Consider the following 115,343-nt stretch of genomic DNA (forward strand, 5'->3'; position numbering starts at 1 on the left):
GTCGCGGAGCTGAATCGCCCGGCGTTGCGCGGCGGTGAAGCACCGTTCGGGTGAGCCGAGGGCGATGATGCGTCCCTCGTCGGTGATGACGACTTTCTGCTGACCGCCGTTGCTGATCAGGTCCGTGACGGCGCTGATCGAGATCGGGGTTTCGACGCCGTCGATCCAGCCGACGCCGCGGCCCTGACCGAAGTCCGCGTTCAGGTCCTGTTCCCGCACACTGACCAGAACCGTAGCCGGGGCGCCGCCGATGGTCGGGGCCTCCCCGGCCCGGGAGACGACGTCGAGGATCACGGCGAGCACGTCGTGGCGCCGCTGGTCGGGACCCGTCGGGGGCGAGCACGGCCCTCCAGACCGCACCCTGCAACCGGATCTCATCCGCCGGCACCGACGCCGGCACCGACGCCGGCACCGGGGTCTCAGAAATGGTGCCGGTGGCCGAGGCGACCAGCTCGCTCTCGGCTGCTGGCACCGAGTCCAGGTCGGTGTACCGCAGCGTCGGCGTCAACGCGGTGAGGATCGCGTCGGCCGTGTCGACGCCGATCGCCCCGGCGGCCAGGCCGATGGCCGTGGCGGGGAAGGTGGGCGGCAGCGGTTCGCCACCCCAAGGAGCGGCCGGTGCGCAGCTGCGTGCCCAACCGCATCCGTCGCCCCGCGGTCGGCCCGGAGACGAGCGTCAGGCGCTCGAGTAGTTCTCCGGCGGTGCGGCAGCCCAGCTTCGCCGAGAGCTGCCCGGTGCCGAGCTCGGGCCGGGACCGGTCGGCGACCTCCGCCGCGGCCGCCACCCGCAGCGCGTCGACCCGCCGGCCGAGGACCTCGACCGCCGTGGTCACCTGCAGGAGGCCGTCGTCGTCGAGACCGCGCACCGCCGAGCACCGCAGGGATTCCCCGAGCCCCGCCGCGAGAGCATGCAGCCCCGCGACCGCCCGAGCCGCCGCGGACAGGCCGTGCGCGGCATTCGCTTCGGGCTGTTCCAGGAGGTTGATCACCAACCCGAGTTTATCTCAATGTGAACAAATAAACTATGTTAGCCTAGAAAAAACTCAGAATTTATCGTAGTTATATACGCCTTCCAAGGGAGCCCCGCCAGGAGCCCCGCCAGGAGCCCCGCCAGGAGCCCAGCCCGGACCCGTATCGATGAGGGATCGTTTGGAGGACCACCTCAACGCTGACTTCAAGCAGGTGGGCTACCGATGATCCAGCGCAGCGGTGCCGGATACCGAGAACGACGGAGACCTCAGCCGGTCAGGGCCTTGTGGATCCGCTGGAGGGAAACGGGCTCCGCGGCCTTCAGTTCCTGGGCGAAGAGGCTGATCCGAAGTTCCTCGATCAGCCAGCGCGCACGCACCAGGTTGGCGGCCGCGTTCGCCTGCAGGGGGATCGTGCCGCCGGCATCCTCGAACCGGCCCGTGGCTGCCTGGCTCTCATTCATCCAGACCCGGTCGCGGCTCGGATTGTCGCTGAGCTTCACGATGCGCGCGGTGATGCCGCCGAGGTATCGCGGCAAGTGCCGCAGCTGCACGAGTCCCGTGGCGCTCACGAAACCGGGGTAGACGAGCCCGGTCAGCTGCGCGCGGGCATCCGTCAGGGCCGGGAGCAGGGCCATGCTGGTGGACGCCTTGAGCGCCTTGTCGGCGGCGCGCGCGGCGGCGAGGATGCGGGCGACGAGGCCCACCGTATCGAACATGGAATCCATCACGACGCCGGACACCCGGTCCCGGATGGTGTCGAACTCGGCGTGCATGAACACCTGGCCGCCGGGCTTCACCCGGAACAGCACGTCGTCGACGCTCGCCGCGAGGCAGTCGTCGAACAGCGCCTGGGTGGTGCGATACGGGCTGGTGGCCAGGCTGAGCTTCTCTGCCCCGGTGAGGTGCTGCTGCACGTAGGCCACCGGGGAGGGCGTGGCGAGCAGCAGCAGGCGACGCACCCCATCGGGCAGGGTGCGGGCCTGCTCGGCCTCCGTGCTCATCATGCGGATCGCCACCGACGCACCCTCGTCGACGAGGGTCGGGTAGCCGCGGATGGTGTTGTCACCCTGCCTGGTGTCGAGGAACCGGGGCAGCTCCGGGAAATCCCAGGTGGTGAGTCCGGTGCGCTCGATCGCATTGGTGGGGGTGGCAGCGGATGCCGCGGCCACGCTCTCGCGGGCCTGGGTGCCGAGCCGGCGCTGCAGTTCCAGGAGGTCCTTGCCGGAGGCGCTCGGGCGACCGCGTTCGTCCACGACACGGAACGTCATGCGAAGGTGGGCCGGAACCCGGACCAGCTCGAAGTCGTTCGCCTTCACGGACACGTAGGTGAGCTTCTGGATCAGGGCGGCGAGCGTCTCGGTGAAGGGGACATCGTCGCGGTCGAACACGGAGCCGCGGGTGGCTTCGCCCAGGCCCGACACCCCGACCGAGACCTCGCCCGGCGCCGGCGGCAACTCGTTCAGCAGTCGCTTGGCCCAGTCCCCCGCCGGCACCACGTTGCGACGGATGCTCTTGGGCAGCGACTTGATCAGTGCGGTCACCAGGTCGGCGCGGAGGCCCGGTACCTGCCAGTCGAAGCCGGTGGGAGAGAGCCTCGCGAGCAGGGCCAGCGGGATCTGCACGGTCACGCCGTCGTCGTCCGCGCCGGGCTCGAACCGGTAGCTGAGCGCGAACTTCTGGTCGCCCTGGCGCCAGATCGGCGGGAACACGGCCTCGTCGATCTCCGGCGCGTCCTCGGGCACCAGTGCCTCGGCGGTCATCGTGAGCAGATCGGGCGTCTGGGTGCGCGCCTGGCGCCACCAGGTTTCGAACGTGCGCGATGAGCATACGTCGGCGGGAATGCGTTTCTGGTAGAACTCGAACACGGCCTCGTCGTCGAACAGGATGTCACGGCGCCGCGTGCGCTCCTCGAGTTCGGCGAGTTCCTTGCGCAGGCTCGTGTTCGCCCGGTCGAAGGCCGTGACGCGCTGGTCGATTCGGTCAAGGTCCCATTCACCCTCGACGAGCGCGTGCCGGATGAATAGGTCGCGAGCGTAGGCCGGGTCGACCCGGGAAAACTGGATCCGGCGGCGCGGCACGATCGGCACCCCGTACAGGGTGACCCGCTCGTAGGCGACGACCGCGCCCTGCTTCTTCTCCCAGTGCGGCTCGGAGTAGCTGCGCTTGCAGAGGTCGCCGGCGAGCGGCTCGGCCCACGCGGGGTCGACGACCGCGTTCATCCGGGCGAACAGGCGGCTGGTCTCGACCAGTTCCGCGCTCATCACGGCGTTCGGTTGCTTCTTCGCGAGCGCCGAGCCCGGGAAGATCACGAAACGCTGCTGGCGCGCGCCGATGTAGTCCTTCTTGGCGGTGTCCTTGAGACCGATGTGGGAAAGCAGACCGGCGAGGAGCGAACGGTGGATCCCATCGGGATTCACGCTGGGATCCCCGATGTGGAGACCGAGCGGCTTGGCCATCTGGCGCAACTGCTTGTACACGTCCTGCCATTCGCGCACGCGCAGATAGTTGAGGAACTCGTTCTTGCAGAGGCGTCGGAAGGCGCTGGAACCGAGCTCCTTCTGCTGCGTCTCGAGGTAGTTCCAGAGGTTCAGCAGGCTCAGGAAGTCGCTCGTCGGGTCGGTGAACCGGGCGTGCTGCTGGTCGGCCTGCGCGCGGCGCTCGAGGGGCCGTTCGCGCGGGTCCTGGATGGTGAGCCCGGAGACGATCACCATCACCTCGCGGCTCACCGCCTGCGTCTTCGACTCGATCACCATTCGTCCGAACCGAGGATCGATGGGCAGCTTTGCGAGCTGCTGGCCGATGCGGGTCAGTGTGGAGATGCCGGGCTTGGAGATGCCGGGCTTGGAGATGCCGGATTTGTGGCCGGCGGTGAGCGCAGCCACCGCGCCGAGCTCGGCGAGCAGGTCGAGGCCGTCCTTGATGCCGCGCGAGTCGGGCGGGGTGAGGAACGGGAACGCGGCGATGTCGCCGAGGCCCAGCGAGATCATCTGCAGGATGACCGCGGCCAGGTTCGTGCGCAGCACCTCCGGCTCGGTGTACTCAGGCCGGCGGGTGAAGTCCTCCTCCGAATAGAGGCGGATGGCGATACCGTCGCTGGTGCGGCCGCTTCGGCCCGAGCGCTGGTTCGCGGAGGCCTGCGAGATGGCCTCGATCGGCAGCCGCTGCACCTTCGAGCGCACGCTGTACCGGCTGATCCGGGCGGTCCCGGCGTCGATGACGTAGCGGATGCCCGGCACGGTCAGGCTGGTCTCCGCCACGTTCGTCGCCAGCACGATGCGGCGTCGCACGCCGGCGACCTTAGACGGCTGGAACACCTTGTGCTGGTCGGCGGAGGAGAGCCGCCCGTACAGCGGCAGGATCTCGGTGGGGCTGGTGCGCCCCGAGGAGGCGTACTTGCCCTGCAGGGCGTCCGCGGCGTCCCGAATCTCGGTCTCACCGCTGAGGAAGACCAGAACATCGCCGTTGGACTCCCGTTCGAGCTCATCGAGCGCGGCGGAGATTCCCTCGATGTAGTCCCTGTCCACCGTGGGCGCGGCATCCGTCGTGTCGTCGTCGTCGCCGTCCATCGCCTCGACGACCAGCGGCCGGTAGCGGATCTCCACCGGGTAGGTGCGCCCGGAGACCTCGATGATCGGGGCCGGCGTGCCGTCGGGCGTGGCGAAATGCTCGGCGAAGCTCTGCGGGTCGATCGTCGCGGAGGTGATGATGAGCTTGAGGTCGGGGCGCTGCGGCAGCAGCTGACGCAGGTAGCCGAGCAGGAAGTCGATGTTGAGGCTGCGCTCGTGCGCCTCGTCGATGATGATCGTGTCGTACTTGCGCAGCAGACGGTCGCGGTGCATCTCGTTGAGCAGGATGCCGTCGGTCATCAGCTTGATGCGGGTGTCCGGGCCGACCTGGTCGGTGAACCGCACCTGGTAGCCGACCGTCTGGCCGACTTCCTGTCCGAGTTCCTCGGCGATGCGTTCAGCGATCGTGCGCGCGGCGAGACGGCGGGGTTGCGTGTGGCCGATGTTCTCCCGGCCCAGCTCGAGGCAGATCTTCGGCAGTTGGGTGGTCTTGCCGGAACCCGTCGCGCCGGCGACGATGACCACCTGGTTGTCACGGATGGCGCGCGCGATATCCTCCCGGCGCTGGCTGACCGGAAGCTCGGGTGGGAAGGTGACTTCGACGGGGATCATGGGCCTTCCATCGTATGACCTCGCGGTGAACGACGGATGCTGCCCGGGTTCGCCTGTGATCGGCCCGACGGCTGTGGCTGTATCGGCGCGTTTTTAACCGCACGATGTTAGCATCAAAGAATGATCAACGACGAAGGGACGGGGGACCGGCACGCCGCCCTTGCCTCCGACGCGCGCCGCCAGGTGCTCGACCTCCTGATGGGATCGGCCACCCCGCTCGACGCCGCCGCGGTCGCGGCGCGCATCGGACTGCACGTGACGACCGCCCGGTTCCATCTCGATCAGCTCGAGAACGCCGACCTGATCCGGCGCGCCGTCGGGCGCGCGGGGACGCGTGGCCGCCCGCGAATCCTCTTCACCGCTGGACCCGCCGCCCGGGAAGGTGGCGCCCAGCACGATCTGAGCCGGGTACTGGCCACCGCGCTCGCCGAGGACGCCGACAGCGGGCGGGCCCGGGCAATCCGCGCCGGTGAGACCTGGGCCGAGAGCTACGCCGACGAGCTGCGGGGGAGCACCGCGGAGGGCATCGCGCCGCTGCTGAGTATCCTCGACCGGCTCGGCTTCGATCCGGAGCTGGTTTCGGCGGTGGAGCCGGCTCCGGCTTCGGAAGCCGAGTCCGCGGTGGACGACGGTGCCTCCGACGGTGCCTCCGACGGTGTCGCCGACGTTGCCGCCCCGCTGATCACCCTGCTGGCCTGCCCGTTTCGCGCCGATGCGCGGGACGCCCCCGACGTCATCTGCTCGGTGCACCTGGGCCTCGTGCGCGGGGTCGCCCGCGAGCTCGGCCACGACCCGGACCAGGTCGGGCTGCGCCCGTTCGTGGGTCCCGAGCTGTGCCATTTGCACCTCGGAAGCGAGTGGGCCGAGCCGAGCCCGCCGGCCGGGTGAGCGCGCAGCCCGACGACGTGAACTGACGCGCTCCGCCTCGCGCGGTCTCGTTCCGCCCTGCCGCCACCGGGAATAACAGCCCGGGAGGAGGGTTAGGTTGGGGAGGGCGGGAACCGCCCGGCGAGGAAGATGACGGATGAACCCGATCGAGTGGCTTTTCGACGCACAGCTGCAGATCGGAACCCAGACCATTCTTTGGCGCGAGATCATCGGCAACGCCTTCGGCATCCTGAGCGCCGTCGGCGGGATGCGCCGTAAGGTGTGGGCCTGGCCGATCGGAATCGCGGGCAACGCGCTGCTGTTCACGGTGTTCCTCGGCGCCGTGTTCGGCACGCCCAACCCGGTCAATCTGCTCGGCCAGGCCGGGCGGCAGATCATGTTCATCGTCGTGTCGATCTTCGGCTGGGTCCAGTGGTCCACCCATCGTCGGGGGAGCGCGCAGGCTGCCGTGGCCCCGCACTGGGCCGGTGCTCGCGCGCGCATCCTGCTCGGATTCGGGCTCGTCGCGGGCACTCTGGTGCTCACGCCGGTCTTCCGTGCGCTCGGCTCGTTCGAGCCCGTCTGGGCCGATGCCTGGATCTTCACCGGCTCGTTGCTGGCCACGTACGGCATGGCGAAGGGCTGGACCGAGTTCTGGCTGATCTGGGTGGCGGTCGACATCGTCGGGGTGCCGTTGCTGCTCAGCGCCGGCTACTACGCCTCGGCCATCCTCTACATCTTCTACGGCGCGTTCACCCTCGCCGGCTTCTTCGTCTGGATGTGCGTGCAGCGCCGCGCCCGCAGGGCCCTCGCGGTCGACCTGGTGGCCGCCCGGCTCTGACCGGCCCTGACCTGCTCCGCTCAGGTTCGTTGAGGAAATACGCAGGGAGCGTCGGGCCGGGGACAGCGGCACAATGGAGGCATGTCCAATCACCTCGCCGACGCAATCAGCCCCTATCTGCGCTCGCACGCCGACAATCCCGTTGCCTGGTTCGGCTGGGGTTCGGAGGCTTTCGTGGAGGCTCGGCTGCGGGATCTGCCCGTGCTCGTCTCGATCGGCTACTCGACCTGCCACTGGTGCCACGTCATGGCCCGGGAGAGCTTTAGCGACCCGGAGCTCGCCGATTACCTGAACCGGCACTTCGTGAGCATCAAGGTCGACCGGGAGGAGCATCCCGAGGTCGACGCCAGCTACCTCGCCGCGGCCAGCGCCTTCGTGGGCGGGCTCGGCTGGCCGCTCAACGTCTTCGTCACCCCCGACGGGCAGGCTTTCTACGCCGGCACCTACTTTCCGCCGCTGCCGTTGCCGGGGCATCCGTCGTTCCGGCAGGTGCTTGAAGCGGTGACGGATGCCTGGACGAACCGCCGCGCCGAGGTCACCGCGAGCGCGTCCCTCGTCGCCGAGACGCTCGCGGCCGCCGCCGCACAACAGGGTGCCGGCGGAGCGCTGCCCGGCCCCGCCGCGCTCGACCGGGTCCAGGCCGAACTCGTGGGCCTGGAAGACCCCCGCTTCGGCGGATTCGGCGGCGCGCCCAAGTTTCCCATAGCGCCGGTGCTGGGGTTTCTGCTCGGCCGGCCGGGTGCCGTGGGACAGGTCCCGGAAGCGCAGGCCCTCGCCCTGCGCACCCTGAAGCGCATGGGTGCCTCGCCCCTGCGCGACCCGGTGGAGGGCGGTTTCTTCCGCTACGCCGTGAACCGGGACTGGAGCGACCCGCACTACGAGCGGATGCTCTACGACAACGCGCAGCTGCTCGACCTCTACACCCAGGCCTGGCAGCTCACCGGCGAGAAATGGGCGCAGACGGTCGCGGAGGGTGTCGCCGGGTTCCTCACGACCGTGCTGCGCCTGCCCGGCGGCGGGTTCGCCAGCGCCCAGGACTCCGAGAGCACCGTTGCCGGTCGCCGCGTCGAGGGCTTGTACTACGCCCTGGACGAGGACGCCCGGCGGCAGGAGGAGCCGCCCGCGCTCGATGAAAAGGTGCTCACCGGCTGGAACGGCCTTGCCATCAGAGCCCTGGCCCGCGCCGGGTTCGCCCTCGCCGATCCCGACCTCACGACGGCGGCCGCGAGGGCCGCCGACCACCTGCTCACGCGTCACCTGCGCCGGGACGGCAGCCTCGTGCGGGCCTCCATCGCGGGGCGCACGTCTGCCGCTCAGGCCACCCTGGAGGACTTCGGGATGTGTGCACAGGGTCTCCTCGAGCTTGCTCTGGCCACGGGCGAGGTGCGCTATGCCACGGCCGCGCGCCGGCTCATCGACGGCACGCTGGGGGGAACGGATGCCAAAACGGTACCGTCCGCCACCGACATCCCCGGCTCCGGCACTCCCGGTACCAATGCCCCCACCGACGCCGCCGGCACGGCCGGCACTGTCGCCGGCGGGATGCCGTTTCGCGCTCCCGACGGGCCCGACCCGGTGCTTGCCGCGCAGGGACTCGCCCTGGACGTCAACCCGTCGGAGGGGGCCTATCCGTCCGGGATCACGGCGACCGCAGAGGCGGCGAACCTGCTCTACCTGCTGACCGCCGACGACCGCTATCGCGCGGCCGCCGTTGCCGCGATGGCGGCCCTCGCCGAGCGCGCACTCGAACGCCCGCTCGCCTTCGGGGCGGCCCTGCGACTGTCCGGCATTCTGACCGCCCCCGTGGAACAACTCGTGGTGGTCGGGGCGGACGTGGTCGGGCCGGGGGCAGGGCCGGACGCGGCCGCCCCCGAGCAACCCGCCGCACTGCTCGACGCGGTGCGCCGACGCGGGAGCGGGCTCGTCGCATCCGTCACCGAGGTTCAGGCGCAGGCCTTCGCCGACGCCGGCTTCGAACTGTTCCGCGGCCGGGTCGCACACCAGGGTCTGCCGACGGCCTACCTCTGCCGTGACTTCGTCTGCCGCCTGCCCGTCACCGATCCCGCCGACCTGCCGATGGCCTGACCCGGACGGAGGCTGGTCGGCCCGGTGGCCGCGCCGGGAACAGAATGGACAGATGGGCATACAGATCAAGCGGGTCTACGACGAACTTTCCGCGAGCGACGGGACCCGGGTGCTGGTCGACCGGCTGTGGCCGCGCGGAGTCTCGAAGGAGGAAGCCCGGCTCGACGCCTGGCTCAAGCAGATCGCGCCCAGCCCGGAGCTGCGCCGGTGGTGGAACCACGACCGGGCACTTCTGGATGAGTTCGCGGTGCGCTACCGGGCCGAACTCGACACCGCACCCGAGACGACGGCGGCCGTGCAGGAACTCCGCACGCTCATCGCCCGCGACGAGGAGAAGCAGACGACAACCACGCTGGTCTACGGCGCTCGGGACCCGATGGTGAACCACGCCAGGATCCTGGCCGAGTATGTGATTGACAGGGCCTGACCCGTTCGCCTGACCCGATACCTGAGCGGAAATCGCGCCGGCCGTCGGGCCTCCGAAGTAACTACAAGCCGGTAACCTCAAGCCGGCAACCTCACGCCAGCCGACCTCATCGGTCGGCGCCGACGACCGAACGGACTCCGGCGATGGTTCCCGAAATCACCATCCGGGCCGTACTCCTGGCCACCGCGTCCAGCATGGTCGTCGGCGCGATCGGGTACTCGCACCTGGCGTTCGGTACCTCCTGGATGACAGCCGTCGGCCACGACGAGGAAAGCCTGCGCACGGGCTCGACCGCGATCACCGGGCGGTCCCGTCACCGCGGCGAGCGGGGGACGCAGAAGACGTAGAATAGCAACGGCGCCACCGCGTTCCGCCGGCTGCTTCGCTCCGGTCTCTGAACCGGTCGTTGCTGTCCGGCATCAACGGACGCACTCTCCCCGGCACTGCGTGTGGTTGCCTCGTGAATGAGTGTTCCCAATTCTTCTCGAGGAGGACCATGGCCACGTTCGATCGCCCGGAAACCGAGCGTCGCTCCTCGAACGAACCGGCAGACAACCTGCCCGTGCTGACGCTGAGCCAGGAACCCGAGCTCGTGCTGCTCTCACCCGACCCGCGCACCCGCCGTTTCGACCGTGATGACGTGGTCGTGCGCAAGGGCGAGATCAACTTGATCAACGGTCACTTCACCCCCCACGAGTCGATGGTCAAGGACCTCCTCGCGGTCCGCGACGCGCTCGAACGGGCCGGCATCGACTTCCTGCTCGTGCGCGGCGACGGGGACCGCCCGGTGATCGCGGTCGACCGCAAACGCCGCAAGAACCTCACCCGCATCCTTGCGGAGGCTTTCGCGAACGAGCCCTTCTACGCCAAGCCCCTCGACGGGAATCTGGCCCCGGCCCTGCTCCTGGCGGACGGCGCCCTGACGACGCTGCGCAAGTCATCCGTCTTCCGGGTCTACCGACCGCGCATCGAGCCGATCGGCCGCCTGCGCTACGGCGCCGAGACGGCCTTCCAGTTCGAGCTCTGGCACTTCGGCGACGATGAGATCGTCGCGCCCGTCGAGAACTCGCTGATGCGGGCACGTCTGCCGCGTTCGGAGGCCCGCGAGACCACGATCGACCTCTTCGGGCGCACCTGGCGCACCCTGCAGCACATGTTCGACGACCTGGCCAGCGACGTCAGTTTCGATATCGACATGGTCTTCTCCTGGGTCGACGGCTCGTCCAGTGATTTCCAGCGTGAGCGGGCCAAGCGCATGCAGGCCTATGTCGTCGGAGACGGCGACGATTCGGATGCCCGTTTCCGCCAGATCGACGAGCTCAAGTACGCCCTCCGCAGCGTCTACATGTTCGCGCCCTGGGTGCGCCGCATCTTCATCGCCACGGATTCGCCGGCCCCGGTGTGGCTGGCCGAGCACCCGCGCGTCACCATCATGCGCAGCGAGGATTTCTTCCCCGACCTGAGCGTTCTGCCCACGCACAACTCGCACGCCGTGGAGAGTCAGCTGCACCGCATCCCCGGACTGGCCGAGCATTTCCTCTATTCCAACGACGACATGTTCTTCGGCCGCCCTGTCGGACCGGAGCTGTTCTTCTCTCCGGGCGGCGTGACCAAGTTCATCGAGGCATCCACCCGGATCGGCCTCGGCGAGAACAACACCAGCCGCAGCGGGTTCGAGAACGGCGCCCGGGTCAACCGCGCCCTGCTGCGCGATCGGTTCGGCAAGGTCACCACGCGGCACCTCGAGCACACGGCGGCGCCGCTCCGCAGGAGTGTGATGCAGGAACTCGAAGCGGAGTTCCCCGGCGATTTCGCCCGCACTGCGGCCAGCCAGTTCCGCTCAGCGACCGATATCTCGGTCACGAACTCGCTGTACCACTACTACGCGCTGATGACCGGGCGGGCGGTCGAGCAGACCCAGGCGCGCTCACTGTACATCGAAACCACGCTGAAGCTGGCACTGCGTCAGATGAACGCCCTGCGCAAGCGCCGCGACCAGGACATGTTCTGCCTGAACGACGGAAGCAACCCGGAGATCTCCGACGAGGTTCGCCGCGCGGCCGTGACCGACTTCCTCGAACGTTACTTCCCGATCGTCGCCCCGTGGGAACGCGAGAACCAGCTCGTTCCCGGCCAGGCCGGGCACACGCCGCCGTCTAGTGCAGAACCGGGATCGGTGTGGTCATCGGGGGTTCGCGGAACGTTGGCAGAGTACCCGCGGGCATGATCCGGATGTTGTCGCCGGCGAGCCGTCGCGCACTTTCCGTCGCGTCGACGTAGTCCAGCGCCGGGTAGTCACCCAGCGGAACGACCGAGTGCAGTATCGTGTCAGCGAACACATGCACGAGGTTGAAGGTGCGTGCCCCGTCGCGGCCCCGCGTGCCGCCGACCGGAACATTCAGGTCCTGGGTGTAGCAGGTGGCCGACGCCACCGACACCGGAATGCCCGCGAACGTCGCGGTCGAGGAGTAGTGCAGGTGCCCGGCGAGGATGCTGCGCACATCCGAGCCGCGCAACACCTGTGCAAGACGGGCCTGGCCGCGCAACTCGACCGACACGGCCAGGTCGAGCACGCTCGGCACGGGCGGGTGGTGCATGGCCAGAATGGTGCCGTCCGGCGCCGGAACGCTCAGCTGGCCGGCCAGCCAGCGCAGTTGGTCGTCGGTCACGGCGCCGTGGTGGTGGCCGGGAACGGAGGTGTCGAGCGTGATCAGGCGCAGGCCGCCGATGTAGTCGACGTGGTCGATCGGCTCGGTGGTCGCCGGCTCGTTCAGCAGCGTGCTGCGGAACGCCGCCCGATCGTCGTGGTTGCCCATCACCCAGAAGACGCGGGCACCGAGCCGCGCCGCGGCCGGCTCGACGATTAGTTGAGCGGCCCGGTAGGCATCCGGTTCGCCCTTGTCGGCCAGGTCACCCGTGATGATGATGGCGTCGGGTCGGCCGGAGGAGGCTTCGACCTCCGCAAACAGCTGCGCGAGATGGGCGGTGCTGTCGACCTGGTCGTACAGGCGCCCGCCGTTCGCAAGCAGGTGGGTGTCGCTGAGGTGGAGTAGAAAATGATCCGGCTTGGGGTATTCGGCCGTTCGAATGTTCACGGAGCATCCATTCGTTGGGGCTAAGAGCTCTTCGAAGAGTTGGCTGACTCTACTCTGATTATTTGAGCAGCATGAGCTGAACCTTAGGTGAATGCCAGGCGAACACGGTGAAGAGCCCGGGTGTTTCGCCTCCGGGTCCGTCGTCACCGCGAGATCAGGACGTGGTCTCCTTCGTACCCTCTTGCGCCTGCAACGGCTGCTCGGCCGAGGTGGCTCACCGAGGGATGGGTCAGGCCCGAGGTCCGAACGGAGTCAACCGCGCCGCCGCGTGCGAAGCTAGAGCGTGCGCACCTCTTCGTCGATCAGCCCCGTTCGCTACCTGGTGGGGGCGTTCGTCGCAATCATCCTGTTCGCCGGGCTCTACCTCTACTTCGTGCGCACCCTCTCCGGCCAGACCATGGACCAGCTCGCCTTCGACGGCGCGGAGTTCGGACGCCGCAGCGTCACCCCGCTCGCGCAGGAGCTGCTGGATGCCGTTCCGCTGGTCTCCGTCATCGCCGGACTGCTGCTCACCGGGGTCGTGACCGTCGTTCGGCGCAACGGCAGGACCCTGATCGTGGCCTGCGGGGTAGCGCTGGCCGCCGTGTTGAGCACTCAGCTGCTGAAGATCATGCTCCTGACCCGGCCGGACCTCGGGGTGGAGGGCTACGACGGCAACTCGTTCCCCTCGGGACATACAACGGTGGCGGCGGCATCCGCTCTCGCCGTTTTCCTGGTCGCGAGTCCCCGCACGCGCGGCCTCGCCGCCCTCGGCGGTTCCGGCTTCGCCATCCTGGCCGGGGTCGCCACGCTGGCGAACGGCTGGCATCGGCCCAGCGATGTCATCGCGGCTCTGCTCGTCGTGGCGGTCTGGGGTTGCGTGGCCGGCCTGGTGCTGACCCGCGGCCCGTGGTCGATGGGCGGTGCACCGCGCGGCGGGACGAACGCCCGCCCGCCCAGAGTCGACCGCCTGCAGCTGCGCATCCTGATCCCGTTCGCCGCGGTCGCGGTCGCCGCGTTCCTGGTCACGTACTTCCGTGCGTTCGGCGATACCCCGGGAACCCTCATCGCGTACATCGGCGGCGTCACCGCGATCGTTGCCGCGGGGCTCGGGATCGGGTTCACGGGCATCCGTTTGTTCGCCCCGCTGCCCTGATCTGACGGCATTTACGGGGGTGTGCCGGGCCGTGCCCACGTGTAACACTTGGGCTATGCCCGTCACTCTTAGAGCGCTCCAGACCGTGGTCCCCCCGACAGTACTGATCCAGGATCAGGTGCGCGACATCTTCGCCGCCCAGCCGGGACTCAGCCGCCTGGCCCAGCGCCTGGTGACCGCGTCGTTCAACCTGTCCGGGATCGACACCCGGCACACCGTCATTGACGAGCTCACTCTCGACAAGGCGTCGTCCGATCCCCAGTTCTTCGACGCCGCCACGCAGGAGCTGCTCAAGCCGAGCACCCGGGTGCGCAACGAGCTCTACATCGTGGAGGCGACGAAGCTGTTCGTCGAGGCCGGGCGACGGGCCCTCGAGGCGTGCCCCGGCATCGAGGCCTCGGACATCACGCATGTGGTTACCGTGTCGTGCACCGGGTTCTACGCTCCGGGACCCGACTACATGCTCGTGCGCGAGCTGGGCCTGAACCCCGCGACCCAGCGCTACCACCTCGGCTTCATGGGCTGCTACGCGTCGATGCCGGCCCTGCGCACGGCGAAGCAGTTCGTCGACGCCGACCCGAACGCCGTCGTGCTCGTCGTCAGCGCCGAGCTGTGTTCGCTGCACCTGCGCACCTCGGACGACCCGGACACGATCGTCGCCTCCTCGCTGTTCTCGGATGGAGCTGCGGCTGGGATCGTCAGCTCCCGCGCCCCCGCGGCGGGCGAGAACGCCCTCAACCTCGACCTGTTCGAGACCGTGATCACGCCCATCGGCGAGGGGGACATGGCCTGGAAGATCGGCGACGAAGGGTTCGAGATGATCCTCAGCACCTACGTGCCGCACATCATCGACCAGCACATCGAGGGGGCGCTGGCACCCCTCTTCGCGCGGGACGTCGCGCTCAGCGCAGTGTTGGCGCCGGCGCTTGTGCCTTCCAGGGTGCCGTCGCTCCTGCCTGCCGGGGTGCCGGAGGGTGTCTCGGCCGGGTCGGTCGCAACCCTGGTCGCACCGGTTGACGTCGCACCGGTCACCACACCGGCCACCGCGATCGCGCACTGGGCGATCCATCCGGGCGGGCGCAGCATCCTGGACAAGACCGAGGCGAAGCTCGGGCTGAGCGAGGCGCAGCTCGTGCCCTCGCGGGAGACTCTCCGCACCTACGGCAACATGAGCAGCGCGACGATCCTGTTCGTGCTCAAGGCCATCCTCGACTCCCCGGCCACGGATGACGGCGAGCGGGTCTGCGCGATGGCGTTCGGCCCGGGGCTCACGGTCGAATCCGGGCTGATGACCGTCACCGCCGGGTAGCGGAAGTGGGCATCCCGTCGATGCATTTCCCTTCGGCGCGCCGATCGTCGCGGAGTCGTCCCTTCCTCGGCGTCTCGTCGCTGGGCGTTCCGTCGCTGGGCGTTCCGTCGCTGCGCCGGCGCGCGAGTGACGCCGTCGAGCTCATGGACGACCCCGACTGTGACCCCGTCAAACTCGCCAGCACCTACGCGAACTTCCGGTTTGTGAACGGCGTGGTGTCGGGGTGGCGCGGGATGTACCGCCGCGATATCCGGCCATTGCTGTCGAGCACTCGGGAGAGCACCCTGCTCGACGTCGGCTGCGGCGGCGGCGACGTGGCGCGGGCGCTGGCCCGCTGGGCCGCACGGGACGGCCTGCGCCTGCGCATCACGGCCGTTGACCCGGATGCCCGCGCGCACGCCTACGCGATGAGTCTGCCCCCACTGCCCGGACTGACGTTTCGGCGGGCGCTCAGTTCCGATCTCGTCGCAGAAAGGCGCCGGTTCGACGTCGTCGTCTCCAACCATGTGCTGCACCACCTCACCGGCGAACAGCTCGGCGGACTGCTCGCCGACTCGGAACGGCTCGCCGCGCACCGGGTGCTGCACGCCGACATCGAACGCAGCCGGTTCGCGTACCTCGGCTTCGGGCTCGGCACCTGGCCGCTCTTTCGCCGGTCGTTCATCCGCGACGACGGGCTCACCTCCATTCGCCGCAGTTTTACGGCGGCCGAGCTGCGCGAGGTGGTGCCGCCCGGGTGGCAGGTGACGCGGGAACATCCGTCACGCCTCGTGCTGCGCCGGGTGGTGCCGGCCGGGCCGGCGTCTGCCGGGTTCGCGTCGGCTGTGCCGTCGGCTGTATCGGCGTCGGCTGGGTCGGTTCTTGCTGAGACGGTGCCGGCGAGCGTGTCCTTTCCGGTCAAAAGTGACCGGCGCAACGGGCACTCTCGACCGGAAAGGGAACCTGAACGCGTGCACGTGCACGTGCACGAGCGGGGGCAGGCGAACGACAGCGGGGCACGGGTTCGGGACGTGATCGTGGTCGGCGGGGGACCGGTGGGCATCCTGCTCGCTGGACTGCTGGCGGTGCGCGGTGTCGACGTGGAGGTGGTCGAGCAGCGAGCCAAGCCGTCGCTGCGATCCCGGGCCATCGGCATCCACCCGCCGTCGTTGCGGGCTCTGGAGCAACTGGGCGTGGCAGAAGAGGTGCTCGCCCGGGCGGTGCGCATCCGCGGCGGTGTGGTGCGCTCGGACGGGCGCACGCTGGGCCGACTGGCGTTCACCGAAACCGTCGACCGGATGCAGAGCGTGATCTCTCTGCCGCAGTTCGAGACCGAGGCCGTGCTGCGCGCGCGCTTCGCCGAACTCGCGCCCGGCCGGCTGCGCGGCGGCGTAACGGTGACCGGGGTGTCCGAGCGCGGTGGTCGGGTCGCGGTCGAGACGGCTAAGACAGTCGAGACGGCGAAGCCAGGCGGGACTCACGGGACGGTCGAGGGGATCGGGACGGGCGGGACGGGCGAGGGGGGCGTGTCTGCCGGCGAAACTCTCGAGGCTCGCTACGTGGTCGCCGCCGACGGCGCCCGCAGTCTCGTGCGCGACCTACTCGGCATCCGCTGCACCGCGCGCACCGGCGGCGAGACGTATCTGATGAGCGACTACCCCGACACGGGGGAGCATCTCGGGGAGGCCGTGCTCTTCTTCGAGCGGGGTGGTGTGGTCGAGTCGTTCCCGTTGCCGGGAGGCCGACGCCGCTGGGTGGCCATGACCCCGACCCTGCAGGCCGATGCGACGTCCGACGACCTGGCTGCGCTCATCCGTGCCCGCACCGGCACGCAGCTGCCTCCGACGACCGCGGAGGCCAGCGCCTTCTCGGTGCAGCAGCGCCTCGCCACGAGACTTGTAGCGGGACGGGTCGTGCTCATCGGCGACGCGGCGCACCAGATCAGCCCGATCGGCGGGCAGGGCATGAACCTCGGGTGGCTCGACGCGCTGCAACTGGCCCCGGCGCTGGAGCGGGCGCTGCGGGATCCGGAGGCCGCTTCAGGCGTGCTCGGGGATTACGACCGCCGCCGCCGGCGCAGCGCTCGGATGGCCGCCCGGCAGGCCGACTTCAACATGGCGATGGGCGGACCCGTGCAGGGGCTCAGTCTGCGCGCGCGGAACGGCCTCGTGCGCGCCCTCGCGGCGCCGCCCGCCAGCGCCGTGCTCGCCCGCGCCTTCACCATGCGCTGGCTGTAGCTCGCCGCCGCCGGCGCGCCCGCTCGACTCGATCGGCCCGGTGCGCTGGGGCTAACTCAGGAGAAACGTGCGGATGGTGTGGCCGAATCGCAGAACTCAGCGCAAACATGCGGAAATTTGCGGGGGCTCGGCCGCCGCTCGACGGAATCTCCTGAGTTGGCCACGACGTGTGCGCGGCTGCTGCTGCTGCCCGATTCGGGGTGCAGGTCGGTCCGTGCGCACAACTCCTCCAATTCGGCGGAGCTGCGGCACGGATGCCCGGGACGCCTGGGCGGTTCCGGGCACTCACCGGAATTGGCAGGAGTTATGCGCCGGGACGACGGATGACCCGGGCCGGCCGGGTGGTGCGGGCTGGGCGGGGCTGGCCCGGTCGGGCAGGTCGTTGGGGCTAACTCAGGAGAAACGAGCGCACGGTGCGGTCGGCCCGCAGAATCATGCGAAACTTCGCGGGGCTGGGACCGCTGCTCGTGGAATCTCCTGAATTAGCCACGGAATGGAAGGCTCAGCTGGGTGTGCACGGCGAGATGGGCCGGCCGACGGGCCGGGCCGCGACTAGCCGACGCGGGCCGGCGCCGGCGGGGTCCGGAGGCCGCGCACTGCAACGTCGCCGACGACCGCGGGGATAATCGGGGTGGAGGTGACCTGGCCGGTGACCGGATCGGGTTCCAGGCCGAGCACGGTGCCGAGCACGGAGACCGCCGCCGCCGCCGACCAGGCCTGCGGGCGGCAGGCGGCCGGGTAGGGAACCGCGGCGGCAACCAGGGAGGACGCGTCGCCCGAGTGCAGTTCCGGCATGCGGTAGTCGAATGATTCGGCCGCCGCGAGCAGCCCCTCGATCAGGATGCCGGCCTCGGCACCGAAACCGGCGCGCCCCAGACCGGCGATCGCGATCGCGGTGTCGTGGGTCCACACCGAGCCGCCGTGGTAGCTCAGCGGCCAGTAGCCGACGGAGTCCGTCGACATCGTGCGGAGACCGTAGCCGGAGTTCAACTCCGGGGACACGAGCCGGGCGGCCACGAGGGCGGACTCCTCCGCGGAGAGCAGCCCGGTTCCGAGCAGGTGGCCGATGTTGCTGGTCACGGTGTCGACCGGGCGCTTGAAGGCGTCGAGGGCGACGGCCGGGTAGCGGCCGGCGGGCGCGTCGATCCAGAACGAGTCCCGGAACCGGGTCTGGAGCGCGGCCGCCCGGGCGCGCCAGGCGTCGCCGCCGGCCCTGCCGAAGGCGTCGAGCATTTCGGCGCCGCCGATATAGGCCTCGTAGGCGTAGGCCTGCACCTCGCAGAGGGCGATCGGTCCATCGGCGAGGCTGCCGTCGCGCCACTGGATCGAGTCGCCGGAGTCCTTCCAGCCCTGGTTCGCGAGGCCGTGGCCGGTGATGTCGACGTATTCGAGGAAGCCGTCGCCGTCGCTGTCGCCGAAGTCGCGCATCCAGCCGAGGGCAGCTTCGAGGGCAGGCAGCAGAGCCTCGACTTCTTCGGTGGCCAAACCCCAACGGTAGGCGTCGCGCAGCAGGCAGATCCAGAGCGGGGTGGCGTCGACGGTGCCGTAGTACAGCGGCGGCAGCGACAGGCTCTCGCCGGGCATCGAGTACACATCGGGGCGCAGTTCGTGCATGATCTTGCCGGGCTGTTCCGCGGTCTCGGTGTCGCTCTTGGTGCCCTGCAGCTGCGCGAGCAGGCGCAGCGTGGAGCCCGCGATCTCGGTGCCGAGCGGCAGCAGGAAGCGCGCCGCCCACAGGGAATCCCGGCCGAACAGGGTGAAGAACCAGGGGGCGCCGGCGGCCAGGAACGGCTCGGCCGGACTCGTCGTGGTGGCCATCCGCAGACCGGTCAGGTCGTCGAGCGCACGTGCCACCCAACGTCCGAGACGCTCATCGCCGGAGCGCACCGACACCCCGGACCACTCAGGCAGCCCCGATGCGGCCTGCACCACGGTGGCCGCGTGCGCGATCTCGACGGTCCACTCCACGGTGACGCTGCTTTTCGCGGGCACGGTGACCGACCAGGTGCCGGTGACCTCGGTGTCAGCCTCGGCGGTCGAGCCGACCAGCACCCCGTCGTCGCTCACCCCCACCAGCGCCGCCACGGTGTCGGTCGACAGACGGATGCCCCCGCTCGCCTCCGTCACAACGACATCCGGTGCCGCGGGCAGGTCCACGCCCCCGAAAGCGTCGCGCTCGGCGGCACCCGCGAGGCCGGCCTTCACGGTCTGCATATCGGCGAAATCGGGCGTCAGGCGCACGGACACGGTCGTGTCGACAGCCTGCTCGAGTCCCGAGATGATCTCGATCCGTTCGGTCAGGCGCCCCGCGGTGACCGTGCGGGTGACTTCGAGCCGCAGCCGGGGGTCGGCGGTGCGGTCGTCGAGGTGGCGGAGCAGCGACGTGAAGGTGACCTCTCCCGCGCCGCGCTGGGCGTGTCCGATCGCTTCGCCGGTCCGGCCGCCGATCAGCAGGGACCAGCCGGAGAGGATCCGGGTGTCCGCGTGGTACAAGCCGTGGATGGGTTTGTCGGTCTGCCCGTCGGACCGCGACCACGCCTGGGTCGGGGCCGCCAGAACGATGGCGGAGTCATGGAGCAGAGGCTGAACGGGGTGAGAGAACATGAGCGAGGTACGACTCCAGAGGGGGTTGTGGTGCGGATCTGCAGAAGGAACAGAAGGAATGGAAGTAGAGAAGGGATGGAAGTAGAGAAGAAACAGAAGAAACAGAAGAAACAGAAGGAACAGAAGGAACGGAAGTAGCGAGGGAACGGAAGGAAAAGGGTGGAGAGAAGGACTACTCCTTCACCGCCCCATCGGTGGTGTTCATGATGCGTTTCTGGAAGATGAAGAACATCACCGCGACCGGGATGGTCATGATCGCCGCCGCGGCCAGCTTGAGTGGGTATTGCGTGCCCTGGCTGAGCTGCCCGGAGGCCAGTGACGCCACGCCCTTGGTCAGCGTCGTCAGCTCGGGGGACTGCGTGGCCACGATGAAGTGGGACAGCTCGTTCCAGGACCCTTGGAACGACAGGATGATGATGGTCACCAGGGCCGGCCGGGCCATCGGCAGAACGATCGACCAGAACACCCGGAAGGTGCCGGCCCCGTCGATGCGGGCCTGCTCCTCCACACTCGCCGGAATCGACTCGAAGAAGTTCTTCATGATGAAGACGCCCGCGGCATCCGTGAGCAGCGGCACGATCATTGCAACGTAGGTGTCGTAGATGCCGAGCTGGTTGATCACCAGGAACTTCGGGATCAGGAGCACGACCCCGGGCACGCTCATCACGGCGATGAGCAGCGCGAAGATCACGGTGCGGCCCCGGAAGTGCAGCCGCGCGAGGGCGTAACCGGCCAGGGAATTGAAGAAGACGCGGCCGAGGGTGACGAAGACGGTGACGATGGCGGAGTTCTGGAACCAGACCGGGAAGTCCGAGTTGAGGAACAACCTCTCGTACGCGGCCGTGGACCAGGTCTGCGGCAGCAGCGACATGGGATTGCTGGCGGCATCGCCATCCGTTTTGAAGGAGGTGGCGACCTGAATCAGAAACGGGGCGATGTAGATGATCGCCAGCACGACCAGGATCGCGTACAGCAGTGACCGGCCGGCGATCGCGCGGGTCGGCAACTGTTCCCGGCCCAGGGCGCGCAGGCGTCGGGAGGGAGAGACGGTGCGCTCGCGGGTTCTCACCGTGGTGCTCATTTCGAACCTCCGGATGTCGGGCTCTGCAGATACGGACGCATCCGCCGGTTGGAGACCTTGCGTTCGGCCAGCAGAGCGCGCTGGAACAGGGTGAAGGCCACGATGATGACGAACAGGATGAAAGCGATCGCGGCGCCCTGGCCCCAGGCCTGGTTGGTGAAAGCGGCCTGATAGGAGAGATAGGCCGGAGTGAGCGTGGTCTTGCCTGGTCCACCCTGCGTGCCGGTATAGATCTGGTCGAAGACCTGCCAGGCACCGATCAGGCCGAGGGTGAGCACGGTGAAGAGGGTCGGTCGCAGCTGGGGGAGGGTGACCCGCCAGAACCGCTGCCAGCCGTTGGCGCCGTCCATCATGGCGGCCTCGACGACGTCGCCGCTGAGGTTCTGCAACGCGGCGATGAACAGCAGCATGAACGTGCCGCTGGTGGTGAACACGGCCATCAGGATGAAGGCGCTCATGGCCACGGATGGCCCGGCGAGCCACTCCCAGAAAGAGATTCCGAGGAACGTGTTGCCCGTGAGCGCGGCCGGGCCGGTCTCAACGCCGAACGCTCCGAGGATGTTGTGCAGCACGCCGCTGGGGTCGTTGAACCAGTTCGGTCCGTTGACGCCGATGAACGCCAGCAGTTTGTTGACGGCGCCGCTGGCGCTGAACAGGAACAGCCAGAGCACCGTGATGGCCACCGAGCTGGTCACCGACGGGAAATAGAACGCGGTGCGGAAGAAGCCGCGGCCGCGCAGGATCTGCCGGTTGACCAGCACGGCCAGCAGCAGCGACAGCATGGTCTGGGTCGGCACGACCAGGAGGACGTACCAGGCGTTGTTACGCAGCGCCGTGCCGAAGTCCTGTTCGGCCAGGCCGCCGCCGCCGACCAGGGCGGAGTAGTTGTCGAGGCCCACGAACGACACTGCGCCGCTGAAAGGGCTGCCGCGGCCGTTCCAGTCGGAGAAGCTGACCCAGAGGGCCATCAGCACCGGGATGACCAGGAACAAGCCGAGCAGGATGATCATCGGGGCGGTGAAGAGCCACCCCGAGGCGGTCTCGCCGCCCCGGATATTCGAGCGGCGAGCCGTGCGTGCAGGCGTCGACATGGTGGACTACTTCAGCAGTGCTTCGAGGTTCTTCTGCACGGAATCGAGAATCGCTTGCGCGTCCCCGGTCTTCAGCGACTCGAGCTGGGCGTTCAGGTCGCTCGTGACATCCGCGGCGCCCTGCACGTTGGGCACGCCCTTGGCGTAGTCGGCGCCGTCGAGGAAGGCCACCAGGGTGGGGTTGGCGCTCTTCCAGTCTTCGGCGGCCGACTTGATCGAGGGCATCGGGCCGAATTCTTCCGAGAAGGTGAGCTGGGCATCCTTGCTGGTGAGCTGTTCGACGAGCTCGAGCGCGCCGGCCTGGTTGGGGCTGTCGGCGGCGATTCCCCAGCAGTTGGTGAACTGCAGGGTGCCCTGGCCCTCCGGGCCTGCAGGCAGCTCGGCGACCGTGTAGTTGACGTCGGGGAAGTCGCTCTTCATCGCGCCCGTGATCCAGTTGCCCTCAATGGTCATGGCCGAGAGCTGCTTGCCGAACGCCTCGCCACCCCACCCGGCACCGATTTCGCTGGCGTAGCTCATCACCCCGTCGTTCAGGAGGGTCTGCGCGTATTCGAGGCCCGCGACGTTCTCCGCGCTGTTCGCGGTGACCTCGGTGTTGTCTTCGCTCATCAGGCTGCCGCCGGCCTGGGCCATGAACGCGCCCAGACGGGCGTATTCGCCGCCGAGGGCGAGTCCGACCTGGCTGTCGGTCGTGAGCGTCTTGCTGACGGCCGCGAGCTCGTCCCAGGTGGTGGGGATGTCGGCATCCGTCAGCCCGGCCTGAGCCCAGAGGTCGTCGTTGATGATCAGACCCAGGGTCGAGAAGTCCTTCGGCGCGCAGTAGAAGTCGCCCTCGTACGTGAAGGAACTGACCAGGCTCGGGTAGAAGTCGTCCTTGTTGGCCAGATCGTCGCCGTAGGCCAGGAGCGAGCCGTTCGAGGCATAGCCGGCGAGCGCATCCGTCGACAGGTAGAAGACGTCGGCGGGCTTCTGGGCCGCGAAGCCCTGGGCGAGCTGCTGGTTGAGGTCGCTGGCGACGCTGACCTTGGCGTCGGTGCCAGAGGTCTCGGACCAGGCGGCCACGGCGGCGTTGACGGAGGCGGTCTCGGCGTCGCCGCTGGAACCGATCAGAATGTTGAGCCCCTGGGTGGAATCGCTCGTGAGCTCTCCGCCCGAATCGGCGGTGTCGCCGCCGAAGCCGGATCCGGAACCGCACGCGCTGAGGGTGAGGGCGCCGGCCACGGCGAGCCCGGTTCCGATCAGCCAGCGGGAGTTGCGTCGTTGCATCTTGTTTCTCCTTGAGTCGCGCATCGATGCGCGTTTGCTTGTGTAACGGTCACGATAGCTGAATTCATTTGATCGATCAAACTTTTTTTGATCGATCTAATCACCGTGTTTCCGCGATCCGTCGAGACACGGTATTCTGTGCAGAACAATATTTGATCGTTCAATTCACGGGGGCAGGCGCGTCCGACAAGGGCGTGGGGCAGGAGCGGCGATGGGTGGGTTCCCCACGGTGACGGATGTCGCGCTCGCGGCCGGCGTCTCCCGGCAGACCGTCTCGAATGTGATGAATTCGCCCGGCATCGTGCGCACCGACACCCGCCAGCGGGTCGAGGCTGCCATCGCCGAACTCGGGTACCGGCCGCACGCCTCCGCCCGCCGGCTGCGCACGCGGCGCAGCTCGACCATCGGCATCCGGCTGGACCCGGTGATCGACGGCATCTCCGGTTCGGTGCTCGACCGGTTTCTGCACGCCGTGACCGAGCAGGCCGACGCCCAGGGGCTGCGGGTGCTGCTGTTCACGGCCACGAGCCCCGAAGACGAGATCATCCAGTTCCGGCGCCTGAACGACGGCGCGGATGTCGATGGTTTCGTGCTCACGTCGACGTTCGCCGGCGACCCACGCACCCGATGGCTGATCGAGAACGGCATCTCCTTCGTCACCTTCGGGCGGCCGTGGGGAGTCGACGATATGAACGACCCGCAGCACCTGTGGGTGGATGTGGATGGCTGGTCCGGCCTGCACGCTGCCACGCGGACACAGCAGGAGACCGGAGCCCGGCGCATCGCCTACATCGGCTGGCCCAGCCCGTCGGGCACCGGCGATGACCGCCGACGAGGCTGGTACGACGCGATGATCGAACGCGGCGACGTCTCGGAGCGGGACTTGGCCGAGCTGGAGATCGTCACCACTGACGGCGTCAGCCAGGGCACCGCGGCCATGCAGCAGTTGCGGCAGAACGCCGGCCAGATCGATGCCGTGCTCTGCGCGAGCGACTCGCTCGCCCTCGGGGCGATGATCGCGAACCCCGAGCGTGTGCATGTCACCGGCTACGACAACACCCCCATCGCCGCCGCGATCGGGCTTTCCAGCGTCGACCAAGCAGTGGACGAGGTGGCCGCCGGAGTGCTCGAACTGCTTACCGGCGAGTTCGGCGGCAAGGTGCACGGAGCCCCCGAGTCGGCCGAACCCCGGCACCGGATGGTCACGCCCCGGCTGGTCGTGCGCGAGTTCGCCGCCATCCCGATGGACGTGCCGCGGTAGCCGCTAGCATGACGCCATGACTCTCCCCGAGGTTGTCGGACTCCCTGTTTCTATCGGTGTCCCCGTCCCTCTCGCTTTCGCCCTGCCCGACGCGTGGAACCTCGCCGGTCGTACGGCCCTGGTCACCGGGGCCGGCAGCGCCTCCGGGATCGGATTCGCCGCGGCACGGATGCTGGGTGAGCTCGGTGCACACGTCGTGCTCACCGCCACGACCGAACGCGTGCACGAGCGAGCGGCTGAGCTGACGGAACGGGGCATCGCGGCATCCGGCATCGTCTGCACCCTCCACGCCGAGGCCGGCGCGCTGGTGCTCGCCGACTCCCTCGCGACCGCCGGGCTGGCGCCCACGATTCTGGTGAACAACGCGGGCATGGTCGCGGTCGGCGATGCCGAGATGCTGCACGGCGACGTGAGCACCACGTTGCCGAACGAGTGGGACCGCGGCCTCGCGATCAACCTATCGACCGCCTTCCACGCCACGCGCACCGTGATCGGCTTCATGCACGCGGCGGCCTGGGGGCGCATCGTCACAGTGTCCAGCGTGTCTGGGCCGGTGATGGCGTCGCGCGGGGACCTGACGTATGCGGCCGCGAAGGCTGGTCTGGCCGGGCTCACCCGAGCGCTCGCCGTGGATGAGGCCTGGCTCGGCATCACCGCCAACGCGGTCGCACCGGGCTGGATCGAGACCGGGTCGCAGCTGGAGAGCGAGGCAGTCGAGGGCGCGCTCGTGCCCGTCGGGCGCAGCGGCACGGCTGCCGAGGTGGCCTCCGTGATCGCCTGGCTGGCCTCGCCCGGCGCGTCATACGTCACCGGCCAGACGATCGTCGTCGACGGCGGTAACAGCGTGGCGGAGGAGCGCCGGTAGCGGCGGCCGGTCCGGCAGCCGGTGCAGTTGAATAGACGGGTGACTTCTGCACTGATCGACCGGCTTCGCGCCGACCTCGCCGCCGCCAACTTCTCGGTCTCGGCCCTCACTGGCCTGTGGGGGATCGAAGCGGATGCCGCGTTGCGCCGCAACCAGCGGGTCCCGGCGCTTCGGGGGCTGGACGGTCTCCGGGAGAGGCTCGGGCACGCCGAACCCTGCGCCACACTGGCTCGCCTGTTCGTTCTCGGCCTGCCCGTCGACCGTGCGGATCTCGATGTCGCCCTCCCCGCGCTGGGTGCCGCCGGGGCCGAGGAGCTCGGCCTCGCGGTATCCGTCGACGCCGGTGTCGACGCCGATGTCGACGCCGATGTCCTTCCGGGTGTCGGCCCTGTCGCATCCGGTGCGGCCGGAACCCTCCGCCCGCTCCTCGAACTGCGGCCCTACAGCTTCGTCGACGCGCATGGCGCCGGAAGCTGGTGGATCGTGTCCGACCTGGGAGAGCTCGCACTCGGCCGCCCGCTCGGCGAAAGCCATGTGCTCGGGGTGGGTGGGGCATCCCTCACATTGACCGGGCTCCTGATCCCGACCCCGGTGGCCAACGCCCTCGACCTGGGCACCGGATGCGGAATCCAGGCCATGCACGCGTCCCGGCACGCCGACCGGGTGGTAGCCACCGACATCTCGGTGCGAGCCCTGGAGCTTGCCGCGCTCAACGCCGAGCTGAACGAGATCGGGAATATCGAGTTTCGCCTCGGGAGCCTGTTCGAACCGGTCGCGGGGGAGCGCTTCGACCACATCATCTCCAACCCTCCGTTCGTGATCACCCCGCGTGTGCCGGGTGTGCCGGCCTACGAATACCGCGACGGCGGCCTGGTCGGCGACGCGCTCGTCGAGGCGGTCGTGCGCGGCGCTGCCGAACATCTCACCCCCGGCGGCGTCGCCCAGCTGCTCGGGAACTGGGAGTACCACGCCGGCCAGGATGCCTTCGAGCGTCTGGCCGCCTGGCTCGCCGCCCCTGTCACCCCTGTCACCCCTGTCGCCCCTGTCACCCCTGTCACTCCTGTCACTCCTGTCACCCCTGTCACTCCTGTCACTCCTGTCACTCCTGTCACTCCTGTCACTCCTGTCACTCCTGTCACTCCTGTCACTCCTGTCACTCCTGTCACTCCTGTCACTCCTGTCACTCCTGTCACTCCTGTCACTCCTGTCACCCCTGTCACCCCTGTCACCCCTGTCACCCCTGTCGCATCCCCTGCATCGCCAGCTTCCGCCCCGCTGCGCCCTGACGAATTCGACGGAGATTTTGCCCCAAACAGCCTGAATTCGGCGCGTTTGGCCCCTCTGGGAGCAGAATCTCCGTCGAATTCGCACACGCCCGGGGCGGAGGGTGCCGCCGGGGCGGAGGGTGCCGCGGGGGCCGGTGCCGAGGGTGCGCACGGGGGCCAGCAGGAGACCGTGCAGGCCACGGATGCCGCCGCACTCGACGCCTGGATCATCGAACGCGAGGTGCAGGCCCCCACGCTCTACGCCGAGACGTGGATCCGCGACGGCGGCACCCGCTCCGACACCGCCGACTTCGACCGCCTCTACGGGGCCTGGCTCGACGACTTCGCGGCGCGCGGCGTGAGTCAGGTCGGCTTCGGCTACATGCTGCTGCGCCGCCCGGCCGCCGGCACCCCCACCTTCCGTCGGCTCGAACGCCTCCCCGGCACCCTCGGCCACAATCCAGGAGGCATGGGCAGCCATCTTGCCGCTTGCCTCGCCGCCCACGACTGGCACGCGGCAACGGATGACGCCCGCCTCGCCCGCGCGCGGCTCGCCGTCGCATCCGATGTCACCGAGGTACGGCACTACTGGCCCGGCCAGGAGGACCCCACCCTGATGACGCTGCACCAGGGCACCGGCTTCGGCCGGTTGATCGCGCTGGACACCGGCCTCGCCGCCCTGGTCGGCGCCTCTGACGGTGAGCTCGACGTCGGCTCGATCGTCGCTGCGCTGGCCCAACTGCTCGACGTCGATGAGCGCGAACTCGCCGCGGACCTGCTCCCGCGCGTGCGGGAGCTGCTCGAGGACGGCTTCCTGCAGCATCGGCTCGCCTGACGTGCTGTGTGCTGCCATCGTCTGCTGCCAGCCACGTGCTGCCAGCCACGTGCTGTGAGCTGACGCGCTGACGAGGACCCCGCCCGCCACCAACGCACGCTAGACCGCCACCAGCGCACGCTAGACCGCCACCGCGTCACCGGCGAACGCAAACTCGGAGATTTTCGCGAAACGCCGTATTTCAGGGTGGGATGCCGCGTGTCGCGACAATCTCCGAAGTAACGTGCGCAGACCCCACTCCACCCCCACCCGACCGGCCACTTCACCCGGCTCTGCGGTAGCTTGGTCGTACTGCCCGGCCCGCTCGGAGAGGAGGACGTCGGCGCCATACCTGGTGCCGACACAGCGATGAAACGACGAACCTTTCTGCTCGGCTCAGTCTCCGGCCTGAGCCTGGTCGCGCTCACCGCGTGCGTGACGCCGACTCCGCGGCCCTCGGCACCCGTCACGCCCAAGCCGACGTCGACACCCTCGCTCGTCCCGAAGCCGGCGGCCATGCGCCGCACGTCCTGGTCGGCCGACCCGTTCGCCCGCGGCTCCTTCAGTTACCCCGCGGTGGGCGCCACGCCCGAGCAGCGCGCCGCGCTCGGCCAGCCCGTCGACGACCGCCTCTTCTTCGCCGGTGAGGCCACCTCCACCGACGCGCCGGGCACGGTGCAGGGCGCCCGCGATTCAGGGAAGCGCGCCGCCCGCGACGTGCTCGCAGCGGCGCGCCCGGGGGAGCGCATCGCCGTGATCGGCGCCGGAATCGCCGGACTCACCGCGGCCCGAGACCTGCAGGACGCCGGCTTCGACGTGTTCCTGGTCGAGGCCCGCGACCGCATCGGCGGCCGCATCGACACCGTCACCGACAAGGACTGGCCATTCCCGATCGAGCTCGGCGCGGCTTTCGTCCGGCGCACCGGCCAGACCACCCTCGACGAGGACCTCACCGACCGCGGCGTCGCCACGGCCCCCTTCACCGATCCGCCGGAGGCCCGCACCGCGGCCGGCACGGTCGTGGAGGTGCCCGACACCGGCGCGCAGGCGGTCGCCACGGCGCTGGCCTGGGCCGCCGAGCAGCCCACCGACGTGTCCATCGCGCAGTCCCTCGCCGATTCGGGGGCCTCCAAGCTCTCGACGACGGATGCCGACACCGGCGTTTCCGACGCCGACTGGCTCGACTACCAGATCACGGTGGTGCTCGACCCACTGGCAGGGGGCCCCGTTCCGGAGCAGTCCTCCTGGTACTCGGACGCCAACCCCCAGGCCGACCCTGACACCGACCCCGGCGAGGACCGTATCGTGCTGGGCGGCTTCGCCACCCTGCTTACCGACCTCAGCGACGGCATCGACATGCTCGGGTCGAGCGTGGTCACCAAAATCGCCTACAGCGAAGCCGGCACCAGCCTCCGGCTCGGCACCGGCGAGTCGCTCTCCGCCGACCGGGTCGTCGTCACCGTGCCGCTGGGGGTTCTGAAGACCAAAGTGATGGAGTTCGACCCGCCGCTGCCCTTCACGCACCGCGGTGCCATCTCGGCCCTGGGCATGGGCACGCTCGACAAGATCTGGCTGCAATTCGACAAGCCGTTCTGGGACACGGATGCCCCGCTCTGGTCCACGGTCGGCGGCGACGACGACTTCCGCGTCTGGATCAACATGGTTCCGCTCACCGGCGAACCGGTGCTGGTGGGCCTGGTTGCGGCGGAGACCGCTCTGCGCCTCGCGGAGGTCGACGACGACGAGTTCCTCGCCGCCGCCTTGAGCAGCCTCGAGCCGTTCTACTCGGCCGTGCCGACCGACAACCCGACCACGGAGTAGGTCCGCACCACGCCGCTCCCCGAATCCCCGGCCGGCGCCTCGCGATTGTCCACCCGTCTTAATTCTGAGATTCGTGGTGTACCCACCTGCCAACGTCCAGTCGATGAATTCTGGCTCCCACTCGGGGCACGTTCTCATGCAGTCGCAGCCCGTCGTGGTGCAGCGCCCAGAGGTCCAGTCGTTACCCGGACTGGCCTTGCCGACGGATTCCTGACGGGTGGATGCCCCCGTTCCAGGCCGGGCTCGTTCCGCCGGCCATCCCAGTGCGGTCGTCACCGGGATGCACCACCCCCGCCCGCGACTGCTCCACTTTTCTGCTTGACCGTGCGATTGCTGTGCTCCCCATGGATATCCTCCTCGACATCGACATCGACATCGACATCGACCGCGAATCCGTCGTCCTTCTGGACGTCGACCCTGACCTGCCCTGTGAAGGCACTCACCACATTCGTGGCCTGAACGGGCACCAACCCACCGCCCCCGGTGCCTACCTGGTGGTCTCGCCGTGCTGCGGCACCAAGGTCGTGCAATGCACACCCCGGGTCCTCGCGATGCGGGCATCCGGGGTGCTCCACTGCGGCGCCTGCCGGGGCGGGCACCTGACCAGCGAATACACCTTCACGCCGCTGTAGGTTCGCGCCCCTGCGCCCGCGGGGGCAGCCGCGACGTGGCCGTGAGTACGGCGGCGATCGCGGTGAAGAGCAGCAGCGCGACCAGGCAGTAGATCACGGTCTCGAGCGGGCCGCGCACCTGCACCGGGTCGAGGAAGAAATACGGGTACCACCCCACGATCGACCCGCGGATGAGCGTGAACACTCCCCAGATCGAGGGCACCACGAGAACCCAGACCAGGATTTTCCAGGGCAGGCGGGCCTTGCCGGCATCCGTCAGCCAGTCAAGGAGTGCGATCGTGGGAATCCAGAAGTGCAGCAACTGGCTCGACCAGGGCACCTCGATCGTGTAGTCCAGCGAGGAGGACTGGATGACGATGGTCAGGAATACGATCCCGGAGACGGTGATGTAGGTCGTCACAAGCAACCGGAACCAGTTCAGCCAGGGTGGGTCGGTCGTGTGCCGAAATGCGACGAATGCGGCAGCGGCGAAGGCGACGATCGCGGCCATACCGCTCTGCACGGTGAAATAGCTGAAGTAGTTGTAGATCTGAAACGTGGCGAAACCGAGCACGTAATCGAAGTAGCCGGCGAGGGCCACCACGCCCAGGCCGGCGAGGAGCAAGCGGCCGATGCCGAACCCGCGGCGCACGGTGTGCACGGGCTGCGTCCGAGAAGTTCGGGCGAGGGCCCGGCGTACGGGTGCCGCAGTGAGTGCGCGCACGCCCGATCTCGTCGCCGCCGAGTGAACGCGCTTCGGGGGGTCCGTCCGAGCGGGATCGGCAGCTCGCGCGCACATGCTCCCACGCTACGCCAGCCGGTCGGGTGCCCGCTGACCTCGGTATCAACCGGATGCCGCCGCTCAGCCGGCCGTTCCGCTCAGAAGCCGATCCGGAACCCGGTCTCGCCGAGCGGCGGAATCGTGGTGACCTCGACCGCCTCGACCCGGGCCGACGGCGGGCCGTGCTGCAGCCACGAGAGCATCACCCAGACGGTTGCCGCGTCGCCCTCCAGCTCGACCTCCACCGCACCGTCCCCGCGGTTGCGCACATGACCCGCGAGCCCGAGTCGGCGCGCCTCGGTCTGGGTGTAGTAGCGGAACCCGACTCCCTGCACCACCCCGCGCACGACAACCTGCTTGCGAACCATGCTTCCAGTGTGCCCCGCCGCAGGCGAGCCCGCATCCATCGTTCACCCGACCCGTTCACCAACCCGCGCTGTGGCTAACTCAGGAGATCCAGCGCGGGCATCCGTCGTGCACCGAAAATCCCACGGAAACACGCGGATGCCCCTAACCGGCCCGAGCATTCTCCTGAGTTAGCCACGCGGTGTGGGAGTTAGCCACGCGGGGTGGGGTTAGCCACGCGGTGTGGGGTTAGCCACGCGGGGTGGGGGTTAGCCACGCGGGGTGGGGTTAGCCACGCGGGGTGGGAGTTAGCCACGCGCGGTGGGGGTTGGCCACGCGCGGTGGGGGAGACGCGCAGCCGGAGTGCTCCGGCCAGCCCGAAGCCAGATGCTGCCGCCATGGCCCTGCACCGCCAACCCCCGATTCAGGCGGAGTCACGCCAGACGATCGGAGTCTCGAGCAGGATGCCCTCGGCCGGCTGCTCTTCGCCGCGCAACTGGCCCAGCACGCACTCGGCCGCCCGCTCACCGAGGCCGAAGGCGGGCTGGTGCACGGTGGACAGGTGCGGCTGGGTGCGCAGCGCCCAGGAGCTGTCGTCGAAGCCGACGATGCCGACGTCTCCGGGAATGGTGCGCCCGGCATGGCGCAGCGCCTCCATGGCTCCGGCCGCGACCGCGTCGGAGGCGGCGAACACGCCGTCGATCAGCGGGTCACGCTGAAGCAGCGCACGCATGCCGAGGGTCCCGTCGGTGAAGGTGTACAGCGGAACGCGGGCCACGAGAGCCGGGTCGAAGCGGTCGCCGAGGGCATCCGTGAAGCCGGCCAGACGGTCGGCGCCGGAGTCGCGGTCGAGCGCGGCGGCAATCATGCCGATGCGCGTGCGGCCGGTCTGCATGAGGCGTTCGGTGATGGCGCGCGCCGACGCCCGGTTGTCGATGCCCACGAAGGGAAGCTGGCGCAGGTCGGGCGGATGTCCCACGAAGGCGGCCGGAAGGCGCAGCTTCTCGATCACCCGGGTGATCGGGTCTTCCTGGCGAGCGGAGACGATGACGACCCCGTCGACGAAACCGCCGCTGAGGTAGCGGGCGACGCGCTCGGTGTCGCGCTGGGAGTCGATGACCAGGCTGACCATCTGGTAGTCGGCGCGGGAGAGCACGGTGTTGGCGCCGAGTAGGATTCCGCCGATGTTGGGGTCGTCCAAAAACAGGGAGTGCGGCTCGTGCACGATGAAACCGACGGCCTCCGAGCGCTGCATGACCAGGCTTCGGGCGGCATTGTTCGGCACATAGCCGACCTTCTCGATGGCCGCCTCGATGGCGATGCGGGCCGACGCCGAGACGTAGGGCTCGTCGTTCACGACCCGGCTGACCGTGCCGCGGGAGACTCCGGCTTCCACGGCTACGTCGTGGATCGTCGCGCGTTTGCGTCGAGACGGAATTGTCACCATTCGATAACTGTAACGCTCTCGCACACACTCCGCGCTTGACACGACCGCCGGGAGATACATACTCTGTGTACGTTCACAGAAAACCCAACGGCGAGTTTTTCTCCCGACTCTGTGCACGTTCACAGAACACTTAGCACAGAGTCGTCACCACGGTGTCGTCACCACGAAGTGCACGCCACAGTCAGGGAGTACATGAACTCGCGAGCAGCCACTTCGAACGGTGCGGCCCCGGCCCACCCGTTCGTGCACGAGGGCATCGCCTACGGCTGTGACTACAACCCGGAGCAGTGGGGTCCCGAGACCTGGGCCGAGGACGTGCGCCTCATGCGCGAGGCCGGCGTCGACCTGGTGGCCATCAACATCTTCGGCTGGTCGCACCTCGAGCCGCGTGCGGGCGAGTACGACTTCGACACCCTCGACACGATCATCGAGCTGCTCCACGCCAACGGGATCCGGGTCAACCTCGGCACCGGCACCTCGTCGCCGCCGCCGTGGCTGACCACACTTCACCCCGAGATCCTTCCGGTCGCCGACGACGGCACGACCCGTTTCCCCGGCGGTCGCCAGGCCTGGTGCCCGAGCTCGGCCGTGTTCCGTGAGCACGCGCTGGCCCTGGTCGAAAAGGTCGCCGAGCGGTACGGCCACCACCCGGCCATCGCCCTCTGGCACGTGTCCAACGAATTGGGCTGCCACAACGCGCTCTGTTACTGCGACGACACCGCCGCCGCGTTCCGTCTCTGGCTTCAGGCGCGTTACGGCACCATCGATGCTCTCAACGCAGCCTGGGGTACCTCCTTCTGGAGCCAGCGGTACGGCCAGTGGGCCGAGATCCTCACCCCGCGGCTCACGCTGTCCAGCCACAACCCCGGCCAGGTGCTCGACTTCCACCGGTTCAGCTCCGCCGAACTGCTCGACTACTATCGCCGCGAGAGCGCGGTGCTGCGCCGCCACTCGAACGTGGCCGTGACCACCAACTTCATGGTCACCGCGCACATCCGCAACCTCGACTACTGGGCCTGGGCCGGCGACATGGACATCGTCGCCAACGACCACTACCTCGACCACCGCCTCGCCGACCCGGCCACCGAGCTCGCCTTCGCCGCGGACCTCACCCGCGGGCTCGCCCAGGGTGAGCCCTGGCTCCTGATGGAACAGGCCGCCGGTGCCGTCAACTGGCAGCCGCACAACCTGGCCAAGGCGCCCGGCGAAATGACCCGCAACTCCCTCGCCCACGTCGCCCGCGGTGCGGACGGCGTCTGCTTCTTCCAGTGGCGCGCCTCCCCGCAGGGGTCGGAGAAATTCCACTCCGCCCTGGTGCCCCACGCCGGCACCGACACCGTGCTCTGGCGCGAGGTCGTGGCCCTGGGCGCAACCCTGGATCGTCTTGCCGAGGTCACCGGCAGCCGGGTCGTCGCGGATGCCGCGATCATCTTCAGCTGGGAATCCTGGTGGGCAGGCGACGGCGAATCCCGTCCGTCCCACGCTGTGCGCTACCTCGACCAGGTGCACGCCGCCTACGCGGCCCTGCACGAACTCGGCGTCACGGTCGACATCGTCTCCCCGGATGCCGACCTCTCGGGCTACCGCCTCGTCGTCGTCCCGTGCCTCTACCTGGTCTCGGACGCGCAGGCCGAGAATCTCAACGCCTACGTCGCCGCCGGCGGCCACGCCCTGATCACCTTCTTCAGCGGCATCGTCGACGTAGACGACCGGGTGCGCACCGGCGGTTACCCCGGCGCGTTCCGCGAGATCCTCGGCATCACGGTGGAGGAGTTCTCTCCGCTGCTGCCCTCCCACGTTCTCGCTCTCGACACCGGCGCCGCCGCGAGCCTGTGGAGCGAACGCCTGCGCGTCGACACCGCCGAGGTGGTCGCGAGCTACATCGACGGGCCGCTGCCCGGCATCCCCGCCATCACCCGCAACCGGCACGGAGGCGGCACCGCCTGGTACGTCGCCACCGCGCTGGAGGCCGGCGCCCTGCGGGACGTCCTGCGCAGGATCGCCCAGGAGGCTCGGGTCACCGCGGTCGGCCCGGAGCGCACCGGAGCCATCGAGGTCGTGCGCCGTGTGAGCTCCACCCACAGCTATCTGTTCATCATCAACCACGGTTCGGGCGACGTCGAGCTTCCGGCCGCCGGCCACGAGCTCGTCACCGACGAACCCGTCGGTCGAATCGTGCGCGTGCCGGCCGGAGCCGTCCGCGTGATTAGAGAGGACCCCTCATCATGAGCGCACCTGCCGTTCCCCTGACGGATGCCCCGGGCAGCGCTGCCCGAAAGAGACCCCGCGCCGCCAAGCCAGCCAAGGCCCCCGGAGCGAAGCCCCGCGTGCAGCACACGGGCGCGATCCTCGCGTTCGTGCTGCCGTTCGGCACCCTGTTCGCCCTGTTCTACCTCGTCCCGATCGGCTACGCGATCTACCAGTCACTGCTCGTGATCGAGCGCGAGGGCACCTTCGGCCAGGCCACCGAGGTCTTCGGCGGACTGACCCAGTACATCCTGGTGTTCCAGAATGGGCCGTTCTGGGAGTCGATCACCCGGGTGCTCGCCTTCGGCGCCGTGCAGGTTCCGATCATGCTCGGTCTCGCGCTGCTGTTCGCCCTGTTGCTGGACTCGCCGCTCGTGCGCGGCAAGAGATTCTTCCGGCTGGCGTTCTTCGTCCCCTACGCGGTCCCCGGCGTCATCGCCGCGATCATGTGGGGCTACCTCTACTCACCCAATCTGTCGCCGTTTCGCGCCGTCACCGAGAACATCAACTTCCTCTCGGCCGATCTCGTGCTCTGGGCCATCGCCAACGTCGTCACCTGGGTGTTCGTGGGCTACAACATGCTCATCATCTACTCCGCGCTGCTGGCGATCCCGACCGAACTCTACGAGGCCGCCCGCCTCGACGGCGCCGGCCAGCTGCGCATCGCCTGGTCGGTCAAGATTCCGCTGATCATGCCGGCGATCATCCTGACCGCCATTTTCTCGATCATCGGCACCCTGCAGCTGCTCGCCGAACCGCAGGTCTTCCGCAGCTTCAGCTCGGCCGTGACCAGCACGTTCACCCCGAACCTGACGGTGTACTCCACCTCGTCGATCCCGAACTTCAACCTGGCCGCCGCGTTCTCCGTTGTGCTGGCCCTGGCCACGTTCATCCTCTCCTTCACGTTCCTGAAGTTCACGCAGCGTAAGGAAGCCAAGTGAGCACCCTGACCCCCACCACCCCCGCCAAGCCGGCTCGCGGCATCCGTTCAACCGAGGCGAAGGCACCGCGCGCCCAGCGCGAGAGCCCGTTCGCCCGGGTCAGCGCCATGGTCGTCATGGGCGTCTTCACGATCTACTTCCTGGTGCCGATCTGGTGGCTGCTGGTCGCGGCCTCGAAGAACCGATCCCAGTTCAACAGCACGAACCCGCTCTGGTTCGCCGACTTCTCCCTGTTCGAGAACATCGGAAACCTGGTGGCCTACCGCGACGGCGTCTACCTCAAGTGGATGCTCAACAGCGCGCTGTACGCCGGTGGCGGTGCCCTCATGGGCACGATCATCGCCGGAATGTGCGGGTACGCACTGGCCAAGTACAACTTCCCGGGACGCGAACTGATCTTCAACGTCGTGCTCGGCGGGGTGCTCGTACCCGCCACGGCGCTGGCTCTGCCGCTGTTCCTGATCTTCAGCCAGATCAGCCTGACCAACACGTTCTGGTCGGTGTTCCTGCCCAGCCTGGTCAGCCCGTTCGGGGTCTACCTCTCCCGCATCTACGCGTCGGCCAGCGTTCCCGACGAGCTGATCGAGGCCGCCCGCCTCGACGGCGCCGGCGAACTGCGCACCTTCTTCACGGTCTCGGTGCGGATGATGGTGCCGGCCCTGGTCACCGTCTTCCTCTTCCAGTTCGTCGCCATCTGGAACAACTTTTTCCTGCCGCTGATCATGCTGCGCGACGAGACCCTGTTCCCGGTCACGCTCGGCCTCTACGCCTGGAACTCGCAGGTCAACCAGATCCCCGTGCTGCGCGATTACGTTCTGATCGGCGCCCTGCTGTCGATCATCCCGCTGATCATCATCTTCCTGCTGCTCCAGCGCTTCTGGCGAAACGGCCTCAGCGCCGGTTCGGTGAAGTAGCCGGCCTCACCCCCCTAGCTGCACCACCCCCACCCCCAAGAGAAAAGAAGAACAATGCAGATCAAGAAGAGAGCAGCCGCCGTCGCCTTGCTCACCGCAGCCACGGTCGTTCTGACCGGCTGTGCGTCGGGCTCGAGCACGTCCGGTGGTGGCGACGCCGCCGCCTGCGAACCCTCCGAGGGCAAGGTCGACCTCACGTTCACCACCTGGATCCCCGGGATGGAAGACGTCGCCGCAGTCTGGAATGAGGAGAACCCCGACGTTCAGGTAAAGGTGCAGACCGGCCCGAACGGCAACGGCGGCACGTACCAGAACTTCTTCAACCAGCTCAAGGCCGGCAACGCGCCCGACCTCGGCCAGATTGAATACGACGCCCTCCCGAACTTCCGCGTGCAGGACGGCCTGATGGACCTCGCCGCCTGTGAGGGTGTTCTCGACGCCAAGGACGACTTCGTGGACTGGACCTGGGGACAGGTCAACTTCGGTGAAGAAGACGCAGCCTACGCGGTGCCGCAGGACGCCGGGCCCATGGCGATGTTCTACCGTGCCGACCTCTTCGCCGCCAACAACATCGCGATCCCGACCACCTGGGAAGAATTCGCGGTTGCCGCCGAAGCCGTGCGCGCCACCGGCGACTACATCACCAACTTCTCGCAGAGTGACATCAACCAGTTCGCCGGATTCGTCTGGCAGGCCGGGGGAAGCTGGTTCGAGAACGACGGCGAGAACTGGACCATCGACCTGACCAGCCCCGAGTCGGTCAAGGTCGCCGACTACTGGCAGGACCTGATCGACCGCGACCTCGTCTCGACCAACCCGCCGTGGACCGACGAGTGGAACAACGCCTACAACTCCGGATCCAACTGGACCTGGAACTCCGCAGCCTGGGGTGCGAACTCCATCGCCAGCGGCGCTCCGGACACCGCCGGCAACTGGTCCGTCGCCCTCTCCCCGCAGTGGGCTGCCGGCGAGAACGCCGCCGGCAACTGGGGTGGCTCGTCCACCGCAGTCTTCAAGGGCTCCGAGCACCCCTACGAGGCGGCCCAGTTCGCGCTGTGGCTGAACACCTCTGACGAGGCGCTCACGATGCTGAACAAGTCGGCCAACCTGTACCCGGCCGCCAAGAGCGGCCTCGAACTGCCGGCCCTCAAGGAAGGCGTCGAGTTCTACGGCGGCCAGGCCATCTACGACGTGTTCGCCGAGGCATCCGATCACGTCTCGCCCGACTTCATCTGGGGCCCGACCATGACACAGGTCTACAACGACACCTCCGACGGCTTCAAGGGTGCCGTCACCGGTAGCGGAACTCTGACGGATGCTCTCACGAGCGCCCAGCAGAGCACGATCGACGCTCTCGAGGCTCAGTCGATCCCGGTCACCAAGTAGCATCAGCTCCACTGTGTCGATTCCCTACCTCCGTGCCGCGGGCACCAGCCTTGTGCTGGATGCCCGCGGCACGGGCGTGCCCGTCATCGTGCACTGGGGTGCCGACCTGGGTGACCTGAACGGTGAACTGCTGGAAACGCTGGCCGACGCATCCGTGCCGGCCATCTCGCCGAGTTCGATCGACGTGCCCCTGCGGCTCTCGCTACTGCCCACCCTCGCGGCAGGCTGGAGCGGGCGTCCGGGCGTGAGCGGGTTCCGGCCCGGTGGGTGCGGCGGCGTGGCCCTCGATCTGCGCCTCACCGAGGTTCAGTCGGGCGGTGTACGGGCGGGCGTGCCGTCTGCCTCCGGCCGCACGCTGCCCGGCACACAGGCCCTGACGATCTTTCTGACGGATGCCGCGGCCCGGGTGACCGTGCGCACCGACCTCGAACTCTCGGTCGAGGGTGTGCTGCGACTGCGCCACACCCTCACCAACACCGGTGACGACCCTGCCTCCGCACCCTTCGAGCTTGGCTCGCTCGACGTCATCCTGCCGGTGCCCGACCGCGCCGGGGAACTGCTTGACTTCACCGGGCTGTGGACCCACGAGCGTCGGCCGCAGCGCAGTACGCTCGGCCACGGCGTGTGGAGCCGGGAGTCCCGTCACGGCCGCCCCGGCCACGACGATTCCTATCTGATGGCGGCCGGAACGCCCGGGTTCGGCTTCCGCACCGGCGAGGTATGGGCCACCCACTTGGCCTGGAGCGGCGACAAACACGTCTGGGCCGAGAACAGCGCGCTGGGCTACTCGGCGCTCGGCAGCGGCGAGCTGCTGGCACCCGGCGAGCTGAGAGTGGCCCCCGGCGCGAGCCACACCACCCCGTGGACGGTGGCCGTGTACTCGGCTGCCGGGCTGGACGGGCTCTCGGCGCGGCTGCATCCGTGGGTCCGTTCCTGGTCGACCATCACCGGGCACCGCCCGGTCGTGCTGAACACCTGGGAGGCCGTGTACTTTGACCACGACCTGACGACTCTGGCCCGCCTGGCCGACGCGGCGGCCGTGGTCGGGGTGGAGCGCTTCGTGCTCGACGACGGCTGGTTCACCGGCCGCTCGGACGACCGGCGGGCCCTCGGAGACTGGTTCGTCGACCCGGTCACCTGGCCCGGCGGATTGCACCCGCTGATCGAGCATGTGCACGCGGCCGGCATGGACTTCGGTCTCTGGGTCGAACCCGAAATGGTCAGCGCCGACTCGGACGTCGCCCGCGCGCACCCGGAGTGGGTGCTCGGCGGGGTGGACGCGGCTGGTGTCGGGGGTTCTGGGGCCGGTATTGGTTCGGCATCCGTCGGTGTTTCGTCGCCGGCGCTGACCTGGCGGTTCCAGCGCGTGCTCGACCTCGGCAACCCGGATGCCTTCGGCTGGGTGTTCGCCCGCCTCACCGCCCTGCTCAACGAGTACCCCATCGCCTACCTGAAGTGGGACCACAATCGCGACCTGCTGGCCGGCTCCGCCCACCGGCAGACGGTGGCGCTGTACCGGCTCATCGATGCCGTGCGTGCCGAGCACCCGGGCGTCGAGATCGAGTCCTGCGCGTCGGGGGGAGCCCGGGTCGATCTCGGAATTCTCGAGCGCGTCGATCGGGTCTGGACCAGCGACACCAACGACCCGCTCGAGCGGCAGCAGATCCAGCGGTACTCGAGCGTGCTCCTACCGCCGGAGTACCTCGGCGGGCATCTCGGCGCGGCCACCGCACACACCACCGGGCGCACCTCCGAGCTCAGTTTCCGGCTGGCGACCGCCCTGTTCGGCAGCGCCGGCATCGAGTGGGACCTGACCCGCGCGAACGAGTCCGAGCGGGTGCAGATCGCCACCTGGATCGCCCGCTACAAGCAGCTGCGGCCGCTGCTGCACTCCGGTGTCGTCGTTCGGGCCGACCCCAGCGACCCGGCCCTCGAGCTGCACGGTGTCGTCTCGCCCGACCAGAACTCGGCCCTGTTCGCCCAGGTGGCGCTCGCCGCCCCGCGCGCGGCACTGCCGGAGCGGATGCGGTTCCCCGGTCTCGCGCCCGAGCGGCGCTACCGGGTGGCACCGCTTTCGCTCGGCGTGCCCCCGCGCACGATCCAGGATGCCCCGCCGGCCTGGCTGGCGGAGCCGGGCTCGTCCGGTGCCGCCGGTGCTTTTGGTACCGACGGTTCAGTGACGCTGACCGGAGCTGTGCTCGCTCTCGTCGGGCTGCCCGCGCCGCTGCTCGCCCCGGAGCAGGCCGCGCTCTTCACCGTCGACGCGGTCGACGGCCGCCGCTGAGCAGTCACCGACCAGGCATCCGTCACCCGGGCCGAGCAGGTGGGCGGTGCATGTCGTGGCAGGTTTCGCCCGGTTGCGGTCGGGTTGCGGCACCGAAAAACCAGCCTCGGGCAGTACTCTCATCGAAGCACTCGCCTCGGGGAGACCGCCTCCGCGGGGCACCCTCGTACCGAAGGAACTGTCATGAAAATCGAGAACATCGAACTGCGGCGCGTGCACATTCCCCTCGTGCGGCCCTTCCGCACCTCGTTCGGCACGTCGACCGAGCGGGCGGTCACGATCGTGCGGGTGACCACCGCGGATGCCGAGGGCTGGGCCGAGTGCGCCGCCGATACGAGTCCGCTTTACAGCTCGGAGTTCCTCGACGGCAGCGACCTCGTGATTCGCGACCACCTGATCCCGAGGCTGCAGGCGCTCGGCGACCGGCTCACCGCCGAACGCGTCGCCGGGGCCGTGGAGCCGGTGAAGGGGCACGCGATGTCCAAGGCCGCGCTGGAAACGGCCATCCTCGACGCGCAGCTGAAGGAGGCCGACATCTCGTTCGGCGGCTACCTCGGCGCCGTGCGCGACACGGTGCCGGCCGGTGTGTCGGTGGGCATCATGGACTCGATCGACGAGCTGCTCGAGGCCGTGGCCGGCTACCTGGAGGAGGGCTACCTTCGGATCAAGCTCAAGATCGAGCCCGGTTGGGACCTCGAGCCGGTGCGTGCCGTGCGCGAGCGCTTCGGCGAGGAGCTGCTGCTGCAGGTCGACGCGAACACCGCATATACCCTCGCGGATGCCCGTCACCTCGCCCGGCTCGACCCATTCGACCTGCTCCTGGTGGAGCAGCCGCTGAAGGAGGACGACCTGCTCGGCCACGCCAACCTGGCGAAACGGATCAGAACCCCCATCTGCCTCGACGAGTCGATCGAATCGGCCCGGGATGCGGCCACTGCCATCACCCTCGGTGCCTGCAGCATCATCAACGTCAAGCCGGCGCGGGTGGGCGGCTACCTGGAGGCCCGTCGCATCCACGATGTGGCGGCCGCGCACGGTGTGCCCGTCTGGTGCGGCGGAATGCTTGAAACCGGAATCGGCCGGGCGGCGAATGTGGCCCTGGCCGGGCTGCCGAACTTCGTGCTGCCGGGGGACACCTCGGCCTCCAGCCGATACTACGAACAGGACCTGACCGCGCCGTTCGTGCTCGAGAACGGGCACCTGCGCGTTCCCACGGGACCGGGCATCGGCGTGGAGGTGCTGACCGATGTGCTGGCCGGCGTCACGGCATCCGTCACTGACATCAGATTTTAGACCTGACGGCTGACGGATGTCCCGCAGCGCAGCGAGCCTGAGCGAGCAGCTAGCCTGAGGGAGAAAGCCTGCACCGCACCGGACCCCTGGAGGACACCAATGCTGTTGACCGCCGACCTGTACGACCAGCGCGGGGAAGACCTGCAATCCGTTTCGCTCCAGTTCCTGAACCTGGGTGGCCTCGCCCGGTTCAGCGGCCCGATCCGCACCGTGACCTGCTTCGAGGACAACGCCCTGCTCAAGTCGGTGCTGTCGACGCCCGCCGCCGGAGAGGTGCTCGTCATCGACGGCGGCGGCTCGCTGAATACGGCGCTGATGGGCGACATGATCGCCGACCTCGCGGTGCAGAACGGCTGGGCCGGCGTGGTGATCAACGGTGCGATCCGCGACCGGGTGGCCATCGGAGGGATGCCGCTGGGCGTGAAGGCCCTCGGCAGCAACCCGCGCAAGAGCTCGAAGGCCGGCGCTGGAGTCACGGATGCCGTCGCCCGGTTCGCCGGCGTGACGTTCACCCCCGGCCGCACGATCTACTGCGACGAAGACGGGATCCTCGTCGAGCGGTGACGCCCAGCGGACGCGACACAGCACGCGCCCGGGCAAGACGCGCGGCGCCACCCGAGGAACTTCACTCAGGTGGAGCCGCTGGTGCGGGGGGGGCCGACGTCATTGTTGTTCGTTCTGCGTACGCAATTTCAGACCTACTCGGCAACGGTACTTCGTCACCGGTCGCCTTGTCACCATCTGCGAGCTAACGATTCGTACCGACCCGGCGGCGCAGCGCCGCCCGGGCCGGCGACCTCGGCGCAGCTCGGCTCAGCGCCGCCCGGCCGGCGACCTCGGCGCAGCTCGGCTCAGCGCGGCTCAGCGCGGCGTCGGGCGGTTGGCGCTCACGACCTGGCTGCGCTCGGTGAGCTCGACGACGCGCTGCGTGCCGTCGTCGAGGGTGACCTCCACCTCGAAGGCGTGGTCGAGCGCTCTGCTGCGGCGGAAGTCCGTCACGGTGCCACTGCCGACCTCGGCCAGGGCCGCCTGGCCGGCAGTCGTGCGGTCGACGCTTGCGAGTTCCGCAGCGGTCAGCACGCGGGGTTCGGCCACGGATGCCGCGTCGCCGCTCCAGCTGGGTGCACTCACCCACACGACGGTGAAGGTCTCATCGAGCTGAACCGCGACCTCGATGCCGTTCGGAAGTCGGGTGTCGACCGTGTAGGACTCGGAAAGCGCGTGAGACTCGGCGGGGCCGCGCTGGGCATCCGTCACCGTGGCTGGCCCGACCTCGGTCAGGGCCGCGCGACTCGCACGCGCCAGCTCGGTGTCGGTCAGGGTGGTCTCGTCGTCGCCGAGACCCGTGGCGGCCGCGATTCCGGCGGCACCGGCACCCACGGCGACCGTGGCGGCCACCGCAGCCGCGATCCAGGTTGACTGTCGGATTCCGGGCACCCTGATTGCATTCACACCCCCAGTCTGGGGGACTCCGGGCGGCTTGGATGCCACCGTCCCTGCCGCCGCGCCCTCCACCGTGTCAATTTGCCTTAGTGGCTAAACTAAATGCATTCGACGAAAGGTGTGACTCATGTCCGGCTCCTCTCCCACCCCGGCTCGCGATGACTCCACGGGCATCTGATGGGCCGCATCCTCGTCACCGGTGCCTCCGGAACCGTCGGCCGGGCCGTGGCCGCGGCGCTCGCGTCCACCGGCGAGAGCGTCATCTCCGCGGTGCGGAACCCGGCCGGCTCCGAATTCGCCCTGGACCCACCGGCCGGCACACCCCGTGCCTTCGATTTCTCCGACCCGACCGGCTGGGCCGGCGCCTTCGCCGGAGTCGACCGGCTGTTCCTGCTGCGCCCGCCCGCGATCGCGAACGTGGCGGACACCCTGATCCCGGTGATCGACACGGCGCTGGCGCACGGCATCCGCCAGATCGTCTTTCTCTCCCTGCAGGGTGTCCAGTTCAACCCGGCCACTCCCCACCACGCCGTGGAGAAGCACCTGCGGCGTCGGCGGGCCCCATTCACGTTTTTGAGACCGAACTTCTTCATGCAGAATTTGTCGACCGTGTACCGTGACAGCATCCGGGAGCGCGGCGAGATCTATCTTCCGGCGGCCAGGGCGCGCACCGCATTCGTCGACGCCCGTGACATCGGGCGCGTCGCCGCGCGGGTGTTCACCGAGCCGGGGCACCTCGGCAGGGCCTACACGCTGTCGGGCGAGCAGTCGCTGGATTACTACCAGGTGGCGGACATCCTCACGGAGGTGCTCGGGCGGCGCATCGTTTATGCGCGGCCGAGCGTGGACGACTACCTCGCCCGGTTGGCCGAGCAGGGCGCAGAGGCCGACTTCATCGCCGTGCAGAAGATGATCTACCGGGTGGTGCGCCTGGGGGTTTCCGCGTGCCCGAACCGGGTGATCCGGCGGCTCTCGGGCGATCCGGCAACCACCTTCCGGCAGTTCGCCACAGACCACCGCGACGTCTGGTCGTAGGCCGCACCGGTACCCGTATCGGCACCGGCATCGCGGGCGAACCCGGTGCGCCAGTCGCCACGCCGTCGACACCCCCCTTCGGGGACTGCGTGCTCCCCGTCCCCAGTCGCTAGATTCGAGTCAGCAAAGGGGATTGCGATGACGGTGGACAGTGCCACGATGCAGGAAAGCCTCGCGGTGCTGTCAGTCACCGAGCAGCTGCTGCGGGTTCAGGGGAGCGTGCCCCGACGGTCGCGGTTCGCGGGGTTCTTCGGTCTATCCCCGCACGGCGCTGACAGCATGTCCTGGTATCTCGGGGCCAAAGGAGAGATTGTGGTGGGCTCCATCCTGGCGACGCTGCCACCCGAGTGGACGGCGTTGCGCGCCGTGCCCGTCGGCTCCGCGACCGCCGAGATCGACCACCTCGTGGTCGGACCCGGCGGAATCTTCACGATCACCACGAAGCACCACCCGAGCAATGACATCCGTGTCGCTCGGGACACGCTGCGGGTCGACGGCGAGTCCGTGCCGTATTTGCACAACGCCGCATCCGAGGCCGAGCGCGTCACGAGCCTGGTGCGAGAACGGATGCCGCTGGTCGCGCCCGTGCAGCCCGTGATCGTGTTCGTAGACCCTCGGCTGCTCACCATCGAGCAGAAGCCCGAGCAGGTCAAAGTGCTCGACGCGGACGAACTGCGCCGATGGCTGGTCAGGCTCCACCCCGTGCTGTCGGCCGGTGAGGTGCAGGAGGTGGCGGACCTTCTCGACAGCCCGCACGTGTGGCACGTGCTGCCCGACACCACCACCGATGATGTGCGCGAGCGGTTCACGGCGCTCGATACGCGGGTGCGATCGGCCGGCATCCGACGGATGCTGTGGGTCCTGTTCGCCGCGGCGGGCGCCATCGCGGCCGGTTACGTCGTGTTCCGGCTCATCGAAGCCGCGCTCGCGACGGCCTGAGCCGGAACGACGCTCCCGAAGCGGGGGCCTACTCGGGCAGGCGGCGGCGGACCTCGTCCGTCAGCGCGTCGAGCGCGGTGCAGATGGCCACCAGAGACTCCTCCACCCCGCGGGGTGTCGCGGCATCCTCTTTGATCGTGTTGATGTGGGTTTCAAGCAGCCCGAGCTGAGTTTGCACGACCCTCATGTTGTTTACCATCCGACCATCGTAGGTGGCCGGTTCGGGCCCGTCCCCAGAGGGAGTGCCACCCGTTGGGGTGAGCCGTTACAATCCATGGTGGGGGACCAGAAAAGATGACGTTGGAAAGTACCAGAATGCGCCAGCGCTTCGCGGCCCAATTCATGATCGAAAAGCTGCTGCGCGAGCAGAGCGGCACTCCTCCACGAACCCTGTGGGCCCGGTTTCTGGGGCGTTCCCCGCTCGGCGTGAACTGTGAAGGCTGGTACCTGGGCGCCCAGGGCGAGATCGTGGTCGGCGAAAAGTTGGCGACGTTGTCGCCGGAGTGGGCGGTCTTCCACGCGCTGCCGATCGGCGGACACGGCTGGGACATCGACCACGTGCTGGTGGGCCCCGGCGGCGTCATCACCATCAATACCAAACAGCACCGCCGCCAGCGCGTGCTCGTGGAGGAACGCAGCGTTCTGGTGGACAGCCGGCCGGTGCCCTACCTGCGTCACGCGAAATTCGAGGCGGAACGGGTCACGACGCTGCTGGAAGACCGCCGTCCGCTCCCGATTCCCGTGATTCCCCTGGTCGTCCTCGTCGGTGCGCGCAGCATCGACGTGCGGTCAGCGCCGGTGCCGGTGACGGTTCTCGATGCCGCCGAGCTCGTTCCGTGGTTGACGTCCCTGCCGATCGTGCTGGGCCCGGCGGATCGTCTGCGCGTCATTGAACTGCTCGACGACCCCGACATGTGGATCGATGTGCCGCTGGGTTCCGGCGAGGGCCTGATCGAAAGCTTCTCTCGGCTCGACTCCGAGGTGCGCGCCGCCGCTCTGCAGCGCATGGTGCTGTTGCCGCTCGAGCTGGCGGTGGCAGCGGTGGCCGCCTTCATCGTGCTGAACTCGGCGATGACGTTGGTCGTGGGGATACTCGCGTCCCCGTGAACCCCCGCGACAGACCCCGTGAGACCATCGGAAAACACATGATTTCGGGCTCCCTACACCCTGAACCTTAACGCTCGGGGTCATTCTCACAGGCGACAGGCGTACCCTCGGCACACAGCCTCTCACGAAGGCTGGAAGGGGAGTCAGTGGTGTACATCCGCGTGGAGACCAGCGTCGCGGTGCAACAACTCGCTAACGGTCTGCACGATGCGGGCCGTGATCGTCCTTGGGTTGTGGTGTCGTCGCCGTTCGGCACCAGCCTGCCCGAAATCGGAATCGACCAACTCGCCGGCCAGGTCGGCGACGTCGCGCGCGTCTTCCTGATCGAGACGGGCGAGCTCACCCGCCAGCTCGGCGATCTGCTCCCGGCCCAGTTCCAGGTCTACGGCAGCGCCGGCCGTTCCTTCCCCGTCGGTGACGCGTTCGCCGACCTGGCCCGTTCCCGGCTTCGGTTCACGCACGGCGACCCGCAACACGCCACCGATCAGCTGGTGACGGATGCCCTCGCCCACGCGCATCAGGCCGGCCTCTTCGCGCTCGCCCCGGCATCCGTCATCACCGTGGACGGCACCGTCAAGGGGTTCATGCTGGGCGGTTCCCGGGCCCTGGTCGAACTCGACGGCGGCGGCATGGCCACCGTCTGGCAGGAGCTGACCTACCCGCCGGTACCCCTCGACTGGACTTTGCAGACCGGTCAGCGCATCCAGGGCGCGCTCGACGCACCCACCCATCGTCTCAATGTCGAAATCAAGCCGCCCTCCGTGGCCACGATCGCGAAGCGCTACCCGCACGGCAGCATCACGCTCGCTCTGGTGCAGAAGGTCAGTGCGCAGCGGGCGGTTCTGGCCCTGCATCCGCACCTGGCGCTCACGATCACCCGGGCCGATATCTCGGCCAACTCGCTTGACAAGGTCGATGCCCTGCTCTCCGAGGGTGACGTCGTGGCGGCCCGGGTCATCCACCTGCCGAGCGGTGCCCTACACCTGTGCCTGAGCGACGTCGACGACGACGAAACCGTTCTGCCGTCGCTGTGTGCCGTGCGGAATGGACCTCCCTGGCTGCAGGAAAATCGTCCGCTGCTGCCTCAGGTCGAGGAAGACGCAGGCGCCGCCGCAGTGGTCGAACTCGACAGCCAGTCCGCGCTCGTGGGTGCCTCCGCATCGGCCCGCCGCGCCGCGGGGGTCGCCCGTATCGGCATTTCCGGTGGTGCCGGGGTCTTCGATGCGGCCGGCGTCTCCGGGGTCACTGTCCTGATCACAGCAGGCCCGACATCGGACCGCCTTCACCCGCGCCCATCGCCGGGGCCGGGCCGCGTGCACGCCCTGCGTCCGGTTACAACGGGGGCCACCCCGTTCCGGGTCACGCCCACGCCCATTCCCGCGCCACACTCCGCGCTGCAATCGACCCAGCTGTCCCTCGCCGAGGCGAAGTCCCGCATCGTGCGTCTCGAGAACCAGCTTTCCGAGGCCGGCGCCACCGATTCCGACCTCGCCAAACTGCGCGAGCAGGCCCGCTCCGCACAGTTGCAACTGCGCGATGCCCTCGTCGAACTCGCCACCCTGCGCCACACGGTCGCGGAGCTGCGCGACGACCAGCGGGCCCAACGACGGATGCTGCGCGAATCCCGCCGCACCGTCCCCACCCACTCCGCGGTCAGCGAATACGAGTCGCGGCGAGCCGCCTGGGAGGAACCCTCCGGCTGGGTGCGGCATGAGATCCTCCTCGCCTGGGTCGACCGGGTTCCGGAATCGGACCGCGAGGAATGGAAGCTGCCGCACAGTTACGTGCTGGGGGAGCGGTTCACCGAATCTCTCGCCGGGCTCGACGACGGCCAGCTGGCCAAGGCGTTCAAGGCATCCGTCGACGTGCTCACCGGCCGGGTGAAGACCCTCAAGGGGCGGCACCTGCACGCGCTGCGCCAAGGCGCAGGGCCGGCCGACCCGCACCTGCTGCGCTGGGACGGCGCCCGCTGCATGCGCGTCTCGATCGAGCAGAACACCCCCGCCGCGCGCCGAATGCACTTCTGGCAGCTCCCGGATGGCGGCATCGAGCTGGGCCGCATCGTCACCCACGACGACATGGAAGCCTAGGCCTCGACCGGGACGGACTGCATCCAGCCCCTCGTCCGGACGGATTCCTACCCGTTGGTGCACGGGGGTCACGGCGTCACCGGCACTCTGCCGACAGTGTTGGATGACGTCATTGATGCCGACGCGGGTCAACCCGCAGCAGGGGTCGACCCGCAGCGTGAGTCGACCGCAGCGTGGTTCGACCGCAGCAGGGAGCCCCGAGCCGGCCTAACCCAGCGCCGCCAGCGCCGACCCGTATTTCGCCGCGAGCCTCTTCTGCGCGCTCGCGTCCAACTGTTCCACCCGCCAGGGCTCCAGGTTGTCGGCGATGTCGGCGCGCTTCACGGCGAGAGCGATCGGGTTGGCGCGAATGCCGGCGTAGTAGTCGGCGTCGCTGACGGCATCCGTTCTGGTGAGCACCGTGACGGCCTCGACCACACCGCCAGGGATGCCCGCTTTGAGCAGGTCGTGGCGGGTGATGTTCGAGTCTTCGAGCACATCGTGCAGCCAGGCGGTGGCCTGCTCGAGGGGATCGTTGAGGCGCTCGGAAACGCGACGGGGATGGTCGATGTAGGCGGTGCCGAGCTTGTCGACCTGGCCCAAATGTGCGGTTGTGGCGATTGTTTTTGCCGCGGCGACGTAGGTATCGCCTGTGGTGACCGTCATGGAGACCCCCCTCTCAGCACTACAACAGAGCAGTGTGAGCGGCTCCGCCCACGACTGCAACGTTAGCCCGGGCCTTCGCCCGTTGCTAGGAGTTCGGCGCCGGGAAAGCGCGCCTCGGCATCCGTCACCCCGAGTCTGTGCCGGACGCACCCCTCGATTTGGGGGGCCCTCGAGCGGCGAAAGTTTTAGCCTCGCCGGTTGCGCGCCGAACCTGGCTGATAGGTTTCTCTCAGGTGACCGATTGGTCGCTGGAGAGACGGTCACCTTCACGTCAATCGCAAGGGCACACCCGTCGTGAGGCGGGGTCGCAAAGGCACGGAACCCTCGGGTCAGCCGGCCTACCGAATGAAAAGGAACCGCCCCAGATGAACCTCACCTCCCTCGAGGCCGACACCAGATGCGGCCGTTCAGCCTCGTCTCTGTCGTCTCGTGGCGCGGTGGACACACCTCCGTTTTGTCGTCCCCATGGGTAGGCGCACGACTGCAACGGTGGAAGCCGGGCGAGATTAGGGATCTCGTCCTGATCTGGCAGTGCGATCGGGAATCGATTCGGGTTCGGTTCCCGATCGCATGCTTGTTTCACTCCCTGGCACGGCCCGCGCTGAGAAGCCCGGCTCGCCGAACCGAGAACGACTGACTCACCCGGGAACACCACTCTCAAGGACTGCACCGACGCGGGCACTGAACCGCACATATGCAGAATCAAGGACCGGTAACAGAACCCGCCGCCGAGCACCTCCGTGCACGCCGGGCCCCTTCCGGTCAACCGGGCCTCTTCGCCGCTCCGATCGCCGAGGCTGGAAGGTTGTGGCGGCCCCCCGCTGACCCGGCGGGTCACCGCGCCCAGGCTCGTGCTCGGACTGTTCAACCTGCGCTGCTGCTGCGCTGGTGCTGCCGGTGCTGCCGGTGCTGCTGCGCTGCTGCGCTGCTGCGCGGGTGCTGCGCCGCTGCGCCCGTGGCGCGCCTCCAGCGCAGCGGCGTAAACCCCGCGCGGGGTTCCGACGCCGCCCGTGAGCCGCCCATCGGCATCCGTCGTGAGCGGAGCCGGTGCGTTCGTGGCTAACTCAGGAGATGCGGGCGGATGCTGCCCGGCAGCCCCGGAAACGCGGGAAAGTTTCGGCCGCGGTGGCGGTTTCTCCTGAGTTGGCCACACTCGCGCGGGCGGCTGTGGACTGGTGCCCGAGAATCGGGCGACGACGGATGCCGCCGAACCGGTTCCCGAATACGGCCGACCGGTGGTTACAGGGCCGGCTTCGTCACAGAGTTGCTCTGCAACGTGACGGCGGTCTGGGCCAGCAACCGGCCGGTGATCGACGCGCCGGTCTTCATCGCGATCATGGTCTTGCTCAGGATCGTGCCCTCGAAGTGCGCGGTGGTGCCGACCGAGACTGAACCGGCGGTCTGCCAGTACGCGTTCTTGGTCTGCACTCCGCCGAGCAGGGTCACGTTCTTGGCCGAGGCCTGGTCGATGTTGCCGGCGATCTGGGACACGAAGACGTCGTCCGGGCCGCCGGTGAGGCGCACATCACTGGAGATGGTCACGTCGGTGTTCCACTTGTAGAGGCCGGGCTCGAGCGTGAGACCGCCGAATTCGCCGGCACCCAGGTCGATGAAGTCAGGGTTCGTGCGCCCAGCCGCGTCGGAATAGGCGATTTCCATGTCACCGACGGATGTCCTCAGGAAGCTCGGGTCCGTCACCGTGCACGGCGGACCGGCGGCGTCGACAGTGAAAATGGTGCCGGTCACGACCTCAGGGCAGGTCAGCAGCACCGCGGCGCCGGTGAACGGGCTGGCCCCGACGTTGCCGTTGACTGCGGATGCGTAGACGTTCGTCACGCCGGTCTTCGACAGGATCGCGAAGGAGTCCGCCGTGCCGAGCTCGACCGGACTCTGGGGGAGTGAGCCGGCGACGGCCGCTCCGCCCAGTCCGGCGCCGCCGACGCCGACCACGGCGACGACGACAAGCAGTGCCAGAACCCGCTTCCGGGCCGTGGATGCGCGGGCTAGGGAAGTGCCGACGGATGATTCGTAGAAGTGGAACATGGTGGTACTACCTGTCGCCAGTCCCGCACGATGCGGGTCTGGGACAGGGCCACTGTGGGAGCGGTCCCCGACGCTACACGTCGGGTTTCTTCGCGCCGGCAGGGCCTATCAGGGCCGACTTCACCCCGAATAGAGCCCCCGGTTCCACGGCAAGCGGGCGTCCTCCACGCACACCATCGCACGCCCCACGGGACCGCTTCCAACGAATCGAATCTGTCTGAATCCGAGACTAGGGGCAGTTTTCACGCACTCCGCCAACAGGGGTTCCGGCCTCCTGAACTTCACCCAATCGTTGCCTACACGCCATCACCTCCGGCTTCGATGCGCTCCTCGAAGGTGAAGCCGCGCTTCTCCTTCTTGCGCACATCCGTCACGTAGCGACCGAGGTTCGCGCTCATCGCGGCGACCTCACCCGACGCGGCAGCGAAGGTCATGGAGCTGGCGGAGTCGAAGCCGAGTGCGGCCCCGGTGAGCACGGCGTCCTGGTTGGCGCCGAGGAACACGAAGTCCCAGCTGTACGATTCGGTCTGCCGGTTGATCAGCGCGCGCACGGCATCCGCGGAGTATTGGCTGCTCGAGTTCTCGCCGCCGTCGGTCACGACCACGACCTGCACGGTGCCGGGACGCGCGTGCTCGGGCAGCACCCGCAGCGTCTCGCCGAACTCCGTGACGGCGATGCCGATCGCATCGTGCAGCGCCGTCATGCCGCGCGGGTCGAGCTCGACGGTGATATCGCTCGGGTCGGCGAGGGTGTGGGTGTGCTCGATTTCGTCGTCGAAGGTCACGATATCCACGGTGAGCAGGCCCGGCTCGGCGGCCTGTGCGGCAAGCATCGCGGTCAGGCCGCCGACCATGTCGTCACGGATGCCGGACATCGAGCCGCTCCGGTCGATCACGAGAAGCAGAGCGGTGTAGTTGGGATCAGTCATCTGTACCTCCTGGTTGAGGCTCCCTCGTGGGGAGTACTTCAGAGTCTCAGGAGCCACTGACAGTGCCCGCGGTGGTGCGGCGGTGGTGCGGCGGCGGTGCGGCAGTGGTGCGGCGGTGGTGCCGGCGGCGGTGCGGTGCGGCGGTGGTGCGGTGCGGCTCTGGTCATCCGCTTGCGAGCTCGACACCTTCGGTCGAGTGCGACAGGTCTGCGGGCCGAACTCGACCGGAACTGTCGTTCTCCGCGAGTCCGCATGCCTGCGGAGCCTGGCAAGCACGGATGCCCGACGTCGAACCAATTCGACGGAGATTCTGGCGAAAATGCGGCTTTCCGGTGTGTTTGGGATGGATTTTGGCAAAATCTCCGTCGAATTCGTTCGGGGCGCGGTTCAACGAGCCGGAGACACTTTCGGGGGGAGTAGGTTGCCATCACGTGGCACAATCCACGCGGCCACGCGGCCGTAGGGCCGCAGAGCCGTAGGGCCGTAGAGCCGCAGGGCCGTAGATCACCGGGTCGCAGAACTCACAGAGGGGTGGAAGAACAATGCTCGAGAGCAGTGTGGTGTGGTTCAACGAGATCGGACTGGGTGACATTCCGCAGGTCGGCGGCAAGAACGCGTCGCTGGGCGAGATGGTCCGTGCCCTCAGCGACGATGGCGTGACGGTGCCCGACGGATTCGCGACGACGGCGAACGCCTATCGCGCGTTCATCGCGGCGAACGGGATCGAGCCGGCACTGCGGCGCCAGCTCGACCTGTTCCACGACGGCCGCGCCTCGCTGCGCGTCACGGGCGAGGCCCTGCGCGAACTGTTCCTGGGGGGTGAGTTTCCCGCGGACATTGCCGACGGCATCCGTGCCTCGTATCGGGAACTGTCGGAGAAGGCCGGGCATCCGAACCTGCCCGTGGCCGTGCGCAGCAGCGCCACCGCCGAAGACCTGCCCGACGCCAGCTTCGCCGGTCAGCAGGAGACGTTCCTCAACGTGACGGGCGAGCGCGATCTGCTCGACGCCTGCCGCCGCTGCTACGCCTCGCTCTTCACCGACCGGGCGATCAGTTACCGCGAGGTCAAGAAATTCGACCACCTCGAGGTGGCGCTCTCGATCGGCGTGCAACAGATGATCCGAGCCGACGTCGGCGGCTCCGGGGTGATGTTCTCCATCGACACCGACACCGGCTTTCCGGGCGTGGCCGTGATCAGCGCCGCCTGGGGGCTCGGCGAAACGGTGGTGCAGGGCACGGTCAATCCCGACAAATATCTGGTGTTCAAGGCGCTGCTCGACCAGCCCGACTGCACGCCCATCATTGAGAAAACTCTCGGCGAGAAGGCCCGCAAGATGGTCTACGCCAAGGGCGGCAGCGCCCGCACCCGCACCATCGACACCCCCGATCGGGAGCGACAGGCGTTCGTGCTGACCGACGCGGAGATCGTGAAACTGGGCCGTTGGGCCGTGATCGTGGAGAACCACTACGGCCGGCCGATGGACATGGAATGGGCCAAAGACGGCCTGACCCGCGAACTGTTCTTGGTGCAGGCGCGCCCGGAGACCGTGCACTCGCAGGCGAGCGGCACCCGGTTCACGGTGAGTACCCGGACCGAGACGGGGCCGCTGCTGGTGACCGGGGTCGCGATCGGCGACAGCATCGCGAGCGGCGTGGCCTGCGTGATCAAGGACCCCGCCGACATCGAGAAGTTCGTCGACGGCGCCATCCTGGTCACCGAGATGACCGATCCGGACTGGGTGCCGATCATGACCCGCGCGGCCGGCATCGTCACCGACCACGGCGGTCCCACCAGCCACGCCGCGATCGTCAGCCGCGAGCTGGGCGTGCCGGCCGTCGTCGGCACCGGGATCGCCACCGATACGCTCACGGATGGCCAGATGATCACGATCTCCTGCGCCGAGGGCGACGAGGGCTACGTTTTCGAGGGCAAGCTGGCTTTCGAAACCGAGGAGATCGACCTTGGCACCGTGCCGAAAACCCGCACCAAGGTCATGGTCAATATCGCCAGCCCGGCCGCCGCCTTCGAGTGGTGGCGGTTGCCTGCCGACGGCGTGGGGCTGGCCCGGATGGAATTCATCATCAACAACCTGATCAAGATCCACCCGATGGCGCTCGTTCACCCGGAGCGGGTCACCGACCGGGCCGCCATCCGTCAGATCGAGGAGCTCACCCGGGGATATATGGACCCGAAGGAATACTTCGTGCAAACGCTCGCACTCGGTATCGCGAAGCTGACCGCGCCGTATCATCCTGACCCCGTGATCGTGCGGATGAGCGATTTCAAGACCAACGAATATGCGCACCTGATCGGCGGGTCGGTCTTCGAGCACTCGGAGGAGAACCCGATGCTCGGCTTCCGTGGCGCCTCCCGCTACTATGACGAGCGCTACCGGGAGGGCTTCGCACTCGAGTGCCGGGCGATCAAGCAGGTGCGGGAGAAGATCGGCTTCGACAACGTGATCGTGATGGTGCCGTTCTGCCGCACCGTGACCGAGGCCGACCGTGTGCTCGCGGTGATGGCGGAGAACGGGCTGGTGCGCGGCGAGTCCGGGCTACAGATCTACATGATGTGTGAGATTCCGGCCAATGTGATCCTGGCGGAGCGTTTCGCCACCCGGTTCGACGGCTTCTCGATCGGCTCCAACGACCTTACCCAGCTGGTGCTGGGCGTCGACCGCGACGCCGAGGACCTCGCCGCCCTCTTCGACGAACGCGATGACGCCGTGAAGCAGATGATCCGCGAGGCCATTCAGAAGGCCCACGCCGCCGGGATCAAGATCGGCATTTGCGGGCAGGCGCCGAGCAACTACCCCGACTTCGCGGCCTTTCTGGTGGAGGAGGGCATCGACTCCATCTCGCTCAACCCGGACAGCTTCCTCAAAACGGTGGGCCGAATCGCGCAGGCGGAGCGGGACCACGACACGGCGTAGGAGGGATGCGCCGGACTAGGGACACGCCGTCGGAGGGGCGCGGCGGCAGAGGGCGCTTCGTCGCGGGGGAGAGGCGGCAGCAGAAGACGGATGCCGGTGCGTGGCATCCGTCTTCGTGGGACGTGTTCGATGTGGTTAGCGCTCGGCCTCGTCGAAGTCGTCGAGCACGGCCTGCTCGTATGCGGCCTCGGCGGCTTCCGCCTTCTCACGGGCGTCGGCGACGCGCACGCTGATCTCGTGCTCGGATGTGCGCAATCGTGCGGCCGCCCGCGGGCTGGCCGTGTCGAGCAGGTCCTCGAGGGTGTCGGGGTCGAGGTGCACGGCAGCCAGCGCGTCGACTTCGGACCGGGCGACGGCGGCCGTGCTCCGGAGGATGCGCAGCCTCGATTCCTGCGCGAACTTCCGCGAGAGGCGGTCGGTGGCCTCCGCGGGGGTCCGTTCGACGGGAACCATGCTCTGCTCGGACCCGTTTTGGTTGGTGTTGTACCGCTCGGCCCCGCCGCCGCTTTCCGTGTTGCTCATCGTGTCTCCTTTTTTCCGCTGGCAGCCCAGCGCGGCAGGTGTCTGCGGCAAATGGAACCGGCGGGCGGGGCCTGCGGGGTGCGTGTTGGCGTAGGCGGGGCCACTCCCTCGTGACACTCGACCGCACGTGTCGGTTTCGGCGCCGGAGACCCGCTGCTGCGCTGAGAGTCGCCGTTGCTGCCCAGCGTCGCCGGTAGAGCGGCGTCATTGGGCAGAAACGGCGACGCTGGGCGGTTCGCGGACGAGACGGCCGGCCGATTGATCGGAACGCGGCCCGAGGAGACGGCCCGAGGAGACGGCCTGAGCAGACCGCCCGAGGAGACCGCCCATACCGCCCGGCCGCGCCGCCCGCCCAGCGGCTAGCGCCCGCCCGGGGCGGCGCCGGACCAGGCATTCCGCAGCAGCAGAGTCAGGTCGTCGGGGGTGACCGCGCGCGGGTTCGACGCGGGAACGGCCGGCAGGATCAGTGCCACGGCCCGGGCGATGTCCGACTCCTGAAACCCGAAGTCCCGCAGCGCAGTCGGTGCGTGCAGGCTGTCCCGTAGGGCGAGTAACCCTTCGACGGCGGTGCGCGAGCCCAGGGCGGCGGCTATCCGCGCCTCGGCCTCGGTGGCGGCGGGCGCATTGAGGGCGACCACATGTGGCAGCACGATGGCGTGCGTCTGCGCGTGCGGCAGCCCGAAAGTCCCGCCCAGCACGTGACAGATCGTGTGATGCAGGCCCGAACCGGCGCTGGAGAACGCGCTCGCCGACAGATACGCGCCATAGAGGGCATCCTTCCGGGCGGCCAGGGCTCCGTGGATGCCGCCGCCCCCCAGAACCGGATCGCTCCCCGATGTGTCCGAGCCGGCCGCCTCCGCAGTGTGCGGGCCGACCCCGGGAGCCACGGCGATTCGCGGCAGGGCGTGGGCAAGCATCCGGATTCCCTCAGCGGCGAGCAGCGCGCTGACCGGGTTCGCGCCCGGGGCCCAGAAGGCGTCGACGCCGTGGGCGAGGGCGTTTAGCGCGCTGGACACGCTCAGCTCGCGAGGGAGGGACAGCGTGAGGTCGGCGTCGTAGATCACGGTGCCGGGCAGGACCCTCAGATCGAACCCGGTGGTCTTCACCCCGTTTTCGACCAGCCCCCAGACCGCGGTGGCCTCCGAACCGGAATAGGTGGTGGGCACCGCCACGATCGGCAGTCCGCCGGTCCGCTCGCTGCGCAACGCGAGAATCTTGGCCAACCCGATCGCCGACCCGCCGCCGAGGGCAACGATCACGTCGACGCGAGCCGCCTGGGCCGCCCGATGGGCGCGCTCGGCCGACTCCGCCGGAACGTGCTGCACGACCTCATCGAACACCAGCACCGAACGGATGCCGGCGAGCACCGCCGCGGACCGCTCCAGTTCCCGCCGGGTCGCGATCATCATCACGCGCGGGGCGCCGGGGGTGCCGCTGGCACCCAAGGTGCCCGCCGTAGCGATTACTCTCGCCGTGCTGGTGCCGGTGCCGCCGGCCTGCACGGTGCCGCCGGCCTGCACGGTGGCCGGCTGCTCGCCGAGCACCTTGCCGAGCACCTCGCCGAGCAGCTCGCCGGCCCGCCCGGTGCCGAAGAGCACGCGCTGTCGCTGCGTTCGATACTCGAAATCGAGGCCCGGCCCGACGGGCTGCTCCCTCACGGCACGCCTACGCGCGGGTCTGCCTGGGGCGGGCCAGCCAGGCTCGGGCGGCGGCGACATCCGTGGCGGCGATGCCGTGACCTCCGTCGCGCAGCTCGCGGTCGACCTGGGCGCCGCGCCCGATGAGGGTGGCGACGGCCCGGTCGGCGCTCGCGAGCGGGGCCATCAAGTCGGAGCGTCCGTTGAGCATCAGCACCGTCGTGTCGGCGAGGTCCGTGGCGAGCGCGCGATCGTCGAGCGGGAACATGCCGGAAAACGCGACGACCCGGTCGAGAACGTCGGGGTGCAGCAGGGCCGTGGCCAGGGCGATGTTGGCCCCGTTGGAGAAGCCCACGGCGATAATGCGGCGCCCGTCGAGGTCGTAGTGCTGCCGGGCCCGGGCGATGAAACCGGCCAGTTCGCCGGCCCGCAGCACCACGTCCTCGACATCGAACACGCCCTCGGAGAGGCGGCGGAACCAGCGCAGCATGCCGCCCTCGGTGACGCGACCGCGCGGGGCGAGCACGGTCGCGCCGGGGTCGAGCGCGTAGGCAAGGCTGAGGATCTCCTGCTCATCGCCGCCGGTGCCGTGCAGCATCAACAGCACGGGGGCGGAGACATCCGTGGGGTCTGAGCCGGGCGGGCCCGAGTCGCCGGATGCCGTCGGCGAACCCGCCCGGAAAACGTGCACCCAGTCGAGATCGGTCTGTGGAGAGTCGCGTTGCTCGGTCATCGAGGGTCCTACTTCTCCGCGACGAGGGCCGGGTTGTTCTCGCTCGGCAGGGTGATCGGAACGACGGCGCGCTCGATCTGGTCCCGGCTGGGCTCGAGCCACGGCGGCAGCTTGAGCGAGCGGCCCAGTTCCAGCAGTGGCTCGTCGATGTCGAAGCCGGGGGTGTCCGTCGCGATCTCGAACAAGACGCCGCCGGGCTCGCGAAAATAGATCGACGTGAAGTACTGCCGGTCGAGGATCGCCGTCACGCCGTAGCCGCGCGCGACGAGTTCCTGGCGCCACTGCTCCTGCGTGGTCTTGTCCGGCACCCGGAACGCGATGTGGTGCACGCTGCCGCCGGCGGTCAGGCCGACCTGCCCGTTCGGGTCGGCGAGGATGTCCACGATGTTGCCGGGGGCTCCGTCGCCGGCACCCACCCGGATGCGGTCGGTTGTCTCCTCGATCACGTGCATGCCGAGGTCGCGGGTGAGCACCTCGACGGTGCCGGTCGGGTCGGCGACGGTGAGCACCGAGGAATGCTGGCCGCGCACCGCGTACTCGGCGGGCACAGATGCCGAGTCCCACGGATTGCGCGGATCAACCGTCGACGAGGCCACGAGGTCCAGCTGCAGGCCGTCGGGGTCACGCAGGGAGAGGCGTTCCTCGTCGGCGGAGCGGCGCACGAATTCGGATTCGACGCCGAGTTGCCTGAAGTGGCCGGCCCACCAGCCGAGGCTGCCGGCCGGCACCGAGAAAGCGGTGGACGTGGACTGGCCCGAGCCGGGGCGCCCGCTGGAGATGCCCGTCCAGGGGAAGAAGGTGAGCAGCGAACCCGGGCGGCCCGCGTCATCCCCGTAATAGAGGTGGTAGGTGCCGGGGTCGTCGAAGTTGACCGTTTTCTTCACGAGCCGCAGGCCGAGGCCGGTCACGTAGAAGTCGATGTTGCGCTGCGGTGCACCGGCAATCGCGGTGACGTGGTGCAGTCCGGAGGTGTGCGGAGTCACGGGGTCCCTTTCTGGTGGGAAGCTGGTCGGTGTGCTGTTGGCGTCGAGTCTGGCATGCGCTTTCTGAGCTGCGCAGTCCGGCGTGATGCCGACTTCTATGCAAACACATGTTTCTGTGGATTCATTCCCAGGCACGCGCAGCTCCCGCGCGAGGGCGAATGCGCCGCTCGGGCCGCCTCGGGCCGGGCCGACGGGACTACTCTCCCGGGCCGACATCCCAGGAACGCTCCGGCAAGTCCTCGAGCCAGTTCCCGACCGAATCGTCGTTCGCCAGGGAGATGCTGCTCTCAGCGGGACACGCCAGCCCCGGCGCAACTGAGCACGACGCCTCGGAGATCAAATCCCGGCCGTCGACATCCTTCGGCGGTTGTGCACCCGCGTTCCCAAACATCGAACCCCCTCAGTCGGCTTTTCCGGTGCGGTCGCCGGGGTCCGGGGCAACAGTTTGAAGCTACGCTCGCGGAGGATTCGCCGTCAAGCACTTCGAGAAACGGATGCTGCCGCGATTCTGCCGCCGCCCCGTTCCGCCGTCTCCGCGCTGGCGCTGACCCGCGCCCCGGGAACCCGCCCGGAGGCCAACGGAGACCGCAGCCGGGCCAGGGCCTGCAGCTCGATCTGCCGCACCCGGTCGTAGGACACACCGAAGTGCGCTCCGATCTCCCGCCGGGGCTTCGGGATGTCGCCGCCGAGGCCGTACCGCATGCTCAGGACGCTGGCTTCGCGGTCGGGCAGGAGGGAGAGGTGGCAGGCGAGGCGCTCCAGCAGGAGGGTGCGGCCGGCGGCGTCGCACGGGTCGAGCGCCGCGACATCCGCAATGGTGTCGCCGAAGGGCACGTTCTCGAGGCCGCTGCCGAGGTCGGCCCAGACCGGGGCGTCGATCGACCGCGGCTGGCCGGTGCGGTTCCGCAGCGTCAGGATCTGTTGCGTGGTGAGCCCGCTGGCCTGGCCGAGTTCCGCGATGGTGCCGTCGCGGCCGAACTGCTGCCGCAGCCGGTGCTGCACCTGGTTGAGGGCGGTGAGCGCCTCGACCTGGTAGGCCGGGAGACGGATGGTTCGGGCCTGGTCGGCCAGAGCGCGTTGAATGCTCTGGCGGATCCACCAGGTGGCATAGGTCGAGAACTTGAAACCGCGGGTGTGGTCGAAACGCGGGGCCGCCCGGATCAGGCCGAGATTGCCTTCCTGGATCAGGTCGAGGAGGTCGAGCCCGCGGCCGGTAAAGTGCCGGGCCACGGACACCACCAGCCGGAGATTCGCGCAGATCAGGTGATTCATGGCCCGCCCGCCGTCGGCCGCGAGCCAGCGGAGCTCCTCCCCGAGGTCGGCGGCCCCCTCGCCGGAAGCACCCGGCCAAAGCCGTGAGAGTCTCTCCGCTGCGAGCAGCCCGACCTCGATGCGCTGGGCGAGCTCGATCTCATCCGTCTTGGTCAGGAGCGGCACACGGCCGATCTCGTGCAGGTAGGCGCCCACGGAATCGGCGGAGAAGCGGTGACGGGAATGGGAACGGCTCGCGGCGATGGTCATGCCGGTACCGTAGGCGCGGGCCGGGGTCGGGACCTCGGGGCCGACACAGCGTGTGCAGAATCACCGCACGGGTCCGGCTGTGCAGGAACCCCGTGCGCCGACCGACCTCGAACGGGGAGTTTCGCTCGGGGCCCGGATCGACGATGATGAGCGGGCAGAGCCGCATCGAGTGGAGGGACGCGACTATGAGTGATGCAGAGTCAAACGATTCCGGCGAGAACTTTCTGCCCGGCCGCGACGGCGACAGTGGCGGCGGCAGCGGCGGCGACAGCGGTGATAGCGGCGACAGCGGCGGCGTCAGCGAGAGCGAGGTCGACGGCTACGAGGTCTACCACCCACCGGCGGACCGCTTGCTCACCGCCCAGATGTGGTGGATCGCGAGCGAACTGGTGCGGCGGCATCCGCATCTCCGCATCTCCGGGGTGGAGGTCGACGAGGCCGACCGCCTCCTGATCGTGCACGACGAGCAGGACGGCATGAGCGTGCAGTGGGACCTCGAGGGCGGCTGCAAATTCCTGGTCGACGGGGTGGTGCAGAAAATCAGCTGGATCCAGATGCTGGCCGCGCTCAACCCGCACACGATCGTCAAGCGTATCGAGGTGGCGACCGGACTCGGCATCCCGAAGACCACACCGGCCACGTCCGCCCGGGCGCTGACCTACCGGGTGATCGCCAGCGCGCTGGCCACCGCGACCAACGACCGGTACGAGTGGTACGCGGTTCCGGCGCCCATGCTGCATGACGAAGATCCGGAAAACCCCGGATGCGAGTTCTTCCGCGACTTCCCCTCCACCGTTCGGGCGCGGGCCGAGTATGTCGCGATGACCCTCGATGAGTTCGAGGCGGGCGGTCGCAGCGTGTACTTCTACCAGCCGTTCTGGGCGCTGCTGCGCGACCTCGAGCCGATCGCGATCTTCGACTCTGCCGGGGTGGTGCACACGACCTCGGGCGCCACGGCACTGATGCCCCTGTATGAGCGGCTCGACCGCAAGCTCGCGCTCGTGACCGCGCGCGTGCTCGCCGACTACTTCCCCTGAATCGGGCGCGGGCACTCGGGCAGGCGAGCCGGCTGCCGCTGCGGAGAGGGCGAGCGAGCCGGTTAGCGGATGCTGCCGAGCTGGGTCAACTTCGCGTGCAGAGTCGAATCGCTGGGCTCCACCACGTGGGTGCCGTCCGGGAACAGGATCACCGGGATCTGGGTGCGGCCGCTGATCGCGTGGGCACGGTCGGCGCCGTCCCCCACTAGCAGGAGGTCGACGTAGTCGTAGTCGACGTTCAGCGTATCGAGCAGTTTCTTCGAGCGGCGGCAGTCGCCGCACCACTCCGCCCCGAACACGGTCAGGCGTTGGGCGTCGGAAACAGGGGGAGCGGCGAGGTCGGTCATGATCTCATCCTAGGTCGGCACCCTGAGTGCCCCGCGGGTCGGCGTGCGTGCGCCTCGTTTTGGGGCAGAGGGCCATCGTCGATGCCCTCGAGAACCGGGTTTTTGAGGCAGGCCGACTGCTAGGTTCAGTCTGAGCACGAACAGTTGGGGGACTGAACATGCATTCAGACCAGGATGCCGCACAAGACTCAGGGGGACAACCGGCCATCGACCTGCCACGACCAGCAGCGCCTCACGCAGCGCCGGCGCCAGAACAGGCGCCAGAACAGGCGCCAGAACCAGCGCCAGAACCAGCGCCAGAACCAGCGCCAGAACCAGCGCCAGAATCCTCGATCGACGACCTCCTCGCCGACTGCGAGCGATCGAGCGCGAGCGGGAGCCATCTCGACGGTGTCGGGCAGGCCGAGGCGGTGCTGGCCCGGGCCGGCGCGACGCTGCTGCAGCAGGCGCAGGCCCGTGAACTGCTGGCGCTGCATCGGCTGCGACTGGGCGACTATGAGGCATCCGTTCAGCAGGGACTGTTGGCGCTGGAGTTCCTGGACGGCACCGGCGATCTGCTGCGGCAGTCCAAGGTGCACTGCACCCTGGTGCTGGCCTACAGCGACACGGGGCTCTACGAACCGGCGCTGCGCCACGTGCTCGCGGCAGTGGAGACGGCCCGCGGCAGTGGCAGCGCCCTGGCCGAATTCTGGGCGCTCAGCCGTTCGTCGATGGTGCACGAGGGCATGGGCGAGTCCGAAAGGGCGCTCGAACTGGGGCGGCAGGCGCTGGGCCTCACGCGCACGATCGACGACCCCGAGGCGCGGTTCGTGGGTCTCAACAACCTCGGTGACACCTGCCTGATCCAGGCTCAGAGGCAGAGCGCCCAGGGCATGAACGTGGAGATGGGCCTGAAGCAGGCCCTCCTGCTCGTGCGGGAGGCCGTGGCCGTGGCCCACGCCCAACGGCACAACTTCTACGAGAGCATCGCCCGCACCAACCTGGTCAGCATCCTGATCGAACTCGGCGAGCACGAAGAGGCCCGCGAGCAGGCCGGTTGGGCCCGCTGTCTGGCGAAGGCGCACGGGTTCCGCAGTCTCGAGGAGAACAACGACGCGCAGTTGGCCGAGGTGGCCAGGGCTGAGGGTGACCTCGATGGGGCAACCGCGATGATGAACGCCCAGCTGCGGGTCGCCGCCCTCGACGACGATCCGGCTCTGCACATCAAGCTGCAGCAGGCCTTGTTCGAGATGCACAAGGAGTCCGGCCGGTTCGAGCAGGCGCTCGGGCACTTCGAGAAGCTACACGCCCTGATCCTGAAACGCACGACCGAGACGGCCGGCATCCAGTCCCAGATGCTGATCAACACCCTGGGGATCGAGCAGGCCCGCCACGAGGCGGAGCGGTCGCAGCTCGATGCGGCACGGCTGCGCATCCGTGCCGACGATCTGGACCACCAGGCGAACACCGACCCGCTGACCCGACTGCCCAATCGCCGGGCGCTCGACCGCCAGCTGCCGCCCCTGATGGGCCGCTCCCGTGACACCCTGCAACCGATCTGCGTGGCCATGATCGACATGGACCACTTCAAGCGGGTCAACGACGAGCACGGGCACGCCACCGGCGACCAGGTGCTGAACGCCATGGCCACCCTGTTGCGCGCCGTCACCCGGGACAGTGATATGGCCGTGCGCGTGGGCGGCGAGGAGTTCTTGCTCGTTTTCGCGGACACCACCCTGGAGTGTGCCGAGCAGGCGTGCGAGCGTCTGCTGGCCTCCGTTCGCGGCTACCACTGGGGTGCCCTGGCGCCCGATCTGGCCTGCACTGTGAGCGTCGGCCTGGCCGAACTCTCCCCGGGCGAGACCGTGGCGGACTGGCTCGCGCGCGCCGACGCGGCCCTCTACCAGGCCAAGGATTCCGGCCGGGACCAGATGGTTACCGCCGTGGTGCTGTCGGCGGCGTAAAACCCGAGGAGCCCCCCATCCAGAGCGCCGTGCCCGGCCTTGAACCAATTCGACGGAGATTTTGCCGAAAGGGTCGGTTTGAGGCCGAAAACAGGGTTTATGGGCAAAATCTCCGTCGAATTCGTTAAGGGCGGAGGTGCTGCAGGGCCGTGGGCGGGGAAACGAACGACCCCCGATTCACGGCCGGCACTGACCCTCGAATGCGGCGGCGACGGATGCGGCGTTTCGCCCGTAGGCTCGACGTGGGGGTTTGTGCCTCGGGGGGCCCGGAAAACGGGCCAGCCGGAGCCCGACTTCATTGACTGCACGATCGCACGATTGCACGGGGGAAACGCTTGAAACTGACGTCCGCACAACTGGACCGCGCCGCCGGCGTTCTGCTGGGCATGGCCTGTGGCGACGCCCTCGGCGCCGGCTACGAGTTCGGCCCGCCGCTAGCGAGCGACGCCGTGGTCACGATGAGGGGCGGCGGCGGGTTCGACTGGGCTCCCGGAGAGTGGACCGACGACACCTCCATGGCCGTGCCGATCGTCAACGCGATCGCGGCCGGTCACGATCTCCGCGACGAGGCCGTGCTCGACGAGATCGTGGCTGCCTGGGTCGAGTGGGCCCGCACGGCACCGGACGTGGGCAACCAGCTGCGCGCGGTGCTCTCCCGAACCGAGCCCACGGCATCCGCGGTGCGCGTCGTCGCCCGTGCCCATCACGACCGGCACGGCCGCAGCGGCGGCAACGGTTCGCTCATGCGCACGGCGCCCGTGGCGCTCGCCTACCTCGACGACCCGGTGGCGCTCGCCGGCGTCGCCCGCACGATCAGCACGCTCACCCATTATGAAACGGATGCCGGCGACGCCTGCGTGCTCTGGTGCCTGGCCATTCGGCACGCGGTGCTCGAGGGCACCCTCGACGTTCGGGTGGGCCTTGACGCCCTGCCCGCCGAACGCCGCGCGCTCTGGGAGGCGCGCTTCGTCGTGGCCGAGGCCGGCGTTCCCTCCGACTTCAGCCGGAACGGCTGGGTCGTGGAGGCGCTGCAGGCGGCCTGGTCGGCGATCATTCAGCCACGGAGCGCGCCGGGTGGCGCTTCCGGCGCGGGAACCGTCTCCGCCACCCCCGCCGGGCACCTGCAGGACGCCCTCGAGATCGCCGTGCGCGGCGGCCGCGACACCGACACGGTCGCCGCGATCGCCGGCGGGCTGCTCGGGGCGCGCTATGGCGCATCCGCGGTGCCGGCCGCCTGGCGCCGCATCGTGCACGGCTGGCCGGGCGGATTGCGCGCCGACGAACTGGTGCGCCGCGGTGTGCTGGCCGCCCGCGCGAACGGTGGGCGATCCCGATGGTCGAGCGTGTCGGGGTCCCCGGTGCTGGCCGAGCGCCGAGACCGGGCCAGCACCGACCGGAACGAGCCTGGTGCAGCCAAGCGCCGCGACGTGGCCGTACTCGACCGTCGGTCCCGCAAAGACCGTGCCGCCACCACCTGGCCTACCGCCGATCACCTGCCCTACTCCACCTCCGGCGACATTTCCACCTTCGTGCGGCACCCGCACGACGATGGTGTCTGGCTCGGTGCGATCGGCATCCTGGGTGACCTGCCGGTGGAAATCGACGCCGTCGTGTCGCTCTGCCGGGTCGGCCGCACACAGGTTCCCGACCGCATCCGTGCGGAGAACAAGGTTGCGGTCTGGCTGATCGACGAGCCAGCAGAGAAGGCCAACCCCAACCTCGACTTCGTGCTCACGGACACCGTCGATGTCATCGCGGCCCTGCGCGCCGAGGGACGCACCGTGCTCGTGCACTGCGTGCAAGCGGTCAGTCGCACGCCCGCGGTTGGTGCGCTCTACGCTGCGAGACACCGGGGGATCCCGATCGAGCAGGCGCTGCGCGAGGTGACGGATGTCCTGCCGCACGCGCATCCGAACACCGCGTTCCTGCAGGCGCTCAAGTCCGAGGCGTGAGCGATCGGCCTGCAAAAACAAGCCGGTCTCAGGGCCGATGGCCATCCGGGTCGAGGGGAGACGCGGCATCCGGTTGCAGGCCCAGGTCGATGCTCTCTGCGGTCGCATTCGTGAACGGGACCGCGCCCAGCGCCTCCGAGGAGGTGCGCACCGGCCCGACGGTGCGCTGGCGCAACGGGTCACGACGCAGATCCACATAGAGCGACACGCACAGCCCGATGATGATCAGAACGAACGGGGTCGCCGCCAGGATGGTGAACGTCTGCAGGGCACCCAGCCCGCCCACGAACAGCAGAACCGCAGCGACGGCGCCGGTGAGGATCGCCCAGAGGATCACCAGCGGCTTCCAGGGCTCCTTACGACCGCGACTTGACAGCGTCCCGAGCACGAGAGCGCCCGCATCCGCCCCGCTGACGAAGAACACGGCGGTGAGCACCATCACTACGAGAGCCGAGCCGATGAAGAACGGATACTGCTGCAACGCCGCGAAGAAGCCGGCCGCCGCACTGCCGGTGCCGGCGATGTCGACACCGTTCAGCTGCAGGTTCAATCCCATGCCGCCGAAGACGACGAACCACAGGATGCTGACCCCCGTCGGCACCAGAAGCACGCCGAGAATGAACTCACGTATGGTGCGGCCGCGGGAGATCCGGGCGATGAAGGTGCCCACGAACGGGGTCCAGGAGATCCACCACGCCCAGTAGAAGATCGTCCAGCTCGCCAGCCACTCCTCGCCGCCGAACACCGCCGAGTGGAAGCTCATCGGTACGAGATCGGCCAGATAGACGCCGATCGACGACGGCAACAGGTTCAGGATGAAGACAGTCGGGCCGACCACAAAGACGAACACGACGAGTAGGGCCGACAGCACCATGTTGGTGTTACTCAACCACTTGATGCCTTTCGCCACCCCGCTCGCCGCGGAGAACACGACCCCCACGGTCAGCACGCAGATAATGATGATCGGCACGACCGTTCCGGGTTCCTCCTCGAATTGCCCGGAACGAAGCAGTGAGACACCGGCCGCAATCTGCAGTGCGCCCAGCCCGAGCGACGTCGCCGAACCGAACTGGGTGCAGATGATCGCCAGGATGTCGATCGGCTTGCCCCAGCCCTTGCCCTCGATCCGTTCCTTGCCGAACAGGGCCTGGAACGGAGCGCTCATCAGGTTGCCGCGGCCCATCCGGTAGGTGGAGTAGGCCAGGGCCAAGCCGACCACCGAATAGATCGCCCACGGATGCAGACCCCAGTGGAAGAAGGTGTACGCCATGGCCGCGTTGGCAGCCTCCGGGCTGTTCGCCGGTGCGTCGACGAACGGCGGCGGCGTCGCCAGGTGGGTGACCGGCTCGTACACGCCGAAGAACATCAGCCCGATCCCCATGCCTGCACTGAACATCATGGAAACCCAGGAGACTGTCGAGAACTCGGTGCTCTGCCCGTCGCGGGAGAGCGGAATGCTGCCGTACCTACCGAAGGCCAGCACCAACGAGAAGATGACGAAGCCCGACGCCCCGAGAATGAACAACCAGCCGAGGTTGCCGGTTACCCAGCCGAGAACGGATGCCGAAACGTCGCCCACGGTCTCGGTGAACATCACCCCGACCAGACAGATCACCACGATGATGCCGGCGGAAACGCCGAAAACCGTTTTGTCGATGGTGCCCAGGCCCTCTCGGTGCGGTTCACTGACCGCGTCCCCGAGTTCCGACTCGATGCCATCTGCTGAATCCTTGGACATATCGCTCCTCGGTGATCGAACACCCGTCGATCGGACAGTTCCCGTCACGTCACTGCCGCGGGAGGTGCGAGAAGAAAACTGCTTGCGGCTCGCCTAAACGCTACGCGGATGGCGCGGCGATTACTATAGTGTCCGCTATGGCTGACCTCGGAGAATTCGCACCGGCCCAACCGGCCCTCTACACCGGCAAGGGCGATTCCGGCCGCACCACCTTCGGCCGGCACGGCGACGTGGCCAAGACCGACGTGCGTGTCGCCGCCTACGAAGCCTGCGACGAGGCCAACGCGGCCGTCAGCTTGGCCATGGCTGCCGGTGGCCTGCCCATCGAGGTGACCAGTACGCTCGCCAGCGCGCAGAACGACCTGTTCGATTTGGTGGCCGACCTGTCCGTGCCCCTCGACGACCCCGAGCCGGCGCCGGCACGCATCCGCGAGTCGCACCTTGTCCGGCTCGAGCGTGCTGTCGATCACTTTGCGCAGCAGGCCGCCGACCTGAGCGGCTTCGTGCTCCCCGGCGGAACGGTCGCAGCCGCACTGCTCTACCAGGCGCGTGGCGTCGTGCGCCGTGCCGAGCGAGCGGTGTGGGTTGCCATCGACCTGCACCCGACCTCCGTCGACCCGCTCACCGCGCGGTACTTGAACCGGCTGTCGTCCCTGATGTTCGTGCTGGCCCGGGGAGCCAACGCCGAGCACGGCGACGTGATGTGGGTGCCCGAGGCTTCGGCTCGGGCGATGGCGCAGGAAGAGGTCGGCGACGACCGTCCGGAGACGGGTGCCGGCGGCGCCTGACGGTGCTGCTCTCCGAGATCGGCGACGCGGCCTCCCGCGTAACCTCCGACCTGGCCGCAGGCGAGCCGCAAGCGGCAGCACGATGAGCACGAGTACCAGCACCAGCACCAGCACCACCAGTACCAGTACCAGCACCAGTACCAGCAGCAGCAGTACCAGTACCAGTACCAGTACCAGTACCAGTACCAGTACCAGTACCAGTACCAGTACCAGTACCAGTACCAGCGCCAGCGCCATGAATCCCCCGGCGGATGCGTCCGCGGTCGACGGTCAGCGGTGGACGGTCAGCGGTGGACGCTCAGCGGGTGACGGTCAGGAAGACATCGCCGGACTCGAGTTGGGCGCCGGCCGTGACGGCATCCGCCAGCGTGATGTTCTCCGCCTTCTGTTCGAGGATGATCACGGGCACGATCGGGTTGCGCCCGGTGGCCTCGATGGCCGACACGTCCCAGGTGACGATGATGTCGCCGGCAGAGACGTGGTCGCCCTGCTGTGCGCGCAGGGTGAAGCCCTCGCCGTGCAGTTCGACGGTGTCGATACCCAAATGCACAAGCACACCCAGACCGTCGGGGGAGACGATCACGTAGGCGTGCGGGAATACCTTGAGCAGCGTGCCGCTGATCGGGGCGATGGCGTCGACCACGCCGCGGGGCGGGTCGATCGCGGCGCCCGGGCCCACGATGGCCTGGGCGAAGGTGGGGTCGGGCACCTCGGCGAGCGCCACAGCGCGGCCGGGCACAGGGGAAAGGACGATGACTGGGGCGACCACGGAGGCGCTCACGGGTGCGGCCGGGCTCATAGCAGGTCCTCGATGTCCTCGGCCAGGTTGTCGGCTTCGGGGCCCACGACGACCTGCACAATGGTGCCGGAACGGAAGACACCGTGCGCTCCGGCGGCCTTGAGCGCCGCCTCGTTCACGGCCGCGGGGTCGGTCACCTCGGTGCGCAGGCGAGTGATGCACGCCTCGATTTCGACGATGTTGGTTTTTCCGCCGAGGGCGGCCAGGATCTGCGCGGCTTTGCTAGTCATCTTCTGTTCCTTCTGTGGTGGGCACTGCGACGGGCTCATCGACTTTGATTCGATCGAAGGCCCGGGCCGCACTCGGTGTTGACAAGTGGGGTGCCCTGCCTTCATGATCTAACTATTGGATCGTACCAGTACGGACCACTCAGTGGAAGTGGTACTACACCACTCGGGCTCGACGCCGACCGAACCGATCAACAAGTGAAAGGCAACGCCATGAGCCAGACCCAGGAGGAGAGTTCAATGCTCGCAGCCGGGCCGGTGTCCAAGCAAACGCAGCTGCGCTCGATCCTGCAGGATCTGGTCGAGGAGACCCTGGCTCCACACGCCGCGATTCCGCCCGAGCGCAAGCTGATGGCGAAATACGGCGTCAGCCGGTCGACCGTGCGGGAGGCCATCCGTCAGCTGGTCGAGGAGGGTCTGCTCTACCGCATCCAGGGCAAAGGCACCTTCGTGGCGGGCGAGCGCGTGCAGAGCGATCTGCACCTGGCCTCCTTCACCGAGGACATGCGCCGCCGCGGCCTTGTTCCGGCAACACTCCTGCTGGCCACCGCGCTGATCGAGGCACCGCTCGATGTGCGGGCGGCACTCGGTCTGGGCGCGGGCGCCCGGGTGCAGGTCGTCGAACGGCTCCGGCTGGCCGGCGGCACCCCGATGGCCCTCGAACGCGGCTACTATCCGGCGGAGCTGCTGCCGAATCTTGGCGAGCAAGACCTCACCCGCTCCCTGTACGCGACGTTCGCGACCGAATACGGCCTGCGCATCGACAACGCCGAGCAGGCGGTCTGGGCGGATGCTGCCGGTCCCCAACTCGCGGAGACGCTGGGCGTCACCGCGGGGGCGCCGCTCATCGTCTTCCGGCGCACCTCGTCGGCGGGGTCAGCCGCCATCGAGTACGTCACGTCCTGGTACCGCGGTGATCGCTACCAGATTCACATGACCCTGAATCTCCGGCACCAGCTCTGATCTCCGGCCCGGCATGAGACCGGGCCCCACACACCACACCCATCACAGGAGGAATTCATGTCCAGCATCACCGAAGACGCCGGGACGCGACGAAAAATACCGGGCCTGGGCCAGGCTCAGCGAGTCGGCCGCAGCCTTATGTTGCCCATCGCGGCGTTGCCTGCCGCCGGGCTGCTTCTCCGCATCGGTCAGCCTGACCTGCTCGGCGCCATTCCGGGCTTCGAAACGGGCGGAGCCGTCATCGCCTCGGCGGGCGGGGCGCTGTTCGGGGCCCTCCCGTTGCTCTTCGCGGTCGGCGTCGCGATCGGCTTCGCGAAGAAGTCCGACGGCTCGACCGCCCTCGCGGCCGTGGTCGGCTATCTCGTCTTCTCCAAGGTCGGTGAGGCGATGTCGCCTCTCGTACTGGGGCTGCCGGCCAAGGGTGACCCCCAGGTTCTCGTCGATTACAGCGTGCTCGGCGGCATCCTGATGGGTATCGTCTCTGCGGTGCTCTGGCAGAAATATCACCGCATCTCCTTGCCCAGCTACCTCGCCTTTTTCGGTGGTCGACGCTTCGTCCCGATCATCACCGCCGTGGTGGCGCTCGCACTCGGTGTTCTGCTCAGCTTCGTCTACCCGGCCTTCGCCGGCGGATTGACTGCCTTCGGCGATGTCGTCACCTCCAACGACATCTGGGGCGGCTTCCTGTACGGCACCACCAACCGGCTGCTCATCCCCGTGGGGCTGCACCACATCCTCAACTCCGTGGTGTGGTTTGTGATCGGCGACTACAACGGCGCCAGCGGCGATATCGCGCGGTTCTTCGCCGGCGACCCCACCGCCGGAACCTTCATGACCGGGTTCTTCCCGATCATGATGTTCGCCCTGCCCGCTGGAGCCCTGGCCATCTGGCATGAGGCGAAGCCGACCCAAAAGAAAATCGTCGGTGGCATCATGCTCTCCGGTGCCCTCACCGCCATGCTCACCGGCGTCACCGAGCCCCTGGAGTTCTCGTTCATGTTCGTGGCGTTCCCCCTCTTCGTCATCCACGCCTTCCTCACCGGAACGTCGATGGCCCTGGTGAACGCACTGGGTATCCGCGACGGTTTCAGCTTCAGCGCGGGTCTGTTCGATTACGTGCTCAACTTCGGCCTCGCCGAGAAGCCGCTTCTGCTCATCCCGATCGGATTGGCGTATGGCGCGATCTACTACTTTTTGTTCCGCTTCGTGATCCGCAAGTGGAATCTGAAGACCCCCGGCCGCGGCGACGACGAGGTGCCCGACGCCAGTGCGCCGGACTCCGCCTCCTCGACGTCGGTCTAGTCCACACAATCCAGAATCTGGAGTACGAAAAATGGCTGAAGTAGTTTTTGTTGACAGTAAGGCCGCGGCGGGAACGCTCGCGGCGGCATCCATTCGCGCACTGATCACCCAGAAGCCCGACGCGGTGTTGGGCCTGGCCACCGGCTCGACCCCGCTCTCGGTCTATGCGGCGCTCGCCGCCTCCCTGGCGGAGAACCCGATGGACGTCTCCCGGGTGCGCGGCTTCGCACTGGACGAATACGTCGGCCTGCCCGCCGACCACCCGGAAAGCTACCGCTCCGTGATCACCCGCGACGCCGTCGTGCCGATCGGCCTCACCCCCGAGAACATCCAGGTGCCGAACGGCGATCTGGCCACGATCGAGACCGCGGGCGTCGACTACGAGGCAGCCATTCGCGCCGCCGGCGGCATCGACGTGCAGATTCTCGGCATCGGCCGCACCGGGCACGTCGGGTTCAACGAGCCTGGGTCGTCGTTCGCGTCGATCACGCGAATCAAGACCCTCGCCGAGAAGACCCGCGTCGACAACGCGCGGTTCTTCGCATCCCCCGACGACGTGCCGATCCACTGCATGACGCAGGGTCTGGGCACCATTCTGCGGGCTCGGCACCTCATTCTGCTGGCCTTCGGCGAGGAGAAAGCGGATGCCATCGCCGCCGCCGTCGAGGGACCGATCACGTCGAGCAAGCCGGGATCCGTCATCCAGCTGCACCCGCATGTGACGGTCATCGTCGACGAGGCCGCCGCCTCCCGGCTCGAGAACCTCGCCTACTACAAGTACGCCTGGGCCAACAAGCACGCCTGGCAGGGGATCTGACGCAGCACTCCCTGACTCGACCCTGACCCCCGTTCCCTGCAACTCGCTGACTCCTGGAGACACCCTCATGACCCCGCCCGCACCCATCCAGGTCGACTCGATGCTCCTCGCTGCCCGGGCCGTGATCGCACCCGATGCGGTGCACACGCCGGGGTGGGTAGACATCCGTGCGGGGCTGATCGTGGCCTGCGGCGCGGGGGAGCCGCCCCGCCCTCCCGACCAGGTCTTCGAGCAGAGCACCCTGGCGCCCGGCTACGTCGACATCCACACGCACGGCGGCGGCGGCAGCAGCTTCAACGACGCCGACACCGACGCAGCCGTGGCGCGGATCACCGCGACCCACCGGGCCCACGGCACGACCACGATGATGGCCAGTCTCGTCACCGGTCCCCTCGACGAAGTCGAGCGCACCGTGGCAGCCCTGGCCGGGCTGGTCGAACGGGGAGTGCTGGCCGGCATTCACCTGGAGGGCCCGTGGCTGAGTCCGGCTCACCGCGGGGCCCACGACGAGAGCTTGTTGCGCGAGCCTGATACTGAGACCGTCGACCGGTTGATGCGGGCGGGGCGAGGCACCGTGCGCATGGTCACCATCGCGCCTGAACTTAAGGGTGGGCTAGCGGCCGTGACGCAGATCGCGGGCCACGGGGCCGTGGCCGCGATCGGGCACACCGACGCGAACTACGACCTGACGCGGCAGGCGATCGCGGCGGGGGCCACGGCCGGCACGCACGTATTCAACGCGATGCGGCAGATTCACCAGCGTGAGCCCGGCCCGGCTCTCGCCCTTCTTGAAGACCCGAACGTCTTCGCCGAGCTCATCGCCGACGGCGTGCACCTGCACCCGGCCGTCGTGCGGTTCATCATCGAAAGCCCGTCGCGGCCCGTCTTCGTCACGGATGCCATGGCCGCCGCCGGCGCGGACGACGGCGCCTACAAGCTCGGTGGCCTCGACGTGAGCGTCGCTGACGGCGTGGCGCGCCTGGCCGACGGCACGATCGCCGGCAGCGTGCTCACCCTGAGCGAAGCCGTGCGCTACGCCGTGCACACCGCCGGAGTGCCGCTGGCCGTTGCGGTGCGGGCGGCCACCCAGAACCCGGCCGACATGATCGGCCTCCTCGACCGCGGTCGGCTCGCCGCCGGCCTTCGCGCCGACCTGATCGTGCTCGACGCGGGCCTATGCGTCACGGCGACGATGCAGGCCGGGGTGTGGTGCGCGGAGTAGCACCCGCTCCCCTCCAGTGCCCCGCCCGCTCCCGCCCGCCCTCCCCCGTCCGGGTCCCACCCGCTCCCGTCCTCGTCCGGGTCCCGTCCGCTCCCGTCCGGGTCCCGTCCGGGTCCCGTCCGCTCCCGTCCGCTCCCGTCCGGGTCCCGTCCGCTCCCGTCCGCTCCCGTCCGCTCCCGTCCGCTCCCGTCCGCTCCCGTCCGCTCCCGTCCGCTCCCGTCCGGGTCCCGTCCGCTCCCGTCCGCTCCCGTCCGCTCCCGCTGCCGTTCCTTCGCCAAGCCCCGAACGAATTCGACGGAGATTCTCATGAAAAAGTGCCTGGGAGGCCCATTTTCGTTCGTTTCAGGCAAAATCTCCGTCGAATTGGTTCGCGCAGGCTGAACAGAGGGTTCCTGAGCGGAGGGCTCCTGAACAAAGGTTCACTGAGCGCGGATGTCCCGCGCCACCACATCCCACTTCGGCTGACTTCGCCCGCGCGGTGGCGCTCGGCCTCGGTTGGGGGCTGCTGCCCGAGCAACAATGCCTCACCGAGCTCGGCGACGGCCAGCTCGTGGAACTGGCACCCGGGCACCCGATCGACGTGGTGCTCTACGGGCAGCGCTGGCACATTGTCTTCCGGCTGCTGGGCGAGGTGACGGATGCCGTGGGCAGGGTCGCAGCGGCCAGTCTGCACCCGTCGGGTCCCGCGCGGACCCGGGCAGTATTGAGCATGTGCGGCGGTCAAACCTGGGGGAGGTGGGAAGCTCGCGGTCAGTCTCTCGCCCACACCTCGACTTCGCTGATTGAGGTGTCTGCCGCCCGGTCGCCGCCCACGCCGCCCACCGCGATGGCGATCGTGAGCACGATCTCTGTGGTGCTGCCCTTCGGGATTGCCAGGCTTTGATACGCGGCATAGTCGGCGACCGGCTTCTGACGAAGCATGGAGGGTTGGATGCCCTGGTCGGTCTTCACGGTGAACTGCCTCACCCGGGCATTGCGGAGGAACAAGGCCTCCGACTTCGCATAGCCATTGATCACGCAGACGAGCTGCACATCGGGTGTGCCAGGCAGAGTCAGAGTTAGCGTCTCGTTCTTGCCTAGACCGTCAACGCCCTCCACCCACGACGTGCCGAGATCCCCATCGATCGCCAAAGCGGCTGGATGCTCGACAATAATGGGGTCGGATTCCGTCAGGGCACTGGAACTCTCGGCGCCGACCCCTGACACCAGGTGCAGCCCGCGGGGATCATCGCAGTCGGCCTCGGCGAGCGCGCTCTTGAAGAGCGGAGTGAGCGCAAGGAGCAGCAGGGACGTGGCGACAGCCGTAAGGATGCCGATTAGCAGCCCACCCACAACGCCCGGCCAGCGGCTTTGCGGCGGTTGCACGACGCCGACCCACATCCTCGGTTCGTTGGCGTTTCCGCGAGAAGCCATCTCCGCTCCAGTTCACTTCGTGTGACACCGGTATTGACGATTCCAGGAAGTCCAGAACACGCGGGATCGCATGTGTCAGGACGAATGCAATGCTTTGGCCGGAGCCTACGCGCAGGAGCATCGCTTCGGTCGGAAGCCTCGAGGGGTGTCGCCAAGCCGCTTCTGGTCGGCAAACGGATTGCCGAATGGCCACCACGGCTGCCCCTCGGCCCTCACCGCACACCCCCGACTACTCCTCCACAAAACCACTTTGACCAGCTCATTCACACTCCTGTGCCACGGCCGTCGAATGTCAGTGGCACCCCGTAACGTGACTGCTATGACCACCTCAGTCAGCACCTCGCAGGCCCAGCTCGGCTCGCGTTTCGACGCGATAGCCGCCGTCGACCGCAGCCTCGCGCGGGGCTTCGCGCAGCGGGCCGACCTGATCGATGACGCCCGCAGGTTCAGCGAAGCCACGGCCGCGAGCGCTCCCCGCAACACGAGCTCCCGGTGGGACCCCGACGAGATCGCCCGGCGCGAATTCTCGAGCGAACTGGCCTGCACCTTGCGCATCCCCGCACCCACCGCCGAGGGTCTGATCGCCGAGTCCCGGGCCCTGGCCGAAGACCTCCCCGGCACCCGGGCGGCGCTGCAAGCCGGCGAGATCAGCTACCGGCACGCCCAGGTGATCATCGGGCAGGCCCTCTCGGTGCCCGCCGCGGCCCTGTCCGATTTCGAGGAGGCGCTGCTGCCGGCCGCGCGCGCTCTGACGGCGGCCAAGCTCAAGCACAAGGCCCGCGTGCTCCGCGAGCGCCTGCACCCGGAGTCCATCACCGCCCGGCGGGAGAAGTCCTTCGCGGAACGCACCTCCTGGGTGCAGGCGGAGCCCGACGGAATGGCGACGCTGAGCCTGACCACGAGCGCCGACGTCGTGCACGCCATCTTCGCCCGGGCGAACGATGCCGCGCGCAGCCTGCAGGGGCCGGGGGAGCCGCGTTCCCTCACCCAGGTGCGCACCGACGTGATGACCGATCTGCTGATCGACGGGGTGACTCCGTCGGGAATCGGCACGGGCATTCGTGCCACGGTCCAGATCACGGTCCCGGTGATGACCCTCCTCGGCCACAGCGAAGAACCCGGCTACCTCGAGGGCTACGGGCCGATTGACCCCGACACGGCCCGCGACCTGGCCTCGCGAGCACCGAGCTTCACGCGCATCCTGGTTCATCCCGAAACCGGGGTCGTGCTCTCGGTCGGCCGCACACGCTACAAGGTGACGAAAGAGCTCCGGCGGTTTCTCCGCCTGCGCGACGAAACCTGCCGCTTCGCCGGTTGCAACCAGCCCGCGCGCGGCGCCGATCTCGACCATACCCATGAATGGCAAGACCTTGGCCACACCGCCCACGACAACCTTGCCCATCTCTGTCCGGGCTGCCATGCGTTGAAGACGGAGACCGGGTGGACGGTGAAACAAGAGCAAGGCGGCATCCTCACCTGGCACTCACCGACCGGACGCCCATTCGTGACGGAACCGGCCACCCCGATCGCCACTCCGGGTGCACCCGCGGGTGCGTCTCGGGCCGGCGCCGGGCCGCCGAGACCCGCCCGGCCACCGCTGCCCGATGAGGCCCCGTTCTGACCGGCACCGTTTCGATGCAAACGGATGCCCGACCGCCACTACCAGGTGTCTGGACTACCGCTACCTTCAAGCGCTACTCGCCACAGGGCTTGCCCGGGATTGACGAAGGCGCGTCGTGGCAACTCGATGGTTTGCTCGCGACCGTGGGAGAGCGCGTACGTTTCCGGCAGTGACCGTCTGCGTCGTTTTAGCCGCATCGAACCTGGTCGACCAGCCGCTGCAGCGAAACCTGCAACGGCGCGAACCCCTCCGGCTTGCGAGTCACCGTGGCCTCATCCATGTAGACGTCCCGGCGAATCTCGAGCATCACCGAACTCACCCGCGCATCGCTGCGGTAGTGCTTGAGCGGCACGTACGAGCCCGCGAACGGCGCATTGGCGTGCGCGTCGAGGTCAGGGAAGCATCCGCCAACCGTGGCCAGAAGGTCGACGGAGGCGTGGAACGGCTCCGACCCGACGCAGAGCGGTGCCCGGTAGCCGCCGCCGTGCAGCTCATCCGACAGCAGGGCCTCCGGGTAGGAATGAACGTCGAAGATCACGGCTCGCCCGTGCACGGCCAGTGTCGCGTCGACGAGTTGGGTGAACCGGGCCGAGTAGGTGGTGACGTAATCCATCAGGAGCTTCTCGTCGTCGACGGACACCCGCCGGATCTCCTGGCTCCGGGAGCCGTGGGTGTAGAGCACGCCCATGCCGACCGCGTTCATCTCTTCGGTGTCGTCGGGGAACCGCTCCACGTCGACCGCAAACCGGGAGAGCCCGCTGATGACCGCGCTCGCGCCGGTGATAGCCGCCACGAGTTCGTCGGTGAAGTGGTCGGTCATGATGTCTTTCTCCGCCTCCAACTCGGCCGGTGAGATAACGTAGGAGTGCAGGTGCTCCGCCGGGATCGCACGCCCGCCGTGCGGTGCGTGCAGGATCACGGGTGACGTCGCCGAGTTGTCGATCAGGCGGAACAGCGCGGTTTCGGTGTGGGTGGTCATCGGGTGCCTCCAGGCCGTGGCGCTCCCGGTCGGAAGGAGTTCAGGATCTCAGGGGCCACCGACATTCGGTCACTGATGCTCCGTGGCCCCTGCTCTAGGGTGAAAGGAATGCATCACAGGAGACGTTCCGAGCAGAGACAAACTCCTGTTCTGGGCCTACCTTGGCGCGCAAGCGGGGTCATCTCGGGCTGCGACTGGAGCAACGAACAGAACGAGGGGGCCGCATGACTCGTGCGAAATGGCAACTGGAATCAGCCGATGAGTTCCGGAACGGACCCCAGGCCAAGGTGGTCGACTTCTGGCGTTTCGGGATGGGAGATGCGCGAACGAACAATCTGCGCGGCTACCTGGCCGAGTACGTGGTTGGCCTCGCCGTAGACGCAATTCCCTCGAGTCGAGTCGAGTCGAGTTGGACGCGTACGACGTGCTGGCGCTCAGCGGAACCCGCATCGAGGTCAAGACCTCAGGCCTTGTTCAGGCCTGGAATAAGTCTGCTCCGCGTTCTCAAACAAAACCGCGTTGGAAAGTGCGAAAGGGAAACGCCCACACTGACATTGGTGGGAAGCCGAAGCGACTTCACGCCGATGTGTACGTCTTTGCCTTGGTTACGTCGACCTGTTTGGCCGATTACGACCCGCTCGACCTCGATAAGTGGGAGTTCCGGGTGGAGAGCCGCTGGCAGATCGACGAGTTTGATCGGTCCACATTCACGCCGAGCAATTTGACCGTCGATGGAAGTCAACCGGTTCGTTGGGCCGGACTCAAGGATGCCATAGCCGCGGCTGGGCCCCAGTCCGTGACCGACGAGATGTCGCTATTCGTTGCCATCAAGTTGGCCACGGAGCGCTTCGGAGAGCGTAGCCAGGCTGGAATTGGGTCTTAGCACATGGAATCAAAGCATTTCTGGCAACCGCGCGCGCTTCTGAAGGAGTTGGAATCAGCAGGAGATTGGCCGCGTCTTGCGACAGTTTTCCTGACGCTCGAGTAGTCATCGATTCTGTAAGGGCGGCCCTCCCGTTCTGGGGCTGTAGTCAGCGTTCCCCGCCCGCTAGATTCGGCCCAGGGAATCGGGGGATCCATGAGTATTGAGGCGCCATCGATGAGGCAGCCTTCCACGCTCACCCGATTAAACAGTGACGTAAAGGCGCCGTGGCATTCAGGACGACGGGTTGTTGAGACCGCTCTCGTTTTGTGCCTGATCCTCCCTCTTTCGGCGTGCTCAGGTTCGCGTCCGAATATACGAGAGGAGGCAATGTTTGAGGCCAGGATTACCATAGAGAAGGTCTCCGCCCTGGCCATCGAAAGCGCCATTGGGCACAACCTCGACAGCTACTTGGATGCGGTGTCCACAGGAGACGTCTGGCCCAAGCCGGCGTTCGCCACAATCCGCGAAGACACAGATGAACAGACACCCGGTTGGGCTCGCGGAGCGGCGTTCGGCGCGGTAGTCGATCGATCAATGTCCTACCCGAAGGTGCTGGTTAGCTACGCCGCATCGGGGCAAAGCTCCACCGGAAGCGGATTCAATTCGAGGGTTGCCAACGTGTTGGTCTGCGTCAGCATCGAGGTCGAGTTCGTGGGCGACCGGGTTGATGTCTATATGCCCCCTTCTATCGCTGCCGTGGAATGTCCCGCCGACGTACAAAAATACTTCGGCGGGAACGAATTGGTCACGCTTGACGAGGTGTTCGCCGCATCTCCATGACGTTAGCGGCGGCTCAAAGTCACCGACTTTCGATAGCGCCAACCGCCACGGTGGCTGAAGACGGCTGTGAGGGGTCGCAAATCGACCTTCCTGAGTCGGTTGAAGGTCGATTTGTGACCCCTCACGGCTTCGGCAGGGCGAATCAGGAGCCTCCGAATCGGTGTGGAGTCTGTTCCAGACCTGCCGCAGGCATCCATATTTACTGCCGGAACACCCCCACTGGGGACAAAAAAGCAGGCCAAAGCCTTCTTTCGCGGTGCGCCCCCACCTAGGCTTGAACTTTGCAGTAAAGCCAATCAGTTGGGGGACTGAAGCGTGAGTTCGGATAATGTGTTGCTCGCAACGGGGGCGCTGGTCGTGGCGCACTGCGGGATCCTGATGGGCACGGTGTGTCTGCCGTTCGCGGCGTCGTTCCTCCTGGACGGAATCGTGCAGCTTCTGCGAGGCGACGGCCCGAAGCTGTTCCTGGGCAGCCTGGGCCTGGTGGTTCTGCTTGCCGGTGCCGGATACGCCCTGTGGCAGTTCGGAGCCGGCTACCCCGGAGTGGAAATGGAGAGGCCGGCCCTCATGGTCACGGTTTCCCTCTACCTGGTCGCGGTCTCCACTGTGCTGGCGCTGATCGGGTTCGTGCTGCGAACGGTGAGGCTCCTCCGGGACGCCCGGCTGGAGGCGGACAGGCTGCAGTACATGCAGATGTCTCCCCTGTGACGCCGGCTGAGCACCGCGCTGCCTCGGACTGACCGGCTCGTCTCGACCCTCAGTTGCGGAAGGTGAGCGCCAAAGCCCGATCGGCCTCGACACTCGCCCGGTGAAGTTCTTGATTAGCGGCCATTTCGGGGCGACGGCGGATGATGAGCCAGGCGATGCCGAGCCCGATGAACCACACTGGCGTCACGACCAACGCCTGCAGCGTATCCGTCTTCTGGGTGAGCGCCCAGATCAGGAATACGAAGAACGCGAGCAGGACATAACTCATGTACACGCCGCCGGGCATTTTGAACTTGGACGCTGCGTGCAGCGCCGGGCGGCGCTTGCGATACACGATGTAGCTCACCACGATGATGGTCCACACGAAGATGAACAGCACCGACGCCATTGTTGTCACCACGGTGAACACGGCCATGATCGATGAACTCGAATACAGCAGCACAGCCGATATGAGCAGGAACATGCACGAGAACAGCAGGGCGTTGGCCGGCACCTTGTGGCGGGTCAGACGTTGGAACCGCCCCGATGCCGTGCCCTCGACCGACAGCCCGAAAAGCATTCTGGATGTTGAATACAGACCGGAGTTCGCTGAGGATGTCGCGCTCGTGAGCACGACGAAGTTGATCACGGCCGCGGCCCCGCCGAGCCCTGCGAGGGCGAACATCGCAACGAACGGGCTCACATCGGCGCGGACCTCACGCCACGGCGTGACCGTCATGATCATGATCAAGGCGAGAACGTAGAACAGCATGATGCGAATGGGAATGGAGTTGATTGCTTTGGGAAGGTTCTTCTCCGGGTGCTGCGCTTCGGCGGCCGTGGTGCCCACGAGCTCGACCCCGAGGAACGCGAACACGGAGAGCTGGAAACCGGCGATGAACCCCATCGGGCCGGTCGGGAACATCCCGCCGTCATTCCACAGGTTGGTGAAACTCGCCGGGGTGCCGTTGGGGGACTGGAACTGAGTGAACACCATCACGAGGCCCACGACGATAAGCGTGACAATTGCCACGATTTTGATCAGCGCGAACCAGAACTCGGTCTCGCCGAACGCCTTGACGCTCGTGAGGTTGAAGCCGAGCAGAATCGTTACCGCCACGAGCGCCGGAATCCATAGCGGCAGATCGGGCCACCAGAAGCTCGTATACAGCGCGATCGCGATCAGCTCGGCGATGGCGGTGACGATCCAGCACACCCAGTACGTCCAGCTCGTGAAGAAGGCGGCCCACGGCCCGAGCAGGTCACCGGCGAAGTCGCTGAACGACTTGTATTCGAGGTTGGAGAGCAGCAACTCGCCCATGGCCCGCATGACGAAGAACAACATGAAGCCGATGATCATATAGACGAAGATCACGGACGGCCCCGCGAGGGAGATCGTCTTCCCCGAGCCCATGAACAGGCCCGTTCCGATCGCACCGCCGATGGCGATGAGCTGGATATGACGGTTCGAGAGCGATCGTGCCAGGTGTGGTTGCGCGTTCGGCGCTGGATGCGTGCTGGTTTTCACTTGCGACATCGGAGATACTTCCTTGTAGTCCAGGCAATGGGCACAGTGTCGGGGTCACCGATCTCTGCAGAAATTGTGGGTCGCGGATGCCGGGGCCGACCGATCAGGCCGTACCCGGCATCCGCGACCAGTGCTGCTAGACCAGCGCGAGCTCGACCTCTGAGACGAGGTCGGTCCAATCCGTGAGCGGTAGGTCGAGGGCGACGCTGACCGAGCGGTTCGCGACCTTTCCGGCGGCGATGTTCAGGCCACCGGCAAGGGCGGCGTCCCGCTCGAATGCTGCACGCACGCCACGGTCGGCAATCGACAAAGCGTAGGGCAGAGTCACGTTCGTCAGCGCGAGGGTCGACGTCTGCGGGACGGCGCCGGGCATGTTGGCGACGCAGTAGAAGATCGAACCGTGCACGGGGAAGGTGGGGTTCTCGTGCGTTGTGGCGTGTGTGCCCTCGAAGCAGCCGCCCTGGTCGACCGCGATGTCCACGAGCACGGAGCCCCGCTTCATGCGCGACACGAGCTCGTTGGTGACGAGCTTGGGGGCCTTGGCGCCGGGGATCAGCACGGAGCCGATCACGAGGTCGGCCTCGGTGACGGAACGGTTGATCTCGTAGGCGTTCGAGGCGATGGTCTTCAGACGTCCGGCGTACTGGGCGTCGAGTTCGCGCAGGCGGTCGATGTTGATGTCCAGGATGGTGACGTCAGCGCCCATCCCGATGGCCATGGCGGCGGCGTTGGAGCCAGCGACGCCGGCACCGATCACAGTCACCTTGGCGGCCCGCACCCCGGGCACCCCGCCCATCAGCATGCCCGGGCCACCACCCGGTCGGGTCATCGACGCGGCGCCGACCTGAACGGCGAGGCGTCCGGCAACCTCGCTCATCGGGGCAAGCAGCGGCAGTGAACGGTCAGCCTTCTGCACGGTCTCGTAAGCGATCGCGGTCACGCCGGACTCGAGCAGGGCGCTGGCGAGGGCGGGCTCGGCGGCGAGGTGCAGGTAGGTGAAGAGGATCAAGCCCTCACGAAAGTACGAGTACTCGGCCGCGATCGGCTCTTTCACCTTGAGGATCATGTCGGCGCTGGCCCACACCTCGAAGGCGGTCTTGACGATGGTTGCACCGGCGGCTTCGTAGTCGGTGTCAGCGAAGCCGGAGGCGATTCCCGCGCCGGCCTGTACCAGCACGGTGTGGCCGTGAATCTTGGCTTCGTGCACTCCGGCGGCGGTGATGGCCACGCGGAACTCGTTGTTCTTGACTTCGGTTGGAACGCCAATGATCATGGGGAACTCCTGCTTCTTGTAGACGCCTGCTGATCGACTTTGGTCAGCTTTAAAATGATAAACCCGGATTTAAAAGCCGCCCCGGCTCCGCCATGGGGACAACGGAGGCCGAGGGCAACTCCGTCGCGCGGTGCACAAGGCAGAAAATTGTCGTTTACACAGGTATTTGTCTTTCCCGAGGCCGGTGGTCAGGGGCGGATTCATCGTGCAGACACCCCGCAGTCGGCTCGACATCTGTAGCGCCCAGGTGCGTCGATCGTCTCCTGACGTCCACGCTGCTCCGTTAGATTGAATCTATGAAAACGGCCGATATTGACCAAGCAGTGGTCAACATCGCCGCGCGAATTGACCGGGCTCTCTCGCTTGAAGACCTCGACGGCGGGCTGCTCGCGTATAGCGCGCATCAACCCACGGCCGACCGAGTGCGCACGAACTTTCTGCTGAGCAAGGTTGTTCCGCCCGATGTCAGCGCCTGGCAGCTCAGCCACGGTATCGCCTCGGCAGTGAAGCCGGTTCCCGTGCCGGCCAACGCCGACCTCGGAATGTTGGGCCGCGTGTGCGTGCCGCTGCTGGCACGTGGATTCCGGGTGGGGTATCTGTGGGTCCTCCAGCTCGACGACGAGCAAACGCCCGAGGTGATTCTGCGTGAGCTGCGGCTCATCCGCCCGGAGATGGACGCCCTCGCAGAGATGCTGCTCAACCGTTCCAGCGCCGATTCTAAAGCGCGGCGCACCGACGAGGCCCAATTCCTCGCCGCGTGCTTGGGGGACCGCAATGCCGGCGTGGCGGTGGACGGTTGGCCTGGTGTGCACGGGCGCGGACCCTGGCGGCTTGCCGCGCTGCTCGAGCGCGGTGACAACGCGCAGCGCGACCCCGCCAAGAGCGGCCTGCTGCACCGTCTCGCCGCACTCTATGCCACGCTTGGCATCAATACCGTGCTGTTCTCGGCCGGCACCGAAACGCATGCCGTTCTGCTGCTCCACGACGAGATTGACGGCTTCGACCTGTCCGAGGTTCGAATGCGGTTTGAGTTCGAGGTGTCCCGCCGCGGTGGGCAGGTGGCTGCACCCGCCCTGATCGGGCTGAGCGAGCCCTTCACCGACCTGCGACGGCTGCCCGGTGCCTACTCCGAGGCGCGGAGCGCCGTGCAAGCGGCCAGGGTTGATACCCAGCTCGGCACGCTCGTATCGTTTCGCGCTACCGGGGTCTACCAATTCCTGGCCGTCGCAAGTCGAGACGTGTTGCCGTCTGAGTCAGCGCTCTTCTCCGAACTCCGGGCACTCGACCGAAACGGGGAACTGCTGCCCGTGCTCGAGATGCTCTACGACAAGAACGGGTCCGTGGCCGAGGTCGCAGAGCACCTGCATTTGCACCGAACCAGTATTTACAACCGGCTGGCACGCATCCGTTCCGCATTGGGCGTCGACCCGCTCGGCGGGCAGGCGCGCCTTGAGCTGCACCTGGCCCTCAAGGCCGACCGCTGGGCTGGCCGTCCGCGCCTCTGACGGGCCTGCCCGGATTGGTCTTAGACGTTTCGGTAGACGCGGGGAACGCGGGGACTGATGCGGGTGACCACTTCGTAATTGATGGTGCCGGCGGCCGCCGCCCACTCGTCAACGGATGCGTCGTCGTCGCCGGGGCCGAACAGCACCGCTTCGGCACCGATCACCGACGAGCCGGAGGCCACGAGTGCGGCCTCACCGAGGTCGATGACCATCTGGTCCATGGCGATGCGCCCGACCACGGGATAGGTCACGCCGTTGACTCGCACCGGGCCTCCCGTGGCGATGCGCGGAATGCCGTCGGCGTAGCCCAATGGAATCAGGGCGAGCGTCGTCGGGGCCGTGGTGCGGTAGTCGAGCCCGTAGGAGACGCCCTGTCCGGCGGGAACGTCTTTGCACACCGATACGAGCGTGCGCAGGGTCATCGCCGGGCGCAATCCGAGGTCGTTCGAGGTCTGGTTGGCGAACGGCGACAGGCCGTAGATGGCCAGCCCCGCCCGCACCAGATCGAAGTGCGTGTCGGGGCGGGACAGCGTGCCGGCGCTGTTGGCGAGGTGCCGCACCATCGGGCTCAGCCCCGCCTCCTGCGCCACTGCAACGGCCGTCGTGAATGCCGCAACCTGTTCGTCGGTCTCGACGCGGTCGGGTTCATCGGCCACCGCGAGGTGCGAGAAGATGCCCACGACGGTCACAGATCCGCTGGCTTCCGCCTGTCGGGCGCGGGCCACGAGCTCGGCCCACTCCGTGGGGGTGCTGCCGTTGCGGCCCAGACCGGTGTCAATCTTGAGATGAATGCGTGCGGTTTTTTGCTGCTGCTGCGCGGCCAGGGCGATGAGCGGCAACTCCCAGCCGGAGCATCCGAGATCAATGTCCGCGGCGATTGCCGCGGCGAAGTCGCTGTCTGTGGTGTTCAGCCAGGCCAGTACCGGCACCGGGATGGCCGCAGCGCGCAGTGCCAGTGCCTCCGATATGTGTGCCACGCCGAGCCACTCTGCTCCCGCCTCGAGCGCCGCGCTAGCGACGGGGAGAACCCCGTGACCGTAGGCGTCCGCTTTGACGACCGCCATCAGCCGGGCTGGGGCGGCGAGCGCAACGAGGTGGCGAACGTTGTGTCTGATCGCGTCGAGGTCGATCACGGCTGCGCGCTCCGGCAGCCGTTCGGTGACGGTGGGCACGGCTGCTGATATCACACGTTGCAGCCTAACCCTCGGGTGGTGCGGCCCTGCGTTCATGGCTGAGCGCACCGGCGAGCGCGGGCCGTTCCTGGGATGCCGCAGGTATCCGCGGTGCAAGAGCACGCTTGCGCTGACCTGAGCGCGCCCGTGACGGGTCGTAAATGACCTCAACCGGGGCGCCATCCCGGTATCCAATCAGCTGGGGGCGGCCTAGCGTTCGCACTGTACGCGTCAACCCCGCTGTCCCCGCATTAGGAGGAGGAATCATGAACGTGAACCGAGCCGGGTCGGCCGGCATCCGTGTGAAGACTGCCCGCGACATCGAGTCGACCGGAGACGCCAGCGCTCTGGACCGGTACCTCATTGACAGTGCTGACTCGGGTGGAGCAATCGCGGTCGTGGAAAACCTGCTGGCGCCGCGCACCCTCGCGGCACCGATCCACCGGCACAGCCGGGAAGACGAGTACAGTCTCGCGCTTGCCGGGCGGCTCGGAGTCTTCGAGGACGGCGACGAAGTCGTTGCCTCGCCGGGCGACCTGGTCTTCAAGCCGAGGGGTCGCTGGCACACCTTCTGGAATGCCGGCGAAGAGCCTCTGCGGGTGCTCGAGCTGATCGTGCCTGGCGGAATCGAACAGCTCTTCCGCCAGCTGGCCGAACCGGGGGGCGAGTACGATCCGGCAACGCTTCCGCCGCTGGCGGCCGAATACGGCGGCGAGGTCGACTTCGAGGCCACCATGCTCCTGGTGCAGCGGCACGGGTTCGTGTTCTGAGGCACCGACGACCCCTCTCGACGCTGGTGAGAGACCGCCCGGCTCCGGCTCAGGCTCGCAGGCGAAGCAGAACCGGGCTCGCCGGACCTTTCTGCTCGACCTCAACGACCGAAGACCGAGATTTCAGAAAATCGGAGAATTGGGTGAAGCCGAGCGCCCGCTCCTGAAATGACGGATCCATTCGTTTCATTTGGAGCTTCAGCGCCGATGCGTGTTGCCACTCCTGATCGTTTTTCGCCAGCAGCTCCATCGCTCGCAGGAGCAGCGGAGTCGCCGCTTTCCGGGCAGTGGGCGTGGCATCGGTTGTGAGTGCGGGCACCGCGGCCGAAACGAGAGGAAGCGGAGCCACGGATGCGACGGCATCCGTCTTCTTGGATGGAACCTCCTTGGCCGGCGGGATCGGGGGCGCTGGCGGGGTCGGGGCCGAGGGGGTCGACATCGAAATCAGCGTTGCCGCACTCGTGACACCGGGCAGGGAGTCGTAGTCGGCGAACTCATCGCAGGCGGCCGCGAGCGTACTGCTCGTCGAGCCGGAAACGCCGATTCCGATGACGTAGCGGCCCAGCCTCCTGCAGCGCTGGGCGAGCGGGACGTAGTCGGAATCTCCGGCGACGATGACGACGTGGGTGAGGTCGGTGAGCCGCAACACGTCCTCGACGACGTCGATGGCCAACCGGATATCCGCGCCGTTCTTCAGCGACGAGACGGTCGGGAACAGTTGCGTCAGGTCGACAGCGCGGTCGGTGAGCTGGCGCTGGTACCTCGCGTTGACCGCCGCCGACCAGTCGGCGTAGGCGCGACTGACCACGACTGACCCGAACGACGATGCATAGTCCAGCACGGCGCCCACATCGATCATGGCCTGGTGGATGCGCGCGGTCACCTCAGCGTCGGCCCTGGGATTCGACGACACGTGATTGCGCGCCTTGTCCTTGGCAAACTGGTTCTTGCCGTGCAACTGGTTGTAGCGCGAGATGACGATGTTGTCGAAGTCCAGGTAGACGCCGACTCGTTCGCGGGACTGCTCAGCCATCCGGTGCTCCTCCTGGGTCGATGCCGGTGACGAGCATCGCGCCAGTCCCCCCGCCAGTCAGTCTCTCAGAGATGGGTGGAGAGCGTTGCGAGCCCGTTCTGGGGCTGCTGCCCACGCCACCGCAGCCGCTAGATTCGACGAGGGGGAACGGGGTAACCATGACTATTCACGCGCAAACAATGCGGCAGCAGTTCGCGGCCCAGGCGGTCATCGAGGAGTTGCTGCGGCAGCACGCCGATACGCCACCGCGCAGCACGTTCGCGCGGTTCTGCGGCAACTCTCCGTTGCGCAGGGACAGCGTCAGCTGGTATCTGGGTGCCAAAGGCGAGATCGTGGTCGGCCAGATCCTCGCGACTCTGCCTTCGGAGTGGACGTCTTTCCACGCCCTTCCGATCGGCAAGAAGGGCTCGGACATCGATCACATCGTCATCGGCCCGGGCGGCATCTTCACCATCAACACGAAACACCACGCGGGCAAGACCGTCTGGGTGGCCGGGCGGGGCCTGATGGTGTCCGGCCAGAAGCAGCCCTACATCCGCAACGCCGAATACGAAGCTGGGCGGGTTACGAAGCTACTGCGAGAACGGATGCCGCTGCTCCCGGCCGCGCAACCCGTACTCGCGCTCGTCAACCCCAAGTCGCTGACCGTCAAGGTGACGCCGGAACAGGTGAAAGTCACGACCGCCGCTGCCCTGAGTCGCTGGATTGTGAAGCGTCCCGTGGTCTTGAACGCCGGTGACCTGGCGGAGCTCGCCGCGGTCATCGACGACCCGGCGACGTGGCTGGCCCCGCTGTTCCCTCCCACGGAGAACGTGTTGGCTCGCTTCGACGCGCTCGATGCCGAGGTTCTCGCGGCGCAGACGCGGCGGACGCAGTGGAGAGTGTTCGGCTTCGTGGCATCCGTGGCTGCGCTGCTTGTGGCAGGACCTCCAGTGTCAGCAGTCATCGTAAGCATCCTGATGGGAGCCGCCCTATGAACGGTCTGCACCGCCGACCGGCGCACAGGGATGAGAGCGAAGCGCTGGCCGGCAGCGGCAAGGGGTATGCGGTCATCGACTTCGAAACAACAGGGCTGTTCTCGAAGTCGAGTCACCGGGTCATCGAGGTTGCCGTCGTTCACGTCGATGAAAAGGGTCGCATCACCGGCCGATGGGACACGCTGATCAACCCCGGGCGCGACCTCGGCAGGCAGGACATCCACCGCATCCGCGCGGCCGATGTGATGCAGGCGCCGACCTTCGAGCAGGTCGCACCCCAGCTCATTGAGCTCATCTCAGGGCGAGTGCTGGTAGCGCACAATGCGCGGTTTGACACCGGATTCCTGCTCGCGGAGCTGGATCGGCTCGACTATGAAGCTGAGCTGGGGCTCGAGGTGCTCTGCACCATGCAGCTGGCGCGCGAGTTCCTTCCGGGCTCCGGCCGAAAGCTCTCCGACTGTTGTGCCGCGTACGACATCCCCCTCGTCGACGCTCACCGCGCCCTGGCCGATGCCGTAGCGACCGCCAAACTACTGGGCGCCTACATCGCCGAGGCTCCGGATGCCCCGGGCTGGGCTCGCAGCGTGGCCGACGCCGCCGCGTTGCCTTGGCCACCCTTCCAAGGAGAGGCGTCGGAGTGGGTGTCCCGCGACGATGTTGCCCCCGCCGGACCGGTCAAGGCCGCATCATGGCTCGACCGGATCACGGTGAAGCTTCCCGAGTTCGCCGGGCCGGCGGAGCAGTTGGACTACCTCGCCCTCCTTGACCTCGCCCTGCTCGACCGCGAGCTGTCAACGCACGAGGCGCAGGCCCTCGTGCAACTCGCCGAAGACCTCGGCATCGGTCGCGCCACCTGCGCGGCCCTGCACGAACGTTACTTCGACGACCTCGTGCAACTCGCCTGGGCTGACATGGTTCTCACCGAGGCCGAAATCACTGACCTCGTCACCGTGGCGCAGCTGCTGGGGCTTCTGGCCGCGGCGGTTGCGACTGCGATGGTGGCGCCGCCGGTTGCCGGAACCGTGAAGGTGGCTGTCGCGTCGCCGGAGCGCTTCGCGCTGACCGTGGGCGACATCGTCGTTCTCACCGGGGAGATGCTGCGGCCGCGTGCCGATTGGCACGCCGAACTCACGCAGCACGGGTATATGCCCGGAGCCGGCGTAACGAAGAAGTCCCGTCTGGTCGTCGCGGCCGACCCCGACTCCTTGTCGGGCAAGGCGCGCAAGGCTCGCGACTATGGCATCCCCGTTGTGAGCGAAGCAGGGTTGAGCTCCCTGCTGCGTCGTTCCTGATCACCGAGCGCGATCCGCACCCGGCCGTGATCGCTGAGGAGCCAACAGTTTGCCATGCGGGGCACTTGTAGGAGGCGAAATGGCGGTCTTGCTCGGAGCTACTGGCCTCACCAACCTGACACGAGCGGCTCACCGCCGCTGGCTAAGCTGGCAATACGCATCGACGGCCAAGTAACGGAGTAAGCACTTGAAGAAAAGAATCGAAGTCGTCGGCGCCGTCCTCACCAGAGGGCAGACAATCCTTGCGGCACAGCGGAGTTCGACAATGTCGTTGCCCGGTATGTGGGAGTTCCCCGGAGGCAAGATTGAGTCGAACGAGTCACCGAAGCAAGCGTTACTCCGCGAACTCGAAGAAGAGTTACTCTGCTCTGCAGAAATTGGCGAACATATCGAAACCACCGAGCACGAGTACGACTTCGGTATCGTCGTCCTAACGACGTACTACTGCTCGCTCATCGGTAAGGAACCTCGCCTGACAGAGCACTCGGAGCTTCGCTGGGTGCAAGCCGCCGAACTCGATGAGCTCGAGTGGGCCCCCGCCGACATTCCTGCGGTCGAGCGAGTCATGAAGGACTTCTTGGTTTGAGTGAGACTCGCAGTCAACTAACGCTCGACAACGCTTTTGGATTCTTAGATTCACACGTCAAGTCCGACCAGGTCTTCCATCCCGCTCTTGTGTCGAATTCCAATGGCCAGACGATGCTCAAGGCGATCCTTGATGAGCTGAAACGATCGTGCAATTTCGTGTTTTCCGTCGCGTTCATCGCGCCGAGCGCGATCGCCCTGCTCAAACAGGCACTCCTCGACTACCGAGGAACGGGCACAATCATCACCTCTACTTATCTCGGCTTCAACTCGCCTGCCGCGTTCCGTGAACTCCTCAACCTCGATGGCGTCGATGTCTACGTGTATCCAGACTCCGCCGCTGGGTTCCACGCGAAAGGTTACATATTCGAGCAGGAGTCGAGCACCACAGCGATCGTAGGCAGCTCCAACTTGACAGCCTCGGCGCTGCTGAGAAACCAGGAATGGAATCTGCGCTTCTCGGCTCTGCCCGATGGGGACATCGTGGAGCAGCTGAATTGCGCAGTCCAGGCGCATATGGATGCTTCGACCGCCTTGACGCGGAGATGGATCGATGAGTACGCACTGACGTGGACTCCGCAGCCTAACAACCCTCTTCGAGGAGCGCCAGGGACTGAATCGCTCGGTGATGCGCTGCCGGGAGGAGTGATCCTCCCAAACTCAATGCAGGTAGAAGCGCTCGCTGAGATTCAGGCTTTGCGGGACGCAGGGGAGAGCCGTGCAGTCGTCATTTCGGCGACCGGGACAGGAAAAACAATCCTTTCCGCGCTCGACGTTCGTGCCTACGCGCCCAAACGTATGTTGTTCGTCGTGCACCGTGAGCAGATTCTGGACCGGGCGATTGATGAGTTTCAGCGCGTACTCAATGCCCCGGACAGCGACTTCGGCAAGTTCGTCGGATCGAAGAAAGAGCTCGATCGGCGCTATGTGTTCGCATCAATTCAATCGCTTTCTCGGCCAGAGAATCTTCTCGCAATTAAGCCTGACACCTTTGACTACGTGCTGATCGACGAAGTCCACCGCGCTGGCGCTGCTAGCTACCGCACACTTATCGATCACCTCGAGCCGGATTTTCTTCTCGGGATGACGGCAACTCCAGAACGTACGGACGAGTTCAACGTGTTTGAGCTGTTCGACTTCAACGTGCCGTACGAAATCCGCTTGCAGAAAGCGCTCGAGGCCGACATGTTGGCGCCATTCCACTACTACGGCGTCACGGACTACATAAAGTCGAACGGCGAAGTCATCGACCAGGTAGCGGACCTCAGCCGGTTGGTCGCGCCTGAGCGAGTTGACCATCTGATCACGTCCATCGAGAAGTATGGCCACGCTGGTGTGCCGGTCAAAGAGTTGATCTTCTGCAGTAAGAATGCCGAAGCGGCCGAACTCTCTGGAATTCTCAACCAGCGCGATGTCCACGGGCAACGACTTCGAACTCGCGCCTTGAGTGGGAAACACTCGGTTGAGGAGCGGGAGCTGGCTGTGCAGATGCTGGAACGCGGTGAACTTGACTACATCGCGACTGTCGACATCTTCAACGAGGGCATTGACATCCCCTCGGTCAACCAGGTGGTCATGCTCCGGCAAACGTTGTCGAGCATCGTTTTCACGCAGCAGTTGGGTCGAGGGCTGCGCAAGGCTGCCGGCAAGGGCCACCTCGTGGTGATTGACTTCATTGGCAACTATGACAACAACTACTTGATTCCTATCGCGCTTTTCGGTGACAGCACCCTCAACAAGGATGCGATCCGCAAGAAGATCATCGATGCACAAGAAGCTGGCGCAATAGCTGGCCTCTCGAGCGTTAATTTTGATGCGATTTCGAGAGAGAAGATCTTTGCTTCCCTCGCGACGACAACTCTTGACAGCATGTCAAACCTCAAGAAATCCTTTGTCGATCTCAAGAACCGACTGGGTCGCTCACCGCTACTCACGGACTTTGCCCGCTTTGATACCGTCGACCCGACGGTCATTGCGACCAAGCAGAAAAACTACTGGAGATTTCTCAATAAGGTCGGGGCAACAGATGCCTCGGCCGACGCCTTCGAAGACGCGGTCCTGACTTTCCTCTCCGGAGAACTACTCAACGGAAAGCGGCCCCATGAGCTGCTGCTTCTTGACCAGCTGCTGTCACGTTCTGGCGGAGTGACGGTTGAGGACTATCAAACTGAGCTTGGGGGGAGCGAGCTGGCCAGCGATCAGGCGACTCTCGATTCCGTCCTGGCCGTATTAAGTTTAACTTTCTTTACCGAAGCCGAAGCCACGAAGTTCGGTGCCGCCCCGATCGTCTATCTTCATGATGGGGCCTACCACCTCAGCGAGAAATTTGTTGAGGCATGGGGTGCAGGCCCACTCTTCCAAATGCACGTTCGCGATGTCGTTGACGCGGGACTGTATCTTGCGCGCCACCGATACAAGTGGAGCGGACAGCTTGAAATCGGTCAACGCTACTCTCGTAAAGATGTCTGCCGTTTACTCAATTGGCAGTCCAATCAGCAGAGCACCATCTACGGATATAAGGTCGACTATTTCTCGAACAGTTGCCCCATTTTTGTGACGTACCACAAGGGGTCAGACGTGTCCGAGAGCACGAAGTACGAAGATGAGTTCCTCAACTCGTCAACCCTGACGTGGTACACCCGAAGCAGGAGAACGCTCGCGAGTGGCGAGGTGAAAGCGATTGTAGAGAATCGTCTCCCGCTTCACGTATTCGCCAAGAAAGACGATGCAGAGGGAACTGACTTCTACTATCTAGGCAGAGCAAGATCGCAGGATGCTCGCCAGACAAAAATGTCCGGAGAGAGCGGACATGATGTGGTTTCCATGACGCTTGGCCTGGCGAGCCCAATCGAGTCGAGCCTCTACGAGTACTTTGCGGCTTCGGCTCAAGTGGCTTAACTGCTTTCGCTAGCCTCGTTCCCGTTGCAACAGTGCTGGGCGAGGGCCTAAATTTCGCCCCTAAGTGGGGCGCGACTTGAGGTGGACCGGCGCGATAACGTGAATTCTTCTGTCGTGTCTACTGACCTTGGGGGTCAATGTGCTCGTCTCTGCCATCGATTCATCTTTTCTGAGCAACGTTGACGGTCCCGAACTCGAGGCGACGCGATGAGCCTCAAAGGCACATTCGGCCCACTCGTTGATCGTTTGCGGGAGCCGAACGGAAAAATCGCCCTCCGTTGGCGGTGGAGCGGAATCGCGATCCTGGCTCTTTTCTGTGTGGTGGCCATTATCGGAGGAGCGTTCTGGTCGATCATCGCGCTGATCGGCCTCGTCGCTGCCATTGTCGGGATCTACGCGGCTGTAACTGGCTCCGCAAAGTCCTTTCGGGTTCGCTCCAGATCAGCCGGGGCAGTCATGCTGGGAGCGGGACTCCTGGTGATGCTGGTAGGGACCGGGGTTAATGCTGTGACGCGCCCGCAAACGCCCGACAGTGCCAGCGTGGCCAAGTCGGCTTCGGGTTCGGTCCAAGTTGACGAAGTCGTGAAGCCAAGCCCAACTCCCACTCCGGTCAAGACCGAGTCGGAAGTTCAGCTGGTAGCAGCCATTCCATTTGAGGTCACTTCGGTTGAAGATCCCAACATCGATGTGGGTGCTTCGGCCATCACAACTGCGGGTGCTAACGGTGAGACAACCACAACCTATCTCGTCAAATCCGTCGACGGCGTGGAAGTATCCCGAGAGGTCAGACGTGAAGAGGTCACGCTGCAGCCGATATCTGAAGTGACCTCTGTCGGGTCACGCCAGCCGGCCCCGCCAGCTCCTGATCCGATTGACCCCTGCAATTCGAACTACGCGGACGTATGTGTACCGAATTCCAGCGACGTCGACTGTGAGGGCGGCAGCGGCGACGGCCCGGCGTACGTAGATGGACCGCTCCGTATCGTCGGTACTGATGTTTACGGCCTCGACCGTGACGGTGATGGGATCGCATGTGACAAGTGACCTTTGGCCGACATGCTCGGGGTACGTCAATATCTCCTGAGATCAGTCAGGACGGGCTGGGTTCGGCACTTCGGAAGCGCCTTGTGCGACTGGCATCAGCTATCGGAAATAACAGAGGAAACATTCCACCCCCACCAGCGTTACCCCTGACATGAAGTCAATTGTGTACAGCCAGACCGGTGACCCGTCCGTGCTTCAGCTCGTCGATCGGCCGGTGACCGAACCCGGAACCGGCGAGGTGCGAATTCGGATCGTGGTCAGCGGCGTGAACCCCACCGACTGGAAATCACGGCGCGGCTCGGCACCGGGCCAGGCGCTGGCGTTCGACGACGTCGTACCCGGCCAGGATGGCGCAGGGATCGTGGAGGCGGTCGGCTCCGGGGTGCAGCACGTGGGCGTGGGCGACCGGGTGTGGCTAGTGCTCGCCGCGTACCAGCGCGCGAACAGTGGCTCGGCCCAGGAGCATGCCGTGCTTCCGGCGGAGCGCGTCTTCGTGCTGCCGGCGAATGCAAGCTTCGACCAGGGCGCGAGCCTCGGAGTGCCGGCAATGACGGCGTACCGCGCGTTGACGGTGGCCGAAGACGGACCGCGGCGGCTGCACCCGGGTGCCCTCGCCGGCAAGGTGGTGCTCGTGGCCGGCGGAGCTGGTGCGGTCGGGCACGCGGCGATCCAGCTGGCCCGGTGGGCGGGGGCATCCGTTGTCACGACCGTGAGCGGTCCGGCGAAGGCGGCGCTCGCCACGGCGGCCGGCGCGCAGCACGTGCTCACCTACACCGACCCGGATGTCGTCGCCCAGATCCGGGCGATCGCGCCGGAGGGGGTGGACCTGATCGTGGAGGTCGCGCCGGCCCAGAATGCGCGGCTGGACCTGGCCGTCATCCGTAATCGGGGGTCGATCGCGGTCTATGCCAACAACGGTGGCGACCAGGTGACGCTCGACGTGCGCCAGCACTTCAGCCTCAACGTGCGCTACCAGTTCGTGCTGCTCTACACGGTGGGTGCCGACGTGATTCGGGCGGCGGCCGAGGACATCACCGCGGCCCTCGTCGATGGCGCACTGACTGTGGGGGAGGCGGCGGGGCTGCCCCTGCACCGCACCGACCTCGCGCACACGGCGGATGCCCATGCCCTGGTCGAGAGCGGCGTTGTCGGGAAGGTGCTGATCGACGTCTCGGCGGGCCGGTAAGAACATGCGCGCCGGGCTTACACAAGATGGAAGGTGCGAGCCCGGCCGGTTGTCAGTAGCTGCCAGCGCCTTCGGCCGAAGACGCACCGGAGAGCAGTGCCGCGCTGCCCGAGACACCAAGCCGGGTCGCGCCGGCTTCGATCATGGCCAGGGCATCGTCGAAGCTGCGTACCCCGCCCGAGGCCTTGACTTCGGCTCGGTCGCCCACGGTCTGCTTCATCAGGCGCACCGCGTGCACGGTCGCTCCGCCGGCGGGGTGGAAACCAGTGGAGGTCTTGACGAAGTCGGCTCCCGCGGCGACGGATGCCTGGCACGCGCCGACGATCTCGGCATCGGTCAGCGCAGCGGATTCGATGATCACCTTGAGTACCTGCGGTGCCGGAACGCTCGCGCGCACGGCCGCGATGTCAGCCTGCACGTCTTCAAAACGGCCGGCCTTGACGGCACCGATGTCGATGACCATGTCGATCTCGTCGGCTCCTTGCTCGATGGCGAGGGCGGCCTCGGCGGCCTTGATGGCGGAGTGGTGCTTGCCGCTGGGGAAACCGCAGACGACCGCGACCTTGAGGTCGGTGCCGGCGGGGATGCTGAGCGGCAGCATCGACGGGGACACACAGATCGAGTAGGTGCCGAGCCTGACGGCCTCCGCGATGAGTGCGGTCACGTCTGCTGCCGTGGCCTCGGGCTTCAGGAGGGTGTGATCGATGTGCTGGGCGACCATGGCGGCGCTGAGGGGGACGGTGGGGGTCGAAATCATGGTGTGTCCTTAGTTGGTGACGGGTGCGGGTTCGGGTTCGCCTCGGCGCTCCAGGACCACGACGAAGACGCGGTAGAGCACCAGGCCGAGGGCGGCGACCGCCGCGAGAATCAGTAACACCGTTCCGTAAGTGGCCGCCGAGTCGGTGCCGGCGATGCCCCCGAGCAGGTTGGGCTTCAGGTCCATCAGGGTTGCGGTGTAGGCGATGCCGATCGGCACTGCCATGTTGATGGTGAGGTTGTAGAAGCCGATGGCGATACCGGATTTCTCGACCGGCACCCGCCCAATGGCGGTCGATACGAGGGGGCCGTACATCAACGCGAAGCCCATGCCGAACAAGACCATCGAGATCACGAAGATCCCGATCCACTTGTCCACCACCAGAGCCGGGATCAGCATCGAGGCGGTGATCACGATCAACGCCGTGGTGATGGCCTGCTTGGATGTGAGGAACCGGGCGATTTTGCCGGTGGCCGAGCCGACGATCACAGCGGCGATGTAGCCGGGGATCAGCAGCAGGGAGACCTCACCCAGGTTGTAGCCGTAGATGTCGGATACCAGGAAAGGGAAGAGGAAGGTGTAGCCGAGCTGGACCGAGTAGATGACGAATACCACGATGATCATCAGCGAGTATTGAGCGTTGGCGAAGAACGCGATGGTGATCACGGCGTTGTCGTTGGTTCGGATGTGCCAGATGAACAGGATCAGCCCCGCGACGACTGGCACCAGGTACCAGGGGTTGAAGTTCTGCATGAACAGGATGATGCCGGTGGCGAACACCGCGATCAGGAAGAGCCCGAGCACGTCCACGTGGCTGTCGTTCGTTTCCTCCGCAGCAACAGTGCGGAGCACGAGCGGGATGGTCAGCAGGGAAAGCAACGTGACCAGGAAGAAGGCCGCCCAGCCGATGTAGGTGGCGATGAAGCCGCTGCCGACGGTGCCGATCAGTAGCGACAGTTGGAAGGCTGCGGTGCTGAAGCCCAGGTACTTCTTCTGCTCGTCGCCCCTGAAGTGCTTGGTGACGTAGATCACGTAAAGGGTCTCGGCGGCCGCCAGACCGGCGGTCTGGATCAGCCGGCCGATTAGGACCAGCCAGAAGTTGGCCTGGAAGATGAAGCCGACGATCGACCCGATCGTCATCACGAGGATCGCGAAAATGATGAGTTTCCGGATACTGATCGAGTCGGCCAGCGCGGCGTACACCACGGCACCGATACCGATCAGGATGCCGGTCAGCGTGGCTTGCAGGCTGACAGTGTTGACGGGCAGGTTGAGATCCAGCGCCAGCGCCGGCGACATGAACTTGAAGCCATTGTCCAGCACCAGCGAAAACACGAAGAGGAACAGCAGGATGGGGACGGCCCGGGTCGGGTTGAAGACCGGAGTTGGACGCTTGGCGTGAGTCGCGTTGCTCATCAGATCAGTTCCAGCGCGATCTCGATCATTCCTGTGAAGGCGGTCTGCCGTTCCTCGGGGGTGGTCTTGGCGTTGGTGACGAGCTGGTCGCTAACAGTGAAGATGCCAAGCGCATCGACGCCCCCGGCCGCGGCGTTGGCGAACAGACCTGCCGACTCCATCTCGGCGGCCAAGATGCCCATCTTCATCCACTTCCCCATGGCGTCTGGATCGGCGCCGTAGAACAGGTCGGACGAGAGCACATTGCCCACGTGGGTGCGTTGACCGCGCTCGTCGGCGATCCGTTTGGCGTGCTCGAGCAGCCTGTACGACGACAGCGGCGCCCATGAACCGGGCAGGTTGAACTGGTGCAGGTAGTTGGAGTCGGTCGACGCGCCCTGGGCGATAACTACGTCGTAGAGCTCCATGTTCTTCTGCATGGCGCCGCAGGTGCCCACCCGGATCAGGTTCTTGACCCCGAAAAAGTGGATCAGCTCATAGCTATAGAGCGAGATGGAGGGGATGCCCATACCCGTGCCCATTACGGACACGGGACGCCCCCGGTAAGTGCCCGTAAAACCCAACATGTTACGAACCTCGTTGAAGCATCGGATGTCGTCGAAGTAGGTCTCGGCGATGAATTTCGCTCGCAGCGGGTCCCCCGGAAGGAGGATCGTCTCGGCGATGTCCACCCCTTTCGGATCAATGTGCGGCGTGCTGTTCGTGGGGGGATGCAGACCCTTCATCGTTGACGGTGATCCGACCCTCGTGGTGGTTGAACTCATGTTGACCCCTTCGTCTGAATAGTATGAAGTTATACCTCTCAGGTAGCATATCAAATGTGATACGTTCGGGGTGACAAGGAGGTCTCGTGACGACCCGTTTGGAACCGCACCCGTTCTTTCACCAGCAGCTCTACCTCACCGTCGGCCAGCCGATTCGAGTCGCCGTCTACACGCGGCTCGCAGATGGAATCCGCTCTGGTGTGTTCCGGCTCGGCGAAATGCTGCCGAGGGAAACAGAGCTCTCGGCAATGCTCGGCGTCAGCCGCACACCCGTACGCGAGGCGCTGATGCTCCTCGAAGAAGACGGGTTACTGGTCACCCGTCGCGGAGTTGGACGATTCGTAACGGACTTCATCCCGCACGGAGGACTGGAGCAGCTGCGGCCATTTGAGGTCGCCTTAGCCGACCCGAACATGACGTTGACTGTCCAGCCGGTGCGCTTCGAGTTGGAAGGGGTTACAGACTTCGTGTCCCACCGGCTCTCGCTCGACCCGGCTGCCAACGCCTGGATCCGCGAGAGCGTCTTGCTGCAGGATGGCGTTCCCGTTGCCACTGTTCAAGAGCATCTCCCCGCTGGGCGCTACCTCAGTGATGTGAGCGCGCGAATCGCATCCGAACTCTCCAAGATCGCCGCCGAACCACGGACACTCCTCGCATCCATGCAGGCCAACGGCCACGTCTTCACAAACAGCGTGTGCCAGATCGTCGCAACCGACGCTGGCCCCACGCGAGCGAAACTGCTGAACATAGGGCCGTCAGCGGCGGTCCTCATCCTCACCCAGACAGCGGAGCACGGCGGAGTTCCGATCTACGCCGCAAAATGTGTCGTCGCGCCCGGCCACGGGTCGCTGTCGGTCAGGCAACATAACCCCAACTAGTACTGCTTTTCTTAGTTGGTGACGAGTGCGGGGGCGGCGAGGGTGGCGCGCGCAGCATTGATGACCGCGTCGAGGTGGATGCCGCGGAGGCGGAGAACCTCGGAGCAGCTGCCCGACTCGCCGAACTTCTCGATCGACACTAAGCGCCCGTCGAGGCCAACCCAGCGGTACCAGGCATCGCCGCGGCCCGCCTCGACGGCGATCCGGGCGCGCAGGGCCGCCGGCAGCACGGACTCGCGGTAGTCGGCGTTCTGCTCCGCGAACCACTCGGCACAGGGCAGGGAGATCACGCGGGCGGAGATGCCCTCCTCTGCCAAGCGGGCGGCGGCATCGATCGCGAGGTGGACCTCGCTGCCGGTGGCGAGGATGGCCAGGTCGTCACCGTCGCCGTGTTGCCAGCGCACATAGCCGCCGGCCGTGACGCCTGCAGGAGTTGTGTCGCTGCTCTCGAGCACCGGCAGATCCTGTCGGCTGAGGATGAGCGCGACCGGCCGGTCGGGGGAGGCGAGGATGCGACGCCAGGCGGCGACGACCTCAATGGAGTCGGCGGGGCGCACCACGTCGAGGCTCGGAACGGTGCGGAGCGACGCGATCTGCTCGACGGGCTGGTGGGTGGGGCCGTCTTCGCCGACGGCGACGGAGTCGTGGGTGAAGACGTACACCGCGCCGAGGCCCATCAGGGCGCTGAGACGGATGCTCGGGCGCATGTAGTCGCTGAAGACCAGGTAGGTGGAGGCGAACGGGCGCCACGGGCCCTGCAGGGCGATGCCATTGAGGATGGCCGCCATGGCATGTTCGCGGATGCCGAACCGGATGAACTCGCCGGCCGAGTTGGTTGCGGAGAAACGGTCGCCGTCGACCTCTACGGTGGTGGAGCCGGCGAGATCTGCGGAGCCGCCCCACAGGGGAACTGCGCCCTGCAGGGCGCGGAGCACGGCGCCGTTGGTTTTGCGGGTGGCGATCAGGTCGCCGGGGCTGCCGACCTTGACCGAGTCGAGAGCAGACGTGTCGAACTCGCCGCCGCGGAAGGCAATCCAGCGCGCTGCCCCCTCGGGGTCGAGGGTGCTCCAGGAGGCCAGGTCGGCCTCCCATTCGCGGTGCAGTTCGTCGCCGCGGGTGAGCGCCCCGCGGGTGTGTTCGAGGGTCTCGGGGGCGACGAGGCCCTGCAGGGTGGCATCGGGGGCGAAGCCCAGTGTCGTCTTCACCGCGGCGAGCTCGTCGGCGCCGAAGCCGCCCGCGTGCGCGGCCGACCTGCCGCCGAACTTTGCGGAGGGGGCACCGATGACCGTGCGGAGAGCAACCAGGGTGGGGCGGCCGGTGCGTTCCGCCGCCGCGCGGAGGGTGGCCTCGAGGGCATCAAGGTCGTTGGGGGTGTCGATCTCGAGCACGCGCCATCCGTAGGCCCGGTACCGGGCGCGCACGTCTTCCGTGAAGGTGTCGGCGGTGCTGGAGTCGATGGTGATGCCGTTGTCGTCCCAGATGAGAACCAGGTTGTCGAGACCGAGCGTGCCGGCCAGGCTCGACGCCTCACCGGAGACGCCCTCCTGCAGGCATCCGTCGCCCGCCAGCACCCAGGTGGTGTGGTCGAGCAGGGTGGAGCCGGGGGTGAACACGGCGCTCTCGTGCCGGGCGGCCATGGCCATGCCCACGGCGGAGGCGACGCCCTGGCCGAGCGGTCCGGTGCTCATCTCCACGCCGACGGTGTGGTGCACCTCGGGGTGTCCGGGCGTCTTGGAGCCGAGGGAGCGGCTCTTGGCGAGGTCGTCGAGGGTGAGGCCGTAGCCGGTGAAGAACAGCTGGGTGTAGAGCAGAAGGCTGGCATGACCGGCGGAAAGAACGAAGCGGTCGCGGGCGGGCCAGTCGGGGTGGGCGGGGGAGTGACGCAGAACTCGGGAGAACAAGACGTGGGACAATGGCGCCAATGCCATGGCGGTGCCGCCGTGTCCATGTCCTTTGGCCTGCACGATGTGGGCGGCCAGGGCCTGGGCACTCGCGACAGCGCGGGTGTCGAGCTCGGGCTGCGTCGTCGTTGACGTGGGATTTGTTGATTCGGTAGCCATGGAAGACACTTTGGTATACAAATGTACTTAAGTCAATAACGGATCCGGCGAGTGTGAAGTGCACCCGCGGATGCGTCGGAGGGGTAAGGATTCGATGGCTCACACTTTATCTACGGGCTCGGGCGTGGTGCTCGGTCTGATCCGGTCCGGCCTCGCCACCACCCGCAGCGGCCTCATCGACCAGCTCGGCTGGTCGCGGATCACCCTGGCGCGGCGCCTGGACGAACTGCTGCTCGCGTCGATCGTGGTGAGTGTGGGGCAACTCGATTCCCGCGGCGGCCGCCCGCCCGAGGAGTTCGCGGTCAATCCGCACGCCGGCCTGCTGTTCGCCGTGGACATTGGTGGATCGCACACCCGGCTGGCCATCACCGACCTGGTCTCCACCATCCTCAGCGAGGATGAAGCCGACATCGGGCTGAGCGAGGGGCCGGCCGAGATCTTCGAATGGGCCGGCCAGGTCTTCGACCACATGCTCGATCGGCTCGGCAAGACCCGCGCCGACGTGGTGGGGATCGGCGTGGGCGTGCCCGGCCCGGTCGATTTTGTGACCGGGCGGCTCGCCACCGGGCAGGTGGACGCGCAGTGGGACGGCGTTTTGGTGAAGGACTACTTCGCCGGCCGCTTTGACAATGCCGTATTCGCCGTGGACCGGGACGTGAACATCATGGCGCTCGCCGAGGCGCGGCGAGGCTGGAGCGAATACCGAGACGTGGCGGTGCTCAAAGCCGGCATCGGGGTCGGTTTGGCGTTTGTGCTCGACGGCTCGATCTACCACGGCTCCCGAGGAGGCGCGGGCGATCTCAGCCCGGTGCGCTCCGGCGGAGCCCGCACCGAACGGCTCGAGACGAGCGCCAGCGGTGCGGTGATCCGCCGCGAGCTGCAGCGCCGGGGCTACCGGGTGCGTACCAGCAACGACATCGTCGGCCTCGCCAACCAGGGCGACCCCGAGGTGCGGCGGCTGCTCAGCGAGACCGGCACCGCCATCGGGCAGAGCCTGGCGCACGTGGTGGGTCTGCTCAACCCGCAGGCCGTGGTGGTCGGCGGCAACCTCGCCCAGGCCGGCGAGCCCTTCCTCGGCGCCATCCGCGACGCTATCTTCGCCGGCGCCCGGGACTTCGCCCTGCAGGGGCTGGTGGTGGAGAAATCCCGGCTCGGCCACATCGCAGGCATCACGGGAGCCTCGCTCATCGCCCAGGACGCACTCTTCGAGGCCGACCGCATCAGCCGGTTAACCCGTGGCGCCCTGCCCGGTCTCTCCCCGCTCGTTCCGTCGATCTAACTCGCGCTGGAGCCTCGGCAGTTCCCACACTGGCCGCGCCCGCCATTCGTTGCCCACGACGCTATTTGGCGACGCTAGAGAGTCAATTTCAAAAACTTTAGTACATTTATAGACAAAAGGTCGCTCAAGCTTGTACACTCATCCCAATCGCCCTCGCAATCAGGGGTGGATCGAATCCAAACAACGGAGTTCATTCGTGGCACTCAACCTCGCCGAAGCACTGTCGTCCATCGTGACCCAGGCGGATGCAGCCGACTGGCGTGCCGCGATCCGTCTCGCCGGCGACGGCCTCGTGTTGGGTGGAGCAACCACGGATGCTTACACCGACGAGATGATCGACGCTGTCGAAAAGCACGGCCCCTACATCGTCATCGCCCCGGGCATCGCCCTGGCGCACTCCCGGCCGTCTCCGGCGGTTCTCACCGGCGGACTCAGCTGGGTGAGCCTGGCCACGCCCGTCAAATTCGGCAACAAGGCCAACGACCCCGTCAACCTCGTGATCGGGCTCGCCGCCGTCGACCACGACGCTCACCTCGCCGTGATGCGCGCACTGGCCGGTGTTCTCTCCGACAGCTCGGCCATGGATCGCCTCACTTCGGCCACCAGTCCGGCCGACGTTCGCGCCGTGCTCGGCGGGTTCGCCGCAGTCGCGTAATGCGCGGCACACGCATCCACCCCACTCTTCTACTCTCTGATCTCACCCAATCGAAAGGCACCCCATGAAGATCGTCGCCGTCTGTGGAATGGGCATCGGTACGTCCGTGCTCCTGAAAATGAACGCCGAGAAGGTTCTCGCGAAGCTTGGTATCGATGCGGATGTCGAGGCCGCCGATATGGGCGTGGCTCGCGGTGCCGCTCAGACGGCCGAGATCGTGCTCACCTCGGCGGAGCTGGCCGAAGAACTCGGCGATGTTCCCGCCGAGGTCATCGTCATCAACAACTTCTTCGATCTCGAGGAGATCACTGAGAAGCTCACCGCCGCCGTCGAGTAACCCCTCTCACCTTCCCTTCTCACAGAATATGGAGCTCCCACAATGGAGTGGCTCGTCGTCGTACTGAACTTCATCGGACAGCAGATTCTCAATGTGCCGGCTTATCTGATCGGCATCATCACCGCCATCGGCCTCATGGCGCTCAAGCGCAACTCCGGGCAGGTGATCGGCGGTGCTCTCAAGGCGGCGCTCGGCTTCCTGATCCTCGGTGCCGGCGCCAACGTGGTGGTGGGCTCCCTCGACCCGCTGGGCAGACTGATCCTCGCGGTGACCGGTGCCCAGGGCGTCATCCCCACCAACGAGGTCATCACCGCCATCGCGCAGGAGGAGTTCGGCGCCCAGAGCGCCTACGTGCTCACCCTCGGGTTCCTGGTGATGCTCGCCCTGGCCCGCTTCACGCCCCTCAAGTACGTGTTCCTCACCGGTCACCACATGGTTTTCATGGCCACGATGCTCACCGTGGTGCTCTCCGTCGGTTTCGGTGATGGCGCCAACTGGCTCGTGGTCATTATCGGCGCTCTGCTGCTCGGCGTGATCATGGTGGTCATGCCCGCGTTCGTGCACCCGTGGACCAAGAAGATCACCGGCAACGACACCATCGCGATCGGCCACTTCGGTACCCTGGGCTACATCGCCGCCGGTGCGGCCGGCCAGGCCGTGGGACGTCGCAGCAAGTCGACCGAAGACGTCAATTTCTCGCAGGGCCTTAAGTTCCTGCGCGACTCGATGGTCGCCACCGCGCTGTCGATGGTGCTCATCTACCTGGTCTTCGCCATCTGGGGCCTCATCGCCCTTCCCATGCAGGAGGCACTCGACATCTTCGGCTCCGCCGACGCCGGCGCGTTCATCATGGCGGCCTTTGCACAGGCCCTGCAGTTCGGTGTGGGTGTCGCAGTCATCCTCTACGGTGTGCGCACGGTACTCGGCGAGCTGGTTCCCGCGTTCCAGGGTATCGCCGAGAAGGTTGTGCCCGGTGCGCGTCCCGCGCTGGACATCCCGATCGTGTTCCCGTTCGGCGCCAACGCAGTGCTCATCGGCTTCTTGAGCTCATTCGCCGGTGGCCTCATCGCGCTGGGTGTGCTGGCAATCTGGCTGAACCCGATGTTCGGGCTCGCGCTGATCCTGCCCGGTATGGTGCCGCACTTCTTCACCGGAGGTGGAGCTGGTGTTTACGGCAACGCCACCGGCGGTCGCCTCGGCGCGATGATCGGTGGATTCGTCAACGGCGTGATCATCACCATCCTGCCCGCCATCCTGCTACTGGTTCTCGGCGACTTCGGCTTCGCCAACAGCACCTTCGGTGACGCTGATTTCGGCTGGTTCGGCACCCTCGTGGGTGTCAGCGTCGGCGTAGGTGGCGGACTCGGGGTCATCCTCGCGATCCTCATCGCCGTGGTGCTGGTCAGCGTCGCGATCGTCTACCAGATCCGTGTTGTCGACAAGGGCTGGGTGCCCGGGGCCAAGCGCGACGTCTGGATCGCGGAGGAGAAGGCGGCCGAGAAGGCCGTTCTCGACGCCGAGAAGGCTCGTCGCAAGGCGGAGAAGGAAGCGGCGGCCGAGGCCGTTTAGTTTCACCGGCTCTACGTTTCGCCAGAGGGCGGCCCCGCGGTGCGGGGTCGCCCTCATCGTGTGTGGGGGCTGCTTCGCGGCTGACGCCCCAGTCATCAGCAGTGAGATTCGCTCGTTGGCCCGGCATGGTGAGCAATTGCAGGAGGGTCTAGACCGTGGGGCCGTCTGGGGCGCAGAGAGGAACTTTCCACCCCCGTCAGCGTTACCTCCGACCTGAAGCGAATTGTGTACAGCAAGAGCGGTGAACAGTCCGTTCTTCAGTTTGTCGATCTGCTGCTGACCGACCCCGGAGCAAGGATCGTGGAGGCGGCCGGCGACGGCGCGCAGCACGTGCGGGTGGGCGAACTGGTGTGGTTGGCGGTCGCCGCGTACCAGCGGGCACAGCGGTACGGCCCAGGAGTGCTCGATGCTTCCCGCCGAGCGCGTCTTCCCACTGCCGGCGAAGGCCAGCTTCGACCAGGGCGAGCCTCGGCGTGCGCATTGGATAGGAATGCAAAGCGTTGTCGGGTCTATTGGGCTTGAGGCTGAGGCTGAGGCTGGACGCAATTTCAGGACGGATGTATCATTTTGTAAACATGTCTTACTTTGGAAGGTGGCAGCGTGACGATCTCAATCCGTCTCACCCCCGAGGAAGAGGAGCGGCTGGAGGAGCTGTCCAGGCGCACGGGGCGTTCGAAGAGCTTCTACGTTCGAGCTGCCCTCCGCGAGCACTTGACCGATCTGGAGGACGCCTTTGCGGCCGACGAATCGCTGAACGCTTTTGAAGCCGCAGGCCGCCGCTCCCGGCCGCTCTCGGCGCTGAAAGCCGAGTCTGAGCTGTGATCGCCCGGTGGCGCGTTGAGACCACCGAGCAGTTCGATTGCCAATTCAGGAAGCTGGACCGCGCTGTGCAGCGACGAGTCCTGTCATACCTCGAGGACGTCGAACGTCTCGACGATCCTCGCCAACGCGGGAAGGGTTTGACCGCAAACCACTCCGGCGTGTGGCGATACCGAGTAGGGGACTACCGCGTCCTCGTTCAGATCATGGACGAGACTCTGGTCTTCCTGGCCGTAAACGTCGACCACCGCAAAAACGCATACTGAACCAACCGTGGGCGGGGTTCGGGATCGCATCAAATTTGTCTGCGGTGATTCAAAAAAGCGTGGGGCGTGGTTGCGATCAACTCGTTCGCACGGCCTCCAGCTTTAGTCTCGGCATGAGTGCGTCCACCCGGATTCTTGAGGCTCGGTTACGGGCCAATCTCTCGCAGAGCCAGCTGGCCCTTCGTGCCAGAGTTCCGCAGCCCAACCGCTCCGCCTACGAGGTTGGTCGGGTGCAGCCGCGGCCGGAAACTCTCGCTCGCATCCTGGCTGCCGCCGTTGAGCGGCCGTCTCTCGTGCTGGCGCGCGAGCGGCGCCGTGTGCTCGAACTGGCCGGCCACCGCGGTGCCGGCGCCGTGCGAGTCTTCGGCAGCATCGCCCAGGGCACGGATGCCGCCGGCAGCGACATCGACCTTCTCGTCACCTTCGCCCCCGACGCTTCCCTTCTCGATGCGGCCGGGCTCGTACTCGGTTATCGGGTGCGGGTGGGTGACTACCGGATCATCTACATCATTCGCAACGACATCCTCGTGGTGGTCGTGGTCACCGTCGGCCATCGTCGGGACGTGTATGAGTAACGCGTGATCACTTTCCGCTGCCGGTGCAGCTGGGGATTGGGTAGGTCACGCAGACGATCCCTGCGCCGCGATGCAGCCGACCCACACTTCGTCGCGAGCTCGGGTGATGCCCACGAACAGTTTGCGGCGGTCGCGCTCGTCGCGTTCGATCTGCGAATCGGTCCACCCCGCTCCAGTGACGCCCGGGAACATCAGGCGTTCGGTGATCCAGGGCAGCAGCACCTGCTTGAACTCGGGGTGCATGATGCCAACAACAACACTGAGGCGAAGACCGCCCGTGTCTCAGTGTGCCGGGCCACGTTCAGATGAGCGCTACCTGAGTCCCAGGTGTATGTTGCGTGCAACGATTCGGATGGGAGCTGTGATGATGCCGAGAGTGGGCGCAAGCGAATCGAGCAACACCGCCCTCTACGTCACGGGCGGTGTGCTCACTGTTGTCCTGGCCGCTCTGACGGTTCTGATCACAGTGCTTGCTCAGCAGCCTGTGGGTGTACCGGCCGAGATCGCGCTCACCGTCTGGATCCTCCTCGGACTATCAGCGCTCCTCGTCCTGCTCACGCTGGTGGCCTGGATTTCCCGAGTTATGGATGGCACGGCAAACCGTGGTGCGCTCAATCTTCCGAACGGCAGCATCAGCGCGGTGATTGCGCTCTTGCTTCTGCTCCTCTTCGCGTTTTCGTCGATCTACCTGTTCAGTCAGCTCAGCTTGCGCGAATCGCGGGGCGCGAAATCCACCGGAGTTTCGGAAAGCACACTCGCGGGCTTTCCGTCTGAACGCGTCATCAGCTTCAATGTTGCCGAGGCTGGCGCCGCCGACGGGACCGGGCGCACCTACGATGTGGTGCTGGCGCCGGCTTCTGGCGCAAGCACTGACTTCGCCGAGACGATCTTCGCCACACTGTCGACGGTCGTCATCGCAATCGTCGGCTTCTACTTCGGGCAGCGGGCCGCTACCTCGGGGGTTCAAGCCGTACAAGACCTACAGACAAACGCCGAGCTGACTCGTTCAAAGATTGAGCTAGAGCGGGAAATGCAGACGACACGGGTGCCGATTGCCGGAGCGGGAGCCGGCGTCGTAAAACCGGGTTCCGGACCCGTTTCGGACGGCCTGGCCACAGAGCGAACACCGGCGCCGCCGGAGAAACCAGGAGCTTGAATCGCATCTGACTGGAGTGGGATCGACATGACACATGACAGCATCCGCTTACCATCGGCCAGGGGGCCGCACGCCTCAGCCCGGACGCTCTTGGCGCTCGTACTTGCTGGCTTTCTCCTCACGGGCGCCAGTTGCGCTCGGAGTGGCACGAGCAGCCTGGATGATCTGGGGCGCATTCTCGGCCGATCTGCAAACGAGACCGAACTCATCGTAGGAGGCGGTTCTGCTGCCGCGGAGAAGAATGCCGCCCGTTGGCTCGAGCAGATCGAGGCCTATGGTGACAGCGATGTGCGAGCCGCCTGCAACCTTGCCCTGGCGATGTCTGGTTCCGGAACACCGAAGACTCAGGCCGATCTCAAGCAGCTATTGCAACTTACCTCCGCCATCACGAATCCCACGGCTGAAGTGACAAACCTGCGGGATACTACGGCGTCTGCATTGATCGAGGATTACCAATCGGCCTCCCTGGCCGCGGCAATAGTGGCGTTCGACGAGACCCTCTGCTGACCAGACGTGCTTGGTCGACTGAACGTCGACCAGGGTGGTCAGGGCCGGAATCCCAACGTTCGTTCCTGGAATGACGGGTCCATGCGCTTCATCTGCGGATTGAGGGTGGAGGCATGCTGCCAGTCCTGGTCATTCTTTGCGAGCAGGTCCATCGCTCTCGCGAGCAATCGTGGTTCGATCGCGGTCTGAGCCCATCGTGTGCTCTTGCTCTACGTATGGTCGAAGGGCTATCTCGGGGAGGTCGGCCCTGCCGAGGCCGGGGCCGCGTGACGCGTTGGCATTAGTGCGCCTGGGCCTGCTTCGGGGAACGAGCGCCAAGTTAAACCCGGGACATTTCGGCATCAGCTGCGTGCGCAAGACGTCAACTGCGGCATCGCTTCCAACGGCGTCAGTACAGCCAGTTAACGCAAGGCAAACTTTCGTTCAGGTGGCCTGGGGCTGGATTTTCTGCGACTTAGTGTGAATGAACCGTTGCTAAAACTTGATTCGGTCGGTGAGTGGCCATCTGCCCTCTCGCGGCCCAGAAAAGGACTCACAATTGAACAAGCGCATTCTCACAGCGGCCACTCTTGCGGCCGTGCTTCTGGGCACCGTCGCGTTGGCGTCATGCAGCAGCACGGCAGGCGGGGCGTCGTCGGGGGAATCTTCCGGAACCCTCATCGTCTACACGAACAGCAATTCGGATGGGCGTGGGGAATGGGTGACCGCCAAGGCCGCCGAGGCCGGGATGAAGATCGAGATCGTGGGGCTGGGCGGGGCCGACCTCGCCAACCGCATCGTCGCCGAGAAGAATAACCCGGTGGGCGACGTCGTCTTCGGCCTGAACAATATGTTCTTCGAAACGCTGAAGGCAGAGGATGCCGTCACCGCCTACACGCCGGAGTGGTCGGGGGATGTCGACAAGAAAGCCGGTGACGCCAAGGACGGGGCGTTCTGGCCCCTCGTGGAACAGGCCATCGTCACCGTCTACGACACCAACACCGTGACGAGCGCAGACGCCCCGAAACAGGTCAGCGACCTGTGGGACGGCGCCGAATACCACGGCCGATACGAAGTGAACACCAGCCTCGGCCAGGCCACCCCGCAACTGGTTCTCGCCGGCATGCTCGCGCCCTATGCCGACGAGAAGGGCGACCTGGGCATCTCGGATGCCGGCTGGAAGCAGGTGCAGGACTACTACAAGCACGGTTCACCAGCGATCGAGGGCACCGACCTGTATGCGCGCCTGACCCGCGACGAGGTCGACTACGGCGTGCTCCCGAGCAGCGGAATCACCAGCCGCGACGCCGAATACGCCACCAAGACCGGCGTGATCAGCCCGGAAGACGGTGTCCCCTACGTCACCGAGCAGATCGCGGTCATCAACGGCACGCCGCGCCAGGACCAGGCCGAGAAGTTCATCGACTGGTTCGGCGGAGCCGAGGTGCAGGGCGAGTTCGCCGCCGAATTCGCGTCCTACCCGGTGAATGAGAAGGCTCGCGCCGAGGCGCTTCCGGAGGTCGTCGAACTGATCGAGTCCCTCCCCAAGCAGGACATCGACTGGTCGCTGACCCGCGAACGCATCTCCGAGTGGGTCGAGAAGACCGAGCTCGAGTACCTGCCCTAAGTCTCGGCCCGGGCACGAACAGTCATGATCAGATTCGAGAACGTCGAAGTGAGCTTCGGCGAGAAAATCGCCATCCCGGACCTGACCCTCGAGATCGAGCAGGGTGAGTTCTTCACCCTGCTCGGGCCCTCCGGGTGCGGCAAGACGACGGCCCTGCGCACGCTCGCCGGGTTCATCGAACCGTCCCGGGGTGAGATCTACATCGACGGGAAGGTGGCCACCCGGCTGCCGAGCGAAAAACGCAGCGTGGGCATGGTCTTCCAGAACTACGCGCTGTTCCCCAGCATGAGCGTGTGGGAGAACATCGCGTTCGGCCTGCGGGTGCGAAAGACCAGAAAGGCCGAGACGGCGCTGCTCGTCGACGAGATCGCCGCTCAGGTCGAGCTCAGCGAGGAGCAGCTCGCGAAGAACGTGTCCGAACTCTCCGGTGGCCAGCAGCAGCGGGTCGCCATCGCCCGGGCCCTCGTGCTCAAGCCGCGCATCCTGCTGCTCGACGAGCCCCTCTCCAATCTCGACGCCAAGCTGCGCGTGCAGCTGCGCGAACAGCTGAAGAACCTGCAGCGGGAACTCGGCATCACCACGGTGTACGTCACGCACGACCAGGAAGAGGCGCTCACCATGAGCGACCGGATTGCCGTGTTCAACCACGGTGTGGTCGAGCAGGTAGGCACCCCGGAGGAGATCTACAACCGCTCCGGCACCGAGTTCGTCTGTACCTTCGTCGGTGCGATGAACAAGCTCTCGGGCGACGTCGTGCACCAGCTGCGCCAGCGCGGTGGCACCGGTCTCGCACCAGCAAAAACGTCGTACCTGCGCCTGGAGAAGGTGTCGTTGCAGGCGCCCCCAGGCAACACGGATGCGATCCGGCTCGATGGCGTTGTCGCCGGCCGTTCCTACCACGGCTCGCACAGCACCTACACAATCGACAGTCATGGCAGCAGCATTCGTGCTCTGGTGCCCGAGGGCGGCGGATCTGCGCTCGAACCGGGTTCTGCGGCGCGACTGTATATCGACCCGTCGTCGATCCTGCAGTACTAAAGGAGAACATCCGTGCGCACTTCGTCGTGGGCTTCAATGTTCCGATCCCCGTTCGTCGTCATCATCACCCTGGTGACGCTGTGGTTCGTGGCGACGTTTTTGGTCTTCCCGAACGCCAACCTGCTTATCAGAACCTTCTTCCCGGAGGGTCAGTTCAGCTTTCGGGCCGTCGAGAAACTGGTCAGCTCCGAACGTGCGATGAACAGCCTCTGGCACAGCTTCGCGTTGGCCGCCACGCTGGCCGTCACGGTGAATGCCGTCGGCATCTTCATCGTTCTCGTCACCGACTATTTCAAGATCCGGGGCGCACGGATGCTGTGGCTCGGCTACGCCACCACCCTTATCTACGGGGGCATCGTGCTCGCCGCCGGCTACAACTTCATCTACGGCCGCTACGGATTCGTCACCAACGCCGTGCGCAACTGGTTTCCCGAGATCGACCCGAACTGGTTCTCCGGTTACTTCGCGGTCGTCGTCGTGATGACGCTGGCCACGACGACGAACCATATGCTTTTCCTGGGATCGTCGCTGGCGAAGATCGACTACCAGACCATCGAGGCGGCGCGCAATATGGGCGCGTCGACCATGGGCATCCTCTGGCGAATCGTCTTGCCCGCCCTGCGCCCGATGATCTTCGCCGTGACAATTCTCACCTTCCTGACCGGTCTCGGCGCACTGACAGCGCCGCTCGTGTTGGGCGGCACCGATTTCCAAACGATCGCCCCGATGATCCTCACCTTCTCCAAGAGCACCGGGTCGCGTGACCTCGCCGCGCTGCTCGCCGTGATCCTCGGCCTGGCGACCATCGTGCTTCTGGCAATGATGAACCGGGTCGAAAAGTCGGGGGTGTACTTCTCGGTGGCGAAGGTGGCGACCCCGCTGCAAAAACAGAGAATCCCGAACCCAGTGGCGAACGCTGCCGTGCACGTGGCCGCCTACGCTCTCTTTGTCGTCTACGCGACGCCGGTGCTGCTGATCGTGCTGTTTTCCTTCGTGCACTCGAGTGCCATTGTCACGGGGAGCATCAGCTGGAATTCGTTCACGCTCGACAACTACGCCACGGTCTTCGGCACGCCCGCGGTGCTCCGGCCGTTCGTGGTCAGCGTAGTATACAGCGCGCTGGCGTCGGTGATCGTGGTCGGCGGGATGCTGTTCGTCTCACGGTTGCTGCAGAAGCACCGCAACCCGTTGACCGTCACGCTGGAGTACCTGCTGCACATCCCCTGGATCCTGCCGACGATTCTCATCGCCCTCGCCCTCGTCATGACGTTCGACCGCCCCAACGCGATGGTCGGCGGCCAGGTGCTCACAGGCACGACGAGTCTCCTGCTGATCGCCTACGTGATCGTGAAGATCCCGTTCACCCTGCGATTGCTCAAAGCGGCTTTCGCGTCGGTGCCGGAGTCGCTCGAGGATGCCGCCCGCATCCTCGGTGCCGGGTCGATGTTCACCCTTCGCACGGTGCTGGTTCCGCTGGTTCTCCCGACCGCGGCTGCGATCACGGCGCTCAACTTCAACAGTCTGCTCGACGACTATGACGCCGCGGTGTTCCTGTATCACCCGCTCTACCAACCCCTCGGTGTCGCGATCAAGGCCAGCACGGAGGGGGAGAACAACCTCGACTCCATGTCGATCACGTTCGTCTACACCGTGCTTCTCATGATCATCATGGGGTTCACCATGTACCTGGTCTACGGGCGAGGAGGCTCGTCGACGAAGCGCCATACGCGCCGCGCGCGCACTGTCGCGGCGAAGTAGTCGGGGCGGAGTCCTCCCTGCGGCTGAACATCAGCCCGAGCGGTCAGGCTCCACGTGCGGCAGGCCAAGCGCCTTGCCCGCGTGACCGAAGGTCGATCTGCGACCCGGAGTCAGACTGCCGACTCCACGGCATGCGTCACCGCGTCGAGCACGGCCCGCACGGCCGCCGGGTCGCCGAGGATGCGGAAGTGCCCACCGACCCGGAGCTGGATGTTGCGGGCGCCGACGAGTTCACTGCCCTCGGGGACATGCGGGTCGAACACCCCGTAGATAGACGTGATGCGGTTGTTGCCCCGGTGGTCCAGGCCGAGGTCGTGCAGGGCCATGTTGGTGGGAGCGAAGGCACGGATGCTCGGCACGACCCAATAGCGCGCATAGCGGGAACCGCCGAAGGGTGAACTGATCGCGGTCATTCCGCTCACCCGGCGGCCCGGGTCATCCGTCGTCATGAGCAGTTTGCCGATCAGGCCGCCCTTGCTGTGCGCCACGATGACGACGCCGTTCAGGTTCTCCCGCTCGAGGTAGGCGGCCACGGTCGCGGCGGCATCCGCCAGAGAACGCCGGTTGCGGCCGAGCTTCGCCACCACGTGCACCGGATGCCCGTGGCCGTGCAGTATCTCAATCAACGGTCGCATGAACTGCCAGGATTCATACACCCCGGGGATGATCACGATCGGGGCTTTGGTACCGGAGCGGAAGTCCGTGGGCCGGGCGCGGGAGAGGAACGCACGGGTCTGGCCGGTCGCCGCATAGACATAGTCGAGCAGCCACCACCAGGCCTCGCGCAGATGGCGACTCAGCAGACGGGGGTTCAGGAGACGGCGAATCATTGTGCCGGGTGCGCGACCGACGGAAGCCGCAGGGCGTGCCCCTCGATGATGGCGGCGGTTTGCACGGCGGCACTGTGGTGCACCAGGTGGCGGTGCCCCGCGACCTCGAACACATGCCCGTCCGGCGCGGCGGCGGCCAGCGATGCACACCAGGTGCTGCCCGAGACGGGGTCGTTGGTGCCTCGGATCACGAGGATGGGGGAGTGCACCTCGCCAAGGGCCAGGTCGGTGCGGTAGCCGAGCATGGGGACGAGCTCGGTGGAGAACCAGCGCGGGCCGCACTCGAGGTAGTCACGGAACACGATCAGATTGCCCGACGGCGACTCCTTGGCCACATCCCGGGTCAGGCCCAGCGCCTGTTGCACGGCTGTCGACCGGCGGGGATCGGTGACAGGGCCGATCAGAACCAGGTGGGAGACGGCATCGGGGCGTTGCCGGGCCACCTCGGTGACGAATTGGGCGCCCATCGAATGGCCGACCAGGACCGCCCGCGGCACCTCGAGTCGATCAAGTAGCCGGCCGAGCAGGGCGCCGTATTCTTCGACAGCGAGCGGCCGAACGGGCCGGCGGGTGCCGCCGAATCCGGGCAGATCGAGCGAATGGGTATGCCCGATGGCGGCCAGGCTCCTCTGCACCCGGCGGTAGTAGCGGTGCGACGCCCCGATGCCGTGGACCAGCAGGTAGGTCGGCGCGTCCGGCGAAGGCGAGGTGCTCTTCAGGGAGTGCACGGTGAATTGGTGCCCATCAACCTCGATGCTGCGGCTACGGGCAGGAACAGCGGCTGCGCGCCATCGTTCGACACGCGCTCGGTCGGTGCTCGTCACGGGATTTCCTTCGGGTTCAGGTGCAAAAATCCTAGCCTCCGGCAGTGTCGGGTGGCCTGGGCGCTCACGGGGGCTGAGACATCCGTCACTGATAAGACGGATGCGGGCCGAATTCGTCGCGCCCGCGGCGCCGATGGGTCGGGCGCGCCCTGCCTGGCGGCCTGCCCGGCGCCCTGCAGCCCCGAGAGTCGCCGATTCTGCCGAGAATCGCCGCTGGAACGGCGACGCTCGGCGCAAACGGCGACTCTCGGCGGCTCTCGGCGACCCGCGCCATCCCGCAGGATAGAAGGCATGGCCCACCGTCAACGAAAACCCGCCGATTCTGACCCCGCCCGTGACCGGGCGGACAAGACGTGTGCCTCGTGTGGGCGGCGCATCGAGTGGCGCATGAAGTGGGCCGACAACTGGGAGTCGGTGAAGTACTGCTCGACCACTTGCCGCGCACATGGGGTCACGGCGACCGACCTCAAGCTGGAAGAGGCTATCGCGACACTGCTCAGTGCGCGGGCGACGAATGCCACGATCTGCCCGTCCGAGGCGGCGAAAGTGGTCGGCGGTGACGGCTGGAACGACCTGATGGAGCCGGCCCGACGCGCCGCACGCCGCATGGTCGCCCGCGGTGACCTGCAGATCATGCAGGGCGGGGCCGTGGTCGATCCGTCGACGGCGAAGGGTCCGATCCGGTTGCGGCGGGTGCGGACATAGGCGCAGTACCCGCGCTCACCGAGTGCCGTGGCCCGAGACCCTTGCCCGCATTCTGGCGTCCGCCACCGCGCGGTCGTCGGTCGTGCTGCGGCGCGAGCGTGAGCAGGTGCTCAAACTGGCCGGTCGCCGCCGCACGGATTTCCCCCGGCTGCTGGTGCAGTCGGGGATTGCATAGGGCGAGCGGCGGTCGCCGCTCGTCACCTAACGGATTGGTTCACCCCGAGCCGATAATCGGCTCCGTGGTGCTCCTCGGGCAGACGGTCGCCGCGCCCGTGCAACTTGTTGCGTAGAGTGCCCTCGACGTACTCCTCCGGGTAGGCCCCGCGACGACGCAGCTCGGGAATCACGAACTCGACCACGTCTTCGAACGTTCCGGGTGTGATCGCGTAGGCGAGGTTGAACCCGTCAACATCGGTATCGGCGACCCACTCCTGCAGGTGATCGGCAACCTCTTCCGGTGAGCCGACGATGAACGGCCCCAGGCCGCCGATTGCGCCGAGCTTCGCGATGTCACGCACGGTCCACTCGGAGCCGTCATCATTCGCCGCCTGGAAATTTGCCACCGCCGACTGGATCGCGTTGCTCTTCACGTTGCCGATCGGCTCGTCGAGGTCATACCGGGAGAGATCGATGCCCATCCAGCCCGACATGAACACCAGGGCGCCTTCTTCGCTCGCGTAGGAGAGGTAGTCCTGATGTTTTGCGTGCGCCTTCTCGCTGGTCTCGTCGGTGATGATTGT

General features: G+C 66.9%; 102 protein-coding genes and 1 riboswitch (1 of these 103 running past the window's edge). Of the genes, 62 read left to right on the forward strand and 40 right to left on the reverse strand.

Annotation, left to right across the window (positions count from 1 at the left end):
• From E3N86_RS05980 to hrpA, 3 genes are all read right to left on the reverse strand, one after another.
• On the reverse strand, window positions 1-378 hold a 378-nt coding region (locus E3N86_RS05980), incomplete at its 3' end, for a DUF222 domain-containing protein (RefSeq protein WP_134511549.1).
• 41 nt (window positions 379-419) lie between these two features.
• On the reverse strand, window positions 420-989 hold the full coding sequence (locus tag E3N86_RS05985) for a hypothetical protein (protein WP_134511550.1): 570 nt from the start codon (window positions 987-989) through the stop codon (window positions 420-422).
• A gap of 248 nt (window positions 990-1,237) precedes the next feature.
• On the reverse strand, window positions 1,238-5,149 hold the full coding sequence (gene hrpA, locus E3N86_RS05990) for an ATP-dependent RNA helicase HrpA (RefSeq protein ID WP_134511551.1): 3,912 nt from the start codon (window positions 5,147-5,149) through the stop codon (window positions 1,238-1,240).
• Between the two features lie 120 nt (window positions 5,150-5,269).
• Here hrpA and E3N86_RS05995 point away from each other — a divergent pair, with 120 nt between their 5' ends.
• The 6 genes from E3N86_RS05995 to E3N86_RS06020 all read left to right on the forward strand — a co-directional run bounded on the left by E3N86_RS05995 (window position 5,270) and on the right by E3N86_RS06020 (window position 11,596).
• A complete protein-coding gene (locus E3N86_RS05995; protein WP_134511552.1) occupies window positions 5,270-6,037 on the forward strand; it encodes a metalloregulator ArsR/SmtB family transcription factor in 768 nt (255 codons plus the stop codon).
• A gap of 136 nt (window positions 6,038-6,173) precedes the next feature.
• Window positions 6,174-6,857, forward strand: a complete 684-nt coding sequence (gene pnuC, locus E3N86_RS06000) for a nicotinamide riboside transporter PnuC (RefSeq protein ID WP_134511553.1) — start codon at window positions 6,174-6,176, stop codon at window positions 6,855-6,857.
• 81 nt (window positions 6,858-6,938) lie between these two features.
• Window positions 6,939-8,942: a thioredoxin domain-containing protein gene (locus E3N86_RS06005; RefSeq protein ID WP_134511554.1), complete on the forward strand. Its 2,004-nt coding sequence runs from the start codon at window positions 6,939-6,941 to the stop codon at window positions 8,940-8,942.
• A gap of 52 nt (window positions 8,943-8,994) precedes the next feature.
• Window positions 8,995-9,369 carry a DUF488 domain-containing protein gene (locus E3N86_RS06010; protein ID WP_104099553.1) on the forward strand — a complete coding sequence of 125 codons (375 nt, stop codon included), beginning with the start codon at window positions 8,995-8,997 and terminating at the stop codon, window positions 9,367-9,369.
• A gap of 143 nt (window positions 9,370-9,512) precedes the next feature.
• Complete coding sequence (locus tag E3N86_RS17315) at window positions 9,513-9,716, forward strand: DUF1761 domain-containing protein (RefSeq protein WP_134511555.1); 204 nt, start codon at window positions 9,513-9,515, stop codon at window positions 9,714-9,716.
• Window positions 9,717-9,865: 149 nt separating this feature from the next.
• Window positions 9,866-11,596 carry a stealth family protein gene (locus E3N86_RS06020; protein ID WP_134373025.1) on the forward strand — a complete coding sequence of 577 codons (1,731 nt, stop codon included), beginning with the start codon at window positions 9,866-9,868 and terminating at the stop codon, window positions 11,594-11,596.
• Here E3N86_RS06020 and E3N86_RS06025 read toward each other — a convergent pair.
• Window positions 11,526-12,464 carry a phosphodiesterase gene (locus E3N86_RS06025; protein ID WP_174720204.1) on the reverse strand — a complete coding sequence of 313 codons (939 nt, stop codon included), beginning with the start codon at window positions 12,462-12,464 and terminating at the stop codon, window positions 11,526-11,528. The two genes, E3N86_RS06020 and E3N86_RS06025, sit on opposite strands and share 71 nt — an antisense overlap.
• Window positions 12,465-12,747: 283 nt before the next feature.
• Here E3N86_RS06025 and E3N86_RS06030 point away from each other — a divergent pair, with 283 nt between their 5' ends.
• The 3 genes from E3N86_RS06030 to E3N86_RS17800 are packed head-to-tail and all read left to right on the forward strand — an operon-like array spanning window position 12,748 to window position 17,124.
• Entirely contained in the window at window positions 12,748-13,599 is an 852-nt protein-coding gene (locus E3N86_RS06030) for a phosphatase PAP2 family protein (protein WP_134342434.1), read from the forward strand.
• A gap of 55 nt (window positions 13,600-13,654) precedes the next feature.
• Window positions 13,655-14,908 (forward strand): type III polyketide synthase, encoded by a 1,254-nt coding sequence (locus tag E3N86_RS06035; protein WP_233191158.1) that lies wholly within the window; start codon window positions 13,655-13,657, stop codon window positions 14,906-14,908.
• 20 nt (window positions 14,909-14,928) lie between these two features.
• Complete coding sequence (locus E3N86_RS17800; RefSeq protein ID WP_370295338.1) at window positions 14,929-17,124, forward strand: FAD-dependent monooxygenase; 2,196 nt, start codon at window positions 14,929-14,931, stop codon at window positions 17,122-17,124.
• 552 nt (window positions 17,125-17,676) lie between these two features.
• Here E3N86_RS17800 and E3N86_RS06050 read toward each other — a convergent pair.
• The 4 genes from E3N86_RS06050 to E3N86_RS06065 form a co-directional block, all read right to left on the reverse strand.
• A complete protein-coding gene (locus E3N86_RS06050) occupies window positions 17,677-19,728 on the reverse strand; it encodes a glycogen debranching N-terminal domain-containing protein (protein ID WP_134511556.1) in 2,052 nt (683 codons plus the stop codon).
• A gap of 172 nt (window positions 19,729-19,900) precedes the next feature.
• Window positions 19,901-20,809, reverse strand: a complete 909-nt coding sequence (locus E3N86_RS06055; protein ID WP_134373016.1) for a carbohydrate ABC transporter permease — start codon at window positions 20,807-20,809, stop codon at window positions 19,901-19,903.
• Window positions 20,806-21,900 (reverse strand): carbohydrate ABC transporter permease, encoded by a 1,095-nt coding sequence (locus tag E3N86_RS06060; RefSeq protein ID WP_134511557.1) that lies wholly within the window; start codon window positions 21,898-21,900, stop codon window positions 20,806-20,808. The genes E3N86_RS06055 and E3N86_RS06060 overlap by 4 nt, the downstream gene beginning before the upstream one ends.
• Before the next feature lie 6 nt (window positions 21,901-21,906).
• Window positions 21,907-23,166: an extracellular solute-binding protein gene (locus tag E3N86_RS06065; RefSeq protein WP_134342176.1), complete on the reverse strand. Its 1,260-nt coding sequence runs from the start codon at window positions 23,164-23,166 to the stop codon at window positions 21,907-21,909.
• 211 nt (window positions 23,167-23,377) lie between these two features.
• Here E3N86_RS06065 and E3N86_RS06070 point away from each other — a divergent pair, with 211 nt between their 5' ends.
• The 5 genes from E3N86_RS06070 (at window position 23,378) to E3N86_RS06095 (ending at window position 29,824) form a co-directional block, all read left to right on the forward strand.
• Window positions 23,378-24,427 (forward strand): LacI family DNA-binding transcriptional regulator, encoded by a 1,050-nt coding sequence (locus E3N86_RS06070; RefSeq protein WP_134511558.1) that lies wholly within the window; start codon window positions 23,378-23,380, stop codon window positions 24,425-24,427.
• A gap of 16 nt (window positions 24,428-24,443) precedes the next feature.
• Window positions 24,444-25,292: an SDR family NAD(P)-dependent oxidoreductase gene (locus E3N86_RS06075; protein ID WP_134511559.1), complete on the forward strand. Its 849-nt coding sequence runs from the start codon at window positions 24,444-24,446 to the stop codon at window positions 25,290-25,292.
• A gap of 39 nt (window positions 25,293-25,331) precedes the next feature.
• Window positions 25,332-27,392: a methyltransferase gene (locus tag E3N86_RS17805; RefSeq protein ID WP_241985962.1), complete on the forward strand. Its 2,061-nt coding sequence runs from the start codon at window positions 25,332-25,334 to the stop codon at window positions 27,390-27,392.
• 348 nt (window positions 27,393-27,740) lie between these two features.
• Window positions 27,741-29,192, forward strand: coding sequence for an NAD(P)/FAD-dependent oxidoreductase (locus tag E3N86_RS06090; protein WP_134511560.1), 1,452 nt, complete (start codon window positions 27,741-27,743; stop codon window positions 29,190-29,192).
• Between the two features lie 344 nt (window positions 29,193-29,536).
• A complete protein-coding gene (locus tag E3N86_RS06095) occupies window positions 29,537-29,824 on the forward strand; it encodes a hypothetical protein (RefSeq protein ID WP_134511561.1) in 288 nt (95 codons plus the stop codon).
• Here E3N86_RS06095 and E3N86_RS06100 read toward each other — a convergent pair.
• The 3 genes from E3N86_RS06100 to E3N86_RS06110 form a co-directional block, all read right to left on the reverse strand.
• A complete protein-coding gene (locus E3N86_RS06100) occupies window positions 29,811-30,527 on the reverse strand; it encodes a Pr6Pr family membrane protein (RefSeq protein ID WP_134401116.1) in 717 nt (238 codons plus the stop codon). The two genes, E3N86_RS06095 and E3N86_RS06100, sit on opposite strands and share 14 nt — an antisense overlap.
• Before the next feature lie 155 nt (window positions 30,528-30,682).
• Window positions 30,683-30,952 carry an acylphosphatase gene (locus E3N86_RS06105; RefSeq protein WP_104099340.1) on the reverse strand — a complete coding sequence of 90 codons (270 nt, stop codon included), beginning with the start codon at window positions 30,950-30,952 and terminating at the stop codon, window positions 30,683-30,685.
• Between the two features lie 401 nt (window positions 30,953-31,353).
• A complete protein-coding gene (locus E3N86_RS06110; RefSeq protein WP_134511562.1) occupies window positions 31,354-32,376 on the reverse strand; it encodes a LacI family DNA-binding transcriptional regulator in 1,023 nt (340 codons plus the stop codon).
• Window positions 32,377-32,568: 192 nt separating this feature from the next.
• Here E3N86_RS06110 and E3N86_RS06115 point away from each other — a divergent pair, with 192 nt between their 5' ends.
• The 7 genes from E3N86_RS06115 to rraA all read left to right on the forward strand — a co-directional run bounded on the left by E3N86_RS06115 (window position 32,569) and on the right by rraA (window position 42,005).
• Window positions 32,569-34,605 (forward strand): beta-galactosidase, encoded by a 2,037-nt coding sequence (locus tag E3N86_RS06115; protein ID WP_134511563.1) that lies wholly within the window; start codon window positions 32,569-32,571, stop codon window positions 34,603-34,605.
• Window positions 34,602-35,564 (forward strand): carbohydrate ABC transporter permease, encoded by a 963-nt coding sequence (locus E3N86_RS06120; protein WP_104099343.1) that lies wholly within the window; start codon window positions 34,602-34,604, stop codon window positions 35,562-35,564. Before E3N86_RS06115 ends, E3N86_RS06120 begins: the two co-directional genes overlap by 4 nt.
• Window positions 35,561-36,478: a carbohydrate ABC transporter permease gene (locus tag E3N86_RS06125; RefSeq protein ID WP_370295342.1), complete on the forward strand. Its 918-nt coding sequence runs from the start codon at window positions 35,561-35,563 to the stop codon at window positions 36,476-36,478. The genes E3N86_RS06120 and E3N86_RS06125 overlap by 4 nt, the downstream gene beginning before the upstream one ends.
• A gap of 54 nt (window positions 36,479-36,532) precedes the next feature.
• Window positions 36,533-37,864 carry an extracellular solute-binding protein gene (locus E3N86_RS06130; protein ID WP_134511564.1) on the forward strand — a complete coding sequence of 444 codons (1,332 nt, stop codon included), beginning with the start codon at window positions 36,533-36,535 and terminating at the stop codon, window positions 37,862-37,864.
• A gap of 13 nt (window positions 37,865-37,877) precedes the next feature.
• A complete protein-coding gene (locus E3N86_RS06135; RefSeq protein ID WP_134401114.1) occupies window positions 37,878-40,148 on the forward strand; it encodes an alpha-galactosidase in 2,271 nt (756 codons plus the stop codon).
• A gap of 183 nt (window positions 40,149-40,331) precedes the next feature.
• A complete protein-coding gene (gene menC, locus E3N86_RS06140; protein ID WP_104099346.1) occupies window positions 40,332-41,441 on the forward strand; it encodes an o-succinylbenzoate synthase in 1,110 nt (369 codons plus the stop codon).
• Window positions 41,442-41,540: 99 nt separating this feature from the next.
• Window positions 41,541-42,005 (forward strand): ribonuclease E activity regulator RraA, encoded by a 465-nt coding sequence (gene rraA, locus E3N86_RS06145; protein WP_104099347.1) that lies wholly within the window; start codon window positions 41,541-41,543, stop codon window positions 42,003-42,005.
• Between the two features lie 297 nt (window positions 42,006-42,302).
• On the opposite strand, the gene E3N86_RS06150 is transcribed toward rraA, so the two are convergent.
• Entirely contained in the window at window positions 42,303-42,893 is a 591-nt protein-coding gene (locus tag E3N86_RS06150; RefSeq protein ID WP_134511565.1) for a hypothetical protein, read from the reverse strand.
• Between the two features lie 168 nt (window positions 42,894-43,061).
• Here E3N86_RS06150 and E3N86_RS06155 point away from each other — a divergent pair, with 168 nt between their 5' ends.
• Window positions 43,062-43,919 carry an SDR family oxidoreductase gene (locus E3N86_RS06155; RefSeq protein ID WP_134511566.1) on the forward strand — a complete coding sequence of 286 codons (858 nt, stop codon included), beginning with the start codon at window positions 43,062-43,064 and terminating at the stop codon, window positions 43,917-43,919.
• A 138-nt stretch (window positions 43,920-44,057) separates the two neighbouring features.
• Window positions 44,058-44,858 (forward strand): nuclease-related domain-containing protein, encoded by an 801-nt coding sequence (locus E3N86_RS06160; RefSeq protein ID WP_134511567.1) that lies wholly within the window; start codon window positions 44,058-44,060, stop codon window positions 44,856-44,858.
• A 28-nt stretch (window positions 44,859-44,886) separates the two neighbouring features.
• Here the strand turns inward: E3N86_RS06160 and E3N86_RS16765 are convergent, their stop codons facing one another.
• Window positions 44,887-45,057: a hypothetical protein gene (locus E3N86_RS16765; RefSeq protein ID WP_158250194.1), complete on the reverse strand. Its 171-nt coding sequence runs from the start codon at window positions 45,055-45,057 to the stop codon at window positions 44,887-44,889.
• A gap of 116 nt (window positions 45,058-45,173) precedes the next feature.
• Between E3N86_RS16765 and E3N86_RS06165 the strand changes: the two genes are divergently transcribed.
• Together E3N86_RS06165 and E3N86_RS06170 are read left to right on the forward strand one after the other, a co-directional pair.
• A complete protein-coding gene (locus E3N86_RS06165) occupies window positions 45,174-45,965 on the forward strand; it encodes a nuclease-related domain-containing protein (RefSeq protein ID WP_166785032.1) in 792 nt (263 codons plus the stop codon).
• A gap of 146 nt (window positions 45,966-46,111) precedes the next feature.
• A complete protein-coding gene (locus E3N86_RS06170) occupies window positions 46,112-48,055 on the forward strand; it encodes a hypothetical protein (protein WP_134373991.1) in 1,944 nt (647 codons plus the stop codon).
• A 207-nt stretch (window positions 48,056-48,262) separates the two neighbouring features.
• Here the strand turns inward: E3N86_RS06170 and E3N86_RS06175 are convergent, their stop codons facing one another.
• The 3 genes from E3N86_RS06175 to E3N86_RS06185 all read right to left on the reverse strand — a co-directional run bounded on the left by E3N86_RS06175 (window position 48,263) and on the right by E3N86_RS06185 (window position 51,672).
• Entirely contained in the window at window positions 48,263-48,700 is a 438-nt protein-coding gene (locus E3N86_RS06175) for a phosphohydrolase (RefSeq protein ID WP_104099353.1), read from the reverse strand.
• Window positions 48,701-48,972: 272 nt separating this feature from the next.
• Window positions 48,973-49,046: riboswitch (cyclic di-GMP riboswitch) on the forward strand.
• Window positions 49,047-49,939: 893 nt separating this feature from the next.
• Window positions 49,940-50,743, reverse strand: a complete 804-nt coding sequence (locus E3N86_RS06180) for an ice-binding family protein (protein ID WP_134373993.1) — start codon at window positions 50,741-50,743, stop codon at window positions 49,940-49,942.
• 296 nt (window positions 50,744-51,039) lie between these two features.
• On the reverse strand, window positions 51,040-51,672 hold the full coding sequence (locus E3N86_RS06185) for a vWA domain-containing protein (RefSeq protein ID WP_134511569.1): 633 nt from the start codon (window positions 51,670-51,672) through the stop codon (window positions 51,040-51,042).
• Between the two features lie 542 nt (window positions 51,673-52,214).
• Here E3N86_RS06185 and ppsA point away from each other — a divergent pair.
• Window positions 52,215-54,605 carry a phosphoenolpyruvate synthase gene (gene ppsA / locus E3N86_RS06190; RefSeq protein ID WP_134511570.1) on the forward strand — a complete coding sequence of 797 codons (2,391 nt, stop codon included), beginning with the start codon at window positions 52,215-52,217 and terminating at the stop codon, window positions 54,603-54,605.
• A 135-nt stretch (window positions 54,606-54,740) separates the two neighbouring features.
• On the opposite strand, the gene E3N86_RS06195 is transcribed toward ppsA, so the two are convergent.
• The 5 genes from E3N86_RS06195 to E3N86_RS06215 form a co-directional block, all read right to left on the reverse strand.
• Window positions 54,741-55,127, reverse strand: coding sequence for a hypothetical protein (locus E3N86_RS06195; RefSeq protein WP_134373997.1), 387 nt, complete (start codon window positions 55,125-55,127; stop codon window positions 54,741-54,743).
• A 359-nt stretch (window positions 55,128-55,486) separates the two neighbouring features.
• Complete coding sequence (locus tag E3N86_RS06200) at window positions 55,487-56,785, reverse strand: maleylacetate reductase (RefSeq protein WP_241985963.1); 1,299 nt, start codon at window positions 56,783-56,785, stop codon at window positions 55,487-55,489.
• Window positions 56,786-56,792: 7 nt separating this feature from the next.
• Window positions 56,793-57,497, reverse strand: coding sequence for an alpha/beta hydrolase (locus E3N86_RS06205; protein WP_134511571.1), 705 nt, complete (start codon window positions 57,495-57,497; stop codon window positions 56,793-56,795).
• Window positions 57,498-57,505: 8 nt separating this feature from the next.
• Window positions 57,506-58,480 carry a ring-cleaving dioxygenase gene (locus tag E3N86_RS06210; protein ID WP_104099468.1) on the reverse strand — a complete coding sequence of 325 codons (975 nt, stop codon included), beginning with the start codon at window positions 58,478-58,480 and terminating at the stop codon, window positions 57,506-57,508.
• A gap of 474 nt (window positions 58,481-58,954) precedes the next feature.
• Window positions 58,955-60,001: a sigma-70 family RNA polymerase sigma factor gene (locus E3N86_RS06215; RefSeq protein WP_134511572.1), complete on the reverse strand. Its 1,047-nt coding sequence runs from the start codon at window positions 59,999-60,001 to the stop codon at window positions 58,955-58,957.
• 185 nt (window positions 60,002-60,186) lie between these two features.
• Here E3N86_RS06215 and E3N86_RS06220 point away from each other — a divergent pair, with 185 nt between their 5' ends.
• Window positions 60,187-61,038 (forward strand): hypothetical protein, encoded by an 852-nt coding sequence (locus tag E3N86_RS06220; RefSeq protein WP_134511573.1) that lies wholly within the window; start codon window positions 60,187-60,189, stop codon window positions 61,036-61,038.
• A 62-nt stretch (window positions 61,039-61,100) separates the two neighbouring features.
• On the opposite strand, the gene E3N86_RS06225 is transcribed toward E3N86_RS06220, so the two are convergent.
• Complete coding sequence (locus E3N86_RS06225; protein ID WP_134374113.1) at window positions 61,101-61,385, reverse strand: glutaredoxin family protein; 285 nt, start codon at window positions 61,383-61,385, stop codon at window positions 61,101-61,103.
• Between the two features lie 188 nt (window positions 61,386-61,573).
• On the reverse strand, window positions 61,574-61,768 hold the full coding sequence (locus tag E3N86_RS06230) for a hypothetical protein (protein ID WP_134511574.1): 195 nt from the start codon (window positions 61,766-61,768) through the stop codon (window positions 61,574-61,576).
• Window positions 61,769-61,795: 27 nt separating this feature from the next.
• Here E3N86_RS06230 and E3N86_RS06235 point away from each other — a divergent pair, with 27 nt between their 5' ends.
• Together E3N86_RS06235 and E3N86_RS17325 are read left to right on the forward strand one after the other, a co-directional pair.
• Window positions 61,796-63,328: a GGDEF domain-containing protein gene (locus E3N86_RS06235; RefSeq protein ID WP_134374111.1), complete on the forward strand. Its 1,533-nt coding sequence runs from the start codon at window positions 61,796-61,798 to the stop codon at window positions 63,326-63,328.
• Between the two features lie 335 nt (window positions 63,329-63,663).
• Window positions 63,664-65,280, forward strand: a complete 1,617-nt coding sequence (locus E3N86_RS17325; RefSeq protein ID WP_241980798.1) for an ADP-ribosylglycohydrolase family protein — start codon at window positions 63,664-63,666, stop codon at window positions 65,278-65,280.
• Between the two features lie 28 nt (window positions 65,281-65,308).
• Here the strand turns inward: E3N86_RS17325 and E3N86_RS06245 are convergent, their stop codons facing one another.
• Entirely contained in the window at window positions 65,309-67,018 is a 1,710-nt protein-coding gene (locus E3N86_RS06245) for a BCCT family transporter (RefSeq protein WP_134374109.1), read from the reverse strand.
• 137 nt (window positions 67,019-67,155) lie between these two features.
• Here E3N86_RS06245 and E3N86_RS06250 point away from each other — a divergent pair, with 137 nt between their 5' ends.
• Entirely contained in the window at window positions 67,156-67,806 is a 651-nt protein-coding gene (locus tag E3N86_RS06250; protein ID WP_134511575.1) for a cob(I)yrinic acid a,c-diamide adenosyltransferase, read from the forward strand.
• Between the two features lie 298 nt (window positions 67,807-68,104).
• On the opposite strand, the gene E3N86_RS06255 is transcribed toward E3N86_RS06250, so the two are convergent.
• Window positions 68,105-68,605 (reverse strand): PTS glucose transporter subunit IIA, encoded by a 501-nt coding sequence (locus E3N86_RS06255; protein ID WP_104099477.1) that lies wholly within the window; start codon window positions 68,603-68,605, stop codon window positions 68,105-68,107.
• On the reverse strand, window positions 68,602-68,874 hold the full coding sequence (locus E3N86_RS06260; RefSeq protein ID WP_255408595.1) for a glucose PTS transporter subunit EIIB: 273 nt from the start codon (window positions 68,872-68,874) through the stop codon (window positions 68,602-68,604). Before E3N86_RS06260 ends, E3N86_RS06255 begins: the two co-directional genes overlap by 4 nt.
• 171 nt (window positions 68,875-69,045) lie before the next feature.
• On the opposite strand from E3N86_RS06260, the gene E3N86_RS17710 reads away from it, so the two are divergent.
• The 4 genes from E3N86_RS17710 to nagA all read left to right on the forward strand — a co-directional run bounded on the left by E3N86_RS17710 (window position 69,046) and on the right by nagA (window position 73,136).
• Window positions 69,046-69,795, forward strand: coding sequence for a GntR family transcriptional regulator (locus E3N86_RS17710; RefSeq protein WP_134374105.1), 750 nt, complete (start codon window positions 69,046-69,048; stop codon window positions 69,793-69,795).
• Window positions 69,796-69,852: 57 nt separating this feature from the next.
• Window positions 69,853-71,097 carry a PTS transporter subunit EIIC gene (locus tag E3N86_RS06270; RefSeq protein WP_104099479.1) on the forward strand — a complete coding sequence of 415 codons (1,245 nt, stop codon included), beginning with the start codon at window positions 69,853-69,855 and terminating at the stop codon, window positions 71,095-71,097.
• 31 nt (window positions 71,098-71,128) lie between these two features.
• On the forward strand, window positions 71,129-71,914 hold the full coding sequence (gene nagB, locus E3N86_RS06275; RefSeq protein ID WP_104099480.1) for a glucosamine-6-phosphate deaminase: 786 nt from the start codon (window positions 71,129-71,131) through the stop codon (window positions 71,912-71,914).
• A gap of 67 nt (window positions 71,915-71,981) precedes the next feature.
• On the forward strand, window positions 71,982-73,136 hold the full coding sequence (gene nagA / locus E3N86_RS06280; protein WP_241980797.1) for an N-acetylglucosamine-6-phosphate deacetylase: 1,155 nt from the start codon (window positions 71,982-71,984) through the stop codon (window positions 73,134-73,136).
• 750 nt (window positions 73,137-73,886) lie between these two features.
• Here nagA and E3N86_RS06285 read toward each other — a convergent pair.
• Entirely contained in the window at window positions 73,887-74,549 is a 663-nt protein-coding gene (locus tag E3N86_RS06285; RefSeq protein WP_134342784.1) for a hypothetical protein, read from the reverse strand.
• 319 nt (window positions 74,550-74,868) lie between these two features.
• On the opposite strand from E3N86_RS06285, the gene E3N86_RS06290 reads away from it, so the two are divergent.
• On the forward strand, window positions 74,869-76,170 hold the full coding sequence (locus E3N86_RS06290) for an HNH endonuclease signature motif containing protein (RefSeq protein ID WP_166785033.1): 1,302 nt from the start codon (window positions 74,869-74,871) through the stop codon (window positions 76,168-76,170).
• 187 nt (window positions 76,171-76,357) lie between these two features.
• On the opposite strand, the gene E3N86_RS06295 is transcribed toward E3N86_RS06290, so the two are convergent.
• A complete protein-coding gene (locus tag E3N86_RS06295; protein WP_134511577.1) occupies window positions 76,358-77,149 on the reverse strand; it encodes an N-formylglutamate amidohydrolase in 792 nt (263 codons plus the stop codon).
• Between the two features lie 409 nt (window positions 77,150-77,558).
• Here E3N86_RS06295 and E3N86_RS06300 point away from each other — a divergent pair, with 409 nt between their 5' ends.
• From E3N86_RS06300 to E3N86_RS06310, 3 genes are all read left to right on the forward strand, one after another.
• On the forward strand, window positions 77,559-78,032 hold the full coding sequence (locus tag E3N86_RS06300) for a hypothetical protein (protein WP_134511578.1): 474 nt from the start codon (window positions 77,559-77,561) through the stop codon (window positions 78,030-78,032).
• Between the two features lie 369 nt (window positions 78,033-78,401).
• On the forward strand, window positions 78,402-78,854 hold the full coding sequence (locus E3N86_RS06305) for a hypothetical protein (protein WP_104099486.1): 453 nt from the start codon (window positions 78,402-78,404) through the stop codon (window positions 78,852-78,854).
• A 315-nt stretch (window positions 78,855-79,169) separates the two neighbouring features.
• Entirely contained in the window at window positions 79,170-79,562 is a 393-nt protein-coding gene (locus E3N86_RS06310) for a hypothetical protein (RefSeq protein ID WP_134511579.1), read from the forward strand.
• Window positions 79,563-79,611: 49 nt separating this feature from the next.
• On the opposite strand, the gene cycA is transcribed toward E3N86_RS06310, so the two are convergent.
• A complete protein-coding gene (gene cycA, locus E3N86_RS06315) occupies window positions 79,612-81,078 on the reverse strand; it encodes a D-serine/D-alanine/glycine transporter (protein ID WP_104099488.1) in 1,467 nt (488 codons plus the stop codon).
• Window positions 81,079-81,205: 127 nt separating this feature from the next.
• Entirely contained in the window at window positions 81,206-82,342 is a 1,137-nt protein-coding gene (gene ald / locus E3N86_RS06320) for an alanine dehydrogenase (protein WP_134342789.1), read from the reverse strand.
• A 296-nt stretch (window positions 82,343-82,638) separates the two neighbouring features.
• Here ald and E3N86_RS06325 point away from each other — a divergent pair, with 296 nt between their 5' ends.
• Window positions 82,639-83,847 (forward strand): CdaR family transcriptional regulator, encoded by a 1,209-nt coding sequence (locus tag E3N86_RS06325; protein WP_134374091.1) that lies wholly within the window; start codon window positions 82,639-82,641, stop codon window positions 83,845-83,847.
• A 20-nt stretch (window positions 83,848-83,867) separates the two neighbouring features.
• Here the strand turns inward: E3N86_RS06325 and alr are convergent, their stop codons facing one another.
• Window positions 83,868-85,034 carry an alanine racemase gene (gene alr, locus E3N86_RS06330; RefSeq protein ID WP_241985964.1) on the reverse strand — a complete coding sequence of 389 codons (1,167 nt, stop codon included), beginning with the start codon at window positions 85,032-85,034 and terminating at the stop codon, window positions 83,868-83,870.
• Between the two features lie 40 nt (window positions 85,035-85,074).
• Here alr and E3N86_RS17810 point away from each other — a divergent pair, with 40 nt between their 5' ends.
• A complete protein-coding gene (locus E3N86_RS17810; protein ID WP_104171472.1) occupies window positions 85,075-85,158 on the forward strand; it encodes a topoisomerase DNA-binding C4 zinc finger domain-containing protein in 84 nt (27 codons plus the stop codon).
• A 127-nt stretch (window positions 85,159-85,285) separates the two neighbouring features.
• Window positions 85,286-85,789: a cupin domain-containing protein gene (locus tag E3N86_RS06340; RefSeq protein ID WP_134511581.1), complete on the forward strand. Its 504-nt coding sequence runs from the start codon at window positions 85,286-85,288 to the stop codon at window positions 85,787-85,789.
• Window positions 85,790-85,838: 49 nt separating this feature from the next.
• Here E3N86_RS06340 and E3N86_RS06345 read toward each other — a convergent pair whose 3' ends face one another.
• The gene (locus E3N86_RS06345; protein WP_134511582.1) at window positions 85,839-86,822 is read right to left on the reverse strand and encodes an NYN domain-containing protein; all 984 of its coding nucleotides are present in this window, start codon (window positions 86,820-86,822) and stop codon (window positions 85,839-85,841) included.
• Between the two features lie 158 nt (window positions 86,823-86,980).
• Between E3N86_RS06345 and E3N86_RS06350 the strand changes: the two genes are divergently transcribed.
• The 6 genes from E3N86_RS06350 to E3N86_RS06375 all read left to right on the forward strand — a co-directional run bounded on the left by E3N86_RS06350 (window position 86,981) and on the right by E3N86_RS06375 (window position 94,804).
• Window positions 86,981-87,799: a nuclease-related domain-containing protein gene (locus tag E3N86_RS06350; protein ID WP_166785034.1), complete on the forward strand. Its 819-nt coding sequence runs from the start codon at window positions 86,981-86,983 to the stop codon at window positions 87,797-87,799.
• Window positions 87,796-89,091: an exonuclease domain-containing protein gene (locus tag E3N86_RS06355; RefSeq protein ID WP_134511584.1), complete on the forward strand. Its 1,296-nt coding sequence runs from the start codon at window positions 87,796-87,798 to the stop codon at window positions 89,089-89,091. The genes E3N86_RS06350 and E3N86_RS06355 overlap by 4 nt, the downstream gene beginning before the upstream one ends.
• Window positions 89,092-89,278: 187 nt before the next feature.
• Window positions 89,279-89,677 carry a (deoxy)nucleoside triphosphate pyrophosphohydrolase gene (locus tag E3N86_RS06360; RefSeq protein ID WP_134511585.1) on the forward strand — a complete coding sequence of 133 codons (399 nt, stop codon included), beginning with the start codon at window positions 89,279-89,281 and terminating at the stop codon, window positions 89,675-89,677.
• Window positions 89,674-92,574, forward strand: coding sequence for a DUF3427 domain-containing protein (locus E3N86_RS06365; RefSeq protein ID WP_134511586.1), 2,901 nt, complete (start codon window positions 89,674-89,676; stop codon window positions 92,572-92,574). Before E3N86_RS06360 ends, E3N86_RS06365 begins: the two co-directional genes overlap by 4 nt.
• A 207-nt stretch (window positions 92,575-92,781) precedes the next feature.
• Window positions 92,782-93,618 carry a G5 domain-containing protein gene (locus E3N86_RS06370; RefSeq protein ID WP_241981787.1) on the forward strand — a complete coding sequence of 279 codons (837 nt, stop codon included), beginning with the start codon at window positions 92,782-92,784 and terminating at the stop codon, window positions 93,616-93,618.
• 151 nt (window positions 93,619-93,769) lie between these two features.
• Window positions 93,770-94,804, forward strand: coding sequence for an NADPH:quinone reductase (locus E3N86_RS06375; protein WP_134511587.1), 1,035 nt, complete (start codon window positions 93,770-93,772; stop codon window positions 94,802-94,804).
• Window positions 94,805-94,856: 52 nt separating this feature from the next.
• Here E3N86_RS06375 and deoC read toward each other — a convergent pair whose 3' ends face one another.
• The 3 genes from deoC to deoD are packed head-to-tail and all read right to left on the reverse strand — an operon-like array spanning window position 94,857 to window position 97,741.
• Window positions 94,857-95,561: a deoxyribose-phosphate aldolase gene (gene deoC / locus E3N86_RS06380; protein WP_134511588.1), complete on the reverse strand. Its 705-nt coding sequence runs from the start codon at window positions 95,559-95,561 to the stop codon at window positions 94,857-94,859.
• Between the two features lie 9 nt (window positions 95,562-95,570).
• On the reverse strand, window positions 95,571-96,977 hold the full coding sequence (locus tag E3N86_RS06385; RefSeq protein WP_134511589.1) for an MFS transporter: 1,407 nt from the start codon (window positions 96,975-96,977) through the stop codon (window positions 95,571-95,573).
• The gene (gene deoD / locus E3N86_RS06390) at window positions 96,977-97,741 is read right to left on the reverse strand and encodes a purine-nucleoside phosphorylase (protein ID WP_255453039.1); all 765 of its coding nucleotides are present in this window, start codon (window positions 97,739-97,741) and stop codon (window positions 96,977-96,979) included. Before deoD ends, E3N86_RS06385 begins: the two co-directional genes overlap by 1 nt.
• Before the next feature lie 86 nt (window positions 97,742-97,827).
• On the opposite strand from deoD, the gene E3N86_RS06395 reads away from it, so the two are divergent.
• Complete coding sequence (locus tag E3N86_RS06395; protein WP_134511590.1) at window positions 97,828-98,619, forward strand: GntR family transcriptional regulator; 792 nt, start codon at window positions 97,828-97,830, stop codon at window positions 98,617-98,619.
• An 11-nt stretch (window positions 98,620-98,630) separates the two neighbouring features.
• Here the strand turns inward: E3N86_RS06395 and E3N86_RS06400 are convergent, their stop codons facing one another.
• Entirely contained in the window at window positions 98,631-100,679 is a 2,049-nt protein-coding gene (locus E3N86_RS06400; RefSeq protein WP_134511591.1) for a transketolase, read from the reverse strand.
• Between the two features lie 94 nt (window positions 100,680-100,773).
• Between E3N86_RS06400 and E3N86_RS06405 the strand changes: the two genes are divergently transcribed.
• The 7 genes from E3N86_RS06405 (at window position 100,774) to E3N86_RS06435 (ending at window position 106,179) form a co-directional block, all read left to right on the forward strand.
• The gene (locus tag E3N86_RS06405; protein ID WP_134374069.1) at window positions 100,774-101,958 is read left to right on the forward strand and encodes an ROK family protein; all 1,185 of its coding nucleotides are present in this window, start codon (window positions 100,774-100,776) and stop codon (window positions 101,956-101,958) included.
• A 196-nt stretch (window positions 101,959-102,154) separates the two neighbouring features.
• Window positions 102,155-102,613, forward strand: coding sequence for a PTS sugar transporter subunit IIA (locus E3N86_RS06410; protein WP_134374067.1), 459 nt, complete (start codon window positions 102,155-102,157; stop codon window positions 102,611-102,613).
• Between the two features lie 64 nt (window positions 102,614-102,677).
• Entirely contained in the window at window positions 102,678-102,950 is a 273-nt protein-coding gene (locus E3N86_RS06415) for a PTS sugar transporter subunit IIB (RefSeq protein ID WP_134342816.1), read from the forward strand.
• Window positions 102,951-102,992: 42 nt separating this feature from the next.
• Complete coding sequence (locus E3N86_RS06420; RefSeq protein WP_134511592.1) at window positions 102,993-104,519, forward strand: PTS ascorbate transporter subunit IIC; 1,527 nt, start codon at window positions 102,993-102,995, stop codon at window positions 104,517-104,519.
• A gap of 600 nt (window positions 104,520-105,119) precedes the next feature.
• Window positions 105,120-105,341 carry a DUF6290 family protein gene (locus E3N86_RS06425; RefSeq protein WP_104171445.1) on the forward strand — a complete coding sequence of 74 codons (222 nt, stop codon included), beginning with the start codon at window positions 105,120-105,122 and terminating at the stop codon, window positions 105,339-105,341.
• Window positions 105,338-105,604, forward strand: a complete 267-nt coding sequence (locus E3N86_RS06430; protein ID WP_255453040.1) for a type II toxin-antitoxin system RelE/ParE family toxin — start codon at window positions 105,338-105,340, stop codon at window positions 105,602-105,604. The genes E3N86_RS06425 and E3N86_RS06430 overlap by 4 nt, the downstream gene beginning before the upstream one ends.
• A gap of 113 nt (window positions 105,605-105,717) precedes the next feature.
• Window positions 105,718-106,179, forward strand: coding sequence for a nucleotidyltransferase domain-containing protein (locus tag E3N86_RS06435; protein ID WP_134374063.1), 462 nt, complete (start codon window positions 105,718-105,720; stop codon window positions 106,177-106,179).
• Window positions 106,180-106,224: 45 nt separating this feature from the next.
• On the opposite strand, the gene E3N86_RS06440 is transcribed toward E3N86_RS06435, so the two are convergent.
• Window positions 106,225-106,422: a hypothetical protein gene (locus E3N86_RS06440; RefSeq protein ID WP_134374061.1), complete on the reverse strand. Its 198-nt coding sequence runs from the start codon at window positions 106,420-106,422 to the stop codon at window positions 106,225-106,227.
• A gap of 133 nt (window positions 106,423-106,555) precedes the next feature.
• Here E3N86_RS06440 and E3N86_RS06445 point away from each other — a divergent pair, with 133 nt between their 5' ends.
• From E3N86_RS06445 to E3N86_RS06470, 5 genes are all read left to right on the forward strand, one after another.
• Entirely contained in the window at window positions 106,556-107,335 is a 780-nt protein-coding gene (locus E3N86_RS06445) for a hypothetical protein (RefSeq protein WP_134374059.1), read from the forward strand.
• A 90-nt stretch (window positions 107,336-107,425) separates the two neighbouring features.
• A complete protein-coding gene (locus E3N86_RS06450; RefSeq protein WP_134570464.1) occupies window positions 107,426-107,842 on the forward strand; it encodes a hypothetical protein in 417 nt (138 codons plus the stop codon).
• A 538-nt stretch (window positions 107,843-108,380) separates the two neighbouring features.
• On the forward strand, window positions 108,381-109,448 hold the full coding sequence (locus tag E3N86_RS06460; protein WP_134374057.1) for an extracellular solute-binding protein: 1,068 nt from the start codon (window positions 108,381-108,383) through the stop codon (window positions 109,446-109,448).
• Between the two features lie 24 nt (window positions 109,449-109,472).
• Entirely contained in the window at window positions 109,473-110,486 is a 1,014-nt protein-coding gene (locus E3N86_RS06465; protein WP_134374055.1) for an ABC transporter ATP-binding protein, read from the forward strand.
• 12 nt (window positions 110,487-110,498) lie between these two features.
• Window positions 110,499-112,244: an iron ABC transporter permease gene (locus E3N86_RS06470; RefSeq protein WP_241980792.1), complete on the forward strand. Its 1,746-nt coding sequence runs from the start codon at window positions 110,499-110,501 to the stop codon at window positions 112,242-112,244.
• A 110-nt stretch (window positions 112,245-112,354) separates the two neighbouring features.
• On the opposite strand, the gene E3N86_RS06475 is transcribed toward E3N86_RS06470, so the two are convergent.
• Together E3N86_RS06475 and E3N86_RS16770 are read right to left on the reverse strand one after the other, a co-directional pair.
• Window positions 112,355-113,074, reverse strand: coding sequence for a triacylglycerol lipase (locus E3N86_RS06475; RefSeq protein ID WP_174843000.1), 720 nt, complete (start codon window positions 113,072-113,074; stop codon window positions 112,355-112,357).
• Window positions 113,071-113,898 (reverse strand): alpha/beta fold hydrolase, encoded by an 828-nt coding sequence (locus E3N86_RS16770; protein WP_166784784.1) that lies wholly within the window; start codon window positions 113,896-113,898, stop codon window positions 113,071-113,073. Before E3N86_RS16770 ends, E3N86_RS06475 begins: the two co-directional genes overlap by 4 nt.
• Before the next feature lie 291 nt (window positions 113,899-114,189).
• On the opposite strand from E3N86_RS16770, the gene E3N86_RS06485 reads away from it, so the two are divergent.
• A complete protein-coding gene (locus tag E3N86_RS06485) occupies window positions 114,190-114,603 on the forward strand; it encodes a DUF2256 and DUF3253 domain-containing protein (protein ID WP_134374051.1) in 414 nt (137 codons plus the stop codon).
• A gap of 22 nt (window positions 114,604-114,625) precedes the next feature.
• Window positions 114,626-114,778 carry a hypothetical protein gene (locus E3N86_RS16775; RefSeq protein ID WP_166785035.1) on the forward strand — a complete coding sequence of 51 codons (153 nt, stop codon included), beginning with the start codon at window positions 114,626-114,628 and terminating at the stop codon, window positions 114,776-114,778.
• A 22-nt stretch (window positions 114,779-114,800) separates the two neighbouring features.
• Here E3N86_RS16775 and E3N86_RS06490 read toward each other — a convergent pair whose 3' ends face one another.
• Window positions 114,801-115,343: the 3' end of an LLM class flavin-dependent oxidoreductase gene (locus E3N86_RS06490; RefSeq protein ID WP_104099292.1), read on the reverse strand. Its footprint extends 843 nt past the window's final position; 543 of the gene's 1,386 nt are visible here — the last part of the coding sequence; the start codon falls outside the window, past its right edge; its stop codon occupies window positions 114,801-114,803.

The sequence above is a fragment of the Cryobacterium sp. Hz7 genome (assembly GCF_004402815.1).
GTDB lineage: Bacteria > Actinomycetota > Actinomycetes > Actinomycetales > Microbacteriaceae > Cryobacterium > Cryobacterium sandaracinum.

Excerpts from the sequence above, each read along its gene's own strand:
- hrpA (WP_134511551.1), bottom strand. The coding sequence starts at position 5,149 with ATGATCCCCGTCGAAGTCACCTTCCCACCCGAGCTTCCGGTCAGCCAG.
- E3N86_RS05995 (WP_134511552.1), top strand. The coding sequence starts at position 5,270 with ATGATCAACGACGAAGGGACGGGGGACCGGCACGCCGCCCTTGCCTCC.
- pnuC (WP_134511553.1), top strand. The coding sequence starts at position 6,174 with ATGAACCCGATCGAGTGGCTTTTCGACGCACAGCTGCAGATCGGAACC.
- E3N86_RS06005 (WP_134511554.1), top strand. The coding sequence starts at position 6,939 with ATGTCCAATCACCTCGCCGACGCAATCAGCCCCTATCTGCGCTCGCAC.
- E3N86_RS06010 (WP_104099553.1), top strand. The coding sequence starts at position 8,995 with ATGGGCATACAGATCAAGCGGGTCTACGACGAACTTTCCGCGAGCGAC.
- E3N86_RS17315 (WP_134511555.1), top strand. The coding sequence starts at position 9,513 with ATGGTTCCCGAAATCACCATCCGGGCCGTACTCCTGGCCACCGCGTCC.
- E3N86_RS06020 (WP_134373025.1), top strand. The coding sequence starts at position 9,866 with ATGGCCACGTTCGATCGCCCGGAAACCGAGCGTCGCTCCTCGAACGAA.
- E3N86_RS06035 (WP_233191158.1), top strand. The coding sequence starts at position 13,655 with ATGCCCGTCACTCTTAGAGCGCTCCAGACCGTGGTCCCCCCGACAGTA.
- E3N86_RS17800 (WP_370295338.1), top strand. The coding sequence starts at position 14,929 with ATGCATTTCCCTTCGGCGCGCCGATCGTCGCGGAGTCGTCCCTTCCTC.
- E3N86_RS06050 (WP_134511556.1), bottom strand. The coding sequence starts at position 19,728 with ATGTTCTCTCACCCCGTTCAGCCTCTGCTCCATGACTCCGCCATCGTT.
- E3N86_RS06055 (WP_134373016.1), bottom strand. The coding sequence starts at position 20,809 with ATGAGCACCACGGTGAGAACCCGCGAGCGCACCGTCTCTCCCTCCCGA.
- E3N86_RS06060 (WP_134511557.1), bottom strand. The coding sequence starts at position 21,900 with ATGTCGACGCCTGCACGCACGGCTCGCCGCTCGAATATCCGGGGCGGC.
- E3N86_RS06065 (WP_134342176.1), bottom strand. The coding sequence starts at position 23,166 with ATGCAACGACGCAACTCCCGCTGGCTGATCGGAACCGGGCTCGCCGTG.
- E3N86_RS06070 (WP_134511558.1), top strand. The coding sequence starts at position 23,378 with ATGGGTGGGTTCCCCACGGTGACGGATGTCGCGCTCGCGGCCGGCGTC.
- E3N86_RS06075 (WP_134511559.1), top strand. The coding sequence starts at position 24,444 with ATGACTCTCCCCGAGGTTGTCGGACTCCCTGTTTCTATCGGTGTCCCC.
- E3N86_RS06090 (WP_134511560.1), top strand. The coding sequence starts at position 27,741 with ATGAAACGACGAACCTTTCTGCTCGGCTCAGTCTCCGGCCTGAGCCTG.
- E3N86_RS06095 (WP_134511561.1), top strand. The coding sequence starts at position 29,537 with ATGGATATCCTCCTCGACATCGACATCGACATCGACATCGACCGCGAA.
- E3N86_RS06105 (WP_104099340.1), bottom strand. The coding sequence starts at position 30,952 with ATGGTTCGCAAGCAGGTTGTCGTGCGCGGGGTGGTGCAGGGAGTCGGG.
- E3N86_RS06110 (WP_134511562.1), bottom strand. The coding sequence starts at position 32,376 with ATGGTGACAATTCCGTCTCGACGCAAACGCGCGACGATCCACGACGTA.
- E3N86_RS06115 (WP_134511563.1), top strand. The coding sequence starts at position 32,569 with ATGAACTCGCGAGCAGCCACTTCGAACGGTGCGGCCCCGGCCCACCCG.
- E3N86_RS06120 (WP_104099343.1), top strand. The coding sequence starts at position 34,602 with ATGAGCGCACCTGCCGTTCCCCTGACGGATGCCCCGGGCAGCGCTGCC.
- E3N86_RS06130 (WP_134511564.1), top strand. The coding sequence starts at position 36,533 with ATGCAGATCAAGAAGAGAGCAGCCGCCGTCGCCTTGCTCACCGCAGCC.
- menC (WP_104099346.1), top strand. The coding sequence starts at position 40,332 with ATGAAAATCGAGAACATCGAACTGCGGCGCGTGCACATTCCCCTCGTG.
- rraA (WP_104099347.1), top strand. The coding sequence starts at position 41,541 with ATGCTGTTGACCGCCGACCTGTACGACCAGCGCGGGGAAGACCTGCAA.
- E3N86_RS06155 (WP_134511566.1), top strand. The coding sequence starts at position 43,062 with ATGGGCCGCATCCTCGTCACCGGTGCCTCCGGAACCGTCGGCCGGGCC.
- E3N86_RS06160 (WP_134511567.1), top strand. The coding sequence starts at position 44,058 with ATGACGGTGGACAGTGCCACGATGCAGGAAAGCCTCGCGGTGCTGTCA.
- E3N86_RS16765 (WP_158250194.1), bottom strand. The coding sequence starts at position 45,057 with ATGGTAAACAACATGAGGGTCGTGCAAACTCAGCTCGGGCTGCTTGAA.
- E3N86_RS06165 (WP_166785032.1), top strand. The coding sequence starts at position 45,174 with ATGCGCCAGCGCTTCGCGGCCCAATTCATGATCGAAAAGCTGCTGCGC.
- E3N86_RS06175 (WP_104099353.1), bottom strand. The coding sequence starts at position 48,700 with ATGACGGTCACCACAGGCGATACCTACGTCGCCGCGGCAAAAACAATC.
- E3N86_RS06180 (WP_134373993.1), bottom strand. The coding sequence starts at position 50,743 with ATGTTCCACTTCTACGAATCATCCGTCGGCACTTCCCTAGCCCGCGCA.
- E3N86_RS06185 (WP_134511569.1), bottom strand. The coding sequence starts at position 51,672 with ATGACTGATCCCAACTACACCGCTCTGCTTCTCGTGATCGACCGGAGC.
- ppsA (WP_134511570.1), top strand. The coding sequence starts at position 52,215 with ATGCTCGAGAGCAGTGTGGTGTGGTTCAACGAGATCGGACTGGGTGAC.
- E3N86_RS06195 (WP_134373997.1), bottom strand. The coding sequence starts at position 55,127 with ATGAGCAACACGGAAAGCGGCGGCGGGGCCGAGCGGTACAACACCAAC.
- E3N86_RS06205 (WP_134511571.1), bottom strand. The coding sequence starts at position 57,497 with ATGACCGAGCAACGCGACTCTCCACAGACCGATCTCGACTGGGTGCAC.
- E3N86_RS06215 (WP_134511572.1), bottom strand. The coding sequence starts at position 60,001 with ATGACCATCGCCGCGAGCCGTTCCCATTCCCGTCACCGCTTCTCCGCC.
- E3N86_RS06220 (WP_134511573.1), top strand. The coding sequence starts at position 60,187 with ATGAGTGATGCAGAGTCAAACGATTCCGGCGAGAACTTTCTGCCCGGC.
- E3N86_RS06225 (WP_134374113.1), bottom strand. The coding sequence starts at position 61,385 with ATGACCGACCTCGCCGCTCCCCCTGTTTCCGACGCCCAACGCCTGACC.
- E3N86_RS06230 (WP_134511574.1), bottom strand. The coding sequence starts at position 61,768 with ATGGCTCCCGCTCGCGCTCGATCGCTCGCAGTCGGCGAGGAGGTCGTC.
- E3N86_RS06245 (WP_134374109.1), bottom strand. The coding sequence starts at position 67,018 with ATGTCCAAGGATTCAGCAGATGGCATCGAGTCGGAACTCGGGGACGCG.
- E3N86_RS06250 (WP_134511575.1), top strand. The coding sequence starts at position 67,156 with ATGGCTGACCTCGGAGAATTCGCACCGGCCCAACCGGCCCTCTACACC.
- E3N86_RS06255 (WP_104099477.1), bottom strand. The coding sequence starts at position 68,605 with ATGAGCCCGGCCGCACCCGTGAGCGCCTCCGTGGTCGCCCCAGTCATC.
- E3N86_RS06260 (WP_255408595.1), bottom strand. The coding sequence starts at position 68,874 with ATGAGCCCGTCGCAGTGCCCACCACAGAAGGAACAGAAGATGACTAGC.
- E3N86_RS17710 (WP_134374105.1), top strand. The coding sequence starts at position 69,046 with ATGAGCCAGACCCAGGAGGAGAGTTCAATGCTCGCAGCCGGGCCGGTG.
- E3N86_RS06270 (WP_104099479.1), top strand. The coding sequence starts at position 69,853 with ATGTCCAGCATCACCGAAGACGCCGGGACGCGACGAAAAATACCGGGC.
- nagB (WP_104099480.1), top strand. The coding sequence starts at position 71,129 with ATGGCTGAAGTAGTTTTTGTTGACAGTAAGGCCGCGGCGGGAACGCTC.
- nagA (WP_241980797.1), top strand. The coding sequence starts at position 71,982 with ATGACCCCGCCCGCACCCATCCAGGTCGACTCGATGCTCCTCGCTGCC.
- E3N86_RS06285 (WP_134342784.1), bottom strand. The coding sequence starts at position 74,549 with ATGGCTTCTCGCGGAAACGCCAACGAACCGAGGATGTGGGTCGGCGTC.
- E3N86_RS06290 (WP_166785033.1), top strand. The coding sequence starts at position 74,869 with ATGACCACCTCAGTCAGCACCTCGCAGGCCCAGCTCGGCTCGCGTTTC.
- E3N86_RS06295 (WP_134511577.1), bottom strand. The coding sequence starts at position 77,149 with ATGACCACCCACACCGAAACCGCGCTGTTCCGCCTGATCGACAACTCG.
- E3N86_RS06305 (WP_104099486.1), top strand. The coding sequence starts at position 78,402 with ATGTTTGAGGCCAGGATTACCATAGAGAAGGTCTCCGCCCTGGCCATC.
- cycA (WP_104099488.1), bottom strand. The coding sequence starts at position 81,078 with ATGTCGCAAGTGAAAACCAGCACGCATCCAGCGCCGAACGCGCAACCA.
- ald (WP_134342789.1), bottom strand. The coding sequence starts at position 82,342 with ATGATCATTGGCGTTCCAACCGAAGTCAAGAACAACGAGTTCCGCGTG.
- E3N86_RS06325 (WP_134374091.1), top strand. The coding sequence starts at position 82,639 with ATGAAAACGGCCGATATTGACCAAGCAGTGGTCAACATCGCCGCGCGA.
- E3N86_RS17810 (WP_104171472.1), top strand. The coding sequence starts at position 85,075 with ATGGCTGAGCGCACCGGCGAGCGCGGGCCGTTCCTGGGATGCCGCAGG.
- E3N86_RS06340 (WP_134511581.1), top strand. The coding sequence starts at position 85,286 with ATGAACGTGAACCGAGCCGGGTCGGCCGGCATCCGTGTGAAGACTGCC.
- E3N86_RS06345 (WP_134511582.1), bottom strand. The coding sequence starts at position 86,822 with ATGGCTGAGCAGTCCCGCGAACGAGTCGGCGTCTACCTGGACTTCGAC.
- E3N86_RS06350 (WP_166785034.1), top strand. The coding sequence starts at position 86,981 with ATGACTATTCACGCGCAAACAATGCGGCAGCAGTTCGCGGCCCAGGCG.
- E3N86_RS06355 (WP_134511584.1), top strand. The coding sequence starts at position 87,796 with ATGAACGGTCTGCACCGCCGACCGGCGCACAGGGATGAGAGCGAAGCG.
- E3N86_RS06370 (WP_241981787.1), top strand. The coding sequence starts at position 92,782 with ATGAGCCTCAAAGGCACATTCGGCCCACTCGTTGATCGTTTGCGGGAG.
- E3N86_RS06375 (WP_134511587.1), top strand. The coding sequence starts at position 93,770 with ATGAAGTCAATTGTGTACAGCCAGACCGGTGACCCGTCCGTGCTTCAG.
- deoC (WP_134511588.1), bottom strand. The coding sequence starts at position 95,561 with ATGATTTCGACCCCCACCGTCCCCCTCAGCGCCGCCATGGTCGCCCAG.
- E3N86_RS06385 (WP_134511589.1), bottom strand. The coding sequence starts at position 96,977 with ATGAGCAACGCGACTCACGCCAAGCGTCCAACTCCGGTCTTCAACCCG.
- deoD (WP_255453039.1), bottom strand. The coding sequence starts at position 97,741 with ATGAGTTCAACCACCACGAGGGTCGGATCACCGTCAACGATGAAGGGT.
- E3N86_RS06400 (WP_134511591.1), bottom strand. The coding sequence starts at position 100,679 with ATGGCTACCGAATCAACAAATCCCACGTCAACGACGACGCAGCCCGAG.
- E3N86_RS06405 (WP_134374069.1), top strand. The coding sequence starts at position 100,774 with ATGGCTCACACTTTATCTACGGGCTCGGGCGTGGTGCTCGGTCTGATC.
- E3N86_RS06415 (WP_134342816.1), top strand. The coding sequence starts at position 102,678 with ATGAAGATCGTCGCCGTCTGTGGAATGGGCATCGGTACGTCCGTGCTC.
- E3N86_RS06420 (WP_134511592.1), top strand. The coding sequence starts at position 102,993 with ATGGAGTGGCTCGTCGTCGTACTGAACTTCATCGGACAGCAGATTCTC.
- E3N86_RS06435 (WP_134374063.1), top strand. The coding sequence starts at position 105,718 with ATGAGTGCGTCCACCCGGATTCTTGAGGCTCGGTTACGGGCCAATCTC.
- E3N86_RS06440 (WP_134374061.1), bottom strand. The coding sequence starts at position 106,422 with ATGCACCCCGAGTTCAAGCAGGTGCTGCTGCCCTGGATCACCGAACGC.
- E3N86_RS06465 (WP_134374055.1), top strand. The coding sequence starts at position 109,473 with ATGATCAGATTCGAGAACGTCGAAGTGAGCTTCGGCGAGAAAATCGCC.
- E3N86_RS06475 (WP_174843000.1), bottom strand. The coding sequence starts at position 113,074 with ATGATTCGCCGTCTCCTGAACCCCCGTCTGCTGAGTCGCCATCTGCGC.
- E3N86_RS06485 (WP_134374051.1), top strand. The coding sequence starts at position 114,190 with ATGGCCCACCGTCAACGAAAACCCGCCGATTCTGACCCCGCCCGTGAC.